Source organism: Bradyrhizobium sp. USDA 3650 (assembly GCF_054057395.1).
This window is the reverse complement of sequence record NZ_JBSRZG010000001.1, coordinates 4038382-4151880: the sequence shown is the minus strand read 5'-3', so window position 1 is coordinate 4151880 and position 113499 is coordinate 4038382. Positions and strand designations below refer to the sequence as shown.

General features: G+C 64.5%; 99 protein-coding genes, 1 tRNA gene and 4 pseudogenes (2 of these 104 cut by a window edge). 52 read left to right on the top strand and 52 right to left on the bottom strand.

Going from position 1 to position 113499, the window contains the following annotated elements:
- The 6 genes from ACVIN2_RS19285 to ACVIN2_RS19260 form a co-directional block, all read left to right on the top strand.
- On the top strand, positions 1-431 hold the end of the coding sequence (locus ACVIN2_RS19285) for a hybrid sensor histidine kinase/response regulator (protein ID WP_456766751.1). Its footprint begins 2362 nt before the window's first position; the window shows 431 of its 2793 coding nt (coding positions 2363-2793); its start codon lies off the left edge, out of view; its stop codon occupies positions 429-431.
- Between the two features lie 25 nt (positions 432-456).
- On the top strand, positions 457-930 hold the full coding sequence (locus tag ACVIN2_RS19280; protein ID WP_007598954.1) for a chemotaxis protein CheW: 474 nt from the start codon (positions 457-459) through the stop codon (positions 928-930).
- Positions 931-961: 31 nt separating this feature from the next.
- A complete protein-coding gene (locus ACVIN2_RS19275; protein WP_456766750.1) occupies positions 962-1348 on the top strand; it encodes a response regulator in 387 nt (128 codons plus the stop codon).
- A gap of 60 nt (positions 1349-1408) precedes the next feature.
- Positions 1409-2290 carry a CheR family methyltransferase gene (locus tag ACVIN2_RS19270; protein WP_456766749.1) on the top strand — a complete coding sequence of 294 codons (882 nt, stop codon included), beginning with the start codon at positions 1409-1411 and terminating at the stop codon, positions 2288-2290.
- A 2-nt stretch (positions 2291-2292) separates the two neighbouring features.
- On the top strand, positions 2293-2607 hold the full coding sequence (locus ACVIN2_RS19265; RefSeq protein WP_456766748.1) for a PilZ domain-containing protein: 315 nt from the start codon (positions 2293-2295) through the stop codon (positions 2605-2607).
- A gap of 140 nt (positions 2608-2747) precedes the next feature.
- Positions 2748-3251 carry a response regulator gene (locus ACVIN2_RS19260; RefSeq protein WP_456766747.1) on the top strand — a complete coding sequence of 168 codons (504 nt, stop codon included), beginning with the start codon at positions 2748-2750 and terminating at the stop codon, positions 3249-3251.
- 49 nt (positions 3252-3300) lie between these two features.
- On the opposite strand, the pseudogene ACVIN2_RS19255 reads toward ACVIN2_RS19260, so the two are convergent.
- Positions 3301-3553, bottom strand: a pseudogene (locus ACVIN2_RS19255) (hypothetical protein).
- A 185-nt stretch (positions 3554-3738) separates the two neighbouring features.
- Between ACVIN2_RS19255 and ACVIN2_RS19250 the strand changes: the two are divergent.
- On the top strand, positions 3739-4374 hold the full coding sequence (locus ACVIN2_RS19250) for a response regulator transcription factor (RefSeq protein ID WP_007604420.1): 636 nt from the start codon (positions 3739-3741) through the stop codon (positions 4372-4374).
- 122 nt (positions 4375-4496) lie between these two features.
- On the opposite strand, the gene ACVIN2_RS19245 is transcribed toward ACVIN2_RS19250, so the two are convergent.
- The 3 genes from ACVIN2_RS19245 to ACVIN2_RS19235 form a co-directional block, all read right to left on the bottom strand.
- Positions 4497-8090, bottom strand: a complete 3594-nt coding sequence (locus ACVIN2_RS19245) for a PAS domain S-box protein (protein ID WP_456766746.1) — start codon at positions 8088-8090, stop codon at positions 4497-4499.
- A complete protein-coding gene (locus ACVIN2_RS19240; RefSeq protein WP_456766745.1) occupies positions 8068-8496 on the bottom strand; it encodes a response regulator in 429 nt (142 codons plus the stop codon). Before ACVIN2_RS19240 ends, ACVIN2_RS19245 begins: the two co-directional genes overlap by 23 nt.
- A 199-nt stretch (positions 8497-8695) precedes the next feature.
- Positions 8696-9406, bottom strand: a complete 711-nt coding sequence (locus ACVIN2_RS19235; protein WP_456766744.1) for a GntR family transcriptional regulator — start codon at positions 9404-9406, stop codon at positions 8696-8698.
- Between the two features lie 95 nt (positions 9407-9501).
- On the opposite strand from ACVIN2_RS19235, the gene ACVIN2_RS19230 reads away from it, so the two are divergent.
- From ACVIN2_RS19230 to ACVIN2_RS19210, 5 genes are read left to right on the top strand one after another with little or no spacing between them, the layout of a single operon-like run.
- Entirely contained in the window at positions 9502-10521 is a 1020-nt protein-coding gene (locus ACVIN2_RS19230) for an ABC transporter substrate-binding protein (RefSeq protein WP_456766743.1), read from the top strand.
- Positions 10521-11282, top strand: coding sequence for an ABC transporter ATP-binding protein (locus ACVIN2_RS19225; protein ID WP_456766742.1), 762 nt, complete (start codon positions 10521-10523; stop codon positions 11280-11282). Before ACVIN2_RS19230 ends, ACVIN2_RS19225 begins: the two co-directional genes overlap by 1 nt.
- An 11-nt stretch (positions 11283-11293) precedes the next feature.
- Positions 11294-12151 carry an ABC transporter permease gene (locus ACVIN2_RS19220; protein WP_456766741.1) on the top strand — a complete coding sequence of 286 codons (858 nt, stop codon included), beginning with the start codon at positions 11294-11296 and terminating at the stop codon, positions 12149-12151.
- Positions 12148-13887, top strand: coding sequence for an L-arabinonate dehydratase (araD, locus tag ACVIN2_RS19215; protein ID WP_247284746.1), 1740 nt, complete (start codon positions 12148-12150; stop codon positions 13885-13887). Before ACVIN2_RS19220 ends, araD begins: the two co-directional genes overlap by 4 nt.
- 10 nt (positions 13888-13897) lie before the next feature.
- Complete coding sequence (locus ACVIN2_RS19210) at positions 13898-14617, top strand: ribonuclease activity regulator RraA (RefSeq protein ID WP_456766740.1); 720 nt, start codon at positions 13898-13900, stop codon at positions 14615-14617.
- 192 nt (positions 14618-14809) lie between these two features.
- Here the strand turns inward: ACVIN2_RS19210 and ACVIN2_RS19205 are convergent, their stop codons facing one another.
- Positions 14810-16915 (bottom strand): S9 family peptidase, encoded by a 2106-nt coding sequence (locus ACVIN2_RS19205; protein WP_456766739.1) that lies wholly within the window; start codon positions 16913-16915, stop codon positions 14810-14812.
- Positions 16916-17249: 334 nt separating this feature from the next.
- Between ACVIN2_RS19205 and ACVIN2_RS19200 the strand changes: the two genes are divergently transcribed.
- Positions 17250-18686 (top strand): MBOAT family O-acyltransferase, encoded by a 1437-nt coding sequence (locus ACVIN2_RS19200; protein WP_456766738.1) that lies wholly within the window; start codon positions 17250-17252, stop codon positions 18684-18686.
- Positions 18686-19798, top strand: coding sequence for a hypothetical protein (locus tag ACVIN2_RS19195; protein WP_456766737.1), 1113 nt, complete (start codon positions 18686-18688; stop codon positions 19796-19798). The genes ACVIN2_RS19200 and ACVIN2_RS19195 overlap by 1 nt, the downstream gene beginning before the upstream one ends.
- 108 nt (positions 19799-19906) lie before the next feature.
- Here ACVIN2_RS19195 and ACVIN2_RS19190 read toward each other — a convergent pair.
- The 3 genes and pseudogenes from ACVIN2_RS19190 to ACVIN2_RS19180 all read right to left on the bottom strand — a co-directional run bounded on the left by ACVIN2_RS19190 (position 19907) and on the right by ACVIN2_RS19180 (position 23836).
- A pseudogene (locus ACVIN2_RS19190) lies at positions 19907-21095 on the bottom strand (pyridoxal-phosphate-dependent aminotransferase family protein).
- Between the two features lie 107 nt (positions 21096-21202).
- Entirely contained in the window at positions 21203-21943 is a 741-nt protein-coding gene (locus tag ACVIN2_RS19185; protein WP_456766736.1) for a thermonuclease family protein, read from the bottom strand.
- 165 nt (positions 21944-22108) lie between these two features.
- Complete coding sequence (locus tag ACVIN2_RS19180) at positions 22109-23836, bottom strand: hypothetical protein (protein WP_456766735.1); 1728 nt, start codon at positions 23834-23836, stop codon at positions 22109-22111.
- Positions 23837-24261: 425 nt separating this feature from the next.
- On the opposite strand from ACVIN2_RS19180, the gene ACVIN2_RS19175 reads away from it, so the two are divergent.
- A complete protein-coding gene (locus ACVIN2_RS19175; protein ID WP_027515065.1) occupies positions 24262-25110 on the top strand; it encodes a caspase family protein in 849 nt (282 codons plus the stop codon).
- A gap of 186 nt (positions 25111-25296) precedes the next feature.
- Here the strand turns inward: ACVIN2_RS19175 and ACVIN2_RS19170 are convergent, their stop codons facing one another.
- The 3 genes from ACVIN2_RS19170 to ACVIN2_RS19160 form a co-directional block, all read right to left on the bottom strand.
- Positions 25297-26184: an efflux RND transporter periplasmic adaptor subunit gene (locus ACVIN2_RS19170; protein WP_456766734.1), complete on the bottom strand. Its 888-nt coding sequence runs from the start codon at positions 26182-26184 to the stop codon at positions 25297-25299.
- Between the two features lie 324 nt (positions 26185-26508).
- Positions 26509-27633, bottom strand: coding sequence for a lactonase family protein (locus ACVIN2_RS19165; protein ID WP_456766733.1), 1125 nt, complete (start codon positions 27631-27633; stop codon positions 26509-26511).
- 121 nt (positions 27634-27754) lie between these two features.
- Positions 27755-27886: a hypothetical protein gene (locus ACVIN2_RS19160; RefSeq protein ID WP_354127119.1), complete on the bottom strand. Its 132-nt coding sequence runs from the start codon at positions 27884-27886 to the stop codon at positions 27755-27757.
- Between the two features lie 138 nt (positions 27887-28024).
- Between ACVIN2_RS19160 and ACVIN2_RS19155 the strand changes: the two genes are divergently transcribed.
- The gene (locus ACVIN2_RS19155) at positions 28025-28201 is read left to right on the top strand and encodes a hypothetical protein (RefSeq protein ID WP_456766732.1); all 177 of its coding nucleotides are present in this window, start codon (positions 28025-28027) and stop codon (positions 28199-28201) included.
- A gap of 96 nt (positions 28202-28297) precedes the next feature.
- Positions 28298-28420, top strand: coding sequence for a hypothetical protein (locus ACVIN2_RS19150; RefSeq protein WP_256379023.1), 123 nt, complete (start codon positions 28298-28300; stop codon positions 28418-28420).
- A gap of 70 nt (positions 28421-28490) precedes the next feature.
- Here the strand turns inward: ACVIN2_RS19150 and ACVIN2_RS19145 are convergent, their stop codons facing one another.
- The 5 genes from ACVIN2_RS19145 to ACVIN2_RS19125 form a co-directional block, all read right to left on the bottom strand.
- On the bottom strand, positions 28491-28850 hold the full coding sequence (locus ACVIN2_RS19145; RefSeq protein ID WP_456766731.1) for a hypothetical protein: 360 nt from the start codon (positions 28848-28850) through the stop codon (positions 28491-28493).
- 202 nt (positions 28851-29052) lie between these two features.
- Positions 29053-29970 carry an MBL fold metallo-hydrolase gene (locus tag ACVIN2_RS19140; RefSeq protein WP_456766730.1) on the bottom strand — a complete coding sequence of 306 codons (918 nt, stop codon included), beginning with the start codon at positions 29968-29970 and terminating at the stop codon, positions 29053-29055.
- A 93-nt stretch (positions 29971-30063) separates the two neighbouring features.
- Entirely contained in the window at positions 30064-31269 is a 1206-nt protein-coding gene (locus ACVIN2_RS19135) for an NAD(P)/FAD-dependent oxidoreductase (RefSeq protein ID WP_456766729.1), read from the bottom strand.
- Between the two features lie 101 nt (positions 31270-31370).
- On the bottom strand, positions 31371-31661 hold the full coding sequence (locus ACVIN2_RS19130) for a hypothetical protein (RefSeq protein WP_456766728.1): 291 nt from the start codon (positions 31659-31661) through the stop codon (positions 31371-31373).
- Positions 31662-31759: 98 nt separating this feature from the next.
- Positions 31760-32719, bottom strand: coding sequence for a helix-turn-helix domain-containing protein (locus ACVIN2_RS19125; protein ID WP_456766727.1), 960 nt, complete (start codon positions 32717-32719; stop codon positions 31760-31762).
- Here ACVIN2_RS19125 and ACVIN2_RS19120 point away from each other — a divergent pair.
- Complete coding sequence (locus ACVIN2_RS19120; protein ID WP_456766726.1) at positions 32697-33053, top strand: hypothetical protein; 357 nt, start codon at positions 32697-32699, stop codon at positions 33051-33053. The genes ACVIN2_RS19125 and ACVIN2_RS19120 overlap by 23 nt on opposite strands.
- On the opposite strand, the gene ACVIN2_RS19115 is transcribed toward ACVIN2_RS19120, so the two are convergent.
- The gene (locus ACVIN2_RS19115) at positions 33050-35713 is read right to left on the bottom strand and encodes a bifunctional diguanylate cyclase/phosphodiesterase (RefSeq protein ID WP_456766725.1); all 2664 of its coding nucleotides are present in this window, start codon (positions 35711-35713) and stop codon (positions 33050-33052) included. The two genes, ACVIN2_RS19120 and ACVIN2_RS19115, sit on opposite strands and share 4 nt — an antisense overlap.
- Before the next feature lie 140 nt (positions 35714-35853).
- Positions 35854-36570: a hypothetical protein gene (locus ACVIN2_RS19110; protein ID WP_456766724.1), complete on the bottom strand. Its 717-nt coding sequence runs from the start codon at positions 36568-36570 to the stop codon at positions 35854-35856.
- 187 nt (positions 36571-36757) lie between these two features.
- Between ACVIN2_RS19110 and ACVIN2_RS19105 the strand changes: the two genes are divergently transcribed.
- Together ACVIN2_RS19105 and ACVIN2_RS19100 are read left to right on the top strand one after the other, a co-directional pair.
- Positions 36758-37783 carry a LysM peptidoglycan-binding domain-containing protein gene (locus tag ACVIN2_RS19105; RefSeq protein ID WP_456766723.1) on the top strand — a complete coding sequence of 342 codons (1026 nt, stop codon included), beginning with the start codon at positions 36758-36760 and terminating at the stop codon, positions 37781-37783.
- Positions 37784-38099: 316 nt separating this feature from the next.
- Positions 38100-39389 carry a Spy/CpxP family protein refolding chaperone gene (locus tag ACVIN2_RS19100; RefSeq protein ID WP_456766722.1) on the top strand — a complete coding sequence of 430 codons (1290 nt, stop codon included), beginning with the start codon at positions 38100-38102 and terminating at the stop codon, positions 39387-39389.
- On the opposite strand, the gene ACVIN2_RS19095 is transcribed toward ACVIN2_RS19100, so the two are convergent.
- The 3 genes from ACVIN2_RS19095 to ACVIN2_RS19085 all read right to left on the bottom strand — a co-directional run bounded on the left by ACVIN2_RS19095 (position 39390) and on the right by ACVIN2_RS19085 (position 45260).
- Positions 39390-40217, bottom strand: coding sequence for a hypothetical protein (locus ACVIN2_RS19095; protein ID WP_456766721.1), 828 nt, complete (start codon positions 40215-40217; stop codon positions 39390-39392).
- A 249-nt stretch (positions 40218-40466) separates the two neighbouring features.
- A complete protein-coding gene (locus ACVIN2_RS19090; protein WP_456766720.1) occupies positions 40467-42914 on the bottom strand; it encodes an adenylate/guanylate cyclase domain-containing protein in 2448 nt (815 codons plus the stop codon).
- 273 nt (positions 42915-43187) lie between these two features.
- Positions 43188-45260: an AsmA family protein gene (locus ACVIN2_RS19085; RefSeq protein WP_456766719.1), complete on the bottom strand. Its 2073-nt coding sequence runs from the start codon at positions 45258-45260 to the stop codon at positions 43188-43190.
- Positions 45261-45495: 235 nt separating this feature from the next.
- On the opposite strand from ACVIN2_RS19085, the gene ACVIN2_RS19080 reads away from it, so the two are divergent.
- Entirely contained in the window at positions 45496-46170 is a 675-nt protein-coding gene (locus ACVIN2_RS19080; RefSeq protein WP_007599026.1) for a Crp/Fnr family transcriptional regulator, read from the top strand.
- Positions 46171-46173: 3 nt separating this feature from the next.
- Here ACVIN2_RS19080 and ACVIN2_RS19075 read toward each other — a convergent pair whose 3' ends face one another.
- The 6 genes from ACVIN2_RS19075 to ACVIN2_RS19050 all read right to left on the bottom strand — a co-directional run bounded on the left by ACVIN2_RS19075 (position 46174) and on the right by ACVIN2_RS19050 (position 53393).
- Positions 46174-46539 carry a DUF5615 family PIN-like protein gene (locus ACVIN2_RS19075; RefSeq protein ID WP_456766718.1) on the bottom strand — a complete coding sequence of 122 codons (366 nt, stop codon included), beginning with the start codon at positions 46537-46539 and terminating at the stop codon, positions 46174-46176.
- The gene (locus ACVIN2_RS19070; protein WP_456766717.1) at positions 46536-46775 is read right to left on the bottom strand and encodes a DUF433 domain-containing protein; all 240 of its coding nucleotides are present in this window, start codon (positions 46773-46775) and stop codon (positions 46536-46538) included. Before ACVIN2_RS19070 ends, ACVIN2_RS19075 begins: the two co-directional genes overlap by 4 nt.
- A gap of 63 nt (positions 46776-46838) precedes the next feature.
- On the bottom strand, positions 46839-49988 hold the full coding sequence (locus tag ACVIN2_RS19065) for an efflux RND transporter permease subunit (RefSeq protein ID WP_456766716.1): 3150 nt from the start codon (positions 49986-49988) through the stop codon (positions 46839-46841).
- On the bottom strand, positions 49988-50917 hold the full coding sequence (locus ACVIN2_RS19060; RefSeq protein WP_456766715.1) for an efflux RND transporter periplasmic adaptor subunit: 930 nt from the start codon (positions 50915-50917) through the stop codon (positions 49988-49990). Before ACVIN2_RS19060 ends, ACVIN2_RS19065 begins: the two co-directional genes overlap by 1 nt.
- Before the next feature lie 158 nt (positions 50918-51075).
- Positions 51076-51747: an OmpA family protein gene (locus ACVIN2_RS19055; protein ID WP_456766714.1), complete on the bottom strand. Its 672-nt coding sequence runs from the start codon at positions 51745-51747 to the stop codon at positions 51076-51078.
- A 146-nt stretch (positions 51748-51893) separates the two neighbouring features.
- A complete protein-coding gene (locus ACVIN2_RS19050; protein WP_456766713.1) occupies positions 51894-53393 on the bottom strand; it encodes a caspase family protein in 1500 nt (499 codons plus the stop codon).
- 374 nt (positions 53394-53767) lie between these two features.
- Here ACVIN2_RS19050 and ACVIN2_RS19045 point away from each other — a divergent pair, with 374 nt between their 5' ends.
- The gene (locus tag ACVIN2_RS19045) at positions 53768-54574 is read left to right on the top strand and encodes an N-acyl homoserine lactonase family protein (RefSeq protein ID WP_456766712.1); all 807 of its coding nucleotides are present in this window, start codon (positions 53768-53770) and stop codon (positions 54572-54574) included.
- On the opposite strand, the gene ACVIN2_RS19040 is transcribed toward ACVIN2_RS19045, so the two are convergent.
- A complete protein-coding gene (locus tag ACVIN2_RS19040) occupies positions 54575-55117 on the bottom strand; it encodes a MarR family winged helix-turn-helix transcriptional regulator (protein ID WP_456766711.1) in 543 nt (180 codons plus the stop codon). It lies immediately after the preceding gene.
- A 110-nt stretch (positions 55118-55227) separates the two neighbouring features.
- On the opposite strand from ACVIN2_RS19040, the gene ACVIN2_RS19035 reads away from it, so the two are divergent.
- From ACVIN2_RS19035 to fahA, 5 genes are all read left to right on the top strand, one after another.
- Positions 55228-56868 carry an FAD-dependent oxidoreductase gene (locus ACVIN2_RS19035; RefSeq protein ID WP_456766710.1) on the top strand — a complete coding sequence of 547 codons (1641 nt, stop codon included), beginning with the start codon at positions 55228-55230 and terminating at the stop codon, positions 56866-56868.
- Positions 56869-56881: 13 nt separating this feature from the next.
- Positions 56882-57109 (top strand): DUF2783 domain-containing protein, encoded by a 228-nt coding sequence (locus ACVIN2_RS19030; protein ID WP_456766709.1) that lies wholly within the window; start codon positions 56882-56884, stop codon positions 57107-57109.
- A gap of 19 nt (positions 57110-57128) precedes the next feature.
- Entirely contained in the window at positions 57129-58091 is a 963-nt protein-coding gene (locus ACVIN2_RS19025; RefSeq protein WP_456766708.1) for an MBL fold metallo-hydrolase, read from the top strand.
- Positions 58088-59434, top strand: coding sequence for a homogentisate 1,2-dioxygenase (gene hmgA, locus ACVIN2_RS19020; protein WP_456766707.1), 1347 nt, complete (start codon positions 58088-58090; stop codon positions 59432-59434). The genes ACVIN2_RS19025 and hmgA overlap by 4 nt, the downstream gene beginning before the upstream one ends.
- A gap of 175 nt (positions 59435-59609) precedes the next feature.
- Positions 59610-60884, top strand: coding sequence for a fumarylacetoacetase (fahA, locus tag ACVIN2_RS19015; protein ID WP_456766706.1), 1275 nt, complete (start codon positions 59610-59612; stop codon positions 60882-60884).
- Between the two features lie 117 nt (positions 60885-61001).
- Here fahA and ACVIN2_RS19010 read toward each other — a convergent pair whose 3' ends face one another.
- Together ACVIN2_RS19010 and ACVIN2_RS19005 are read right to left on the bottom strand one after the other, a co-directional pair.
- Positions 61002-61313, bottom strand: coding sequence for a DUF1272 domain-containing protein (locus ACVIN2_RS19010; RefSeq protein WP_456766705.1), 312 nt, complete (start codon positions 61311-61313; stop codon positions 61002-61004).
- A gap of 74 nt (positions 61314-61387) precedes the next feature.
- Positions 61388-61867, bottom strand: a complete 480-nt coding sequence (locus ACVIN2_RS19005; protein ID WP_456766704.1) for an Lrp/AsnC family transcriptional regulator — start codon at positions 61865-61867, stop codon at positions 61388-61390.
- A gap of 121 nt (positions 61868-61988) precedes the next feature.
- Between ACVIN2_RS19005 and hppD the strand changes: the two genes are divergently transcribed.
- The gene (hppD, locus tag ACVIN2_RS19000) at positions 61989-63104 is read left to right on the top strand and encodes a 4-hydroxyphenylpyruvate dioxygenase (protein WP_456766703.1); all 1116 of its coding nucleotides are present in this window, start codon (positions 61989-61991) and stop codon (positions 63102-63104) included.
- A 198-nt stretch (positions 63105-63302) separates the two neighbouring features.
- On the opposite strand, the gene ACVIN2_RS18995 is transcribed toward hppD, so the two are convergent.
- The 4 genes from ACVIN2_RS18995 to ACVIN2_RS18980 all read right to left on the bottom strand — a co-directional run bounded on the left by ACVIN2_RS18995 (position 63303) and on the right by ACVIN2_RS18980 (position 68350).
- On the bottom strand, positions 63303-64415 hold the full coding sequence (locus tag ACVIN2_RS18995; RefSeq protein WP_456766702.1) for a CaiB/BaiF CoA transferase family protein: 1113 nt from the start codon (positions 64413-64415) through the stop codon (positions 63303-63305).
- A 209-nt stretch (positions 64416-64624) separates the two neighbouring features.
- A complete protein-coding gene (locus ACVIN2_RS18990; RefSeq protein ID WP_456766701.1) occupies positions 64625-65425 on the bottom strand; it encodes an FAD binding domain-containing protein in 801 nt (266 codons plus the stop codon).
- A gap of 13 nt (positions 65426-65438) precedes the next feature.
- On the bottom strand, positions 65439-67781 hold the full coding sequence (locus tag ACVIN2_RS18985) for a xanthine dehydrogenase family protein molybdopterin-binding subunit (RefSeq protein ID WP_456766700.1): 2343 nt from the start codon (positions 67779-67781) through the stop codon (positions 65439-65441).
- Positions 67782-67864: 83 nt separating this feature from the next.
- Positions 67865-68350, bottom strand: coding sequence for a (2Fe-2S)-binding protein (locus ACVIN2_RS18980; RefSeq protein ID WP_456766699.1), 486 nt, complete (start codon positions 68348-68350; stop codon positions 67865-67867).
- Between the two features lie 342 nt (positions 68351-68692).
- Between ACVIN2_RS18980 and ACVIN2_RS18975 the strand changes: the two genes are divergently transcribed.
- Both ACVIN2_RS18975 and ACVIN2_RS18970 read left to right on the top strand, forming a co-directional pair.
- Positions 68693-70732: a methyl-accepting chemotaxis protein gene (locus ACVIN2_RS18975; protein ID WP_456766698.1), complete on the top strand. Its 2040-nt coding sequence runs from the start codon at positions 68693-68695 to the stop codon at positions 70730-70732.
- A 267-nt stretch (positions 70733-70999) separates the two neighbouring features.
- Positions 71000-73033 carry a methyl-accepting chemotaxis protein gene (locus ACVIN2_RS18970; protein WP_456766697.1) on the top strand — a complete coding sequence of 678 codons (2034 nt, stop codon included), beginning with the start codon at positions 71000-71002 and terminating at the stop codon, positions 73031-73033.
- A gap of 178 nt (positions 73034-73211) precedes the next feature.
- On the opposite strand, the gene ACVIN2_RS18965 is transcribed toward ACVIN2_RS18970, so the two are convergent.
- The gene (locus tag ACVIN2_RS18965; protein WP_456766696.1) at positions 73212-73568 is read right to left on the bottom strand and encodes a DUF3175 domain-containing protein; all 357 of its coding nucleotides are present in this window, start codon (positions 73566-73568) and stop codon (positions 73212-73214) included.
- A gap of 182 nt (positions 73569-73750) precedes the next feature.
- On the opposite strand from ACVIN2_RS18965, the gene ACVIN2_RS18960 reads away from it, so the two are divergent.
- The 3 genes from ACVIN2_RS18960 (at position 73751) to ACVIN2_RS18950 (ending at position 77765) form a co-directional block, all read left to right on the top strand.
- Positions 73751-75238: an MFS transporter gene (locus ACVIN2_RS18960; protein WP_456766695.1), complete on the top strand. Its 1488-nt coding sequence runs from the start codon at positions 73751-73753 to the stop codon at positions 75236-75238.
- Positions 75239-75241: 3 nt separating this feature from the next.
- Positions 75242-76063: a trehalose-phosphatase gene (otsB, locus tag ACVIN2_RS18955; protein ID WP_456766694.1), complete on the top strand. Its 822-nt coding sequence runs from the start codon at positions 75242-75244 to the stop codon at positions 76061-76063.
- A gap of 238 nt (positions 76064-76301) precedes the next feature.
- Positions 76302-77765 (top strand): trehalose-6-phosphate synthase, encoded by a 1464-nt coding sequence (locus tag ACVIN2_RS18950; RefSeq protein WP_027515104.1) that lies wholly within the window; start codon positions 76302-76304, stop codon positions 77763-77765.
- A gap of 51 nt (positions 77766-77816) precedes the next feature.
- On the opposite strand, the gene ACVIN2_RS18945 is transcribed toward ACVIN2_RS18950, so the two are convergent.
- Entirely contained in the window at positions 77817-78158 is a 342-nt protein-coding gene (locus ACVIN2_RS18945) for a hypothetical protein (protein ID WP_456766693.1), read from the bottom strand.
- Positions 78159-78354: 196 nt separating this feature from the next.
- On the opposite strand from ACVIN2_RS18945, the gene ACVIN2_RS18940 reads away from it, so the two are divergent.
- Positions 78355-78444 (top strand) — tRNA-Ser (locus ACVIN2_RS18940).
- Positions 78445-78634: 190 nt separating this feature from the next.
- Here ACVIN2_RS18940 and ACVIN2_RS18935 read toward each other — a convergent pair.
- The 3 genes and pseudogenes from ACVIN2_RS18935 to ACVIN2_RS18925 all read right to left on the bottom strand — a co-directional run.
- Positions 78635-78883, bottom strand: a pseudogene (locus ACVIN2_RS18935) (CoA transferase); the annotation flags it as partial.
- 19 nt (positions 78884-78902) lie between these two features.
- Positions 78903-79454 (bottom strand): PaaI family thioesterase, encoded by a 552-nt coding sequence (locus ACVIN2_RS18930; protein ID WP_456766692.1) that lies wholly within the window; start codon positions 79452-79454, stop codon positions 78903-78905.
- Positions 79455-79471: 17 nt separating this feature from the next.
- A complete protein-coding gene (locus ACVIN2_RS18925; RefSeq protein WP_456766691.1) occupies positions 79472-80476 on the bottom strand; it encodes a quinone oxidoreductase family protein in 1005 nt (334 codons plus the stop codon).
- A 79-nt stretch (positions 80477-80555) separates the two neighbouring features.
- Here ACVIN2_RS18925 and ACVIN2_RS18920 point away from each other — a divergent pair, with 79 nt between their 5' ends.
- The 6 genes from ACVIN2_RS18920 (at position 80556) to recQ (ending at position 88817) form a co-directional block, all read left to right on the top strand.
- Positions 80556-81119 (top strand): TetR/AcrR family transcriptional regulator, encoded by a 564-nt coding sequence (locus ACVIN2_RS18920; RefSeq protein WP_456766690.1) that lies wholly within the window; start codon positions 80556-80558, stop codon positions 81117-81119.
- A gap of 485 nt (positions 81120-81604) precedes the next feature.
- The gene (locus tag ACVIN2_RS18915; RefSeq protein ID WP_456766689.1) at positions 81605-83179 is read left to right on the top strand and encodes an amidase family protein; all 1575 of its coding nucleotides are present in this window, start codon (positions 81605-81607) and stop codon (positions 83177-83179) included.
- Positions 83180-83558: 379 nt separating this feature from the next.
- Positions 83559-84860 (top strand): O-acetylhomoserine aminocarboxypropyltransferase/cysteine synthase family protein, encoded by a 1302-nt coding sequence (locus ACVIN2_RS18910; protein WP_456766688.1) that lies wholly within the window; start codon positions 83559-83561, stop codon positions 84858-84860.
- A gap of 12 nt (positions 84861-84872) precedes the next feature.
- Positions 84873-85874, top strand: a complete 1002-nt coding sequence (metA, locus tag ACVIN2_RS18905; RefSeq protein ID WP_456766687.1) for a homoserine O-succinyltransferase MetA — start codon at positions 84873-84875, stop codon at positions 85872-85874.
- Positions 85875-85977: 103 nt separating this feature from the next.
- The gene (locus tag ACVIN2_RS18900; protein ID WP_456766686.1) at positions 85978-86721 is read left to right on the top strand and encodes a polysaccharide deacetylase family protein; all 744 of its coding nucleotides are present in this window, start codon (positions 85978-85980) and stop codon (positions 86719-86721) included.
- A gap of 230 nt (positions 86722-86951) precedes the next feature.
- On the top strand, positions 86952-88817 hold the full coding sequence (gene recQ, locus ACVIN2_RS18895) for a DNA helicase RecQ (RefSeq protein WP_456766685.1): 1866 nt from the start codon (positions 86952-86954) through the stop codon (positions 88815-88817).
- 102 nt (positions 88818-88919) lie between these two features.
- On the opposite strand, the gene ACVIN2_RS18890 is transcribed toward recQ, so the two are convergent.
- Positions 88920-89933, bottom strand: coding sequence for a 1-aminocyclopropane-1-carboxylate deaminase (locus tag ACVIN2_RS18890; RefSeq protein ID WP_007599136.1), 1014 nt, complete (start codon positions 89931-89933; stop codon positions 88920-88922).
- Positions 89934-90096: 163 nt separating this feature from the next.
- Here ACVIN2_RS18890 and ACVIN2_RS18885 point away from each other — a divergent pair, with 163 nt between their 5' ends.
- The gene (locus tag ACVIN2_RS18885) at positions 90097-90561 is read left to right on the top strand and encodes an Lrp/AsnC family transcriptional regulator (RefSeq protein ID WP_007599137.1); all 465 of its coding nucleotides are present in this window, start codon (positions 90097-90099) and stop codon (positions 90559-90561) included.
- Between the two features lie 25 nt (positions 90562-90586).
- Here the strand turns inward: ACVIN2_RS18885 and ACVIN2_RS18880 are convergent, their stop codons facing one another.
- Positions 90587-92149: a serine hydrolase domain-containing protein gene (locus ACVIN2_RS18880; protein WP_456766684.1), complete on the bottom strand. Its 1563-nt coding sequence runs from the start codon at positions 92147-92149 to the stop codon at positions 90587-90589.
- Between the two features lie 205 nt (positions 92150-92354).
- Between ACVIN2_RS18880 and ACVIN2_RS18875 the strand changes: the two are divergent.
- From ACVIN2_RS18875 to ACVIN2_RS18865, 3 genes and pseudogenes are all read left to right on the top strand, one after another.
- Positions 92355-92435, top strand: a pseudogene (locus ACVIN2_RS18875) (AsnC family transcriptional regulator); the annotation flags it as partial.
- Positions 92436-92479: 44 nt separating this feature from the next.
- On the top strand, positions 92480-93640 hold the full coding sequence (locus tag ACVIN2_RS18870; RefSeq protein ID WP_456766683.1) for a PLP-dependent cysteine synthase family protein: 1161 nt from the start codon (positions 92480-92482) through the stop codon (positions 93638-93640).
- Between the two features lie 110 nt (positions 93641-93750).
- Complete coding sequence (locus ACVIN2_RS18865; protein ID WP_027568030.1) at positions 93751-94311, top strand: carboxymuconolactone decarboxylase family protein; 561 nt, start codon at positions 93751-93753, stop codon at positions 94309-94311.
- A 13-nt stretch (positions 94312-94324) separates the two neighbouring features.
- Here the strand turns inward: ACVIN2_RS18865 and ACVIN2_RS18860 are convergent, their stop codons facing one another.
- Positions 94325-95908, bottom strand: a complete 1584-nt coding sequence (locus ACVIN2_RS18860) for a diguanylate cyclase (protein ID WP_456766682.1) — start codon at positions 95906-95908, stop codon at positions 94325-94327.
- 317 nt (positions 95909-96225) lie between these two features.
- Here ACVIN2_RS18860 and ACVIN2_RS18855 point away from each other — a divergent pair, with 317 nt between their 5' ends.
- Positions 96226-96471, top strand: coding sequence for a hypothetical protein (locus tag ACVIN2_RS18855; RefSeq protein WP_456766681.1), 246 nt, complete (start codon positions 96226-96228; stop codon positions 96469-96471).
- Positions 96472-96519: 48 nt separating this feature from the next.
- Here ACVIN2_RS18855 and ACVIN2_RS18850 read toward each other — a convergent pair whose 3' ends face one another.
- Entirely contained in the window at positions 96520-97455 is a 936-nt protein-coding gene (locus ACVIN2_RS18850) for an alpha/beta hydrolase (RefSeq protein WP_456766680.1), read from the bottom strand.
- Positions 97456-97572: 117 nt separating this feature from the next.
- Here ACVIN2_RS18850 and ACVIN2_RS18845 point away from each other — a divergent pair, with 117 nt between their 5' ends.
- On the top strand, positions 97573-98460 hold the full coding sequence (locus tag ACVIN2_RS18845; RefSeq protein WP_456766679.1) for a branched-chain amino acid aminotransferase: 888 nt from the start codon (positions 97573-97575) through the stop codon (positions 98458-98460).
- Between the two features lie 162 nt (positions 98461-98622).
- Here the strand turns inward: ACVIN2_RS18845 and phaR are convergent, their stop codons facing one another.
- Entirely contained in the window at positions 98623-99219 is a 597-nt protein-coding gene (gene phaR, locus ACVIN2_RS18840) for a polyhydroxyalkanoate synthesis repressor PhaR (protein ID WP_007599149.1), read from the bottom strand.
- A gap of 295 nt (positions 99220-99514) precedes the next feature.
- Here phaR and ACVIN2_RS18835 point away from each other — a divergent pair, with 295 nt between their 5' ends.
- The 3 genes from ACVIN2_RS18835 to yddG all read left to right on the top strand — a co-directional run bounded on the left by ACVIN2_RS18835 (position 99515) and on the right by yddG (position 102657).
- Positions 99515-100693 (top strand): acetyl-CoA C-acetyltransferase, encoded by a 1179-nt coding sequence (locus tag ACVIN2_RS18835; protein ID WP_027515119.1) that lies wholly within the window; start codon positions 99515-99517, stop codon positions 100691-100693.
- A 241-nt stretch (positions 100694-100934) separates the two neighbouring features.
- Positions 100935-101660 (top strand): acetoacetyl-CoA reductase, encoded by a 726-nt coding sequence (gene phbB, locus ACVIN2_RS18830; protein ID WP_456766678.1) that lies wholly within the window; start codon positions 100935-100937, stop codon positions 101658-101660.
- Positions 101661-101787: 127 nt separating this feature from the next.
- A complete protein-coding gene (yddG, locus tag ACVIN2_RS18825; RefSeq protein WP_456766677.1) occupies positions 101788-102657 on the top strand; it encodes an aromatic amino acid exporter YddG in 870 nt (289 codons plus the stop codon).
- A 7-nt stretch (positions 102658-102664) separates the two neighbouring features.
- On the opposite strand, the gene ACVIN2_RS18820 is transcribed toward yddG, so the two are convergent.
- The 3 genes from ACVIN2_RS18820 to gloB form a co-directional block, all read right to left on the bottom strand.
- Positions 102665-103348, bottom strand: a complete 684-nt coding sequence (locus tag ACVIN2_RS18820; protein ID WP_456766676.1) for a flavin reductase family protein — start codon at positions 103346-103348, stop codon at positions 102665-102667.
- 75 nt (positions 103349-103423) lie between these two features.
- On the bottom strand, positions 103424-103846 hold the full coding sequence (locus ACVIN2_RS18815; protein WP_354257733.1) for a cupin domain-containing protein: 423 nt from the start codon (positions 103844-103846) through the stop codon (positions 103424-103426).
- Positions 103847-103883: 37 nt separating this feature from the next.
- The gene (gene gloB / locus ACVIN2_RS18810) at positions 103884-104651 is read right to left on the bottom strand and encodes a hydroxyacylglutathione hydrolase (protein ID WP_456766675.1); all 768 of its coding nucleotides are present in this window, start codon (positions 104649-104651) and stop codon (positions 103884-103886) included.
- Between the two features lie 109 nt (positions 104652-104760).
- Between gloB and ACVIN2_RS18805 the strand changes: the two genes are divergently transcribed.
- Positions 104761-105507, top strand: a complete 747-nt coding sequence (locus tag ACVIN2_RS18805; RefSeq protein WP_456766674.1) for a methyltransferase domain-containing protein — start codon at positions 104761-104763, stop codon at positions 105505-105507.
- A 71-nt stretch (positions 105508-105578) separates the two neighbouring features.
- Here ACVIN2_RS18805 and ACVIN2_RS18800 read toward each other — a convergent pair whose 3' ends face one another.
- The 5 genes from ACVIN2_RS18800 to ACVIN2_RS18780 form a co-directional block, all read right to left on the bottom strand.
- Positions 105579-106376 carry a DUF4167 domain-containing protein gene (locus ACVIN2_RS18800; protein WP_456766673.1) on the bottom strand — a complete coding sequence of 266 codons (798 nt, stop codon included), beginning with the start codon at positions 106374-106376 and terminating at the stop codon, positions 105579-105581.
- A 462-nt stretch (positions 106377-106838) separates the two neighbouring features.
- Positions 106839-107720: a peptide chain release factor N(5)-glutamine methyltransferase gene (gene prmC, locus ACVIN2_RS18795; protein WP_456766672.1), complete on the bottom strand. Its 882-nt coding sequence runs from the start codon at positions 107718-107720 to the stop codon at positions 106839-106841.
- A gap of 7 nt (positions 107721-107727) precedes the next feature.
- Positions 107728-108813 (bottom strand): peptide chain release factor 1, encoded by a 1086-nt coding sequence (prfA, locus tag ACVIN2_RS18790; RefSeq protein ID WP_456766671.1) that lies wholly within the window; start codon positions 108811-108813, stop codon positions 107728-107730.
- 56 nt (positions 108814-108869) lie between these two features.
- On the bottom strand, positions 108870-111137 hold the full coding sequence (gene ptsP / locus ACVIN2_RS18785; RefSeq protein WP_247432538.1) for a phosphoenolpyruvate--protein phosphotransferase: 2268 nt from the start codon (positions 111135-111137) through the stop codon (positions 108870-108872).
- 269 nt (positions 111138-111406) lie between these two features.
- A complete protein-coding gene (locus tag ACVIN2_RS18780) occupies positions 111407-112663 on the bottom strand; it encodes an aspartate kinase (protein ID WP_247363095.1) in 1257 nt (418 codons plus the stop codon).
- Positions 112664-112812: 149 nt separating this feature from the next.
- On the opposite strand from ACVIN2_RS18780, the gene ACVIN2_RS18775 reads away from it, so the two are divergent.
- Entirely contained in the window at positions 112813-113280 is a 468-nt protein-coding gene (locus ACVIN2_RS18775) for a PH domain-containing protein (RefSeq protein WP_035973495.1), read from the top strand.
- Between the two features lie 15 nt (positions 113281-113295).
- Positions 113296-113499 carry the 5' end (the start) of a bifunctional 2-polyprenyl-6-hydroxyphenol methylase/3-demethylubiquinol 3-O-methyltransferase UbiG gene (ubiG, locus tag ACVIN2_RS18770; protein ID WP_354207422.1) on the top strand. It continues 570 nt past the right edge of the window, so the window shows 204 of its 774 coding nt (coding positions 1-204); it begins with the start codon at positions 113296-113298; its stop codon lies beyond the right edge, outside the window.

Below are 113499 nucleotides of genomic sequence, written 5' to 3'. Positions count from 1 at the left end.
TCACCCGCAAGGAGATGAAGCCGTCGCTGCACTCGCAATCGGTGCTGCTGGTCGACGACTCGGCGTTCTTCCGCAACATGCTGGCCCCGGTGCTCAAGGCGGCCGGCTACCGCGTCCGCACCGCGCCGACCGCGCAGGAGGGCCTCGCCGCGTTGCGCGCGCAGACCTTCGACGTGGTCCTGACCGACATCGAGATGCCCGACATGAACGGGTTCGAGTTTGCCGAGACCATCCGCTCCGACAGCAATCTGGGTGCGATGCCGATCATCGGGCTCTCCGCGCTGGTGTCGCCGGCGGCGATCGAGCGCGGCCGTCAGGCCGGCTTCCACGACTATGTCGCCAAGTTCGACCGTCCCGGTCTGATCGCGGCGCTGAAGGAACAGACCGCGGGCGCCGCCGGTGCCTCCGAGCTGAGCCGCGCAGCAGCGTAACCAGCGGGATCAGGAGATACGCAACATGACCAAGAAGACCCAGTCCGGCGAAGGCGCCATGGTCGAATACGTCACCGCGATGATCGGCGGCCAGCTGTTCGGCCTGCCGATCTCCCGCGTCCAGGACGTGTTCATGCCCGAGCGCGTCACCCGCGTGCCGCTGTCCTCGCGCGAGATCGCGGGCGTGCTGAACCTGCGCGGCCGCATCGTCACCGTGGTCGACATGCGCGCCCGGCTCGGCCTGCCCAAGCCCGAGGACGGCAAGATCCCGATGGCGGTCGGCGTCGACCTGCGCGGTGAATCCTACGGCCTGTTGATCGACCAGATCGGCGAAGTGCTGCGGCTCGCCGAGGACGGCATGGAAGAAAACCCCGTCAATCTCGACCCCCGCATGGCCAAGCTCGCCGGCGGTGTCCACCGTCTCGACGGCCAGCTCATGGTCGTCCTCGACGTCGATCGCGTCCTCGAGCTCAAGACCGAAGTGCAAATGGCTGCGTGAGCCCCGAAAACATCGAAGCCGGAGATCCAAAATGAAGACGTGTTTGGTGGTCGATGATTCCAGCGTCGTGCGCAAGATCGCACGCCGGATCCTGGAAGGCCTGGAATTCGAAGTCACGGAGGCCGAGGACGGCTCCAAGGCGCTCGAGGTCTGTCGGCACAAGCTGCCCGACGCTGTGCTGCTGGACTGGAACATGCCGGTGATGGACGGCTTCGAGTTCATGGGCCACATGCGCCGACTGCCCGGCGGCGACCAGCCCAAGGTCGTGTTCTGCACCACCGAAAACAACGTGGCTCATATCGCTCAGGCGCTCAGCGGCGGCGCCAACGAGTACATCATGAAGCCCTTCGATAAAGACATCATCGCCGACAAATTCGCTGAAGTCGGCTTGATCCCGGTCGGACAAGCCATGGTCTGAGTTATCTGGCGGAGTGTTCCGGCCAGAGTGTTCCCAGTACAGCTTCCGAGAGGCCTATCAGTGACCCCGACCGAGTATGAGTATCTGCGTAAGTTCCTGAGGGATCATTCCGGGCTCGATCTGTCCGCAGACAAGCAATATCTGATTGAAAGCCGGCTGTTGCCGCTGGCGCGCAAGGCCGGGATCTCCGGCATCGGCGAGCTCGTGCAGAAGCTGCAAGGCGCTGGCTCGGGCGCGCTCGTCACCAACGTGGTCGAGGCGATGACCACCAACGAGACCTTCTTCTTTCGCGACAAGGTCCCGTTCGATCATTTCCGTGAGACCATCATGCCGGAGATCATCAAGGCGCGCGCCGGCCGCCGCAGCGTGCGCATCTGGTGCGCCGCCGGCTCGACCGGGCAGGAGCCCTATTCGCTGGCGATGAGCCTGAAGGAGATGGGGGCGGCCCTGACCGGCTGGCGCGTCGAGATCATCGCGACCGACCTGTCGCAGGAGGTGCTCGAGAAGGCCAAGGCCGGCATCTACAGCCAGTTCGAAGTGCAGCGTGGCTTGCCGATTCAGATGCTGATGAAATATTTCAAGCAGACCGGCGAGACCTGGCAGATCAATCCCGAACTGCGGGCGATGATCCAGCACCGGCAGCTCAATCTGCTGCACGATTTCGCTCAGCTCGGCACCTTCGACGTCATCTTCTGCCGCAACGTGCTGATCTATTTCGACCAGGACACCAAGATCAACATCTTCAACCGCCTGGCTCGCCAGATCGAGGGAGATGGCTTCCTGGTGCTGGGCGCCGCCGAAACGGTGGTCGGACTGACCGACACGTTCAAGCCGATTCCGGAGAAGCGCGGTCTCTACAAGCCGAACGACCCGCGTGCCGCGGCCGCCAAGCCGGCTCTTGCCGGCGCCGCGCCGCGCGTAGCGGTCATGGCAGGACGATAGACATGGCCGAGGATGGCAAGGGCGTGGAACGCGTGACGTTCAGTCGCGGCTATGATGTCTGCATCATGGCCATCGACGGCACTTGGCGCCGTGACTGCAAGCTCAACGCGATCTCCGACACCGACGCCATCCTGACGGTGGAAGGCTCGATTCAGGGCCTGAACCTCAAAGAGTTCTTCCTGCTGCTGTCGTCCACCGGCCTTGCCTACCGCCGCTGCGAACTGGTGCGCGTCAACGGCGTCGAAATGGACATCCAATTCCTGCGTGGCAAGAACCGGAAGAAGCGGGCCGCCGGTGGCCGTGACGAGGCGGCGTGATCTTCACCTGGTCTCGTCGCCGTGTTCCGCGAGGTTGGTTCACATTTGCTGAAACAACCGACTGAATTTGCCGTCGCGGCTTTACGTCGCCTCAGCGCGAACCGTGTATCCATTGCCGGTCTCAATCTCAGGATACCGCAATGCCCAGAAGCTCTTTCTCACCTCTCCCGTCAAACCTGCCCGACGGCGCCGAGCGGCGTGCACTTCAGCTTCTGGTGGTCGATGACGACGCCACGCAGCGCAGCCTGATCACGGTCGCGGCCAAGCAGGCCGGCCACGAAGTCACCGTGGCGCCGTCCGTGGCCGAAGCGATCGAAAAGCTCCGCACCGCGCGCTTCGACTGCGTGACACTCGATCTCGTGCTGGAGGATGGCGACGGTATCGACGTGCTGGGCGAGATGGCGAAGGCGAAATTTGGCGGCGCCGTGATCGTCATCAGCGGCATGGACGGCAAGCGCCGCAGCGCCGCCCGCAGCTTCGCCCGTTCCGTCGGGATCGAGCTCCAGAGCCTGCCCAAGCCGCTGGATCTCGCCGCGTTGCGCATCAGCCTCGCCAATCTTGGCAAGACCGCGATGGGCCTGCCGGCGATCCACACCTGGGGTGGTGTCGCCACCGACGCGATCGTGGAGCGGCACCGCGCCTGAGCCGCCATGCGATGAAAGAATGCGGTCGCCGCGTCGCAGCGATCGCGATCTACACCGCGCTGCCGGCCTCCGACAGGCGTTCCAGGGCGTGGCCAAGGCCGGCCCGGCAGGCGTCGAGCGCGGCGATCACCGTGGATAGCGCGGTGTGACATCTCGAGCACGAAGACGTCGGCGGAACCTTCCGGATCGCTCCCGTGTTCTTGATCCATGGCTGTGGCGGTCCGGCGCATGCCGGTCTCGATCTGCGAGATCAGCATGCGAAGGTCAGCCGCAATCAGCTCACGGCTCTCGACCTCGGGCATTGCCACGAGAGGCGGCATAGCGGCCAAATTAGCATGGATATTCTCCGTCCCCTGCAATTAGGCGCCTCGCCGCTACTTGTGCGTTAAGTCCATGTCCCGTACAAATACGGTGGGCCGAATCCGCGCCGAACGCCATAACGGTTGGGGCGGACGCGAGTCCTTCATGCCAACCGGATGTGTGGCACATGGCCGAACAAAGCTCTCGCGGTGAAATCTTCGTGGTCGACGACGACGCTGCCGTTCGCGACACCTTGTCGATGGTGTTGAAGGCGGCGGGCTATGAGGTGATCTGTTTTGCGGACGGTGCAGCATTGCTCTCCGTCGCGCGAAGCCGCACACCTGCAGCGGTCCTGCTCGACGTGCACATTCCCGGAAAATCGGGCCTCGATATTCTCAATGAGCTGCACGGCGAGGACTATCCGGCACCGATCTTCATGATCTCCGGACAGGGCGATATCGCGATGGCGGTGGGAGCCATCAAGAGCGGCGCGCTCGACTTCATCGAGAAGCCGTTCCGCGGCAGCGAGATCGTCGGCCGGCTCGACGAGGCGATCGGTGCCTATGCACGCAGGCAGTCGGAGAACGCGGCGCCGAAGTTCGGCTCGCTGCACTTCCCCGGGCGCGAGCCGTTGACGCGCAGGGAGCGGGAGGTGCTCGAGCAGTTTGCCGCCGGCGCCTCCAACAAGGAGGCCGGCCGCACGCTCGGCATCAGCCCGCGCACCATCGAGGACCATCGCGCCAACATCATGAAGAAGCTTGGTGCGCGCAACGCCGCCGATCTGATCCGGATCGTGATGACCGCGGCCCAGCGCGCGTCGTAAATTACGTGGGTGACATTTCGTAGCCCGGATGAGCGAAGCGACATCCGGGACTTGGCTCGTAGCGTTCCGGGGTATCGCTTCGCTCACCCGGGCTACGGGCTCTCACCCGGCCCGACGCGCTATCAACTGCTCAACGCCTTGCGGATGGTCCGGGCCAGATCCGATTTGCGATAGGGCTTCGCCAGCAGCAGAACGCCCGAATCCAGCCGGCCGTGATGGATGATCGCGTTCTCGGTATAGCCGGACGTGTAGAGCACCCGGAGATCGGGACGCGTTCTCTGCAGTTCGTCGGCGAGCTGACGTCCGTTCATCTTGCCGGGCATGATGACGTCGGTGAACAGGAGGTCGAACGGCTTTCCGGCGGCGACGATTGCGAGCGCCTCCGCGGCGTTCGCAGCCTGCAAGGTGACGTAACCGAGCGAATGCAGCTGCGCCAACACGTAGTCGCGCACCAGCCGGTCGTCCTCGACCACAAGGATCGTCTCGTGTCCGCCCTCGATGCTCGCCGGCGTCACGCTGTCGCCGACCAACGTCGGCGTCTTGCCGGGCGGCAGATACATCTTGATCGTGGTGCCGTGGTCTTCTTCGCTGTAGATCTTGATATGGCCCGCGGACTGCTTGATGAAGCCGTAGACCATCGAAAGCCCGAGTCCGGTGCCCTTGCCCGGTCCCTTCGACGTGAAGAAGGGGTCGAACACCCTGGCCAGCATGTTGGCGGGAATTCCGCTGCCGGTGTCGCTCACGGCAATCATCACGTAGTGACCCGGCGGGACGTCGTTGACGCTGGCATAGACCTCGTCGAGATAGGCCGCACCCGTCTCCACGATCAGCTTGCCGCCACCGGGCATGGCATCGCGGGCATTGAGCGCGAGGTTGAGGATCGCGGTGGTGAGCTGGCTGGGATCGACGATCGCGACGCAGTTCTCGTCCTCGAACACCGATTCGATGTGGATCTGCTCGCCCAGCGTCGGCCGCAACAGTTTCGCGGTGTCGATGATCAGCGCGTTGACGTCGATTTCGCGCGGCTGGAGCGGCTGCTTGCGCGCAAACGCTAGCAGGTGCTGCGTCAGCTCGGCGCCACGCCCGGCGGCCTCGTCGATCATCTTCGTGATCGCGGCGAGCTCCGGCTCCTTGGCCACCGCGTCGGCCAGGATCTCGATCGTCCCGGTGATGACGGTGAGGATGTTGTTGAAGTCGTGCGCCACGCCGCCGGTGAGCTGGCCGACCGCCTCCATCTTCTCGGCCTGGCGGATGCGCTCGTCGGCCGCGATCTTGTCGGTCAGGTCGCGGTAGAACGAATTGAAGAGGACACCTTCGCGTCGCCGGAGCGCCGTGACGCTGAGCTCGGCCCTGAATTCCTTGCCGTCGCGCCGCCGTACCAAAAGTTCGCGCCGTGGATTGGCCAGCGATTGCTGCTCGGACTCGAGAAAGAGCTTCAGTCTGGCCCTGACGCTTTCGCGCTCACTGGGGGCGACGAAAAGCTCGATCGCATTCTTGCCGATTGCTTCCTCACGCGTCCATCCGAAGAGCTTCTCGGCTTGCGAGTTCCAACTCAGGATGGCACCGGCCTGGTCGGTCTGGGTGAAAGCGTCCAGCGAGGTCTCGACGATGTTGCGCGCAAGCTGTTCGCTCTCCCGCAAGGACTCCTGTGCAAGCCTCGCCTCCGTCATGTCGCGGCCGACAAAGAAGTAGCGCTGGGCATGGTCGGACCAGCTGCCGAGCCAGGAGAGCCAGACCTCGCGACCGTCCTTGTGGAAGCAGCGGGTGTCGGCAAGCTTCAGCCGCTCGCCGCGCCTGAGCGCGCGCATCTCGTCGCGCGACTGGTCGAGATGGCCGGGATGAATGAAATCGGCGCCGCTGCGGCCGATCATCTGCTCCGGCCGGTAGCCGATAATGGCCTCGCTGCTCGGACTGATCTGCGCGATGTGGCCGCGCGCGTCCATCACCATGATCAGATCCTGCGAGGTGTCGAAAAGTTGCCGCCGTTCCTCGAGCTGCTGCTGTAGCGCCCGCTCGGCCCGCCGCGCCTCGGTCAGGCTGCGCGCGGTGCCGGAGGCGCCGATGATCTCGCCCGACGGGCCCTTGATCGGCGACAGGCTGAGTGAGATTTCGACCGGCGTGCCATCCTTGCGCAGGCGGACCGTCTCGAAGCGTTCGATCGCTTCACCTCGGGCGAGCCGCTGCAAATAGTCCTTGCCTTGCTCGCGTCGGTCGGGCGGGACGATGATCGAGGTGGATTTCCCGATCGCCTCATCCGCCGAATAGCCGTAGAGGCGTTCGGCGGCGGCATTCCAGCCGGTGATGACTGCGTCGAGCGATTGCATCACGATCGCGTCGTCGGAGGATTCGACGGCGGCGCTGAACAAGCGCTCGCGCGCTTCATGATGGCTTCGCGCGGCCTCGGTGCGGCGATGCTCCTCGATCTCGCGTTCAAGAGCGGCTGTCTTCGCTCTCGTTTCTTCGACCATCTGGGCAAATGCCCGCGCCAGCACGCCTGTCTCTCCGCTCGCATCGACGGGAATATCGGCGCGCCGTCCGCTGCCGATCGCCTCCACCGCTGCGGTCAAACGCCCGATCGGCCGCGTCAATGAGCGCGCCAGCAGCACCGCGAGCAAGGCTGCGGCAAGGACGGCAAGCAGCCCGACCAGCGAGGAGGTTTTTTGAATAGCCGCCGGAACGCGGCTGAACACGGATGCGGGGGCTGTCTCGATTATAGCCAACCACTCTTTGCCGGCCAGCAGCGCCGGTGCGATCGCCGCTCCGCTCGGCCGGCCAGACCGGTCGCTCGTAAGCTGCGTGGATCCTTGCGGCTGGCCGGCCCGGGCTGCAAAGAAAGGAAAGTCACGGCGCCAATCGTTGCCGTTGCCGTGCAATGTACCGAATTCCCGCGCGAGATCGGGATGGACGAGATAGTCGCCACGCGAATTCACGACATAGATGTCTCCTCCTGCACTCGCGGTCGAACGAACGCGGTCGAGCGCGGGACGCATGTCGATATTGGCGATGATGATGCCGAACGGCTTGCTATCAGGCGTGAACAGCGGCGTCGCGACGCGCAACGTCGGAATGTGAGGGTCCGTGGTTCCTCCCTGCCGGGTGGCGAGATCGATGGGCGAAACATAGATGTCGCCCGGCGCCAGTCGAATCGTCTCCTGGAAGTAGGTTCGTTCGCTCTTGCGTTCGAGTTCGCCGTTGGGAACAATCCGTGCTGCTCCGTTCGGGCCGGCGCGATCGACGCGGACCAGTTCGCGCTGGTCGTCGTCAAGGCCGATGATTCGAAATTGCCCGTAGCTCGGTTTCGCGTCGATCTCGGCTGCGAACCGCGTTGCGATACGCTCGCGCCAGGTTTGCTCCGAAACGCCGTCGACGGCATCGATGCCTCCACCGATGTGGGCGCGGATCAGCCCATTGATGGCAGCGGCGGAGCGATAACCGAGCAGATCGCCACGAGCGCCGGCAACGTAGGATTCGAGATGGGTGGCCAGCAGGCTCGACTGGGCTTCAATCCGTTCCAGGACCCGCGGAATGACGGCCTGGGTGATATTGCGATAGCCGAGCCAGCCGACTGCGGCCACGGTGACCGCCACCAGCAGGATCATCGCGATAGCGAGCCGCGTAGCGAGCGTCATGGCGAAATTTGCACCGCGTCCTGAATGGCGCCCGTGTTCGGTTGGAACAGAATGAAGGTTCTTGTCATCGGCGGCCGGTGCTGACATCCGGATTCCTCACCGATGCCGTCCGAGCCGCGTCCAGGCAGCCGGCGACCGCGGCGAGCAGCGCGTCGGCCCGGAACGGCTTCTGCAGGCTCGCCACCGCGCCGAGCTTGGTCGCCATCTTGAGGAAGTCCGGCTCCGCATGGGCGTCCGGCGTGAACGAGCGGCCGGAAATGACGACGATCGGGATCGCCGGCCGCAGCGCCCGGATGTGGCGCATCGTCTCCAGGCCGTCCATGCCGGGCATGAAAATGTCGAGAAACAGCAGGTCGAACTGGCTGGCCTCGAACAGCGCAAGTCCCTTGCGGCCGTCTCCGGCGACGGTGATGTGATGACCGGCCCTCTCCAGGAGCAGCCGAATCGTCATCTGCACGGCCGGGTCGTCATCCACGATCAGGATGTTGGCCACGTCTGGTATCCTCCGGGCCGGATGGGGTTTCCCAGCGACCGCAAATCAAACCATCAACTCTGAAATTGTTGCGCGGATTGCATCCGGGCTGCAAGCACTTCGCCATCGATCCGACGATTGCTCGCGAAAGGCGAATCGGCTGTGTCAACTTATGCACGGTGACGTGCACAAGTGCTCGCGACGACCGCGCGCCATAGGCTTAGTCGGTCAAATATTCCGGATAGTGGCTCCGGATCGTATCGAGCTCGCTCAGCGTGCCCGACAGGTGCTTGCGCAAATGCTGTTGCGCAGCATCGGCGTCTCCGGCCTCGATCGCGCGTGTGATCAGCTTGTGGTGGCGGACGATGTTCTGGGCCTTGCCCGGTGAGGGCAGATGCAGCCGGCGCAGCCGGTCGATATGTCCGCTGCGGCTGCGCACCAGCGTCCAGAGTTCCTGCTTGCCGGCCGCGGCATAAAGCTGCGCGTGAAAATCATTGTCGCCGGCGATGAAGCTCTCGAAGTCACCGGCCTTGGCGAATTGCTGCTGGAGCGCGATCGTATGGTCGAGGCGGATGACCAGAGCGTCGTCATGTTGCTCCGCGAGCAGCCGGACGATTTCGAGTTCCAGTGCCTGGCGCAGGAAATGAGCCTGCTCGGCCCGACCGACGTCGACCCGGCTGACGACGGTCGCGTGCTGCGGAAACACGTCGACCAGACCTTCTTCCTCCAGCCGCATCAAGGCGTCGCGGATCGGCGTCGAGCTGACGCCGAATTGCGCGGCGAGATCCGTGCGCGACAGCGGCGAGCCAGGCGGCAGCTCGAGCGCGAGAATGGCGTTGCGCAGCCGCTCGAACACTTGCGGTGCGGCCTGCCGAGCCCGGTCGAGCCGCGGGCGGGCAGCGCCGCGGGACGCGGGTTGGGCTGTTTCCATGCGAAGGGCTCCGGCCGGCCTTGCCTTTGATGCACTAATGCATTAGTGCATCAGTAAGATCGCTCGTCAATGGCGACCGGAGGAAACGAACAACAATGATCAAGCAATTGCAGTGTGGCCTCACGGCCGTCGCCCTGATCGCCGCCACGGCGCTGACGGTTTCGTTCGCTAACGCGCAGCAAAAATCCGAGATCTCGCTGTCGCGCCAGCCCGGCATTTTCTACATGCCGAGCCACATCATGGAAAAGCAGAAGCTGATCGAGAAGCACGCAGCTCAGCTCGGGGTGGCCGGTGTCACCACCAAATGGGTCACCTTCTCCGGCGGCGGTGCGCAGACCGATGCGCTGCTCGCGGGCGGCGTCGACATCCTCAACACCGGCACCGGCAATCTGCTGCTGCTGTGGGATCGCACCCGCGGCGGCGTCAAGGGCATCGTCGCGACCTCGGCGCAGCCGATGACGCTGATCAGCCGCGACGCCAACATCAAGTCGATCAGGGATTTCGGCCCCAGCGACAAGATCGCCGTGCCGACGGTGAGAGTCTCGACCCAGGCGATCGTGCTCCAGATCGCCGCCGCCGAGGCCTTTGGTGCCGATCAATGGTCGAAGCTGGACGTCAACACGGTGCAGCTCGGCCATCCCGATGCCTATGCGGCGTTGTCCAACGCCAAGCACGAGGTGCACACCCATTTCTCGATCCCGCCGTTCACTTTCCTCGAGCTGAAGAACGTGCCGGGCGCGCATGTCGTGTTGTCGTCGCCTGACGTGATGGGCGGCCCGCTCAGCCAGGCGCAGTTCTTCACCACCACGAAGTTCGCCGATGCCAACCCGAAAATCATCCAGGCCGTGCGCGATGCGACCAAGGAAGCGCAGGATCTGATCCGCAGCGACACCAGACAGGCGGTCGAGATCTACAAGGAGATCACCGGCGACAAGACCTCGGTGGAAGAGCTGCTCGATCTCCTGAAGGAGCCCGGCATGATGGAGTGGAATCTCGAGCCGCAGGGCACGATGAAATTCGCCGCGCATCTGTTCAAGACCGGTACGCTAAAGACTCAACCCAAGGCCTGGACCGATTACTATCTCCCCATCGCCCACGATCTGAAGGGCAACTGATGGCGCTGCTCGACGTCAGCTCCGTGACGCTGCGTTACAAGACCTCCAGCGCCGTCGTCACCGCCACGGAAAGGGTCAGCTTCACCGTCGACAGGTCCGATCGCTTCGTGCTGCTCGGGCCGTCCGGCTGCGGCAAGTCGACCCTGCTCAAGGCCGTCGGCGGCTACATGGCGCCGAGCGAAGGCCGCATGACCATCAACGACCGCGAGATCCACGGTCCCGGCGCCGATCGCATGATGATCTTCCAGGAGTTCGACCAGCTGCTGCCCTGGAAGAGCGTCCTGGCCAACGTGATGTTTCCGCTGCTGACCGCGCGAAAATTGTCGCGCAAGGACGCCGAAGTGCGCGCGCGGGCCTATATCGAGAAGGTCGGCCTGACCCGCGTCGTCGATGCCTATCCGCACACGCTCTCCGGCGGCATGAAGCAGCGCGTCGCGATCGCGCGCGGCATGGCGATGGAGCCCGACATCCTGCTGATGGACGAGCCGTTCGCCGCGCTCGACGCGCTGACGCGCCGGACCTGCCAGGACGAGCTGCTCCAGCTCTGGAGCGAGACCAAATTCACCGTGCTGTTCGTGACCCACTCGATTGCGGAAGCGATCCGCATCGGCAACCGCATCCTGCTGCTGTCGCCGCATCCCGGCCGCGTCAAGGCCGAAGTGGTCGACGTCGACAAGGTCTCCAATGACGATGGCAGTGCCGGCCGGCTCGAGAAGGAGATTCACGATCTCCTGTTCGCCTCCGAAGCCACGGCGCATTGAAGGAGCCTCTCATGGGCGAAGCCAAAATCCTGCTGCGTGAGGCGCCGGTCGCCGGCAGCGCAGCCGAAGTCGAGCGCAAGCTGAGCGTGCTCGAGCTGTTGTGGAACGATGGGTTTGTCCGCAAGACCGTCATCATCCTGTTCCTTGCGGCGGTCTGGGAGGCCTACGGCCTCACCCTCGACAATCCCCTGCTGTTTCCGACGCTGCACGACACGATCCTCACGCTCTACGATCGCGTCAAGGACGGCACGATTCCCATGCGGGCCTGGGCTTCGCTGAAAGTGCTGTTCATGGGCTATTCGGCCGGCATCGCGCTCGCCGCGATCTTCACCGTGCTCGCGATCTCGACCCGCATCGGCACCGATTTCCTCGAGACTGTCACGGCGATGTTCAATCCGCTGCCGGCGATCGCGCTGTTGCCGCTCGCTTTGATCTGGTTCGGTCTCGGCAACGGCAGCCTGGTGTTTGTGCTGATCCATTCGGTGCTGTGGCCGGTCGCGCTCAACACCCATTCCGGCTTCAAGAGCGTATCCAACACGCTGCGCATGGTCGGTCGCAATTACGGCCTGCGCGGATTGCCTTACGTAGCGAAAATCCTCATCCCCGCGGCGTTCGGCTCGATCCTGACCGGCCTCAAGATCGGCTGGGCCTTCGCCTGGCGTACGCTGATCGCGGCCGAGCTGGTGTTCGGCGTGTCGTCGGGGCAGGGCGGGCTCGGCTGGTTCATCTTCGAAAACCGCAACCTGCTCGACATACCTGCGGTCTTCGCCGGCCTCTTGACGGTGATCATCATCGGGCTTTTTGTCGAGAACCTGATCTTCCGCGCCATCGAGCGGAACACCGTGCAGAAATGGGGCACCCAATCATGACCAAGAAGAAACTAACGCCCGACCAGCTCCGCAGCGCGCGCTGGTTCGCACCCGACGATCTCCGCTCGTTCGGCCACCGCTCCCGCACCATGCAGATGGGCTACGCGCCGGAGGAGTGGAAGGACCGCCCAATGATCGCGATCCTCAACACCTGGTCGGACGCGCAGCCCTGCCACATGCACTTCAAGTCGCGCGTTGACGACGTCAAGCGCGGCATCCTGATGGCCGGCGGCCTGCCGCTGGAGCTGCCGGCGTTGTCGCTGTCGGAATCGCTGCTCAAGCCGACCACGATGCTCTATCGCAATCTGCTGGCGATGGACGCCGAGGAGCTGCTGCGCAGCCATCCGGTCGACGGCGTGGTGCTGATGGGCGGCTGCGACAAGACCACGCCGGCGCTGCTGCTGGGCGCCACTTCGATGAACATTCCGGCGATCTATCTGCCCGCAGGTCCGATGCTGCGCGGCAATTGGAAGGGCAAGACGCTCGGCTCTGGCTCGGACGGCTGGAAATACTGGGACGAGCGCCGCGCCGGCAAGATCTCCGACAAGGACTGGCTCGACATCGAAGCCGGCATTGCCCGCAGCTACGGCACCTGCATGACCATGGGCACGGCTTCCACCATGACCGCGATTGCCGAGGCGATCGGCATGACGCTGCCGGGCGCCTCCTCGATTCCCGCCGCTGATGCCAACCATATCCGCATGGCCTCCGAATGCGGCCGCCGCATCGTCGAGATGGTCTGGGAAGATCTGACGCCGAAGACGATCCAGACCCGCAAGGCGTTCGAGAACGCGATCGCAGTGGCGATGGCGATGGGCTGTTCGACCAATGCGATCATCCATCTGATCGCGCAGGCTCGACGCGCCGGTCTCGACATCGGCCTCGACGATTTCGAGATTGCGAGCCGCAAGGTGCCCGTCATCGCCAATGTGCGGCCGAGCGGCGATGCCTATCTGATGGAGGACTTCTTCTATGCCGGCGGCTTGCCGGCATTGATGGGCCAGATCAAGCCGCATCTGCATCTCGACTGCATCACCGTCACCGGCAAGACCGTGGGCGAGAACATCGATGGCGCCGAGGTTCACAACGACGACGTGATCCGCTCGATCGACAATCCCATCTACAAGGAAGGCGCGCTCGCCGTGCTCAAGGGCAATCTCGCGCCCGACGGCTGCGTCATAAAACCCTCCGCCTGTGCGCCGCGCTTCCTCAAGCATACCGGGCCTGCGCTGGTGTTCGATGACTATCCGTCGATGAAGAAGGCGGTCGACGATCCCGATCTCGACGTCACCGAAGACCACATTCTCATCTTGCGCAATGCGGGGCCGCAGGGCGGACCGGGCATGCCGGAATGGGGCATGCTGCCGATCCCGACCAAGCTCGTGAAGCAGGGCGTGCGCGACATGGTGCGGATCTCCGATGCGCGCATGAGCGGCACCAGCTACGGCGCCTGCATTCTGCACGTCGCTCCTGAGTCTTATGTCGGCGGACCGCTGGCGCTGGTGCGGAACGGCGACCGCATCACGCTCGACGTCGCCGCGCGCACCATCAATCTTGACGTGTCGGAGGCCGAGCTCGACAAGCGCCGCGCCGCCTGGAAGCAGCCCGAGCGCCGCTTCGAGCGCGGCTATGGCTGGATGTTCACCAAGCACATCAAGCAAGCCAATGACGGCTGCGACTTCGACTTCCTCGAGACAGATTTCGGCGCACCGATCGGCGAGCCGTCGATTTACTAGAGAGCGTGACATGACCAAACTTACCGAAGCCACCCGCAACAAGCTCAAATCCGTCTCCACCGCCACCGTCGCAACCGCGTTGTTCAAGCGCGGCCTCCGCATCCAGATGATCCAGGATGTGCACCCGCTCAGTGCCGGTCAGCCGACCATGGTCGGTGAAGCCTTCACGCTGCGCTACATGCCGGCGCGCGAGGATCTCAACACCATTGAGGTCTTCAAGGACCGTTCCCATCCGCAGCGCAAGGCGGTCGAGGATTGCCCGCCGGGTTCGGTGCTGGTGATGGACAGCCGCAAGGACGCTCGCGCGGCTTCCGCCGGCGCGATCCTGGTCACGCGCTTGATGAAGCGCGGCGTCGCCGGCGTCGTCACTGACGGCGGTTTTCGCGATTCGGCCGAGATCGCCAAGCTGGGTATCCCCGCCTACCACCACCGCCCGAGCGCACCGACCAATCTGACGCTGCATCACGCCATCGAGATCAACGTTCCCATTGGCTGCGGTGACGCGCCGGTGTTTCCAGGCGACGTCATTCTCGGCGACAGCGACGGCGCGATCGTGATCCCCGCGCATCTCGCCGACGAGATCGCCAACGAGACCTTCGAGATGACCGCGTTCGAGGACTTCGTCACCGAGGAAGTCAACAAGGGCCGCGGCATCTTCGGTCTCTATCCGGCGACGGACCCGCAGACGCTCACCGACTTCGCCGCATGGCGGAAGGCGAACGGCCGCTAAGGACGGTAACCCGTCCCACAATTTCCGCCGTCGTCCTGGCGAATGCCAGGACCCATTACCCCAGGGAGGAGTTTGGCGAAGACCCGCAGTCGTCGTGCTTTCGCCCGGTACTGACACCGATCTTTATCGGATAGATCACGCGGTATGGGTCCTGGCTTTCGCCAGGACGACGATGGGGAGGCATATGAGCGCCTACACCCCGGCCTCCGCCATTCCCGCCGCCCACAGCGCGAATGCATACACGATCGCGACTTCATCGAGCCGGTTGAAGCGTCCCGAGGCGCCGCCATGGCCGGCGCCCATGTTGGTGCGGAGCAGGACCGGGCCACCGCCGCTCATGGTCGCGCGCAGGCGGGCGATCCATTTGGCGGGCTCCCAGTAAGTGACGCGCGGATCGGTCAAGCCGCCCATCGCCAGGATCGCGGGATAGTCTTTCGCCGCGACATTGTCGTAGGGCGAATACGACAGGATGGTGCGGAAATCCTTTTCGCTCTCGATCGGGTTGCCCCATTCCGGCCATTCCGGCGGCGTCAGCGGCAGCGTGTCGTCGAGCATGGTGTTGAGCACGTCGACGAACGGCACTTCGGCGACGATGCCGGCGAACAATTCGCCGGAGCGGTTCGCCACCGCGCCCATCAGCATGCCGCCGGCCGAGCCGCCGTGGCCGACGATGCGCTTTGCACCGGTGTACTTCGCATCGATCAGCGCGCGTGCGCTGGCCGAGAAATCGTCGAACGAGTTGGTCTTCTTCTCGCGCTTGCCGTCGAGGTACCAGCCCCAGCCCTTGTCGGCGCCGCCGCGGATATGGGCGATGGCGTAGACGAAGCCGCGGTCGACCAGCGACAGCCGGTTGGCGCTGAACGAGGCCGGCATCGCCATGCCGTAGGAGCCGTAGCCGTAGAGCAGCAGCGGCGCCGCGCCGTCGAGCGTGAGCCCGCGGCGATGGAGGATCGAGACCGGCACCTCGGCGCCGTCCTGCGCCTTCGCCATGATGCGCGTCGTGACGTAGTCGGCTGCATTGTGGCCGGACGGAATCTCCTGCCGCTTGCGCAGGGTGCGCGTACGCTTGACCATGTCGTAGTCGTAGACTTCCGACGGCGTCGTCATCGACGAATAGGAAAAGCGCAAATTCGTCGTCTCGAATTCGTAGGAGCCCATCGTGTCGAGCGAATAGGCCGCTTCGTCGAACGCGATGGCGTGCTCCTCATTCGAGGCGAGGTCGCGGATCACGATCGACGGCAACGCATTGGCGCGCTCCAGCCGCACCATGTGGCCGGCATAGAGATCGAGGTCGATGATGTAGATGCCCGGACGATACGGGATCAGATCGCGCCAGTTCTTGCGCTCGGGTGAAGCGAGCGGCGCGGTGACGATCTTGAAGTCGATCGCGTCGTCGGCGTTGGTGAGGATGAAGAGTTCGTCGCCACGGTCCGCGAGCGAGTATTGCACGCCTTCCTCGCGTGCCGCGACCAGGCGCGGCGGTGCGTCGGGGGTGGCGAGATCGATCAGCCGCTGCTCGGAGGTCTCGTGGTCGCCGCCCGCGATGACGCAGAAGCGGCCGCTGGTGCTCTCCTGCAGATGGGTGAACCAGCCGGAATCCTGCTCTTCGTAGACCAGCGTGTCGTCGGCCTGCCCGGTACCAAGCTTGTGCCGCCACACCTGCATCGGGCGATGATTGTCGTCGAGCTTCACGTAGAAGAAAGACGTGGCGTCCTTGCTCCAGACCACGCCGCCGTCAGTCTCCTCGACGACGTCGTCAAGGTCCTTGCCGGTCGACCAGTCGCGCACGCGGATGGAGAAATATTCCGAGCCCTTGGTGTCGGCGCTCCAGGCCTGCAGCCTGTGGTCGTTCGAGTGCCGGCTGCCGCCGAATTTGAAGTATTCATGGCCTTTGGCCAGCGCATCGCCGTCGAGCACGATGTGGCCCTCGCCGCCATCGCGCGGCATGCGGCCGAACAGCTCGTGCTGGCCGCCTTCGCGGAACTTGCGGAAATAGGCGAAGGGACCATCGGGCGACGGCACGCTGGAATCGTCCTCCTTGATCCGCCCCCGCATCTCGCGCACCAGCGTCTTCTGCAGGGCTGCGGTATGGCCGAGCAGGCTCTCGGTGTAGTCATTTTCTGCGTCGAGATATTTGCGGATGTCGGGATCGAGCACTGCGGGGTCGCGCAGCACCTCCTGCCATTTCTCGTCCTTCAGCCAGGCATAGTCGTCGGTCACGGTGATCCCATGCCGCGTGAAGGAATGCGGCCGGCGCGGGGCGACGGGGGGCTGGGATGGTGTTTTGGCTTGTGTCACTCGATCCTCATCATGTCACGTTCGCGCGCGGCTTCTTCTTCACCTCGCCCCGCTTGCGGGGAGAGGTCGGATTGCATCGAAGATGCAATCCGGGTGAGGGGGGCTCTCCGCGAGTCTCGCTGTCACCGTCCTCGTGGAGACTCCCCCTCACCCCAACCCTCTCCCCGCAGGCGGGGAGAGGGAGAAGATGCGTCCTGCCTTATATCGTCCCGATTCCACGAATTGCCAGCGCCACTGCGCCAAGGACCGCGCCAGAATAGCGCCAAGTCGCCGGGTTGTTGATCGGTCCCTTCTATGCTTTAGGCTTCCTAATCCCCGCCGCCGGTCCAGCCTGATGCTGTTCAATTCCTACCCGTTCATCCTGCTGTTCCTGCCCGCCGCGCTGGCGGGCTATTTCTGGCTCGGGCGGCGCAGCAATCTGGCGCCGGTGATCTGGCTGGCGGTGGCCTCGCTCACCTTCTATGCCATCGGCAATTGGCAGTTCGTGGCCCTGTTGCTGATATCGATCGCCTTCAACTACGGCATAGGCCACCTTCTCATCGTGGCGAAGCTCACTTCGTCGCAACGCAAGGCGGCCCTTGCCCTCGGCGTCGCCGGCGATCTCCTGGTGCTTGGCGTCTTCAAATATGCCGGCTTCGTCGCCGAGAACGTCAATGCACTGGCCGGCACGCACTTTGCGGTCCATATCCTGCTGCCGGTCGGCATCTCCTTCTACACCTTCACCCAGATCGCGTTCCTGGTCGACGCTTGGCGCGGGCAGGTCGCGGCCTACGCGCTGCCGCACTACGCGCTGTTCGTGACATATTTTCCGCATCTGATCGCGGGGCCAATCCTCCACCACAAGGACATGATCCCGCAATTCGAACGGGAGGAAACCAAGCAGCCGCACGCGCATCTGATCCTGTGCGGAATCATCATCTTCGCAATCGGGCTGTTCAAGAAAACGTGCCTCGCCGACGGCATCCAGCCGCTGGTCGCGCTCGCCTTCGATGCGCGCGCGCCGAGCTTCGACCAGGCCTGGCTTGGCGCGCTCGCCTACACGTTCCAGCTCTATTTCGACTTCTCCGGCTATTCCGACATGGCGATCGGGATATCGCTGATGTTCGGCATCTTCCTGCCGGTCAATTTCAACTCGCCCTACAAGGCCACCAGCATCGTCGAGTTCTGGCGGCGCTGGCACATGACGCTGTCGCACTTCCTGCGCGACTATCTCTACATTCCGCTCGGGGGTAACCGTCGCGGCCGCGTGCTGCGCTACGTCAATTTGCTGCTCACGATGTTGCTCGGCGGGCTCTGGCATGGCGCGGCCTGGACATTTGTCATTTGGGGCGCGCTGCATGGCGCCTATCTCTGTATCAATCACGCTTTCAATGCGCTGGTGCCGAATGTTCCGAAGTTGCTCGCGCGCCCAACCCGCGTCGCGGGGGCGGTGCTGACATTCCTCGCCGTCGTTGTCGCCTGGGTCTTCTTCCGCGCCGAACGGGTCGATTGGGCCATGCGGATCCTGAATGCGATGGCCGATCCTGGGAACATCGTGTTCGGCCGCGAAGAGATTGCGGCCTCGGTGATGGTCGCAATTTATGCCGCGCTGGTGTGGCTGGCGCCGAACACGCAAGGCATCGTGGGGTACGATCACGCCAATCGCAGGGTCGGCGACGGCCTGATGGCCGGACGGATGCGGCCGCTGGTCCTCTATGCTGCGTCGCTGGTGCTTGCGTTCGGGATTCTGGGTATCCAGAGCCACAGCGAATTCATCTATTTCCGGTTCTGATGCGAGGCGCGTTCACACATCCAGGGCGTCTTCTCCTCGCGAGCATCGCGTGCGTGCTGGGCGCGGCTGCGCTCACCTATGTCATCGATCCCCTGCAGCTGTTTCGGCCCTCGCGTCTGGTCGCGCCCTTTTATTCCGACGACACGCGCGTGCAGAATGCCGGGTTGATCCGCAGCCAGTCGTTCGACACCGTCTTCATGGGCACCTCGCTCGCGATCCATTTCCGCCAGAGCGACATCGACCATGCGCTCGGCGTGCACTCGCTCAAGCTGGCGATGACCGGCTCCAATTCGCGCCAGCAGGGGTTTGTGCTGGAGCAGGCAATCGACCGCGGCGCAAAGCGCGTGATCTGGGCGATGGACGATTTCATCTTTGTCGATGCGGCCGACATTGAGACCGATCCTTATCTTTCTGCCGATCTCTATCGCGGGACGGCAAAAGGCATCGCGTCCTATCTGTTCAGCGCGGCGATGGCGAAGGAATCCCTGTTTGCGCTGCTGCGGACGGTTCCGCCGCTGCGGCAGCCGCTGACCCGGGCCGCGCCTTATCTGCCCGTCAAGTTTGCGCTTGAAGACGTCGACGATATCTATGCATTGCCGCGCGATACCGACGTCGCGCGCGCCTATAATGCGAAAAGGACGCTCGCGGCCTTCGCCTATATCACCGATCCCGTACGCAGCCGCTTTCTCGGCGAAGGCTATCGTTACGACGCCATGGTCCGGCATTTCGAGCGTGACACCGTCGGCCTGATCGCGCGCCATCCGGACGTGACCTTCGACATCTACTTCCCGCCTTATTCGATCCTGCAATTCATAGCGATGCGCGATGCGTCGCCTGCGACGCTGAAGATCGTCACCGACCTCACCGCCGTCATGGCGCAGCGCCTGACGCAGCTTCCCAATGTGCGCCTGCACGATTTTCGGGCGATCAAGGACGTGACGCACAACCTCGACAATTACGGTGACGTCATCCACCATTCGCCGGTCGTCGATGCGAAGGTGCTGTCGTGGCTGGCGCACGGGGAATATCGGGTCGATCCGAAGGCGCCGCTTGCGTCGCTGAATGAATTGAGAGCGCAGGTCGAGGCGTATCGGATCCCGCCGCTGCCGTAGCCCGCATGAGCGAAGCGACATGCGGGGCCTCATGCAAGAATCCCGGGTGTCGCTTCGCTCACCCGGGCTACAAGATTGCTCCCACAGGGGAGAACGAAAAAAAGGCGTCTACACCGCCACCTCTTCGCCGAGATACGCGACCGCTGCCTCGAGCCCGCCTTTGCCGTGCGGGATCTTCAGCGCGTTCAGCCCGACCTCGATCACCCCCAACGTGCCGAGCAGCATCGGGGCGTTGACGTGGCCCATATGGGCGATGCGGAAGGCTTGTCCCGAGAGATCGCCGATGCCGGTGCCGAGCACCACGCCGCACTTCTCCTTGCAATAGCGTTGCAGGATTGCCGGATCGTGGCCGTTGCTCATGGTCACCGTGGTCACGGTGTTGGAGCGTTCGCTGGCTTCCGCGACGTTGAAGCCGAGCACCTGGCCTTCGGACCACGCGCCAACCGCGCGTCGTGCGGCCTCGCCGAGCAGGCTGTGGCGGCGGAAGGCGTTCTCCAGCCCTTCCTCGTGCAGCAGGTCGATCGCCTGGCGCAGCGCGAACAGCAGATGGACCGGCGCGGTGCCGGCATATTTGCGATAATGCTCGCTGCCCTCGCGCTCGCTCCAGCTCCAATAGGGCGTGCTCATGTTGGCGGTCTTCTGGACCTCGAGCGCGCGCGCATTGGCCGCGACGAAGCCGAGGCCGGGCGGCGTCATCAGGCCCTTTTGCGAGCCCGACATCGCGACGTCGATGCCCCATTTGTCCATCTCGAACGGCATGCAGCCGAGCGAGGCGACAGTGTCGACCATGTACAGCGCCGGATGGCCGCTCGCCTTGATCGCCTTGCCGATCGCCTCGATGTCGTTCTGCACGCCAGACGCCGTGTCGACCTGGACGACGACGACGGCCTTGATCGTATGCTCCTTGTCGCGGCGCAGGCGCTCCTCGACCTCGTGCGGCCGCACCGCGCGGCGCCAGTCGCCCTTGAGCACCTCGACCTCGGCACCCATCAGCGCTGCGGCATGGCCCCAGCCGATTGCGAACCGTCCGCTTTCGAGCACCAGCACCTTGTCGCCGCGCGACAGCACGTTGCTCAATGCTGCTTCCCAGGCGCCGTGACCGTTGGCGATGTAGATGTAGGACTTGCCCTTGGTGGCAAACAGTTTCGAGATGTCGCTGAGCAGGCTCTCGGTCAGATCGGTCATCTGTTTGGAGTAGATGTCGATCGCCGGACGATGCATCGCCCCGCAGCACCTCGTCGGGCATATTGGTGGGCCCGGGGATGGCCAGAAATTCCCGGCCCGCGCGAACGGTCATTGCTGTTGGTCCTTGTTGCCTGAGAACAGGATGGTGGGTCGCTGATTCACACTTTTACGCGGCGCTGCGGTGCAAGAAAAGGCCGGAAAACGCAGGTCTGAATTGGGTTATCTCTTAGTCTCGCGGCAGCCCGCATCTTCGGCTTCCTCCACCGAGCAGAACCAGCGCGTGCCCTTGCTGATCTTCATCTTGATCTGCGCATACCAGCGGCTGGTCGGCCGGTGATAGATGCATTCGCCGGCGGAGTTGACGTTGCCCTTGATGGTGCAGTCCGGCGAGGGAGCGACCGGGCCCGAGGCCGAAGCGAGCAGGATCGCATGCGCGCCGTCGGGCGGCTTGGTGGCGCCGAGGATAGTGGTCTTCTTGTTGCGCTCGCGCCAATCCCAGGGCGCGATGAAGGCGCCCTGCCACATGCCGGCCTTGGCCTCGCGCGCGGCCTTCTCGTCCGCCTCATAGTCGTGCGACATGCGGGTGTAGGCCAGCGCCCAACCTGCGCGCACCAGCCATTTCTGGATATCCTCGCCGCCGACATCGCAGCGCGCCACGGTGCGGCCGCGCCGGTCGATCGACCTCGCATGGCAGATCCAGCTCTTGCCGTCGGCGTATTTGGCGAACTCGTCGCGGGCCGCGATGCCGCAGGTCCAGCGCTCGCCCTTGTTGTTGAGGCAGAGCTGGTCGACCGCGGGCGCGTCGATGCCGCCGAGCCTGATCCGCGTGTTGCCGATCATCACGGCGTCGCCGGCGCGAACCTTTGCGGTGCCGGTGATGTCGGCGGCCTCAGCCTGCGACGGCAAGCCGGGGACGGATAAGGCGAGCAATGACAGCGCAATCAGGAATTTCCGCAACATGCCGGTCCGCGTGTGATGAAAACTGCGATAGACCTCGCAATTGTGGTCGGCTTTTGTCCGCCCGGCCAGCATATGCCTGGCAGTTGGGCTTTCAACTTACTGTCATCTTTCGTCTCCACGGCGCAGAAGTGGTGGGTTACGCTTCGCTTACCCACCCTACGAAACCTATCCCCGCGCCATCGCCCGCTTGGCCACCGCGAGCCCCATCAGCACGAACGCCGACGTGACCTCCGGACCGCCGACCAGAATCCGCGTCGGCGTCTTCATCTTGTTCCATTCATAGGCACGGAACGGGCCGCGGCGACCGCCTTCGCCGAGGCTCGCGACGATCACGTTCAGCGCCGGCGCAAAGGCGCGTGGGTCCGCGCCGAGATGGCCGAGCGCGATCAGCGCGAGCGCTGCGTCGAACACGTTCATCTCGGCGGCCATCAGCTCGCCCTTGACGTAGGAGAGCACGCGGTGGCGGATGAAATCGAAATCGCCGTCGGGATCGATGATCGCCTGCGCCGCCAGCGGCAGCGCCAGGAAGGCGGCGTAGCAGCGGCCGAAATAGGCGCTGTAGAGCTCCGGCAGATAATAGATGTGCGAGCGCGGATTGGCGAAGGCGCCGCTTGCTGCCAGCCGCTTCTGGAAGCCGATGATGCGATGCACGGTGGCAAGCCGCGCCGGCGTCTCCAATACTTTCCAGCGCGCGAGGTTGCGGAAGCTGACCTCGAGAATGTCGAGATTGAGCGTCGGATCGAGATCGTTGCCGTAGGGCCGCTCGCCCTTGAGATTGTCGATCCAGGTCGCAACCCCGCCCTCATAATCGATATTGTCGTTGATCGGCACGGTCACGCGCGGCTCGTTGACGCCCGCCTGTACCTGATAGCCCGCGTAGAAATCCAGCAGCGGCTGGTCGAGGATCGGATCGATGCAGCCGGCCTGCGTCGCCGCGGAGATCGAGCACGCCGTGGTGTCGCAATCCGGCACGTAGACGCCGAAACCGAGGTCCTGCTTGATCTGGGCGAAGTAGCGCGAGAAGCGCGGATGCGGTGCGGGCGCGAGCGCGGTGATGACGTTGAACCGCGCGCCGTCGACGCCCTCGACCTCTTCGCGGCTGATGTTGACGCAGAAATCGACCATGTCGGCAACCGCGCGCTCCGCCGCAATCTTGTCGGCGAGCGAGGCCAGCCCGGTCTCGACGTAACTCAACAGCGCCTCGATGAAGAACGCGTCGTAATAGGCCGAGCGGTGCCGGATCTGCACCGGCTCCCACATCGGTTCGGCAACCCCTCGCCAGGGCGGATTGACGACTGCGCGCGCCGGCGATCGCGCGATGAAGACACGGGCGAGGTTGAACAGCAGCGAGGAGTTCTTGTAGCCACGCGCGTTGAGGCCCGTGAGCGCCATGGTCAGCTCGCGCCCGCGGAAATCGGGATCGCCGATCAGGTTGAACGCGGCGTAGGTCGGCAGAAAGCCATTTTTGCGGTACGAGCCCAGCAGATGCTGCGCGCAGTCGCGGATCACGCCGTCGATCTGCGATGGCTGCGGCATGGCGCCGGTGAACATGGCCGGCGGCGGCTTGGGATGATCCAGCGCGATGCTGTCGACGAGATCGGCAACGGGCTGGCCGACCGCCGCCCAATCGGGCTCGGCCTCGTCGCGGGCGCGCACCAGCGCCTGGCGCAGCCGGGCCAGTTTGCCTTCGTCGCGCAGCTCGGGCAGTCCGGCCCGGCGGAGCAATACCCGCAATGCGGGATTGCCGAGCGCGGTCTTGTAGAACTTGGCCAGATGCGGATCGCCGCTGGCCGCAACAGACAGTACGGGATCGCAGACGTCGTAAAGCGAGGGGCCGTCCTTCCGCGCCGTCAGCGCCCGGCAGGCGGCGCCGGCAAAATATTGAAAGCTCATGAAATAACCTGGTCGCGGGAATTGGCTGGGGGGCCGGCCGGCACGCTCCCAGCCGCGTGCCACCCCCTGCAAGTCGTTGAAAAAGCTACCCGGATTCGCAGGAAATACAAATGTGATGACAGTCACAGAAAAAGCCGGCACGAAGCCTGCATAATCAGGCTCCGGAAGGCTACGGGGACGCAAAAAAATCACACTTTTGGCGGTGACAATTAGCTCGTACTTCCAGTGACTTAGCTCAAATTTTCGGCGATCTATTGCGGGGGAGGCGATATCCGGTTAAGGCTTTGTTTGGTGCGGCGCCGCAAATTGCGCGCAATTCGGGGGCACACCCCCGGCCAATCCCTCAAACCCAAAGACGCTATCGCGCTACTCAAACAGTGTGCGCGTGCTTGGCTGGTCTTTGGCACTGACAGGAATGACGCGAGATGAATGTAACGCAGCTCGACATTTCCCGACGCACGATCGCGGTGGCCGCAGCCCTCATCGGCACGGTCTCGCTCGTGATCGGCGCCCATGCTGCCCTCAACATGCGGGCGCTCGATGCCGCCAAGGCCGTTTCGACCGACCAGGTCACCGGTTCGATCGGCCAGGCCTCGCGTCTCGCCCTCGTCATCGGCAATGGACACTACCCCGACGCCAGCGCGCCCCTGACGCAGTCGATCAACGACGCCCGCGCGCTGTCCTCGTCGCTGCGCAAGAACGGTTTTGACGTCGACATGGTGGAAGACGCGACCAAGGACGACATGGTTCGCGCCGTCAATCGCCTGAAGTCCCGGATCAAGCGCGACACCGTCGTCATGCTGTTCTTCGGCGGCTACGGCGTACAGGCCGGCCGCGAGAGCTACATGCTGCCGGTCGATGCCGTGATCTGGAAAGAAAGCGATGTCCGCCGTCACGGCGTCTCCATCGAGGGCGTGCTTGACATGATGAAGGAGCAGGGCGCCAAGGCCAAGCTCGTCGTGGTCGACGCCTCCCGCCGCAATCCCTATGAGCGTCGCTTCCGCTCCTACAGCCACGGCCTCGCGCCGATCAGCGCGACCGACAATGCGCTGATCCTCTCCTCGGCTTCGCCCGGCAAGGTCGTCGACGACGGCAAGGGCGAGCACAGCGTGCTGGTCAGCGAGTTCCTCAACAACCTCAATGCGCAGGGCAGCGCCGAGAGCGTCTTCAACAAGACCCGCCTTGCCATCTCCCGCGCCAGCGAAGGCGACCAGGTCCCGACCGTCTCCTCCTCCCTGCTCGAGGACGTCCATTTCGGCGAAGCCGGCGGCTAGTTTTTCTTAGCGCTGGTAGGGTGGATTAGCGAAGCGTAATCCACCACTTCTCTCGTCAGCATGGAAAGCAAAGAGGTGGATTACGCCTTCGGCTAATCCACCCTACGATTGACGTGCTCAGCGCACATCTGCCTCTCCACCGTCATTGCTTCGTCGCTTTGCTCCTCGCAATGACGATCGCGGGGACTACTTCGCCGCTTCCGCGGCCATCACCGTGCGCACCGGATCGCCTTCGCGCAGCAGCGCGCCGGCGCGGGCGACGACGATATCGCCTTCGTTGAGGCCGTCGCGGATCTCGATATTGCCGCCCGACATCAGTCCGACCTCGACGCGCTTGGTCTCGACGCGGTTGCGGCGGATCACCTGCACGACGGTGCCGGCGGAGGAATACTGCACCGAGGTTAGCGGCACCGCGACATTGCAGCTCTGGCCCGACTTGATCAGCGCACGGCCGCTCGCATTCAGCAACAGCCGCTTCTGCGAGGAAATGCCGATATAGACCATGCCCTGCTGGATGTTCGGCTCGACCGTCGGGCCGATGCGGCGCACCTTGCCGTCGATGTCGCCGGCGCCGGCGATGCGCACCGTCGCCACCTGATTGACTGCGAGCTTGCGCATATCGCTGGTCGCGACCAGGGCGACGAGATCGTACTCGCTGCGCGCCACGATCGTGAACAGCGCCTCGCCCTTGGCGGAGGCGAGGTTGCCGATCTGCGCGGTCGACGTCGCGATCACGCCTGCGACGGGGGCGGTGACCTGAAGCGTGCCGCCCTCGGGCAGTGCCAGCCGCGCCAGCACCTGGCCGGCGGTGGTGGTGTCGCCGGCTTCCGCCAGCACCTCCGTCACCTTCAGGCCGGGCCGCTCCGGCCGCACCGAGCTTGCCTCGCGCGCGATGATCGTGCCGGTGCCCTCGACGATGTCGGAGAAACAGGATTTTGCGACCTTCAGCACCGTGACCGCCGGCCCCTTGGGCGCGTCGTCATCGGCGGCGGCAGCGGGCTGGGCCGACAGCACCAGCAGTCCGGCGAGCGCAACGAGATGTCTGGAAACAGGACGCGCAGGCAATGAACGCATGGGTCATTCCGGTTGGGGCCTTGACGGCCTCATCGTTAGCAGAAGCGATCGCTGCGAGCCAAGGGCACATCAGGGCCGGCCGGATGAGAATGCCGCCGCAGCACGGGCGGCGCGATGCCGCCCGTTGAATTAGTCTTCGGGGCCGGCGCCAAGGTTCGCTGTCTTCCACCGTCCCTGCGGCCATCCTTCGAGGCGCCCGCCTGCGGCGGGCCCTCAGGATGAGGTCATGCCTCGCGGCGGGATGTCAGACCCTCATGGTGAGGAGCCCGCCAAAGCGGGCGTCTCGAACCATGCAGGCCGAACTCGTCCCGCAGCGGAGCAATCTCACGGCAGGCTCAAGAACTCCACCCAGTTCGGCTTCTTGCCGGTGGCGTAGGATTTCAGCTTGGCGAGTGCCCCGCTGCTCTGGTCGATGGCATAGACCGTCATGCTGTCGGCGAGCTCGCCCACTGCGGCAAGGTAGCGCCCGCTGGGATCGATGTGAAAGCCGCGTGGCTGCTTCTCGGTCGGCACGCTGCCGATCGTGGTCAGCTTGCCATTTGTCGCATCGACCTTGTAGGCGGTGAGCGTGCTGGTGGTACGCTCGGAGGCGTAGAGGAAACGGCCGTCGGGGGTGATTTGGATGTCGGCGGCCCAGGGCTTTCCGGTAAATCCTTCGGGCAGCGCGCTGGTGCGCTGGATCTCGTCCCATGCGCCGCCCTTGGCCTCATAGGCGAACGCCGCGACGTCGCCGTTCAGCTCGTGGAGGAGATAGACGAACTTGCCGTTGGGGTGGAATGCGAAATGCCGCGGCCCCGATTTCTCCGGCACCTTGTGGGCCGGCGGATCGCTCGGCGTGAGCGTGCCGGTCGTGGCATCGAACGCGAAGGCCAGGATCTGGTCGGAGCCGAGATTGGTCGCGAACGCGAAGCGGTTGTCGGGCGAGGGCAGGAAGGCGTGCGCGTTCAGCCCGGTCGGGATCACCTGCTTCGGCTCGCCTGCGACGCCGTTGGCGAGCAGCGGATTCAGCGCGACCTTGTTGCCGCCATAGGAGGCGCTGAACAGGAATTTGCCGCTACGGTCGATGGCGATATTGGCCATGCTGTCGGCGAGCGGGCCGTTGCCGAGATGGCTGAGCTGGCCCGTCTTGGGATCGATCGCAAAGCTCACCGCGAGAAACGGCTGCGAGCGGACACCGGCGATCAGCACGCGATGATCGGGCGTGATCGCGAGCGGCGTCGAGGAGCCGGGCTTTTCGACGCCGGTGAAGGCGGCCGTCTGCACGGGCGTCATCTCGCCGTTCTCGGCCATCTTGAACACGCTGATGTCGTTGCTGTCGGCGTTGCCGACATAGGCGAAGGTCTCGGCCATGCCGGCGCGGACTCCAGAAATGAGAGTGAGGAAAGCAAGCGTGGTGGCGATCGCGGCGCGGGGTACGCCGGATCTGATGCGTCGGGTCGGTCTCAGCATGGGGTCCTCCTGGATGCCGGTGCGGCATTTGTCGTTTTGCCGGCGAGGATAGCGGCAGCCGCCCCGCCGCGCCAAACTCCAATTGGGATCGATCGATGCCGAAATGGTATCGGTGGGAAACCTACCGTATCGCCGCTGTGCGGGAGGGCAGATGAGGCCCGGGCGGGGTGTGGGGCGGCCCGAGCACGGTCCACACGGTGACCGCGAGCAGAGCGCAGGTCAGGATCGTCCAGGCGACGAGTCGTTTCCGCATCAGGCCGAATCCGTCAGTCACATGAATGAGAATGCTCCCGGGGGCGGGCCTGGCGATCGTGCGCTGCAAATCGCGGCGATCCTGTGAACTCGTTCACAGCCGAACCGAACCAATACCGCGCGAGCGCATTGAACCGGCATGCCCCGTGAAAACGATCTCGAAGGTAAGCCCGACATGGGCGGCAAGCATGGCGGTCAGGCCGGCCAGCCCAAGCTGCCGCCGCGCCCGCGTCAGGGCGAGCGCGACGAGGACGTCGTGGCAAAGCGCCACACCGGCCAAACCGATCCCGACTCCGCGCCGACCAAACCAAAATAGCACCTCGCCCGCGCCGCCCGCGCACTGGGAACGGCAGCCTCGCCTTGCCGTTACCCTGATCCCGCGGGCGGAGCAGATCGAAACGGAGGCTGGCACGTGTTTTGGATTTATTGGGACACCGCCTGGTCGCTCATCATCAGCGGCATCATGTTCGCGACCATCGTCGCGCATCCCGATGCCGAGTTCGTCGAGATCCACGCGGCCAAGCAGGTCAAGTGAGCCCGCGCCGGCCGGTTCAGCGGCGCGTCATCGTATGCTGGGCCGAGCCGGGACATCAGAATTCAAAATCTCAAATCATGCTGCCCGGCATGAAGCAGCGGATCTTGGCGCGGCCGTTGACGTAATACGGCCAGACCATGGTGCGGCCGGCGCGGTTCGGCTCGGTGATCACGGTGTCGTCGGGCACCTCGATCCAGTCGCCCAGGAGTCGCACGCGATAATGTCCGTTGCTCGTGTCCCAGTCGACATCGTCGAGCGCGGTGCCGTCGGCGTCGGCGCAGCAGGGACCGCCGCCCTTGCTGTGCAGGCTCTCGAACCAGCCCTTGAGGGGAGAGTTCGCGTAGCGACCGTCGTCGCGGGCCTGCACGGATGGGCCGATCATGGCAGCAACCGCTACGAGAGTGACCATCCTGAATGCCGCGATCGCCATATCGCCTCGCTCGATCTCGCGCGCGTACGAGCGCAGACGAGGAGCCGCCTGCGCGGCACGTGACGCAATGCTGGCTGGCGCCGCCGACCGGTTCCAGCCGTCTCAGCGGGGCGATAACCGCGAGGGTCGATGTTTGATCCTATTTTCAAGGGCGCGGACCTATCGAGTCCGCGCCCTGCTTCGTTTCTAACCCGGCAAGCGGTCAGTAGTCCCAGAACACCGGCACCCAACGGAAGGCGTCGCCGTCGGCAGCCACCCGGCCCACGGACGGGAACGGCAGGTGCGTCGCCACCAGCATTTCGCCGGTCTCGGCAAGCTGTCGCAACAGATGAACGCGAACGCGCGCGGCCTCCTCGGGGTCGTGTTCGAAACCGTTAAACCAGTCGGGTTGCTCGAACCCGACGGCAAACACGGCATCGCCGGCGAATGTCAGCGCGTCATCGCCGGACGCCATGCGAACCACGCTGTGTCCGGGCGTGTGGCCGCCGGTGCGACGGGCGATGACGCCAGGCGCAATCTCTTGCTCGTCATCGAACAGCCGCAGCTGAGGGCCGTACTCCTTCAGGAACTGCTTGGCGGTCGATCGCAGCGCGTCCGGAAACCCTTCCGGCATGGCGGTGCGGGAGAAGTCAGGCTTTTCCCAGAACTTGACCTCGGCGGCCGCGACGTGGATCCGCAGGTCCTTGCGCAGCTGCTGCTTCACCCCGTCGACCAGCAGCCCGCCAATGTGGTCCATGTGCAGATGGGTGAGCACCAGATCGGTTACCGCCGAAAGATCGATGCCGGCGGCCGCCAGTCGCCTGATCAACTGCCCGGCGCGCGGCAAGTTCAGGTTCGGGTCCGAGCCCAGTCCGGCGTCGATGAGGATGGTCTTGCCGCCGCTGCGGGCCATGACGGCGTTCAGCGCCCAGTCGAAAGCATCCTGCGGCAGGAACATGTCGTGCAGCCAGGTCGCCCGCACGGCCGGGTCGGCGTTGTGCGCGAGCATCTTGGTCGGCAGCGGCAGCACGCCGTCGCTGACCACCAGCACGTCGATCTCGCCGATCTTCAGCGCGTAGCGCGACGGAACGAGCTCTTCGGGTCCCGATGACACGGGATATGAGGTGTTGTGCAGATTCATGTTGGTCTCCTGGTTCAAAGATAGAGGCTTCCGGCTGGTGGTTGAGCAGGCCGCGCCGCCGGGGGAGAGCGCAGCCCGTGATCGCTTGGTGCGCTAGACTTCGGTCACCCGTTCCGGATCGGCCGACGCGAGCGCCAGGGCGCGCTCCGCCTTCGGCGGATAGATCCAGACGGTGTTGATCTCACGCTTGGTCTTCTTGGCGACGTCGCCGACCAGCTCGACCTTGCGCTCCCATCCGCGTGTGAACAGCGCGCCGGCTTCGCCGAGGTCCAGGCAGGTGACGTAGGCCTTCTGGTGGTAGGGCCTGGTCGGAACGCCGAGCAATTCGGCCGCGGCATTATTGCCGGCAAAGGCGCCCATTCGCGTGGCGTGCTGGCACGACATCAGTGCGTAATTGCCCTCGGCGTCGCAGGCGGCGCGTGCTGCGTCGCCGGCCGCGAAGACACCCTGAACGCCTGGCACCTGCAAGAAGCGATCGACCAGCAACCGTCCGAAATTGTCGCGCTCGGCGGGAATCTGCCCGGTCAGCGGCGCTGCACGCATGCCCGCCGCCCAGATCACCGTCTCGGTTTCGATGTGCTCACCGCTGGACAAGGTGACGCCGGTCTCGTCGAGCGCGGCGACGCCGGCACCGAGCCGTGTCTCGACGCCAATCTTGCGCAAGGCTTCCTCGATGACGGGGCGGGCGCCTGCACCCATGTCGGGTGCGATCGCAGTGTTGCGATCGACGATGACGACGCGCGTCCTGGCATTGGGGCCCAGGATTTCGCGCAGCCGCGCCGGTATTTCGGTGGCCGCCTCGATCCCGGTGAAGCCGCCGCCGGCGACGACGACCGTGTCGCGTCCGTTCACGGCAGGCCGCTCCGCGAGGCCATGCAGATGCTTGTCGAGCGCAACGGCGTCGTCGAGCGAATCGACGCTGAAGCCATGCTCGGCGAGGCCCGGAATGTTCGGACGGAAGAGCCGGCTGCCGGTGGTCACGACCAGGCGGTCGTAGGACAGCGTCTTTCGCGCGCCCTTCGCGGGCGTGATCTGCACCGTTCGGGCCTCAGTGTTGATCGTCTCGGCGCTGCCCTGGATGTAGTCGACGTCGATCGCCTCGAGGACCTCGAGCAGCGGGGCCGTCAGGGTTTCCGGCTTCGGCTCGTAGAGCCGCGGACGGACCACCAGCGTCGGCTCCGGTGAGACGAGCGCGATCTGCAGATCTTGCGGCGAGACGCCCCGGATGTCGCGCAGTCGCGCTGCGGAAAGGGCGGCGTACATGCCGGCGAAGCCGGCGCCGATGATGACGAGTCGCATGGATTTTCTCCTTGGTTGCTGTTCGAAAGATCGCGCACGACCGCGCTGCTGCGTTGAGGGCAGCGTCCGGCGTCGGCGCGTGGGTGGGTTGGGTCGCTGGCTTAGGGCCCGATGCAGCGTGCCATCACCGATCTCGGCGGCTGGCCGTAGCCCATGACGACGGGCTGAGGCTCATTTCGACCCCAGTCCTGATAGGGAAGGCCGGCGCCATTTCGGATCATGATGGAAACGGGCGGGTGTGCCGGGTGCATGTTGTAAGCCGGAATTTCCACTTCCTCGCCCGTCGCCGACGTGAAGCGAACGGCCAGCGAGAGTCCGTACAAGGTCGCGGTTGCGAGGCTCCGGCGGCGTGATGAGATCAACCGTCGGCTGACGAAATCTTTCCAGGTCATCTTTGGTCTCCCTCGATTGGTCTGGACATGGAGATGATGTAGCTGACCCGATTTGCCGTTGCCCCAGCGCGATTGCCGTCGCTGTCGAGAGATTGCTGCTAACGCATGCGCCTGCGCCAATCGCTCGGCGTCTCGCCCGTCAGCTTCTTGAATGCCGCGGCGAAGGCGGTCTGCGAGGAATAACCAAGCGCCGCGGCGACCGACACGATCGATTCGTCGCTCTCCCGCAGCATGTTCATGGCCTGCTCGAGCCGGTGCTGGCGCAGCCAGGCATGCGGCGACAGCCCGGTGCTCTCCTTGAAGGACCGGCAGAAATGAAAGCGCGACAGACCTGCATCGGATGCCAGCGCATCGAGCGAGACGTCCGCTTCGCTGTCGGAGCGCAATCGTTCGATCGCACGGAGCAGGACCTTCGGCGCCAGCCCGCCCATGGTCGGCTGGAACGTGGTCGGCGATCCCGCATGCGCAGCCAAAAGGCGCGTGGCCAGAAGATCGGTGAGCTGATGCCGGAACAGCGTATCAAGGATGCCATGGCTTACCAGCGAATCCGCCGCGCTCAGGAGCAGTCGGGACGTGATCGTGTCGGGATGCGCCGTTCGCTCGATCAATTCGGCGGGCCCGGCGGTCCCGGCCTCGCCGGCGATGCGCTGCAGCGTTGCATCGGGAAGGTAAAGCTGCACGACGTCGACGGGCTTCGGAATGTCCCATCGGGAGCTCGACCCTTCTGGAACGATGTTCACGACCCCCGGACGAAACGTGCCGATCGCGATCGATTTTCCCGAGCGCCGCTCCATGCGCTGCATCACGCCTTTGTGCGCCATGATCACGTGATGGCGCATGGGTTCGACGACGTCGTGCAGCGGATCATGCTTCCAGTGCGCGATACCGGCACCGGAGGCGTCCAGCGCCACGCGAAACGGCTGGGTCCTGAGCACGCGCGCCATCTCTCCGTCTGCGGCGCGCCGCTCGGAGTTCGAGCGGTCGTCAGGCTGTGCGTCGGGTGCGGGCAGCAAGCCCTTGTGCGAGGGATTGCGCATGAGTGCAGTGTTCCCGGTCATGATGTGGCTCCTGCTGATCAACTCGGGCTTTCGATCAGTCGTCCGCATTTGTACGGAACGGCGCGTGTTCTATGCGCCGCGATTGCGGTGCGTATTTCCTGAACTCGGCATGCTTTGTCCGATCCTGCTCCAAGCCGGCCCGCGCTTTCGCGAACGCACGGTGAGCGGGCGGGGAGGAGAAGTGCTTGTGAGAAAAGGGCGCTGGCCGCCACACCGCCGCCACATCGATGTCGCGATTGGGCACGCTTGTGGCGTGGAACGGTTGGATTTCAAGGCGGACAAGCCTCGTCCGGAAATCCTCCAAACGGAGGGACGGGGCGACCGGGGGCGCTAGGCTGCGGCCGCTTGTGCCGACAACAGCTGCTTCAACTTCGCCGCCGGCACCGCAGGGCTGAACAGCCAGCCCTGCATCTGGCTGCATCCGAGCTGGAGCAGCACTTTGCGCTGGGCTTCGGTCTCGACGCCTTCCGCGGTCGTCGCCATGTGGCGGGCGGCGGCCATGTGCACCACCGCCTGCACGATCGGCGAGGAATCCTCGGGTTCGCCGATGTCGCAGATGAAGCTGCGGTCGATCTTGATCTTGTCGAACGGGAAGCGATGCAAATAGCTCAGCGACGAATAGCCGGTGCCGAAATCGTCGAGCGCGATGCGCACGCCGAGTTCGCGCAGCTGCTGCAGGATCGTCAGCGCCTCCTGGTCGTCGCGGATCAGGACGGTCTCGGTGATCTCGAGCTCGAGCCGTCCGGGCGCGAGACCCGACTCGGCGAGCGCGGCGGCGACCTTCAGCGCCAATGTCCGCGCGCGGAACTGCACCGGTGAAACGTTGACCGCGATGTGGATGTCGCCGGGCCAGGAGGCGGCCTCGGTGCAGGCCTGCCTCAGCACCCATTCGCCGATCTCGCCGATCAATCCGGTCTCTTCCGCAACCGGGATGAAGTCGGCGGGCGAGACCATGCCGCGCTCCGGATGGTGCCAGCGCAGCAGCGCTTCGCAGCCGGTGACGACGTTGGCCGCGAGATCGACCAGTGGCTGGTAGTGCACCTCGAATTCGCCGCGGGCCAGCGCCTGGCGCAGATCGAACTCGAGCTGGCGGCGCAGCCGCGCCTTGGCGTCGTATTCGGGCGCGAAGACACGGAAGGTGCGGCGGCCCTCGGATTTCGCCGCATACATCGCGAGATCCGCGCGCTTGAGCAGATCGTCGAGATTGTCGCCGTGGTCGGGTGCGATCGCGATGCCGATGCTGGCATCGGTCGGGATTTCCTGGCCGTCGCAGTCCACGGGCGCGCGCAGCGCCGTCAGGATCTGCTCGGCGAGGGCCGTCAGCTCGGCCACATCGCGGGTGCCGGCCTTGACGATGGCGAATTCGTCGCCGCCCAACCGTGCGACCATGTCGTTGCCGCTGATGCAGGCGCGCAGGCGGTTCGCGACCTGGCGCAGCAGCTCGTCCCCGACCTCGTGTCCGAGCGAATCGTTGACGCCCTTGAACTCGTCGACGTCGATATAGAGGATCGCGAACGGCTTGCCCTGGGCAAGCTCCGCGACGCGCCGCTCCAGATGGCCGCGCATCAGCACGCGGTTGGGCAAGTCGGTCAGCGCGTCGTAATGCGCCATATGCGCGATGCGCTCGTCGGCGCGAATGCGTTCGGTGACGTCGTCATGGGTCGCGAGCCAGCCGCCGGCGGTGCCGGGCTGGTTCTTGATCTCGATCAGGCGGCCATCGGAGGTCTCGACGATCGTGCTCTGCGTCTGCCCGGCATTGCCCAAAATGCCATCGCAATAGGAATCGACGTCGCCGTGGAACGAACCGGTGTCGTGGCGATGCTGGATCACGTCGCGGAAATACGCGCCGGGCTTCACCACGTCGGCCGATAGGCCATACATCTCGATGTAGCGCCGGTTGCAGACGATCAGCCGCTCGTCCTGATCGAACATCAGGAGACCCTGCGTCATCGTGTTCATCGCGGTATCGAGCTGGTGCTTCTCCACGGCGAGACGGCGGGTCATCTGGCGGAAGATCAAATACAGTGTGAGCACGAGCAGGCCGATCGACAGCACGGCGACGGCCACGAAGAATTTCGTTTGCGTGTGCCATGTCGCGAGCGTCGCATCCAGCGACTTGGTGGCAACCACCACCAGCGGCTCGCCGGTCAGGAGGCGTGCGGCGACGATACGATCCTTGCCGTCGATCGGGCTTGCGAGCTGGGTCGTGACGAAGGTGCGCTCGAACACGGCCATCTGCTCGGGCGTGCCGTTGCGGAAATTCTGACCGATCATCGCGTCCACATGCGGAACGCGCGCGAGCAACTGGCCGTTCTGGTGGTGCATCGCGATCGAGGAGTCCTCGCCGAGCCCGCTCGAGGCGAAGAAGGATTCGAGCTGGTCCGGCGCGATCGCACGTGAGACCAGCCCAAGGAATTCGCCGTGAGGGCCGGAGACGCGGCGCGCGAACACGATCGCCGGTCCGCCGCCCAACCGTCCGGGCACCACCTCGACCTCTTCCTGCGAAGCCGGATTGTTCTTGAGGCGATCGAAATAGCCGCGGTCGGCGACCGAAACATCGGCGACCGGCCAGCGCCGCGACGAGTTGATCAGCACGCCCCTGGCATCGAACACGTTGGCGCCGGCGACGTCCGACCAGCCGCTGGCTTTGGCGCGCAGCACTTCGTGCACGGCGAGCGTGCCCATCTCGCTGCGGAAGACATCGGCGGACTCGATGCCGTGGCTTTCGAGCTCGGCGATGATGCTCTTCTGCAGCACCGCGAAGTCCTCGAACTCGCGGTCGAAATGGCGGGCGAGCAACCGGACCGCGCTCTCCAGGCTGTCGCGGCCGCTTTCGATTGCATTCTGCCGGAAGCGGTCGACGGTGAGCGCGGTGCCGATCGCCATTGCGGCCATCAGCACGAAGCCGCCTGCGATCAGCCATGTCAGCGGCGCGCCGCGCCAACGGCGCAGCAACGCGCGCATGCGCGCGCTCCATCGGATCGATGTGCCCATCCAGCCCTCCCGTGGGATGCAAGATGCGGCAAAACCGACAAGACCGCGTTACCAGTAAGGGTTAGGAAAACATGAATCGGAGCGTAATCAGAGGGTTGGTTCCATCGCCTGTCTGAAGGCGCGGTGAGCCCATGGTTCCCTCAGCGTCGGATCTCCCATCTCAACGCTTCCGCATTGGTCCTGGCGAACATCGCCGGCACGTCGAAGGTCCCGGTCTTGAGATCATAGCGGCAGCGCCAGTCGGCCAATCCCTTCACGGCGACGTTCTTCGGGTGCTTGTCCATTTCGCCCGACAAGGAGATCACGAGGTAACGGTTGTCCGGCCAGTGCACGCCGAGGCCGCGATAGGCCTCTTCGGTGCCTTTCACGAGATTGGCCGAGATGTGGTAGTCGAGCTTCATCTTCCCGGTGTCCGGGCGGCTGTGGAAATAGGCCCAAGCCAAGTCGCTGAACGAGGCCTTCGTCGCACTGACGAAGACGCCCTTCTCGACATGGTAGAGATAGAGGTCCTGCTCGCCGGAGCCGGTCTTCTGCATCCGCACCAGCCATTGCGAGTCGGGCGTGAAGCGGAAGCCGGCGCCGTAACCCTGCTCGGGCTTGAGCTCCGTCATCTGTTCGCCACGCCTCGCCCAAGCCTGCCATTTGACGTCGAAATCCCCGCTGTCCTTCATGTACTGCTCGATCCCCGTGGCGCCGTCGGGCGAGGTGAAGGCGAGATCGGCATTGTCGGTGAGGATGTAATCCGGCGGCGGGCCGGACGCGGCGAGCCCTGCAGTTGCGGCCAGCGTCAGGGCAAGCACGAGCCCAAGCAACAGCCCAGGCACCAGCCATTGTGCGGGACGGCAAAATGCGTTCACGGAAAGAATTCCTCAAGAAAAATGCCGCGATGCGGCCTCCATCATTTGACGCCGGCGGGGGTACGCCGGTTCATCCCCGGCGTGCCGGCTCATCATCCTATCGACCGTCTTGCTGCCGTGGGCAAAACGGCGCACCTTGCCGGGCCGATTGATTTGCAAGGTTCTTCCCTGATCAAGGTTCGTTCCGATGGTGACCGCATCCAAGGCCTTCATTGCATTCTGTCTGCTCGCGGTGGGCGGCACCGTGCTGGTGATCGGCCCCACCGAGCTGCGTCGCCTGCTGCCGATGGGGGCGAAGACCGACATCGCCGCCAGGCCGGAACCCAAGGTCGAGCAGAAGGTCGAGGCCAAAGTCGAACCCAAGCCGGAACTCAAGCCGGAAGAGCCCAAGCTCGCCGCGGTCGCGCCGCCGGCACCAGCTGCATCTCCGGCCCCCGAGCCGAAGGCGGGTGCACTGGCTGAAACCCAGAAGCAGGTCACGGCCGCGCTTGCCGATCTTGCACCGGTCAAGCCGCCGCCGGCGGTTGCCGATAGCGGCCCCCGTTTCGACGTCGCGCGCGTCGACGATCACGGCGAGGCGGCGGTGATCGCGGGCCAGGCGACGCCGGGCGCCAAGGTCGAGCTGCTGCGCGACGGCAAGCCGCTCGACACTGTGGTGGCGAATGCCTCGGGCCAATTCGTGATGACGCCGCCGCAGCTTCCCGCCGGTTCCTATGAGCTGACCCTGCGGGCGAAATCGCCTGACGGCACCATCACGCAATCCGGCCGCAGCATGCCGGTGGTGATCGCCGAAGCCGCGCCGCCGCCCGCGCGCCCTGCACCGGTCGCGCGGCAAGAGACGAAGCAGGAAGCGAAGGCCGAGAAGCCCGACGACAAGTCGGATGTCGTGGCATCGGTATCGGACAGGCCTGCGGCCCGGCCCCGAGTGATGGGCGCACCGAAACCAAAGAGCGGGTCGGGGGTCATGGCGCGGGCGCCCGCGGCCACGACCGTCGCATCGGCCTCGCCGGCGGACGCCATCAGCGGTGCACCGGCGGAAACAGGCGGCAGCCGGGTGATCTCCCGCGGCGACAGCCTGTGGGCGCTCAGCCGGCTCGCTTACGGCGACGGCGCCCGCTTTGCGGTGATCTACAACGCCAACCGCGCCAAGATCCACAATCCCAATCTGATCTATCCCGGCCAGACCTTCGTGCTGCCGCAAAAGGCGGAGTGAGGACAGCGCTTCGCCGCGCGCCTGCGGCCATCCTTCGAGACGCCCGCCTGCGGCGGGCCCTCAGGATGAGGGATGAGTCTGCGGCGGCATTTCAACGCAGGCGGATGTGCTGCCAAGCCTCATCCTGAGGAGGCCGCGAGGCGGCCGTCTCGAAGGACGAGGCGCTCGCTCAGGCGCCGCCGAGACGTCCTGAGCAAATACCGCAACGCTTTGCCCTGTACGCTTCCGGAACATTTGGTTCCCTCGCGCGTCGTTGTGATGCGACGCGATGCGCGCTTGGCGCCGGAGGAGGGCCAAGGTGGACAGGTCAGTGGTCATGTCGAGATCGCGCTTGGGGCTGAGGCCAAGGCTGGGGCTGGCGCTATCAGGCGCAACCCTCGTGATTCTGGCGGTGCTGTTGCCAGGTCGCGCCGAGGCGCAATTCGGCTTCCGCGGCGGCCCGCTCGGTGTCGCGCGCTTCGCCGTCGGCCACATGATCGGCATGTCGCGCTTGCGCCATGCCCGCATGGCGGTGCGGGGCGGCCGATACCGCTCCGCAGCGTTGAGGTCGCAAGATCCTCGCGGCGCAGAGCGAGGCCAGCCTGCCAATCCTTACGTCCTCCGTGCGGCGATGACGGCGCAGGCCGCGCTGTCGGGCTGGCACGGCGGCCGCCGTCCGCAGGGCTGGTGGCGTCACCCCGACGGCAGCTACGGCTGGGTCGGCCCGGTGTTCTGGCCGTTCGCGCATGACGATCTCACCACCGCAATCATCCTCGGCGATACGACCAGCCTCTCGCTCTACGGCTATGGCGACATCTATGCCGCGATCTTCGCGCCCTATGCGGCCACGGAGCTTGCCGCCTACACCGCGCCGCAGGGCCGGCGCGGACGGCGAGTCCCGACCGCGGAGACGGTCTGCGATGCCAGCGACACCGGCGGCCTGCCGGTCGATCGCATCGCCGCTATCGTGCAGCCGAATGAATTGCAGCGCACAGCGCTCGACGAGCTCGCGACCGCGTGGGCATCCGCGCGCGACACCATCCGCGCCGCCTGTCCAACCCAGGTCCCCGCGACGGCCATCGAGCGCCTCGGCCTGATGCGCGAGCGCATCGAGGCCATGATCAAAGCGACGGACGCCGTCGCACCTTCGCTGGCAAAATTCGTCGACCTCCTCGACGACGACCAGAGGGCCAAGCTCGATAGCCTGGCCAAGGACCGCCGCGCCGCGCTTGCGGCGATCCAGCAAAAGAATCCGCAAGCGGCATCGGCCTGCCAGGCGGACAGCGATCCCCGCTACGACGAGAAGCTGCAGCGCCAATACGAGCAGCTCGTGCAGCAGCAATGGCCCGCGGCTGAGATCGCCTCCACGCTCAAGCTCGACGACACCGCCCGCGCCCGCCTCGACGTGCTCCAGGACACCACGCTGCGCACCATGGAGACGCTGAGCGCCTGTCCGTCACAGGCCGCATCGACACCACAGGCCCGCCTCACCGCCGCGAAGGTGCGGCTGGAGACGATGCTGCAGGCGGTGAACGGCGTCAGCGACGCGCTTGACGATTTCGAGGCAGACTTAAGCGACGAGCAGAAGGCGGGGTTCGAGGCGATCGGGCCGAAGCGCGGGGTGTGATCACCCGCACGCCCACTCGAACTTCATGTCCTTGAAGTCGAGCTGCGCGTTGCCGCTGCCGAAATTGTAGCCGCCGAAATATTCCTCGAACTCGATGTAGAACGGGCTCATCTCCGGCACGGCCTGGCAGGGCCGCATGGTGCCACCGAGGTGGTTGTGGGCGTGGTCCTTGCCCCAGTCATGCGAGCGGAAATTCTCGGTGCTCGGGACGCCGTCGACAAAGTAGTAGTAGGACTGATAGTCGCTCGGCGGGTTGCGCGGAAAGTGCGGGTCCTGCGGGGCCTTGCCGGCATTGGGATCGGTCGCGCGCGGCATCAAGGCGATCGCGAGGTTCTCCGCCAGGTCACCCCGCGGAGGGCCGGCGAACATCTTCTGCGCGAAGGGCGGGGCGGATTCGAAGAAAGCGCTGGCGCCTCCGACATCGAGCCAGCGCGGCCGCTCCGCCGTCGCAAGCGCAAGCGGTGCCGGCGGCATAGCGAACGGGCCCTCGTACTCGCTCTTCGTCAACAGCAGCGCGGCATATTCGTAATCAAGGATGTCGGTCATGCGCGAAAGCCGCGGATGCGCTGGTCGTGCCAGCACCGCATCGCGCATCTCGGGATCGTCCGGCGCCCCGCCGTCATTGTGATCGGGCGCCGTGGCAAAGAACGACACCGCGATGATGTCCTCGCCATGCACGCGATAATCCTCCGGCAGCTTCAAGGTGAAGCCGTGCATCAGCGGAAACCCGGTGACGGGATCAAGCGGCCATTGTTCGCTGCTGATGCCCGGCGGCAGGCCGTAGACCCAGCCATGATCACGCGCGCGATCAGCGGGCCGATCCAGCATCTGCAAATCATACGCACGCGAAGGCAAGGCAAGCGCCACAGGTCGACTCCATCCGAACTTTCGCCTCGACGCGGAGGCGATCGTTAGTCGCAACGAGGAGAGATGTGGTTCGTGGGGAGGATACCATCCTGCCGGTGTTTTGCCCGACGAGTCAAACCGCCTCCAGCCAATTCCGTACCCGCGTAAGTTATTGATCTTGCAGGCCCCGGCTACTGTGCATGGGGTTGTTTTCGCACTTTTTTGTTTGGACTACCCGCGCCGCCTTGCCGCGGCGGCATCCACCACGTTCTCGACCTCCTCGCGCCACGACAAGATCTCCATCGCAAGCACGGGGTGGTTGAAGCCCTTGAGCACGAGATCGTCGAGCGCGCGGGCTTCGACCCAGGGCTCGACCATGCCGTAGACGCGGCGGCTGACGACGACCTGGCCGGCCTTGGCTTCGTCGCAGAGGCGGGAGGAGAGATTGGTGACGCTGCCGATCGCGGCATATTCGAGCCGCTGCTCGAAGCCGATCTGGCCGAGCGTGGCGTAGCCCATCGCGACGCCGACGCCGAAGCCGAGCGAGTGGCCGCGGTTCTTCCATTTCTCGGTCAATTGGCCAATCACATCGCGCATCTCGACCGCCATCTTCACCGCGCGCTTGGTGTGGTCCGCAAATTGAATCGGCGCGTTGAACAGGATCATCACGCCGTCCCCGGCAAAGCGGTCGAGCGTGCCTTCATAGCGGTGGATCAGCTCGCCGAGCGCGGCGTGATATTCGCGCAGCACGTTCATCGCCTCTTCCGGCTCGGTCGCCTCCGTGAACGAGGTGAAGCCGCGCAAATCGCAGAACACGACGGTGACCTCACGGCGGTGGCTGTCGAGCAGCGCATCGTGGCCGTCGGACGAGGCGATCAGTTGCGCCACTTGCGGGGCGAGGAAACGCTCGAGCCGCTTGATGCGGCCGATCTCGCCGAGTTGTTTCTCGACCCGCTCTTCCAGCGAGCGATTCCAGTTGCGCAGCTGCTCGGTCTGCTCCTGGAGCTTGGCGGCCTGCTGCTGCACGGTTTCGTGGGCCGCCGCGAGCTCGCGGCCCTTGTGGTCGACCTCGGTGAACAGCCGCGCATTGCGCATCGCCAGCACGGCCTGGTTCGCAAAGGTACGCATCAGGCCGATGATGCTGGCGGCGAACTCGCCGCTGGCGCGGCGCAGCACCACCAGCGAGCCGAGCGTGCCCTGCTGGTCCACCAGCGGCACCACCAGCACCGAATGGAAGCCGGCCGCGATCGCGACGTCGCGCAGCGGCTGCTCGGAGGCCTGGTCGAGATCGGCAATGGCGATCGGTTCGCCGGTCCCGGCCGCGTCGCTCAGGATATCCTGGCCCTCGTCGATCGTGACATGGGCGCCGTCGGCGGATTTGGCGATGCCGTTGGCCTCGACCAGATTGAAGCGGCGCGCCTCGGCATCGTAGCCGTAGATCAGCACCGCGTCGGCATGGGTGATCTCGATCGCGCGCGCGGCGATCGTCGGCAGCACGGCGTTGAGATCGAGCGAGGCCGCGACCGCGCGGCCGACCTCTTCCAGCACCTTGAGCTCGTTGATCGACTGCGCGAGATCGCGGGTGCGCTCCTCGACCTTGGTCTCCAGATCCGAATAGGTCTCCTGGATCTGGCTGGCCATGCGGTTGAACTGCCCGGCGAGATCTTCCAGCTCGTCCGCGGTGTGCACCTCGATGCGATGGCTGAAATCACCCTCGCCGAGCTTGTGCGCGCCGTCGCGTAGCGCCGTGATCGGGATGATCATGCGGCGCGCCAGAAGCGTGCCGGCGAGGATCGCGACCAGCAGGCCCATGCCGATCAAAAGCGCAATGCGCACCAGCTGGTCGCGGATCGGCATCAAGGCCTGCGTGGTCGGCTGCTCGAACATCACGCTCCAGCCGAGCTTCGGCACAGTGCTCGCCGCGCTCATCACCGCATGGCCGTTGAAGTCGGTGCCCGAACTGTCGGGCGCGTGGCCCGGTGCGACCGCAGCCGCGACCTGCGGCAGCTTCGACAAATCCTTGCCGACTTCGGGCCCTTTCGAGGACGTCGCCAGCACGCGGCCGCGCGGATCGACCACATAGGCGAAGGCCGCCTTGCCGACCTGGGCGTCGGACAGGTACTCGGAGAGAAAGCTGAGATCGAGCTCGGCCACGGTGACGCCGGCGTTGAAACCGGAATGCGCCACCGAGATCGACATGAACGGCGTTCGGTCGGAGAACCAGGCCGGCGCGTAGCTGACGCCGCGGGCGACGGTGTCGGTGAAGCGCATGTCGCGGGAGAGGTCGGCGTTGCTGCCGGTCGTGGTCGACTGGCGCGAGACGCGCAGCACCTCGCGGCCGTCGCCGTTGAGCTGGAACAGCTGAGTGACAACCGAGACCTGCTGCAAGAGCTGGGCATAGTCGGCGCGACGCTTCTCGAGCGTGTCCCGGCTGGCCGTCGTCACCCAGCTGATCTGGCGCTCGAGCTCGGAGATCGACTGCTCGATCCGCCGGGCGGCAGCCTGCGCCTTGTCCTCGAGACCGTCGGTCAGCTGTGTCTTGGTGGCGCGGTAGGAGATCCAGCTCTCCATCGCGCCGTTGACGGCGAGCACGAACACGACGAGGCCGACGAGAGAGACGACGTATTTGGCGAACAGACCCTCGCGCAGAAACCGTGTCTTGTCGTTCGCTCCTGCCATCCCGATCCTCTCGCGCCGCCATCGGCGCCGGCGCTACGGGCCGCACGGACCCTGCGAGCCTTCTAGCACAATTTGGTCCAACGGACTGTGAAGGGACTGGTCGGGGCCGCCTGACCGGCCGGTGTGGTTACCCGCTGTGGGCGTCGGGGCAGGCGGAAGCATGGTGAATTGTCGCAGTCTCATCCGTTTGGGGGAAGCCGCCGCCGGGCCAGCCGATGTAAGGGGGTGGCCTTGGCAAGGGAGGGCTGGGAGTCCAGCGCTTTGGTCCTGCAATCATCGATTAAAGAGCTGCCGCAGCACGTCGTTCATCGGCTGGCTGTCCTGCTGCGCCGCCGGCGGGTCCTCCAGGCCGGGGGACGCCGGCGAAGCTTGCGGCATCAGTGTGGATGGCGCTGCAGGCAGGCTGCGGCTGCGGCCGGTGGCAGTGCCGGTGGCAGTCCCAGTGCCGTTTCCCGCGCCACCGGAAAGTCCCTGCTGGATCAGATTGCCGAGCGCCTCGCCCAGGGGGCCGCCGAGCAAATTGTTCTGTCCGGGCTGCTGGGTTTGCGGATTGGCATTGCCGGTCGCATTGCCGCCACCCGGCGCGCTGGCTCCCCCGAGGCCAAGGCTTCCCAGAATATTGCCGAGCCCAGCCCCATCAGCGCCGAACAACCCCTTGCCCATCTCACGCAGCTTGGCATAGGCGGCGTCCGGATTGTCCAGCATGCCGGCCATGTCGGGATAGATTCGCGGCTGCGACCAGGTGCCCTGGATCATCACGGGGATGCCGAAGCCGACCGGCTCGGCGGCGCGGCCCTGGCCTTCGGTCGTCATCACCAGCTTCGGCTCGACGCGAAAGCCCATCATCTTGGTGTCGAGTGCGATCGTGCCGGCACCGGTCACGCGGACCAGCGGTCCGGTCAGGTTGAGATCGGTGGTCACCGCCTGGCCCTTGTCGATCCGGAACGACGCCGAGAGCTGCGACAAATCGGTGCTCTGCTCCCGACCGTTGTCCTGGTTTGCTTGCCAGCCGGACAACGTGCCCGAGGTCAGCGAGCGGATCATCTGTGCGACGTTGATGCCGCGAATGGCGCCGTCCTGGAAATTGACGAAGGCCGTGCCTTGCATGTTCGCCATCAGCGCGCGCTGGCTGGTGCCGGCGCTGCGCAGCGCGAGCTTGGCCTGCAGCTTGCCGTCGATCCGGTCGAATTCGGCGAGGCCCTGCAGCAGCGGCAGCGCGCGCACGCCGGCGAGGTCGGAATGCATGGCAAAGCTCGGCGCGCCGCTGGTCGCATCCAGGATCAATTCGCCCGAGACCTGGCCGCCATAGGCGCCGAGATTGGCGGTGCCGGCCTTCAGCACGCCGCCGGCGAGTTTTGCATCGACCGCCAGCGGCGCGAGGCGCGCCTCGCCGATCACCGCCTCATGCGCGGAGATCCTGATTTGCGCATCGACATAGTTGAGCCCGGACACGTCGATCGGCGCATCGCTCCAGGGTTGCTCGGACGCGCCTTCCGGCGATTTCGCCAGCGGGATCGCGAGCCGCTGGAAGTCGAGATCGACCTTGACCAGAGGCTTGCTCGCGATATCGACCGAGGCCCAGCCGTTGAACGCGCCATCGCCGAGCGTGCCGCTTACGCCATTGATCATCACGACATCGCCGCTCAGCCGCATCTCGGCATGACCCGCGAGCCGGGACTTCAGCACGTCCGGCATGTCGATGGCGAAATCCACCGGAATGGTCGGTCGGTCGGCCGGCGGCGCCGGCGTGGTCGCCTTGATGTCGAACTTGGTCGGATGCTCGCCGACCCGTGCGGTGCCGGTGATGCTGATCTTGCGGTCGCGACCGACGATCGCATCGGTATTGACCGCGCTGATGCGGCTCTCGACGCGATCGCGCACCCGCGCGAATGCGATCTCGCCATCGGTGACCTTGATGCGGTCGATGGCGGCGCCGTCGGTATCGAGCGCGACCGGCTTCGACGTGCCGCCGGCATTCGGCAGGCGCTCACGCAGCAGCGGCTGATAGAGCACGGGATGGGTGACGACGAGCTCGCTGATCTTCGGGCGGCCCGACCAGACGCTCGAGAGCGACATGTCGGCCTGCACGCTGTCGATGGTCAGGCGGGTGATGCCGCTGCGGTCCTTGGGGTCTGCAAGCGTAAGGTCGTTCAGCGTCACGTTCAGCGTCGGCCACAGGCTGATTCTGATGGTGCCGTCGATCGACAAGCGATAGCCGGTCGCGCTCTCGACCCGCGAGGCAATCGTCGACGTCAGGAAGCCCGAGGGGATCCCGACCACCAGCAGGAGTGCGATCACGATGACGATTGCGGCCACCGCCGCGCCGGCGAATTTCACGGCTCTCATGTCGACTTTCCAGCGGCGGACGATCGGCGTCGAATCCGGCACATGACCGTCATTTCCACCCGTCCTTTGCGCCTGAGTTTATCCCGGGACGGGAAGCGGCTCCAAGCACGTAAAAATAGTCTGGGGGTGCTGCAAAGTTATGTGACTTATGGCACACTTCCCCGGCGCGGTTTTACGCGATCCTGATGTTGATGGTTCCAAGCGATTTGCCAACGAAATTCACAAGGACATTGAAATGAGCAAGCAGGCCGAATTTGCGGTCATCCTCAAGATGAATGCGATGTTCGCCGATCTCGGCGCAGACGAGCTCCAGCGGCTGGCGAATCTCTGCCACACCCAGCATCTGGGGAATGGCGAGGTGCTGTTCCAGAAGGGCGACGCGGGCGATGCGCTGTTCGGCGTGCGGCGAGGGCAGGTCCGTATCGAGACCGGCGCCTCCGACGGCAGCCGCCTCACGCTGAACTTCATGGGGCCGGGCGACCTGTTCGGCGAGGTTGCGGTGCTGGACGGCCAGAGCCGCACTGCGGACGCGACCGCGGGCGAAGCCAGCGAGCTGTTCGTGCTGCGGCGCGAAGACTTTCTCGCTTTCCTCGAACGCGAGCCGAAGGTCGGGATCAAGATCATCGCGCTGCTGTGCCAGCGCATCCGCTGGCAGAGCGAGCGCATGGAAGAGTCCATGCTCCAGCCGCTGCCGGTTCGTCTCGCGCGGCGCCTCTGCGCGCTCGCCGCCGATTTCGGCTCGGAGGTGCACATCTCGCAGGAGCAACTCGGCGTCTTCGTCGGCGCCGCCCGCGAGAGCGTCAACCGCCAGCTTCAGGCCTGGCGCAAGGAAGCGATCCTCGATCTCCAGCGCGGCCGCATCCTGCTGCGGAACATGACCAAGCTGACGGCGATCGCGCGGAACGAGTAGGAGTTAAGTGATCGGGAGTCTGCGCCGGCGGACGCGATCCCGGTCGATGGTAATGATGCTGCCCTGTATCTCATCCTCGGTCAGGGCGGATAAAACCTCTGCCAGTCGTGTTCGGACGCCCGCCTCTGTCCAGTCGCCGCCTCGGAACAGAATGAGGCTGGGGCTATCGTTGCCCGCGGTTGCAATGAGGCGAGGATAGTCGAGGTCTGCCGTGACGACCGTGCGCACCTCCCTCCTGGCGCGATCGATGATCTCGACATCGCTCGCGGCATGAAGGCCTATCTCAGAGGCGTGGACGGCATCATGCCCCCTCTCTGTCAGCCAGTGCGACAACAATGGCGAGAGCGGCATATCGACGAGGAATTTCACTTCGCCGCGACGGCGGGGTGCAGCTCGACGGCTTCGTCCTCTGCGAGGAAGGCCGCGTAGCGCAATGCCTCATCGATATCTTCGCGTTCGAGATAGGGGTAGTCGTTCAAAACGGATTCGCGAGTTTCACCGGCTGCCAGCAGGCCGAGTAACCGTGCGACCGGAAACCGCAACCCGCGAATGCAGGGCTTGCCGGTGCAAACCGTTGGGTCGATCGTGATACGTGCCAAAGCCATCAGAGCAACATAGCGCCTGCCGACGACCTTCGCCAGTGCGCCCTCAGTCGGCTCGCCCGGAACCTACTCCGCTGCAGGGTGCACGATGTTCTTCGGCCCCGGCATGGCGTCGGCCGGCGCAGCTCCGTGATGACCGGCGCCCTCCGCATCTTCGCTGTGCACGACCAGCCGCTTGGCGAAGCGCCAGATCAGGGCGCCGAGATCGTCCATCACCATGAACATCGCGGGCACGAACACCAGCGACAGGATGGTCGAGAAGATCAGGCCGCCGATCACCGCGAGCGCCATCGGCGAGCGGAACTCGCCGCCGGCGCCGACGGCGAGCGCGCTTGGCATCATGCCCGCGGCCATCGCGATCGTGGTCATCACGATCGGACGAGCGCGTTTCATGCCTGCGTCGATCATGGCTTCTTCGCGCGGCGTGCCGGCGTGAATGGACTCGATGGCGAATTCCACCAGCATGATCGCGTTCTTGGTGACAATGCCCATCAGCATCAGGATGCCGATCCACACTGGCGTCGTGAGCTGCTTGCCGGTGATCAGCAGGGCCGCGATCGCGCCGCCGATCGAGAGCGGCAGCGAGAACAGGATGGTGATCGGCTGCAGGAAGGTGCCGAACAGCAGCACCAGCACGGCGTAGACCATCATCAGGCCCGCCGTGATCGCGGTGGCAAAACCTTCGGACAGTTCGTTCAGGCTTTCGGCGTCGCCGGAGGGTGAGACCTTCACGCCCTTCGGCCGGCTCTTCATGACCGGCAGGTCGTAGATCTTCTTGGTGGCGTCGCCGAGCGCGGCGGAGCCGACGAGATCGGCCGCGACGGTCGCCTGTCGCTCGCGATCGTAACGGTTGATGCTGGTCGGACCCTGGTCGAGCTTGACGTCGGCGATGACGGAGAGCGGCACGCCGCCCTTCTCGCCGTGCTCGCCGAGCGGCACGCGCAACTGTTCGAGCGTCTTCAGATTGCCGCGCGCGGCATCCTCGAGCTGCACGCGGATCGGCACCAGACGGTCGCCGACGTCGAACTTGGCGAGCGCGGGGCCGACGTCGCCGATGGTGGCCACGCGGATGGTCTGCGACAGGCTTTCGGTCGACACGCCGAGCCGTGCGGCGAGATCGGCGCGCGGTTCGACGCGCAGCTCAGGCCGCTCCAGCGTGGTTTCCGAGATCACGTTGGAGATGGTGAGAATCCGCTTCATCTGCGTCGCGAGCTCGCTGGCGACGTTGTTGACGATGTTGGCGTCCGCGCCGGTCACGACCAGCGAGATTGCGCGCAGGCCGTTCTCGTCGAGGAACCAGAAGCGGATGTCTGGAATGTTCTCCAGCTCCTGGCTGATCGAGAATTCGAGCTCGCGCTGGGTGATGTCGCGGCTGTCCTTCGGCGTGTAGTTGATGATCAAGGCGGCGCGCCGGACTTCCTGGGTCCCTGGTGGAACGCGGCCGCCGTCGACGAAGATGCTCTTCACCTCGGGCCGCTTGCGCAGGCGCGCCACGATGTCCTCGGTGACTTTTTCGGTGTAGGCGAGCTGGGTGCCCGGCGGCAGCTCGAGGGCCACCAGCGAGCGCGAGCTGTCCTGCGCCGGCAGGAAACCCTGCGGCAGCAGTGTGATGCTCCAGATCGAGGCGGCGAAGACGCCGAAGCCGGCCAGCACCGTGATGAAATAGTGCTTCACCGACCAGGCCACGAGCCTGTGATAGGACCGCAGCACGCGGCCGGGCGGCGGCTCTTGGTGATTGCCGTGTTTGAGGAAGTAGGCGGCGAGCACCGGCGTGACGAAGCGCGCCGCGAGCAGCGAGAAGAACACCTGTACCGAGACGGTGATGCCGAACTGCTTGAAGAACTGTCCGGCGATGCCCGACATGAAGCTCGCGGGTGCGAAGATCGCGATGATCGTCAGCGAGATCGCGATCACCGCGAGGCCGATCTCGTCGGCGGCTTCGAGCGCGGCACGATAGGGCGATTTGCCCATGTTCATGTGCCTGACGATGTTCTCGATCTCGACGATGGCGTCGTCGACCAGAATACCCGTCGACAGCGTGATGGCGAGGAAGCTGACGAGGTTGAGCGAGAAGCCGAGCAGGTCCATCGCCCAGAACGCCGGGAAGATCGACAGCGGCAGCGAGATCGCGGCGATGATGGTGGCGCGCAGGTCGCGCAGGAACAACAACACGATCACGACGGCGAGGATGGCGCCTTCGAACAGGGTCGAGATCGCCGCGTGGTAATTGCCGTTGGTATATTCGACCGAGGTGTCGATCACCTTCAGGTCGACGTCGGGATAGGTGGCCTTGAGCGTGTCGATGCGCTTCTGCACGGCCTCGGCGACCTTCACGTCGCTGGCACCCTTGGAGCGCTTGATGCCGAGCGCGACGATCGGCTCGCCGTTGAAGCGGGCGAAGGTGCGGCGGTCGGCGATGGTGTCGGTCACGGTGCCGAGATCGTCGAGCCGGACCTCGCCGCCGCCGAACAGCGGAATCATGGTGCCGGCAAGGTCGCTCAACGTCTTGGCGCCGGCGAGGGTGCGGATCGCCTGGTCGTTCTTGCCGATCTCGGCGCGGCCGCCGGCGACGTCGACATTGGTGCCGCGCAGGCTCTGGCTGACATTGACGGCCGTCAGCCCCATCGACTGCAGGCGGTCGGGATCGAGCGAGACCAGGATCTCGCGCTCGACACCGCCGATGCGCTCGACCTGGGCAACGCCGCGCACGCCCTGCAGCGCGCGCTTGACCACGTCGTCGACGAAATAGGAGAGCTGCTCCGGCGTCTTGCCGGGCGAGATCGCGGCGTAGGTGACGATCGGCAGGCCGATGACGTCGACGCGCTGGATCAGCGGCTCGGTGACGTTCTGCGGCAGGTTGGAGCGCACCCGCGTCACCGCGTCCTTGACGTCGTTGAGCGCGCGGTCGGTGTTGGTTTCCAGCGCGAACTGGATCGTAGTCACCGACAGGCCGTCGGTGATCTGCGAGGTGATGTGCCTGACGCCTTCGACACCGGAGACGGCGTCTTCAACCGTCTTGGTGACCTGGGATTCGAGCTCGGCGGGTGCCGCGCCGAACTGCGATACCGCGACCGAGATCACGGGAATGTCGGCCGAGGGTAGCCGCGTCACCGCGAGCTTGGTGAAGGACACCCAGCCGAGGATCAGGAGGATGATGGAAAAAACCACCGACGGCAGCGGATTGCGGATCGACCATGCCGAGATATTGAGAGCCATCAGCGTACCCGCGTGCGATCGAGTTCATCAGCGAACATGGTCTTGATCTGGTCGCCGTCATGCAGCGAAGAGCCGGCGTCGGCGACGACGATCTCGCCGACGTTGAGGCCCTCCAGGATTTCCGTCGCGCTGTCCGACGACAGCCCGACCCGTACCTTGCGCGTCTCGACAATGTTGCCCTTGACGACCTGCACGGTGAGATGGTCGATCGCGGTCTTGGGAACCGCGACGCCGCAGCTTCGCTTGGCGTCGATCGAGGCGCGGGCGAACACGCCGACTTTCAGCGAGGGATTGTTGGTGACGCTGATGCGCACGCGGCCGAGCTGGGTGGCGCGATCGATTTCGGGCGCGACCAGCCTGACCCGGCCGATCAGATCGGGCGCGTCGTCGCGGCTGATGCGAACGGTCGCGCCGGAGCTGAGCTTGGCCATGTGCACCGCGGGCACCTGCGCGTCCAGCTCGATCTCGTTGTTGACGGCGATACGGAACATCGGGCCGGCCTGCGGCGAGGCCGGCGCGCCGACGATGGTGCGGACCTCGGTGACGAGGCCGGGCGCAGAGGCCTTCAGCGAAACCGGTCCTTGCGGGCCGGGCCGCGGCGGCTGGCCTGGGATCTGGGGCGGTGCGGTCAGACGCGCCAGCTCCTGATTGTCGGTGACGAGGGTGCCCTCGGTGACGAAGAGGTCGGTGACCCTGGATCCCTCCTGGTCGGCGACGACTACGGCTTCGCGGCGCGGCACGAAGAACCCGGTCACCCGAACCAGGTCGGAGAAGCAGGCATTGGTCGACTTGGTCACGATGACCAGCGCCTCGCTCGGCGTTTCCTTGGGCTCGGCGCGATGCCGGTGCTCGAACAGATAATAGCCGACGCCGAGTGCGACGACGAAGACCACTGTTCCGGCCGGCTTGAGATATTGGGAGAGGTTCATTGCCGGATCGTCCTGGCCTGGCTCACGGCCATCCGCGCGCGGCCCATGGAGAGCGTTTCCCTGAAATGAAGCAGCGTCCCGCAAGGCTGCGGGACGCGCGCTGGAAGCGAGACTTTACACCACATCACGACTTGTCACTTCAAAGGATTACGTCGTGCTCACTTCGATGCGGTGGTCTTGTTTTCCATGTTGACGACCTGCACGCGACGATTGACCTCCGCCATCGGCTGGGCCGGGTCCTTCAGCTTGCTCTTGCCGTAGCCGACGGTGACGAGGTCGGTCGCGGAGATGCTGTACTTGTCGACCAAATAGCGCTTGATCGAATCCGCGCGGCGCTCCGACAGATCCTGGTTGTAGCTCTCGCCGCCGGCGGCGTCAGTGTGGCCGGCGACCACGAAGGTCGAGCCCTTCAGGTCGGGGCTGGTCAGCGCGCGGCCGAGCGCCTGGACCGAGGCAAGCGATTTTGCGCTGATATTGGCCGAGTTGTAGTCGAACGTGATTTCCAGATCGATGTTCGGCTTGTCCTTGGCCGCCGACGCGATTTCTTCACGCTCGGTCGACGACAGCGAGCGTGTCGAGCGGCCGCGCACGGACTGGATCAGCTTGGTCTCCGTCGCACTCGGTGCGGGATCGGCCTGCGGAGCGATCGAGAGGCCGCGGGTCAGCGGCTTCTTCGGCGGCGGCGCCAGCGCGCGGACGATCTCGTCCTCGGTGACGTTCTTGCTGTTGCCGTCGTCGCCGGCGAAGGCCAGCGGGATCGTCAGCGAGAGCGCGGCGCCGACGGTGATGATGGACAGGATTGCGGTAAGTCCCTTTGAAGCCAATCTCATAGCCAGTCCCTCCCTGCGCAGCCAGCTGGCGCGGTTCGAAAATCCTGCAGTAAGCCGCCCCGAAAAGGCGGGCGGCGGCATCCGTTCAATTAGTCTTCGCCGGGCCGTCGCGGGTTCGAGGCACATCGGCCCCGATTTAAAAAATATCAACGCACTCCGTAGCTTGCGAATTCCTGAACAATGTTCGGGTCCATCGCCTTGGCATTGGCGATGTCGAGCGCACCTTCCTGCGCCGAGCCGTTGCGCTGCTTGGCGATCCCGCGTCCGAACAGCGAGGAGGTCAGGCGCGGATTGATCCTCAGGGCGGCCTCGAAATCGGCGATGGCGTTCTTCACCGCCCCCGATTTCAGATTGACGAGCCCCCGGCTGTCCAGCGCGTCGACGAAGTTCGGCCGCAGCCGCAGGGCCTCGTTGCAATCCTTCAGCGCGCCCTGGAGGTCGCCGACCACAGTGCGGGTCCAGCAGCGGTTGTTCAGCGCCTCGACGTCCTTCGGGTTGATCCGGAGCGTCTCGTCAAAATCCTTGATGGCCAGGCTGTAGGCGCCCTTGCTGGCATAGACCTGACCGCGCCGGTAAAGCGCGTTCACGTCATCCGGATTAGCCGCGATCTTGGCGGTTAGCCCCTTGATGGTGGGATCCTCGGCTAGGACGGCCGCACTCGGCCCGCTTTCCATGCTCGGAGCGGTGACGGGATCAGCCGGTAGCACAGGCGGTGGTGGCGGCGGCGGTGCCGGCGGCAAGGCAGCCTCGACCTGCGGCTTCGGTGACGGAGCCGGTGCTGCCACTGTGTCGGCCGGTTTCGGCGGCGGAGGCGCGGGCGGGGCCGGCGGCGGGTTGTTGGCGACGACCGGCGGCGGCGCGGGTGGCGGGGTCGTTGTCGGGCGCGACCCGCCGGCCCCTGGAATGAACGAGAAATCCTCGGCCAGTGAAGAGGAGATCCACGGCACCTGCTCGCCCCGGGAGGCACGGGTGACGCCCATCTTGGTGCGGTTCAGCGTCTCCTCGGCCATCAGGTCAGGGACGCGGATTTCCTTGAGGAGTTCCTGGACGAACAGGCTGTGCTCGCCGCCGGCGTCCGAGACCACCGAGGCCAGCGCCGCCGAATACATCACCAGCGTGCCGTTCGGCGCGATGACGGGGGTCAGGCCGGCCGAGAAGCTGCGGAACCGGCGCTCGAACGGATTGCGCCTGGAGGCGTCGACCAGCGCGATCTTGACGCCGGCGCCGCGGGTGTTGAGCTCGCCGAGCACGGTTTCGAGGCTGATGCCGTCGCGCCGCACGTCGGATTCGGTCCAGATCTGCGCATCGATCGGCAGCAAATAGCTCTGCCGCGCGGACTGGATGCCGAAGCCGCTGAAGAACACCAGTGCCACCGACCCCGGCTTGATCTTGCCGTAGAGCTTGTCGAAAGCACGGCGCATGCCGTCACCGGTCAGGTTCTCACCGGTCTCGACGGAAAAGCCGTCGCGCTTGAGCTCGTCGGCGACGTCGCGCGCGTCGTTGAGCGGTTCCTTCAGGGGAGCGTCGGCGTCCGGGTATTTGGCGTTGCCGATGACCAGCGCAAAGCGATCGCCGGCCGCAAGTGACGGAGCGGTCGGGATGAGCGACACGAGCAAGGACAGAACGAAAAACAAGCGAATTTTCATAATTAGCGCGATCCAGCCAAAAAGGCGCCGTTTCCAGCTTGCGCCGCGGCGACCTTAACTTACGCAATGTGCATTATCAAACCGGGGAAGGAGGGCGTCAACCGCTTGCGGATTCGGCGCTATCGCGACAATTGACCGCGACGCATGGGCATATTGCAGGGGGAATAAACGGGCGGTCACGATTGCACACGATGCATTCTGGTTGTCATTGCGGCTGCACATTAGGGCAGCCATGGCGACAACAATGTGATTGGTCTCACATTGCGGACGGGCCTCCTTCGCAACCTCAGGTGTTTGACCTTTGCGGTGGACGATGGCTTGTTGCGGTCGATCGCCCCTGAAGGTGCGTCCACAAAAAGAGCAAGATCAAAACCATGGGAAACGCCTACGAAATCTACGCCCTGCGCTACGCGACGATGTCGCCCCGCACGCCCCACATGAACTTCCTCGCGCCCGACCCGCATGACAGCGCGGCGCAGGATCTCGACTATTTCGTCTGGCTGATCCGCGGCAACGGTCGCGACATCCTGGTCGATACCGGCTTCAATGCCGAGGAAGCGTCCACGCGGGCCCGCAAGCTGACACTCAACCCGGTCGACGCGCTGGAGCGCTTTGGTGTCGCGGCAGCGGGCATTCGCGACATCATCGTGACGCATCTGCATTACGACCACGCCGGCAATCTGGACCGCTTCCCGAACGCGCGCTTCCATATCCAGGAGCGCGAGATGGCCTACGCGACGGGGCGCTGCATGTGCAACGGACTGCTGCGACATCCGTTCTCGGTCGAGCACGTCACCCAGATGGTCCGCCATGTCTATGGCGAGCGCGTCAATTTCTATTCCGGCGACGGCGAGGTCGCGCCCGGCGTCACCGTGCACCGTGTCGGCGGCCATTCCGACGGCTTGCAGGTGGTGAGGGTCGAGACCGCGCGCGGCCCCGTGGTGCTGGCGTCCGATGCCGCGCATTATTACGCCAATCTCCAGCGCCGGAGCCCATTCCCGATCGTCTACAATGTCGGCGACATGGCGGTTGGGTGGGAGACGATCGAGCGCCTCGCCGGCCATCCTGACCGGTTCATTCCCGGCCACGACCCGATCGTGACCGAGATCTATCCGCGCGCCAGCGGCGAGGGCGATGTCTGGGCCCTGCATTTGCCGCCGTCGCGATCGTTTGCAAAATGATCAATACGCCTGCTTGGCGTCGGCCTCTTCACTGGTCTGGATCAAATCGAGGCTCTGTTCGATCTTGCCGAGCAGCGTCGACAGCTGTTTGCGCTCCTGCGCGGAGAGGCAGGCGAGGATCTCGTCTTCCCGCCGCAGCAATTGCGGAAACAGCTCCTCGTAGAGCGTGCGGCCTTTCCTCGTCAGTCGCAGGCGGAATTCGCGGCGGTCGGCTTCGTTCTCGACGCGCTCGATCAAACCTTGTTGCAGCAACATGGTCACCGCGCGGCTGATGGTGGATTTGTGCGTGCGGGTGCATTGCGCGACGTACTGCGCGCTGCAGGCATCGTTGCGGAAGCCGAGCGTCGCGATCACGCGCCAGGCCGGGATGTCGAGGCCGTGACGTTCCTGATACTCGACCGCGAGTGCGGAACTCACCTCCGCGGCGAGCCGGTTGAGGCGGAACGGCACGAACCTGAACAGGTCGAGCCGTGTTTTTGGCCGCGGTGAAGCCTCATCGGCCTCGCGTGTCTTCAGCGCGATGTCGCTGGTTGTCCTCGCCAAGGAGAGCGCTCCGAATTCCAGTTGACGGCCGGCCGGCTCCGGTCCAAAATAGTTGCACGTGAGACTATCTAGCAGATCAGGCCTCTCCTGACCAGAGCCGAGGTTAGCGCATGGCGAAGGCCAATCCGCATCAGGCCAAAACCCAGTTCGGCTATCGCCGCCACCCCGATCAGGATCGTCCCGGCCCGAGCGCGGCCGAGCATCCCGTGGTGGTCGTCGGCGCGGGCCCGGTCGGGCTGTCGCTGGCGATCGACCTTGCCCAGCGCGGCCAGCGCGTCGTCCTTCTCGATGATGCCGATCGCATCGGAGAGGGCTCTCGCGCGATCTGCTTCTCGAAACGGTCGCTGGAATATTGGGACCGGCTCGGCGTCGGCGACCGTATGGTCGACAAGGGCGTAGTCTGGAGCGTCGGCCGCATCTTCCACGGCGAGCAGCAGCTCTACCAGTTCAATCTGCTGCCGGACGACGGTCACAAGCGGCCGGCCTTCATCAATCTCCAGCAATATTACGCCGAAGCCTATCTGGTCGACCGCATCAGCGAGCTGCCCGAGATCAATTTGCGCTGGCGCAACAAGGTGACGGCGCTGGAGCGCCGCAACGGTTCCGTCGCGCTGACGATCGAGACGCCGGAGGGCGCCTATCGCCTGCACGCGCAATATGTCGTCGCCTGCGACGGCGCGCGCTCCTCGCTGCGGCAGATGGTGGGTGCCGACTTCGCGGGACAGGTATTCGAGGATCAATTCCTGATCGCCGACGTCAAGATGACCGCGGAATTCCCGACCGAACGCTGGTTCTGGTTCGACCCGCCGTTTCATGCGGGGCGTTCGGCCCTGTTGCACCGGCAACCGGACGATGTCTGGCGCATCGACCTTCAGCTCAATCGCTATGCCGACCCCGTCGTCGAGAAGAAGCCCGAGAACGTGCGGCCGCGGATTGCGCGCATGCTCGGCCATGACAAGTTCGAGTTCGAGTGGATATCACTCTACAAATTCCAGTGCCGGCGGATGGATCGCTTCGTCCATGGCCGCGTGATCTTTGCAGGCGATTCCGCGCACCAGGTCTCGCCCTTCGGCGCGCGCGGCGCCAATTCGGGACTCGAGGACGCCGAAAACCTCTCCTGGAAGCTCGACCGCGTGCTGCGCGGCGCCTCACCCGCGAGCCTGCTCGAGAGCTATCACGTCGAACGCAGCCTGGCTGCCGACGAGAACATCCGCGAATCCACCCGCTCGACCGATTTCATGGCACCGAACTCGCATCAGGAAGCGCGGCTGCGCAAGGCGGTGCTGTCGCTGGCCAAGGAAACGGAGTTCGGCAAGCGCATGGTCAATGGCGGGCGGCTCTCGGTGCCGTGCAGCTATGACTCGCCGCTGTCATCGCCCGATGCGGAGGCGTGGAGCGCTGGCCCGCTCCCGGGTTGTTCGATGCTCGATGCTCCCGTTACGACGCCCGCGGGCGAACAAGCCTATTTGACCGATGCGTTCCGCAAGGGCGGAACGGACTTCACCTTGCTGTCGTTCAGCAATGGCGCGGTGATCGAGGCGCCCGAAGGCGTGAAGGATATCCGCATCGGCGGTGAGGGCGGGCTCGCAGATCCGGCGGGGCTCACCGCAAAGCGCTATGACGCGGAGCCCGGCTCAGCCTACTTACTCAGGCCGGACGGCTATGTCGCGGCGCGCTTCCGCCACCCCACGCGCGCGGGCGTCGCGGCGGCGCTGTCGCGGGCCCAAGGCGTGAATTCAGGATTGGCTTGAATTGAGGATTCGCATGCCGCTCTCGACCAGCTCCAATTTCGTGCGGCCCGACGACGCCTTTCGCGCCATCGTGGAGGCGCATCGGGGCTTCACCGACGAGCAAAGCGCCGATTTCGATGCGGCGCTGGTGCTGATCCTTGCCAACCATATCGGCGATATCGACGTGCTGCGAGAGGCGATCCTGCTCGCCAAGCGGCGCATGATCGACGGCCAGCAGCAGCAGCAGCAACAACAGCAATAATGTCCAAAGGAACGAACTGATGGCGAAGAATTTCGCATCCACCGGCGACCTCTCCGAGAAGAATATTACCTTCTCCGAGATTGGCACCGATCTCTACGCCTTCACCGCGGAGGGCGATCCGAACACCGCGATCATCGTCGGCGACGACGGCTGCCTGGTGTTCGACGCGCAATCGACGCCGGCGATGGCCAACAAGGTGATCGAGCGCGTGCGTACCGTCACCGACAAGCCGATCAAATATGTCGTGCTGTCGCATTATCACGCCGTGCGCGTGCTCGGTGCCTCCGCCTACAAGGCGCAGGGCATCGTCGCCTCGCAGGAGACCCATCGGCTGATCGAGGAGCGTGGCCAGCAGGATTGGGATTCTGAGTACGGCCGCTTCCCGCGCCTGTTTCAGGACGCATCGAGCATTCCCGGCCTGACCTGGCCGACTCTGACCTTCGAAGGCGAGATGTCGATCTATCTCGGCAAGCGCGAGGTGCGCCTGATGCAGCTTGGCGCTGGCCACACCTCCGGCGACATCGTCGCCTGGGTGCCGGATGCCGAAGTCATGTTTTCCGGCGACCTGATCGAATACCATTCGGCCTGCTATTGCGGCGACGCGCATTTGCGCGAATGGCCGCTGACGCTGAACGAAATCCGCAACTTCAATCCCAAGGCGATCGCGCCGGGCCGCGGCGATGCGCTCAAAGGTGTCGCCACCGTGCGCGAAGCCATTGCGATGACGCGCGACTTCGTCACCTCGCTCTATGGCGCCGCTGAAATCTCGGTCGCCAAGGGCCGCACGCTGAAGCAATCGATGGCAGCGACGCGCGAGGTCATGGATCCGAAATTTTCGAGCTTCGCCATCTACGAGCACTGTCTGCCGTTCAACGTGTCGCGTGCCTATGACGAGGCGTCGGGAATCGACGATCCCGTGATCTGGACCGACAAGCGCGACCAGGAGATGTGGGCGGCCCTGCAAGGAGGAGGATCATCATGAACATCAATACCTCGCCCGATCAGATCATTCGCAGCACGGCCCAGGTCACGCCGGGCTACATGTCCGGCTTCGGCAACAGTTTTGAAACCGAAGCGCTGCCGGGCGCGCTGCCGATCGGGCGCAACTCGCCGCAGCGCTGTGCCTACGGCCTCTATGCCGAGCAGCTTTCCGGCTCGCCCTTCACTGCGCCGCGCGGCAGCAACGAGCGCTCCTGGCTCTATCGTATTCGCCCGTCAGTGAAACATTCGGGTCGCTTCGAGAAGGCCGACGGCGGCCTGTGGCGCTCGGCACCGTGCCATGAAAACGATCTGCCGATCGCGCAATTGCGCTGGGACCCGGCGCCGATCCCGAAGGAGGACATGACGTTCCTTCAGGGCGTGCAGACCATGACGACCGCGGGTGACGTCAACACCCAGTCCGGCATGGCCGCGCATGTTTATCTCATTACCAAGTCGATGGTGGACCAGCACTTCTACAATGCCGACGGCGAGCTGATGTTCGTGCTGCAGCAGGGCAATCTTCGCATCGTCACCGAGTTCGGCCGCATCGATGCCGAGCCCGGCGAGATCGTGGTGATCCCACGCGGCGTCAAGTTCCGGGTCGAGATTCCGAACGGACCGGCGCGCGGCTATCTCTGCGAAAACTACGGCGGCGCCTTCACGCTGCCGGAGCGCGGACCGATCGGCGCCAACTGCCTCGCCAACGCCCGCGACTTCCTGACGCCGGTCGCGCATTACGAGGACAAGGACACGCCGACCGAGCTGTTCGTGAAATGGGGCGGATCGTTGTTCAAGACCACACTGCCGCACTCGCCGATCGACGTCGTCGCCTGGCACGGCAATTACGCGCCGTACAAATATGATCTGCGCAGCTTCTCGCCGGTCGGTGCGATCGGCTTCGATCATCCCGATCCCTCGATCTTCACGGTGCTGACCTCGCCGTCGGAGACCGCAGGCACGGCGAACATCGATTTCGTGATCTTCCCCGAGCGCTGGATGGTCGCCGACAACACCTTCCGCCCGCCGTGGTATCACATGAACATCATGAGCGAGTTCATGGGCCTGATCTACGGCGTCTACGACGCCAAGCCGCAGGGCTTCGTGCCGGGCGGCATGAGCCTGCACAATTGCATGCTGCCGCACGGCCCCGATCGCGATGCCTTCGAGCACGCCAGCAACGGCGAGCTGAAGCCGGTGAAGCTGACCGGCACCATGGCTTTCATGTTCGAGACCCGCTACGCGCAACGCGTCACCGCGCACGCCGCGAATTCTGCGACGTTGCAGGACGACTACGCGGATTGCTGGAAGGGCCTGGAAAAGAGGTTCGATCCGAGCAAGCCGTGACGTTCCTCCCCTCTCCCCTTGTGGGAGAGGGTGGCTCGCCGCGCAGCGGCGAGACGGGTGAGGGGTTCTATCCGCGCGTGAACCTCTCTCCTTTGGACTCGCGAACACCCCTCATCCGGCGCTTCGCGCCACCTTCTCCCGCAAGGGGAGAAGGAAAAAAGAACCGAGCGAAAAAGTGACAACCCATCCCAACGACCCCAGCCTCCGCTCCTTCATCGACGTCGATCCCGCCTCCGACTTTCCGATCCAGAACCTGCCTTACGGCGTGTTCTCGACCGCGGCCAATCCGACACCGCGCGTCGGCGTGGCGATCGGCAATTATGTGCTCGATCTCTGGGAGCTCGAGCAGGATTCGCGGCTGGATGTCGGGCCGCTTGGTGTGTTCTCGGCGCCGTCGCTCAATGCTTTCATGGCGCTGGGGCCGAAGGTCTGGACGAAGACGCGGGCGCGGATCAGCGAGCTGCTGCGCCACGATCATCCAGAACTGCGCGACAACGAGGAGCTGCGCAAGCAGGCTCTGGTGCCGATGCGCGATGCGAAATTGCATCTGCCATTCGCAGTCTCCGGCTACACCGATTTCTATTCGTCCAAGGAACACGCCACCAATGTCGGCGTGATGTTCCGCGGCAAGGACAACGCGCTGCAGCCGAACTGGCTGCATATGCCGATCGCCTACAACGGCCGTGCCTCGACCGTCGTGGTCTCCGGCACCAAGGTGAAGCGGCCGCGCGGGCAGCTCAAGCCGCCCAATGTGGAGGCGCCGAGCTTCGGACCGTGCAAGCGGCTCGATTTCGAGCTGGAGATGGGCGTCGTGGTCGGGCAGCCCTCAGCCATGGGCGGGATGCTCACGGAGCAGCAGGCCGAGGAGATGATCTTCGGCTTCGTGCTACTCAACGACTGGAGCGCGCGCGATATCCAGCAATGGGAATATGTGCCGCTCGGCCCGTTCCTCGCCAAGGCATTCGCGACCTCGATCAGCCCGTGGGTGGTGACGCGCGAGGCGCTGGAGCCGTTTCGCCTGAGCGGGCCGGAGCAGGAGCCGGTGCCGCTCGATTACCTCAAGCAGGGCAAGCCGCAGAACTACGAGCTTGAGCTCGACGTCTCCTTGCGCGCTGCCGGCGCCAACGCGCCTGTCGGCATCAGCCGCACCAATTTCAAGTACATGTACTGGTCCTCGGTGCAGCAGCTGATGCACCACGCCTCCTCCGGCTGCGCCATGAATGTCGGCGACCTCCTCGGCAGCGGCACCATTTCCGGCCCGGAGAAGAACCAGCGCGGCAGCCTGTTGGAGATCAGCTGGAACGGCACCGAGCCGGTCGAATTGCCCGGCGGCATCAAGCGGACATTCCTGCAAGACGGCGACAGCCTCGTCATGCGCGGCTGGTGTCAGGGCGAGGGCTATCGCGTCGGTTTTGGTGAGGTCGAAGGGACGATTCTGGCGGCGGAGTAGTGCGCTCCACACTCGGTCTTGTAGGGTGGGCAAAGGCGCATCAGCGCCGTGCCCACCATTCCTCTCCGCGATCGCGGTAGCGTGGTGGGCACGCTTCGCTTTGCCCACCCTACGAAGTCAGCGCCTTTCATGCGGTACATCCTTGACCCGCGCGCAATGCGCCGCGACGTCCTCCAGGCTGTACTTCAGATGCACCCGCTTGTCCGACGGCGCCTGCTTGGTCGTGCATACGCCTGGTCGCCATTCCTGCGTTGGTCGTATCGGTCGCGGGGCAAAACCGCCGCCGCAGTTCGGGCAGACGTTGGATAGTTTCGTCTCCACGCAATCCGCACAGAACGTGCATTCATAGGAGCAGATCCGCGCATCGGTTGCGTTCGGCGGCAGGTCGCGGTCGCAATATTCGCAATTCGGTCGAAGCTGGAGGGCCATGGCTCAGTCTCCGCAGATTGGCCGGGATCATCGCAGATCGCACGCGCAGCGCGAATGCCGGATTTCCCTCGATTTCAGCCGGGTTTGATTTCTTTCAGCGGCAGACGCGTGCTTTCCTTCAGCCGGTCGAGCACGATCGATGAGCGCACATGCGCCACGCTCTGGTGCGGCATCAGCACGTCGTTGACGAGATTGGAGAGACCCTTCAGGTCGCGCAGCACGGCTTTCAGCACATAGTCAGCGTCGCCCGTGAGCGAATAGGCCTCCTGGATCTCGTCGATTCGATTGACCAGCGTTCGGAAGCGCTTTGCATTGTCCGGTGAGTGGGTTGCCAGCGTCACCTGGATGAAGGCGACCACGCCGAAGCCCAGCGCCTCGCTGGAGAGATCGGCGTGATAGCCGGATATCACCTTCTCCTCTTCCAGCCGCATCCGCCGGCGCGAGCATTGCGAGGCCGACAGCCCCGCGAGATCGGCCAGTTCCTGGTTGGTGAGGCGGCCGTCGTCCTGAAGCGCGCCCAGGATCTTGAGGTCGAAGGCATCCACTAAAGTCATGCGCAATTGTCCGGTTTTATGCACAGATCGTGCGCAAGATAACCAAATGACATCCCATTTGCACGCTCATTGCAGGCGCCATGAAGGATAGTTCCTCCCAGCAGCAATTTGGGAGAGCGCCATGGGTCCGTTTCCGCACGATGCACCGCCGGCCACGATCAGTGCCGACAATCCGATGGGCACCGACGGGTTCGAATTCGTCGAATATGCGCATCCCGATCCGGAACAGCTGCACGCCCTGTTCAAGCTGATGGGCTATGCGCCTGTCGCGCGCCACAAAACGAAGAAGATCACCGTCTATCGCCAGGGCGACATCAATTATCTCGTCAACGAGGAGCCCGGCACCCAGGGTCACGATTTCGTCGCCGCGCACGGCCCCTGTGCGCCGTCGATGGGGTTTCGCGTCGTCGATGCCAAGAAGGCCTATGACCGCGCGATTTCGCTCGGCGCCGAATCTGCGGATGTGTCGTCCGCTCAGAAGACGCTCGACGTCCCCGCGATCAAGGGCATCGGCGGCAGCCTGCTCTATTTCGTCGATCGCTACGGTGCCAAGGGTTCGGCCTATGACGGCGAGTTCGAATGGCTCGGCGCGCGCGATCCGCGTCCCGCCGGCGCCGGCCTGTTCTATCTCGATCACCTCACCCACAACGTCCATCGCGGCCGCATGGACGTGTGGACCGGCTTCTACGAAAAACTCTTCAATTTCCGCCAGATCCGCTTCTTCGACATCGAGGGCCGCGCCTCGGGCCTGTTCTCGCGCGCGCTGACAAGCCCCGACGGCAAGATCCGGATTCCGATCAACGAGGACGCCGGCGATTCCGGCCAGATCGAGGAATATCTCAATATCTATCGCGGCGAGGGCATCCAGCACATCGCCTGCGGCTGCCGAGATATCTATCGCACCATCGAGGACTTGCGCGAAGCGGGCCTGCCCTTCATGCCGGCGCCGCCAAACACCTATTTTGAGCGGATCGACGCGCGGTTGCCGAAGCATGGCGAGGACCTCGCGCGCCTGCAGAAGAACGGCATCCTGATCGACGGCGAGGGTGTCGTCGAGGGCGGCCAGACCAAAGTGCTGCTGCAGATCTTCTCGGCCAACGCGATCGGCCCGATCTTCTTCGAGTTCATCCAGCGCAAGGGCGACGACGGTTTCGGCGAGGGCAATTTCAAGGCGCTGTTCGAATCGATCGAGGAGGACCAGATCCGGCGTGGGGTGTTGAAGGTGGACGCGGCGTAGGCGTGCTACCTTAAGGCACGCCGCGACGTCAAAAGCAGCCGTCGTCCTGGCGAAAGCCAGGACCCATTACCCCAGGGAGCGGTTGTTGGGCGAGCTGGTAGCTCCGGGTCTTCGTCAAACCACGTTTGGTGGCTATGGGTCCTGGCTTTCGCCAGGACGACGGCGGAGTGTGGTGCGGCAGCGGATATCTTGCAGCTCTTAACGCTCCGCCTTCCACGCCTTCGTCACCGCGCCGATCTCCGCCACTTCCGGCTCGCGCACAGCCGATGGCGTCCGCGAAAAGCGCGGCGCCGGCGCCGGCTGCTTCACGCCGTGGCGCTCGAGGAAGACGTTGCGGGCGACCATGTGCGGATGCTCGGTCGCTTCCGACATGGTCAGCACCGGCGCAAAGCAGATGTCGGTGCCTTCCATGATCTTGCACCAGTCCTCGCGCGTCTTGCTCTTGAACACCGTCTTCAGTTTTTCCTTCAGCGCGGGCCAGGCCTTGCGGTCCATCTGCGCGTCGAAATCGGCGTCGGTCAGACCGGCGTGCTCGCGCAGCAGCGCGTAGAATTGCGGCTCGATCGAGCCGATCGAGACGAAATGGCCGCAGGCGCATTCGTAGACGCCGTAGAAATGCGCGCCGCCGTCGAGGAAGTTCTCGTTGCGGCCTTCGGTCCAGCGGCCGAGCGTGGTCATGTCGAAGAAGAACGACATCAGCGATGCCGCGCCGTCGCACATCGCGGCGTCGACGACCTGCCCCTTGCCTGACCGCGAGGCCTCCAGCAACGCCGCAAGCACGCCGACGACGAGGTAGAGCGCGCCGCCGCCGAAATCGCCGACGAGGTTGAGCGGTGGCACCGGCGCTTCCTTCGTGCCGATCGCGGCGAGCGCGCCGGTGATGGAGATGTAGTTGATGTCGTGGCCGGCGGCATTGGCGAGCGGGCCTTGCTGGCCCCAGCCGGTCATGCGGCCGTAGACCAGCTTTGGATTGCGCGCGAGCACCACGTCAGGCCCGAGGCCGAGCCGCTCCATCACGCCGGGACGAAAACCCTCGACCAGCGCGTCGGCATTCGCAAGCAGATCGAGCACCTCTGCGATCGCTGCCTTGTCCTTGAGGTCGAGCTCGACCACCTTGCGGCCGCGGCCTGCGACCGACTTCATGTTCTTCCTGGCGCCGACCCGATCGAGCGTGACGATTTCGGCGCCCATGTCGGCCAGCATCATGCAGGCGAACGGACCGGGTCCGATGCCGGCGAACTCGACGATGCGGAAGCCCGACAGTGGGCCGGAGGTGCGGACGGAGGAGTTTTGGGCTGATTGATCGAGCACGTGTTTGTTTCCTCGGATCCAGGCGCATATTGCCGATGGTCGGCAAGCGCCAGGGCGTTCCTCTGCAGGGCGAGTTAATTGACTGATTAACTTTTCTCGCCTTCACGCTAGTGAGGCAAGCGGTTTTCATGTCGCGTGGCTAAAATAAAACGGCGCGCACCGAAGTGCGCGCCGCGGAAAATTTGCGTCGAGGCGCTAAGGCGCGATGATCAGCGTGCGGCAGCCACCGCGCGCTGCGCCATCACCTTGACGAGGTTGGCGCGGTACTCCGCCGTGCCGTGGATGTCGGCCAGCAGATTGCTCGCCGAAATGCTCACGCCGTCGATCGCCGACGGCGACCAATTCGCCTTCAGCGCTGTTTCGATGGCGGGGACCCGCATCACGCCGCTTTGCGAGGCGCCGGTGGCGGCCACCCGAATCTCGCCGGACTTCGTCTGCGCGACGAACACGCCGGTTAGCGCGAAGCGAGACGCGGGGTGGCGCATCTTTTCGTAGCCTGCCTTCGCCGGAACCGGGAACGACACGGCGGTGATAAGCTCGCCGTCCTCCAGCGCTGTCGTGAACATGCCCTGGAAGAAGTCATCCGCCGTGATCGACCGCTTGTTGGTCTTCACGGTGGCGCCGAGCGCGAGCAGCGCGGCGGGAAAATCCGCGGCAGGATCGTTGTTGGCGATCGAGCCGCCGATCGTGCCGCGATAGCGCACGGCGGGGTCGCCGAGCACCGAGGTGAGATAGGCGATTGCGGGAATCGCCTTCTTCACGTCGGGATTCTGCATGATGTCGAAATAGGTCGTGCCGGCCTTGATGGTCAGTACGTCGCCCGAGAGCTCGACGCCCTGCAGCTCCTTGATCTTGCCGAGGTCGATGACGTCGGTCGGGCTGGCGAGGCGCTGCTTCATCACCGGCAGCAGCGTCTGGCCGCCGGCGAGGAACTTTGCTTCGCTGCTCTTGGAGAACAGGGCGACGGCTTCGTCAACCGAGGACGCGCGATGATAAACGGTCTGGTACATCTTCGTTCCTCCCTTAAGCCGCGTGGATCGTGCGCCACACCCTGTCAGGGGTTGCGGGCATTTCCAGATTGTTCTTGCCGATCGCATCCGTGATCGCATTGATCACAGCCGCTGACGCCCCGATCGCGCCGGCCTCGCCGCAACCCTTGATGCCGAGCGGATTGCCCGGGCACAGCGTCGTGGTGTGGGAGAGCTTGAACGAGGGAACGTCGTCGGCGCGCGGCATGGCGTAGTCCATGAACGAGGCCGTGACCGGCTGCCCGCTGGCATCGTAGATCGCGTGCTCGAGCAACGCTTGTCCGATGCCTTGCACCAGACCGCCATGGACCTGGCCTTCGACGATCATCGGGTTGATCAGCCGGCCGAAATCGTCGGCCGCGACGAAGTTGACGAAAGACGTCTTGCCGGTGCCGGGATCGACCTCGAGCTCGCAGATATAGGTGCCGGCCGGGAAGGTGAAGTTGGTCGGGTCATAGAAGGCGCTCTCCTTCAGGCCCGGCTCCATCCCGTCAGGCAGATTGTGCGCGGTGTAGGCTGCGAGCGCGACCATCGGGAAGGCGATCGCCTTGTCGGTCCCGGCCACCTTGAACTCGCCGTTCTCGATGACGATGTCGCCTTCCGAGGCTTCCAGCGCGTGCGCGGCGATCTTCTTGGCCTTGGATTCCATCTTCTCCATCGCCTTCAGGATCGCGGTGAGGCCGACGGCCGCCGAGCGCGAGCCGTAGGTGCCCATGCCGAACTGCACCTTGTCGGTGTCGCCATGGACGATCGAGACCTGGCTGATGGGAACCCCTAAGCGCTCCGCAACGAGCTGGCAGAACGTGGTCTCGTGACCCTGGCCGTGGCTGTGTGATCCCGTTAGGACCTCGATGGTGCCGACCGGGTTGACGCGGACTTCGGCGGATTCCCAAAGACCGACGCCGGCGCCCAGGCTGCCGACGGCCTTCGACGGCGCGATGCCGCAGGCCTCGATGTAGCAGGACACGCCAATGCCGCGCAGCTTGCCGTCGGCCTTCGCCTTGGCTTTGCGTCCGGCAAAGCCGGCATAGTCGATCGCCTTCATCGCGGCGTCGAGCGAGGCGTTAAAGTCGCCGGTGTCATAAGCCATGATCACTGGCGTCTGGTGCGGGAACTGGGTGATGAAGTTGGTCCGGCGCAGCGCGGCCGGATCGACCTTCAACTGCCGCGCCGCCGTCTCCATCAGACGTTCGATCAGATAGCTCGCCTCGGGGCGGCCGGCGCCGCGATAGGCGTCGACCGGCGTGGTGTTGGTGTAGACCCCGACCACCTCGGCATGAATCGCCGGGATGTTGTACTGGCCCGACAGCAGCGTCGCGTAGAGATAGGTCGGCACCGAGGACGAGAACAGCGACATGTAAGCGCCGAAATTGGCGTAGGTCTTCACCTTCAACCCGGTGATCTTGTTGTTGGCGTCGAATGCCATCTCGGCATGGGTGACGTGGTCGCGGCCATGCGCATCGGTGAGGAAGGCTTCGGTGCGGTCGCCGGTCCATTTGACGGGACGTCCGACTTTCTTCGAGGCCCACAGCGCCACCATTTCTTCGGGGTAGATGAAGATCTTGGAGCCGAAGCCGCCGCCGACGTCGGGCGCGATCACGCGCAGTTTATGCTCGGGTGCGATGTTGTAGAACGCCGACAGCACCAAGCGGGCGACGTGCGGATTCTGCGACGTCGTGTAGAGCGTGAAGTGCTCTTCCGCGGAATCGTAATCGGCGATCGCGGCGCGGGGCTCCATTGCGTTCGGCGCGAGGCGGTTGTTGGTGACGTCGAGCTTCACCACGTTGGCGGCCTTGGCGAAGGCGGCATCGGTGGCGCCCTCGTCGCCGATCACCCAGTCATAGACCTGGTTGCCGGGAGCTTCGGGATGCAGCTGCGGCGCGCCGGACTTGATCGCGGCGTGGACGTCGGCGACCGCGGGCAGCTCTTCGTAGTTCACGACCACGGCTTCGGCCGCGTCGCGTGCGAGATTTTTGGTCTCGGCGATCACGACTGCGACGGCCTGACCGACGAAGCGCACCGTCTCCGGCGCCATCGCCGGCCATGCGCCCATCTTCATCGGGCTGCCGTCCTTGGAGGTGATGGCCCAGCCGCAGATGAGATTGCCGACCTTGTCGTCGACGATCTCCTGTCCCGTCAGCACCGCGACCACGCCCGGCATCTTCAGCGCGGCGGAGGAATCGATTCCCTTCACCTTGGCGTGCGCGTGCGGGCTGCGGATGAAATGGGCATGGGTCATGCCCTGCAATTTGATGTCGTCGACGTAGCGGCCCTTGCCGGTAATGAAACGCTTGTCTTCCTTGCGCACGACGCTCGCGCCAATGCCTTCAACACCCATGTCTGGTCCTCCCGACCGGAATTTGTCTTGACCGCGCTTTCCCTCGAAAGCAGCGGCCATCGTTCTTGTTCGAGGCGGGCCGCTTACTCGGCCGCCTGCGAGACCTTCATGCGGCCTGCCGCATCCAGCACGGCTTTGACGATGTTGTGGTAGCCGGTGCAGCGGCAGATATTGCCTTCGAGCTCGTGGCGGACGGTGGCCTCGTCGAGCTGGCCACCATGGCGGTGCACGATATCGATCGCCGACATGATCATGCCCGGCGTACAATAGCCGCACTGCAGACCGTGATTGTCGCGGAAAGCCGCCTGCATCGGGTGCAGCTCGTCGCCCTTGGCGATGCCTTCGATCGTGGTGATGCTGGCGCCGTCGGCCTGTCCCGCCAGCATGGTGCAGGATTTGATCGCCTTGCCGTCCATGTGGACGACGCAGGCGCCACACTGGCTGGTGTCGCAGCCGACATGGGTTCCGGTGAGGTTGAGGTGGTCGCGCAGCAGCTGAACCAGCAGCGTGCGATCCTCGACGTCAACGGCAACGGCTTTGCCGTTCACCGTCAGTTTGACTGTAGACACGGTTGAAGTCCTCCCGGGGTCGATTTTGATTGTTTCTAATTAGAGACAGCGACCCGGAACTTTGCAACTACGATTTTGGTCGCCCGCGTCATGGAAAAGTCATTGATTCAGAATGGCCAGCACTGATTGAGGAGGCCGAGTCGACCGGATCGGGCGCGGCGCCGGGCCGCGGCTGGGATGCCAGCCTCTATGTGTCTAAGGGGTCCGCCTTGGCCGAAAGAGCCTGAAAATCTGCGGGCGCACCGAATTTACCGCCCCTTATCGATTCTGCCTTAGTTTTGCGCAGCCAGGTCAGGGGGCGGGGCGCCACCGGATCTCGGCTGAATGAAAATGGGGGTGGGAATGTCCGGGCGTATCGCGTCGTCGTCGAAGCGCACAATAATGCCGACCCTCAGGTTCCGCGCCAAGATCATTCTGGGCTTTGCCGCCGTACTGGTGATCTCCGCCGGCAGCATGGCTTTCTCCTATTTTGGTTTCGAGCGGGTCTCGTCCGGGGTCGGATCCTACCGCAGCAGCGTCACCGAGGCCGATCTCGCCCGTAATATCGACCGGGAGCTGCTCGCCTATCGCTCGGCCGTCAAATATTTCGTCGTCACCGGCAAGGAGGACGACGCCAAGACAGCGCTGGACGCGGAGACCGGCCTGAAGGGCGCCATCGACCAGGCGGTCAAGAGCGCCAAGAAGCCGGCGCGCCAGGAGAGCCTGGGCAAGCTCGCCAAGGAGTTCTCCAACTTCTCCGCGACCTTCGCAAAAGTCCTCCAGGCCAAGCGCGACAGCGCGCTGCTGGTGCAGAACCAGCTCCTGCGCAATGCCAACCTCCTGAAATACAAGCTCGACGACATCGGCAATAACGCTTCCGACTCCGAGGCGCAGGCGATCGAGTTCGGGACCAAGCAGGTCAATGCCCAATTCCAGACCGCGAGCGCGGCGGCGACCAATTTCGTGCTGACGTCCGACCAGGCGATCGCGACCAGCGCGCTGGCGCGGCTGAAATTCGTCGAGAACTCGCTCAACGCGGTCTATTCCATGGACGACAAGATCGTCGCCGGCCTGAAGGACGCCAGGGGATTGCTCGGTGCCTATCGGGAATCGCTGGAGAAGCTTATCGCCAATGCCAAAATGATCGACGATCTCGTCACCGAGATGAGCGGCTCGGCCGGCGCGATCCTTCAGGGCGCCACCGCCATGAAGGCGGACCTCGTTGCCGAACAGCAGCGGCTGGAGTCCGAATCGGAAGCGACCATCGGGAAGACCGAGCAACTGGTGCTGATGCTGGCCGTCGGCGGCACGCTGCTCGGCGCGGTCCTCGCTTTCCTGCTCGGCACCGGCATTTCGCGTCCGATGATCGCGATGTGCAAGGCGATGCGCGAGCTTGCCTCGGGCAATTTCGAGGTCGTGCTGCCAGGCCTGGGCCGCAAGGATGAGATCGGCGAGATGGCCGGCGCGGTCGAGGAATTCAAGGTGCAGGCCGTGGCCAAGGCCGAGCGCGATGCCGCCGCCAACGAAGCTCAGAACAAGGAAGCGAGCGCTGCTCGCCGTTCCGAGCTGATTCGGTTCGCCGACGATTTCGAGAGCGCGGTCGGTGCCATCGTCTCCAACGTCTCGGCCTCCGCCGTGCAGCTGGAATCGGCGGCTTCGACGCTGACCCGCACCGCCGAGACCACGCAGAGCCTGTCGAGCCAGGTCGCCGACGTCTCCGAGCAGGCCTCCAGCAACATGCAATCGGTCGCGACCGCGACCGAAGAGCTTTCGGCCTCGGTCGAGGAGATCGGCCGCCAGGTCCGCGATTCCAACCGCATTGCCGAAGCTGCCGTGGTGCAGGCCAAGGAGACCGATAACCGCATCGGCAAGCTCTCGCATGCCGCCCAGCAAATCGGCGAAGTGGTCAAGCTCATCACGGCGATCGCCGAGCAGACCAATCTTCTGGCGCTCAACGCGACCATCGAGGCGGCGCGCGCCGGCGAAGCCGGCCGCGGCTTTGCAGTTGTCGCCAGCGAAGTGAAGTCGCTCGCGAGCCAGACCGCGAAGGCCACCGACGAGATCTCCTCGCACATCACGGGCATGCAAGGCGCCACCGCCGAGTCGGTTGCGGCGATCAAGGAGATCGGCGCGACCATCGGCCAGATCTCGTCGATCTCGACATCGATTGCGAGCGCGGTGGAGCAGCAAGGCGCAGCGACCCAGGAAATCGCGCGCAGCGTCCAGACCGTCGCACAGGGCACTCAGACCGCCGCCACCGACATCGGCCAGGTCAACCGCGGCGCCGCCGAGACCGGCTCGGCCTCGGAAGAGGTGCTGCACTCGGCCAAGACACTGTCGTCCGAAAGCACCCGCCTGCGTGCCGAGCTCGACCGCTTCATGGGCAATATCCGGGCGGCGTAGGGGCATTCCCGCCAATGTCGTCCTGGCGAAAGCCAGGACCCATTCCCCAAGGCGGAGTTGCCGGGCGAACCGCTAACTCCGAGTCGTCCTCAACTGCTCGCTGGGGTAGCGCTTGTCCAGGACGACGAGACCTGCGTCACCTAACCGCCGGTTGCGGCGCCACAAATTTACCGCCGCTTATCCTTTGCCATTTACCGTGCTCACGCGTCAGGAAGCGGGCTGCTTCCGGGCTGCGCCTGGTTTTCCGCGAATGGAATGGGGTGGGGAATGCCCGTCAAGTCGAAGCCGACCACATCGAAGCTGCTCACCTTGCGTTTTCGCGCAAAAATTATCCTCGGCTTCGTGGCGGTGCTCGCCATCCTCGCCGTCAGCATGGCTTTCGCCTATTACGGCTTCGAGCGGATCCAGGCCGCCGTGGCCTCCTACCGCTCCAGCGTCGCCGAAGCGGACCTTGCGCGGACGGTCGATCGCGAGCTGATCGCCTACCAGGGGTTGGCGCGGGCCTACACGCTGACCGGCGCGGCGGATGACGAGACCGCCGCGAAAGCGGCCGAAGAGAATTTGAGGGCTGCGATCGCCAAGTCTGCGGCGGCCACCACGGGCGCCACGCGCCGGGAGCAGGTCGGCCGGCTTGAGGTCGACTTCAAGAGCTTCACCAAGGTGTTCGGCGAGATCATCACGTTGACGCGCGAGAACGGCAAGATCGCGACGGACGAGCTCAACAGCGTCGGCAACAAGATCCGCTTCAAGTTCGACGATCTTGCCGATACCGCGGCATTGGCGGGCCTGAACTCGGTTCAGGGCACGGCCAAGGACATCACATCGCAATACCTTGCGGTTTCCACTTCGGTCAGCGCCTTCGTCGCCAAGCCGGAGCCGAAGACCGCCGACGGCGTGACCGCCCGCATCAAGTTCCTGGAGACGTTGCTGGTCTCGATCTATGCCAACGACCAGAAGATCACCGACCGCGTCACCGAGATCAGCAATCTCTTGAAGCAGTACCGCACCTCCTTTTCGAAGCTGACCGAGAACGTGAAGGTCATCGTCAAGCTGAACGGCGAGATGACCAAAACGGCTGCGTCCATTCTCAAGCTCTCGGGTGAGCTGCGGTCGGAGCTGACGGCGGATCAGCAGCGCATCGAGGTGAGCGCCAATGCCACCATCAGCGAGACCGAGCGGACGATGCTGATGATGGCGCTCGGCGGCCTCGCCATTGGCGCCGCGTTGGCCTGGATGCTGGGCAATGGCATTTCGCGTCCGATGATCGCGATGTGCAAGGCGATGCGCGAGCTTGCCTCGGGCAATTTCGACGTGGTGCTGCCGGGCCTGGGCCGCAAGGACGAGATCGGCGAGATGGCCGGCGCGGTAGAAGAATTCAAGGTGCAGGCCGTGGCCAAGGCCGAGCGCGACGCCGCCGCCAACGAACTCCAGAACAGGGAGCAGGCCGCAAGCCGCCGCTCTGAGCTGATTCGTTTCGCCGACGATTTCGAGAGCGCGGTCGGTGCCATCGTCTCCAACGTCTCGGCTTCCGCCGTGCAGCTGGAATCGGCGGCCTCGACGCTGACCCGTACCGCCGAGACCACGCAGAGCCTGTCGAGCCAGGTCGCCGATGTCTCCGAGCAGGCCTCCAGCAACATGCAGTCGGTCGCGACTGCGACGGAAGAGCTCTCGGCCTCGGTCGAGGAGATCGGCCGCCAGGTCCGCGATTCCAGCCGCATTGCCGAAGCTGCCGTGGTGCAGGCAAAGGAGACCGATAACCGCATCGGCAAGCTCTCGCATGCCGCCCAGCAGATCGGCGAAGTGGTCAAGCTCATCACGGCGATCGCCGAGCAGACCAATCTTCTGGCGCTCAACGCGACCATCGAGGCGGCGCGCGCCGGCGAAGCCGGCCGCGGCTTTGCAGTTGTCGCCAGCGAAGTGAAGTCGCTCGCGAGCCAGACCGCAAAGGCCACCGACGAGATCTCCTCGCACATCACGGGCATGCAAGGGGCCACCGCCGAGTCGGTTGCGGCGATCAAGGAGATCGGCGCGACCATCGGCCAGATCTCGTCGATCTCGACATCGATCGCAAGCGCAGTGGAGCAGCAAGGCGCAGCGACACAGGAAATCGCGCGCAGCGTCCAGACCGTCGCACAGGGCACTCAGACCGCCGCCACCGACATCGGCCAGGTCAACCGCGGCGCCGCCGAGACCGGCTCGGCTTCGGAAGAGGTGCTGCATTCGGCCAAGACACTGTCGTCCGAAAGCACCCGTCTGCGCGCCGAGCTCGACCGCTTCATGGGCAATATCCGGGCGGCGTAAGCGCTCGACCTTCGCGCCACGCACTCTGCCGTCGTCCTGGCGAAAGCCAGGACCCATTATCCGAAGTAGCAGTTATCGGGCGACTGCTAACTCCGAGTCATCGCCAAATTGCTCCCTGGGGTGATGGGTCCTGGATCGGCGCTCCGCTCCGCTGCGCTTGTCCAGGACGACGTGGCACTCACTCCCTCCCGAATGCCCGCTTCAGCTCCACCTTTGCCCGCTCCAGCTGCGTGCGCTGCGTCTGCGGCAGCGTCTTGCCGGCGCGGTTGATGTAGAACGTCAGCATCGACAGCGCCGAGCGGTAGGCGCCGGTCTTGCGACGCGCGCTGTGCTCGGCCGAGCGCTTCAACGAAGCCGCGATTTTCTTCGCGCTGGTCAGCTTGAACACGCCTTGTTTGAGGTCGAGCGCGTCGCTCTCCTTCGTCACGCGCTGTGACCAGCGCTTCGGTGCGGCGCGTTTGGTGCTCTTGCGCGCCGCTGTTTTGCGAGCATGTGTCGTCTTTCTCAAATGTGTCGTCTTTCTGGCATGAGCCATGCGTCAACTCCTTGCGGCTCCACCGAAAACCAGCGCCGCGAGCGGTCGTTCCTGCGGGAACCTGCCCTCGCCGCAGACGTTGTCGCAGGTGGCAGGCGGAATGCCGCACCCCCTTGATCGGATCGCCCCCGTCCACGCCATGTGAACCGGGGCCATGTCCATTGGTCAGATGCAACAACGCGATGGAATTGCAGCGAAGCCCAGCGCCGAACGATGGACCTGTGGTCTCCACGGCGCACGCGGCCGATCGCATTATCGAAACCAGCATTCCCGCACGGCTTGACGCGCTGCCGTGGAGCGGGTTTCACACCCGCGTCGTGCTCGCGCTCGGCATCACCTGGATTCTGGATGGTCTCGAGGTGACGTTGGCCGGCGCGCTCTCCGGCGCGTTGAAGCAAAGCCCCTCGCTGCATTTCTCCAATCTCGATCTCGGCGTTGCCAATTCCGCCTATCTCGCGGGTGCTGTGCTCGGCGCGCTCGGTTTCGGCTGGCTCACCGACCGCATCGGCCGCAAGAAGCTGTTCTTCATCACGCTCGCGCTTTATCTCTCGGCAACGGCCGCGACCGCTCTGTCATGGAATGTCGCGAGCTACGCGCTGTTTCGCTTCCTCACCGGCGCCGGCATCGGCGGCGAATATACCGCGATCAATTCGACCATCCAGGAATTGGTGCCGGCGCGCTATCGCGGCTGGACCGATCTCATCATCAACGGCAGCTTCTGGATCGGTGCCGCGATGGGCGCCGTGGCTGCCATCGTGCTGCTCGATCCCGCGGTGATCGGCCCCGATCTTGGCTGGCGCCTCGCTTATCTCATCGGCGCGGCCATCGGCCTCGTCGTGCTCTTGATGCGGATGTGGATTCCGGAGAGTCCGCGCTGGCTGATGATCCACGGCCGTCCCGACCAGGCCCACGCCATCGTCGACGAGATCGAGCGCTCGGTGCTCGGACACGACCAGGACATGAGCGACGGGCGCTTCGCCAAGATCCGCCTGAAAATGCGGAGTCACACGCCGATCCGCGAGGTCGTGCACACGCTGTTCTCGGTCTACCGCCAGCGGGCGATGGTCGGCCTCGTGCTGATGATCGCGCAGGCTTTCTTCTACAACGCCATCTTCTTCACCTTTGCGCTGGTGTTGACCGATTTTTACGGCATTAGCGCCGATCATGTCGGCTGGTATCTGCTCCCCTTCGCCGCCGGCAATTTTCTCGGTCCGCTGCTGCTCGGTCGCCTGTTCGATACGCTCGGCCGCCGCACCATGATCATGTTTACCTATGGGACGTCGGGCCTGTTGCTGGCGCTGTCGGGTTATCTGTTCTCGATCGGCGCCTTGAGCGCGCAGGGGCAGACCATCGCCTGGATGGTGATCTTCTTCTTTGCCTCGCCCGCCGCGAGCGCAGCCTACCTCACCGTCAGCGAGACTTTTCCCTTGGAGGTCCGCGCGCTGGCGATCGCCGTATTCTATGCGGTCGGCACCGGCATCGGCGGCGTGATCGGCCCCGCGTTGTTCGGTGCGCTGATCGACACGGGATCACGCACGAGCGTATTCGCAGGCTATTTACTGGGGGCATTCCTGATGATCGCGGCCGCGATCGTGGCGTGGCGCTATGCCATCTCGGCGGAACGCAGATCGCTCGAAGAAATCGCGCGGCCGCTTGCTTCCATGGAGTAGACTATGAAATCGGAACTGGCTGAATTGGATCAAAAGCGCACCATGGTCGACGATGAAGCGCCCGATGCGGTGCCGGTGCCTCACGCACTCGTGCCGCATCTCAATGAAACAGCGATCCTGCTCGACATCGACGGGACGCTGCTCGACCTGATGCCGACGCCGCGTGAGGTGTGGGTGCCGCCAGGCCTGTCGGAAACGCTGAACCGGCTGACGGAGCGCACCTCGGGCGCGCTGGCGATGGTCAGCGGCCGTTCTCTCAACGACATCGACCTGATCTTCGCGCCCGATGTCTTTCGCGCCGTCGCCGGCCACGGCGCGGAGATGCGGCTTTCGGTGGACAACGAAGCCGATGCCGTCAGTGCGCCGCCACTGGACAAGGAGCTGAAGCGGCGGCTCGCGGCGGTCGCCAAGCTCAGTCCAGGCATTCTGCTCGAAGACAAGGGCTATTCGTTGGCGCTGCATTATCGCCTTGCGCCGCATGCGGAGAAAGCGATCTATGAATCCGTTTCGCTGATCCGCGCCGACCTGCCCAACGCGCCGATCGAGGTGCTGCCCGGCAAGTTCGTTTGCGAGATCAAGCATTCCGGTTTCACCAAAGCGACCGGCGTGCGCGAGTTGATGAAGCACGAGCCTTTCAAGGGACGCCGTCCGATCTTCATCGGCGATGACGTGACCGACGAAACCGTGTTCGCGATCATGCCCGACATGAACGGGCTTGCCTTCTCGGTCGGCCGCCGCGCCATGGGTGTCAACGGGCACTTCGATGCCCCGAATGATGTGCGCACGTTCCTTGCGCGGCTGCTCGACGACTCAAGGTTGGAATAAGGCGCCGACATCTCGGAGCCACATATTACGCGCGTAATTCCCCCGCGCGTCCGCTTCATGCTGCGCGTGCCACGGTTCCAAAACCCACTTTGTGTAGCGAAATCGTCGGGTTGCCTTGAGGTAAACCGGTTCCAACGCGCGCGCCCGATTTTGGTTTCAATTGGTGCAAAGGATGATCAGGAACCATATTGATGAACGGCAGTTAAATGGGGTGGAATGAAACAGGAGGGGACGACCTGTGAATTTAGTCGTCGTTTCGAATCGCGTCGCGCGCGGCAAGCCCAACGAGCCCATGACGGGCGGTCTCGCGGCGGCGTTATTACCTGTCGTGGAACATTCGGGCGCGATCTGGGTGGGTTCCTCGGGCCGTGTGCGTGACGGTCATCAGAAGGAGCCGTTTGCGGAGATCGAAGCACTGGGTTCGGGCGCGATTGCGACGCTGGATCTGCCGGCGGCGCACTATGGCGGCTATTACGAAGGTTTTGCCAACTCAGCGCTGTGGCCGGCGCTGCACTCGCGCAGCGATCTGATCCGCGTCTCGCGTGACGACTATGTCAGCTATCGCGAGGTCAACGCCTTCATGGCGCGGGCCTTGATGCGTTTCCGGAAAGCACAAACCGCGTTCTGGGTGCAGGATTACCATTTCCTCGCGCTCGGCGCGGAGCTGCGGGATCTGGGCGTCGACGATCCGATCGGCTTCTTCCTCCATACGCCGTGGCCGGTCGCGGCGGTGATGCAAGGTGTGCCCAATCATCGCGAGCTGATCACGGCGATGCTGGCCTACGATCTGATCGGCTTCCAGACCAATGACGATTGCCAGAATTTTCTCGGCTATGTCGCGAGCGAACTCGGCCTCGCCGTCGAAGACGGCGTTGCGATCTCGCAGCATGGCCGAACGCGCTGCGAGGTGTTTCCGATCGGCATCGACGCCGAGAAGTTCGCGCAATACGCGGCGAAATCGGCGTCGCATCCGGACGTGTCGCGGCTGCGCCGCAGCCTCAATGGCGAGCGGCTCGCGATCGGCGTCGACCGGCTCGACTATTCCAAGGGCCTCGTCAACCGCATCAGCGCGTTCGACCGGCTCTGGACCGATCATCCGCACTTTGCGCGCAGCATTTCGCTGTTGCAGATCGCAAATCCCTCACGCGGTGCGATCGAAGCCTATGGCAATTTGCAGAACGAGGTCGCGCGGCTCGTGTCCGACGTCAACGGCCGCCACGGCGAGGCCGACTGGACCCCGATCCGCTATCTCAACAAGGGCTTTAGCCAGGCCGTGCTCGCGGGCCTCTACCGCACCGCGCAGATCGGCGTGGTGACGCCGCTGCACGACGGCATGAATCTTGTCGCCAAGGAATACGTCGCCGCGCAAAACCCGGCCGATCCCGGCGTGCTGGTGCTGTCGAAATTCGCCGGCGCGGCCAACGAGCTCGACGCCGCGCTGCTGGTCAATCCGCACGACATCGATGGCATGGCGCGCGCGATCGCGGTCGCGGCCGCGATGCCGCTCACCGAGCGCAAGATGCGTTGGGATGCAATGATGAAGAAGCTGCGCGGCCACACCATCCAGCAATGGTCGGCGGATTTCGTCGCTGAGCTGGAGAAGTGCCGGACGGAGAAGGCCGCGGTCGCTCCGCTTGCCAACCAGCCGCCGCAGGCGCTGCGCTGGCTCAAGTCGGCGATATCAGGCGTGCGGTTGATTTAGTCTCCTTCTCCCCGTTCTTGACGGGGAGGGCAGGGCGAAGACGAGAGAGCCTCAATAGCAATACGACACGCCTTCCAGAATCGCGCACTGCCGTTTGTTCGGCGCGTTCGGATCGTCGAGCGGCACCATGCCTTTGCCTTGGCCGACGAACACGCCGGGCCCGACATGCACCGAGCTCTTGTTGCCGATGATGACGCTTTGATGTGGCGTCGCGCTCGAGCGCGTGCCGTCCGGCCAGAGGATGGTATCGCCCGAAAGCATCCCGCGCCGTCCGTCGTCACAGCTGACGTCGACCCCTTGCCGGGTGCAGACCTGTGCGGCGGCCGGTCCGGCGAAGGCGGCGGCAAGGGCCGAAATCAGGCTCAGCGCGGCGGTGATGTTGCGGATGGTCATGGGGCCCCCGGACGTGTTTGACGGTCTTGAGTGAATCGTCGCGTTAAACCGGCCGCCGGTTCAGCCGGCGGGCGGTTCCGAGCGCAGCCGTGGCGTTCGATATTGTCGATGAAATACAACATCTTACGGAAAAATCACCCGATTTTCCCGCGATCCCTTGCAAAATCATCGGCGCCCCTTCAAGAGAGTGCGCTCCGGAGAGATGGCCGAGTGGCTTAAGGCGCACGCTTGGAAAGCGTGTGTGCGGGAAACCGTACCGTGGGTTCGAATCCCACTCTCTCCGCCATTGCACGATTTTGTACGCCAATCGCCAATCTTCGATATTGGACTTTTCTGCGCACCATCGTGCGCTGTTGCCCAGGTCGGCGCCCAGAGTAGCTGACAATTACATCAGCCGGCGCAGATTTGCGGTGATGACAACAACGGCTAAGTAATTTCTCGCCGTCTTTCGTAGACGACAAAAGCGTCGCCTTGGCGTTGTCTGCTGGATCCTTCAAATCGAGGCTGATGACGGATTTGCCGCGATCGAGCGCCGCCGCGAGCGGCGTTACCGCTCGATGTCCTGATCGCTTGACGCGTATGACGTCCGCCCCTTGATCCGCCAGTATCATCGCTGCCAGCGGTGCTGCGACGTAGTGGCCAATATCGATCACCTTGACACCCGCGAGTGGACGATCGGTCGTCCCGGTGATGCGAAACCTCGTAAGGTCCTTTGAAGGCAGCAATTTGGTAAATACGCGACTGCTAGTCTTGTTTTCGCGGAGCGAAAATCACGCAAGTCGTTGTGCCGTGCGCAAGAAGCTTGCCCGTGTCATCGACGATGCGACCCTCGGCAGTAGCGCCTTGTCTGCCGCGATGAACTACGACGCCCGAGGCGATAACAGGGCCCGGTCCCGGCTTCAGTGGACGGGTGAGATTCACATTGAAGTTCGTTGTCGTATAACGCTCGTCTTCATCAAGTGTCGTATGGACGGCACAGGACATCGCCGAGCTCAAAATCACGGCGAGGTAACCACCGTGCACAACCCCTCCTGGGTTTGCGAACTGTGGTCCGGGCCAACCAGTAAACTCTGTGCTACCGTGCTCTGCCGCGGACAACTGGAAATTCAGTGGCGTGCAGATGGGAGCGGCTGGCGCGCCTGTGCGCAATAGCTCGCGGAAGAACGCTAGCCCTCCATTCTCTCGCGATGCGGGACGCTCGTCGCTCATCGTCATGGTTTCCTCCCTTTTCAAGATCAGCCGGCCTGCCATCTTCGGTTCCGAAATATCGGCGGCGTGCTGCGTGCGGCCGTTCATAGGTGGCGCTGCTTAGCTCAAGGGGCGGTCAGCGATGGCTTGAGCACGTATTTTCCCGTCGCCTGCCGCGCTTCCATGATGCGGTGAGCTTCGGTGGCTCCTTCGAGTGGCAGCCGCCCGGCAACCTCCACATGAAGGCGCTGTTCGATCACGAATCCTGCAACGGTATCGAAGGCCTTCTGCGCTTCATCCGGCCGAGTCTTGAACCAGTGGCTGACGTAGTAGCCAATCACGGCTTGGTTCATCGGCATCAGGCGTTGGGCGATGAAAGAAGAGGGCTTCCTGCTGGCGGTCCCATAGACGACGAGGCGCCCGAATGGTGCGAGCGCGGCCAGAGCCTGGTCGAAAAATGCGCCTCCGACCATATCGAGAACCACATCGGCCCCGCGTCCGCCGGTGAGCCGCTTCACCTCGCGCGGCCAATCATCGGCGGTAGAGTCGATGGCGTGGTCGGCGCCCCGCGCCAAAGCTTGCTGCCGGCGTTCGGGTGTGCTGGCGCCGGCAATGACGCAGCCGGCACCCAAAATCTTGGCGAGCTGAATTGCGTAGTTGCCAACGCCTCCGGCGCCGCCGGGAATGAAGATAGATTCGCCGGGCTTGAGCCGTCCAGCGTCCTTGAGCATTTGAAAAGCAGTCACGCCGGCAACGACAAGCGTGGAAGCGACGTCAAAATCGAGTCTTGGGTCCAGTTTGATGACATTGTCGACGCCGGCGAGGGCGTACTCAGCGTAGCCGCCAAGACCGTCTCCGCCGAAAAACGCGAACACCCGATCACCGGGATGCAGCGTTGTGACACCCTCGCCAACGGCGTCGACGACACCGGCGGCTTCGCTGCCGAGGATCGCCGGCAAAGGTGTCGGCAGTGGATAGGGATCACCGCGCCGACGCACGATGTCGGCGTAGTTGACGCTCGCCGCTTCGATCCGGATGAGCACTTCGTCAGCCCCGGGCTGCGGTTTCAAAACCTCTTCCACCCGAAGCGCCTCAGCGTCGCCGTAGGCATGCAACAATACCGCCTTCATAGATCCCCACCCTCCACTATGACGCTTGTCCTAACCTCTCTACGTCTATAGATAAGACGATCGTCCTAGTCAACCGGCCATGACAGCCCATTCACCGCGCGAACAGATGATTTTGGCCGCCATGTCTCTCTTTCAGAGAGAGGGCTATGCCGCGGCCTCATGGCGGCGGCTGGTCCAGGAGTCGGGAGCGCCCTGGGGTTCCGCCTATCACTATTTTCCGGACGGTAAGGAGCAGGTTGGAGTCGCCGCTCTCGAATGGGCGGCACAAAATGTCGCTGGGGGCATCGCGCAATGCTTCCCCGAAGGCGGCCGCGCTGCGGAGGGTGTCCGCAAGTTGTTTGCGGGGAGCGCGGCACAGTTGGCAAAGTCCGGGTTCACCGCTGGCTGTCCCGTGTGCACCGTTGCACTGGAAACTGCACCCCAATCTCAGGCGCTCACCCAGGCATGCAAGAACGCTTTCGGTCTCTGGCAGCAAACGATTGCTGATGGCTTGATCCGATGCGGAATGGCCCCGAAGAATGCGGAGACGCTCGCGCCAGTAATCTTGGCGGCCTTTGAAGGTGCTCTCATTCAGGCGCGCGTGGCGCAATCGCAGGAGCCTATGCGCGCGTGTGGAGCTCAGATTGCCCGGCTTTGCGATTGAGAGCTTCGACTGAAGCTCTACGTCCGTCGAGGATCACTGCACGAATTTTCATATTCGCGCGTAGCTGAATTGGGAGGTTTTGGTCTACAAGAGTCGAAAATGCCAAATCTTTCAATGGGGATTGACTGACACTCTCTCCGCCATCAGCCCGCCCGGCCAACCCATACCTCCCGTCCCTCGCGCACGCCCGCGACGCCCTTCCATCGGCGATCGCCACCGACATGGGATGCTGTGTGGCTGTAGGCAAACGTCCCAATTTGTCACTGTCCAAACGGCCGCGTCAAAAACCCGTTCGCGATGCCGCAATCGGGCGGCAGTTCATTCCATCATTCAACCGATACATGCGTCACGGGAGACGACCTCATGAGCGTCTCGCGCGCCTTCGGCCGCCACAACGCGTCCTGAGGCCGCGCCATGCAGAAACGCGCCTGTACACGGTCGCGTGACCTCCATAACTTCCGCGGCGCAATGTGAGGAGATGCGACGTGGCGAAGAAGACGGCGACCAGGAAGAGAAGTGCTGCGAAGAAAGCGGCGAAGACCTCCAGCAAGAAAAGCGCCGTGCGGAAGGGCAAGGTTGCGAAGGCTGCAACGAAGCCGCTGAAGAAGGCCGCGCCGCGCAAATCGTCGGCACCGCGCCGCCCAAAGGGTCCGGCCTGGCAGTGGTCGGCGGTCGAGACCGCGGCCGCAATCCGCTCCGGCGCCATCTCCGCGGTCGAGACCGTCGAGGCGCATCTGGAGCGGATGCGGGCCGTCAATCCGAGGCTGAACGCCGTCGTCGTCGATCTCTCGGAGGAGGCGCTGGCTGCGGCGCAGGCGGCCGACAAGCGGCGCGCGAAGGGCGGCGAACTCGGCCTTCTGCACGGCGTCCCGATCACGATCAAAGAGAATGTCGACTACGAAGGCCGTCCGAATTTCAACGGCGTTCCCGCCAACAAGGATCTCATCGCGCCATCGGATTCGCCCGTGGTGCGCAACCTGAAGAAGGCCGGCGCGATCGTCATCGGCCTCACCAACACGCCGGAATTCTCATTCCGCGGCTTCACCGACAATCCCCTGCACGGGCTGACGCTCAATCCCTGGGATCCGGATATCACTTGCGGCGGCTCCTCGGGCGGTGCGGGTTCGGCGGTCGCCGCGGGCATCGGCACCATCGCGCACGGCAACGACATCGGCGGCTCGCTGCGCTGGCCGGCGCATTGCAACGGCGTTGTGACTATCAAGCCGACGCAGGGACGTATTCCCGCGTTCAACGCAAGCGCAACGGCCGAGCGGCCGATGCTCGCGCATTTGATGTCGGCGCAGGGGCCGCTCGCCCGCCACGTCGCCGACGTCAGGCTCGCGCTGGAGGTGATGAGCCAGCGCGATCCGCGCGATCCCTGGTGGGTGCCGGCGCCGCTGGTGGGGCCGAAGCCGAAGGGGCCGATCAAGGTCGCGCTGGCCAGGATTCCTGAAGACATGGAGGTCGATCCGTCCGTCGCGGCGGCGTTGCGTCAGGCCGCCGATCATCTGGAGCGTTCGGGCTATCGCGTCAGCGAGGTCGACGTGCCCGACATCGACGGCGTCTGGCAGACCTGGTGCGACATCATCACCAACGAGACGATGGTGTTGCAGGAAGCCGGCATGCTGAAGGTGACGTCCGAAGACTTCCACAAGGCGTGGGGCGGCATGAAGGCCAAGGCCAATTTGCTCGACCTCAAGGCCTGGATGCAGGCGACCGCCGCGCGCAACGGCCATATCCGCGCCTGGCAATTGTTCTTCGAGGAGTATCCGGTGGTGCTGGCTCCGACCACGGTGAAGCCGATTCCAGGCCCGCGCGAGGATACTGTCAGCCCCGAGCGCGTGCGCGAGATCTTCTGGGGCGAGATCCGCTTCATCTCCGCGATCAACGTGCTGGGCCTGCCTGGCGCCGTGGTGCCGGTGACGGTGCACGATGGCAAGCCGATCGGCGTGCAGCTCATCGCCGGGCGCTATCGCGAGGACCTCGCGCTCGATGCGGCGGCCGCGATCGAGAAGCGGGCCGGCGTGCTCGCCCATCGGCTGTGGGAACAGATGGACTGAGAGGGCGCGGAGGGTGTTTCCCTCTCCCCTTGTGGGAGAGGGTGGCTCGCCGCGCAGCGGCGAGACGGGTGAGGGGTCTCTCTCCGCTAACGCAAGCTTGGCCGTATGGATAGAGACCCCTCATCCGGCGCTTCGCGCCACCTTCGCCCACAAGGGGAGAAGGGAGTGCAGCGTGGTCGCTGCCGCCAACCGCAAAACTTCATTCATCCAATTTGACTCGAATTTTAGCCAATTCCCCAATAACCGTTAGGGTTACTTCCTCGATCTCTAGACGAATTATTGTCCGCTTTACCACCCGCCTCTAACAGAGGGACGGCGGACAACGCACATGCCTCATACAGGCCAATAAGTGCGGCCCGCTCCACGCGGAGGTGGCACGATGCGCAACGAGACGATCGCTATTCACGCCGGCTACGAGCCCGAAGCCACCACGCACGCGGTTGCCGTGCCGATCTACCAGACCGCGGCCTACGCCTTCGACAGCGCCGATCACGGCGCGGCGCTCTTCAATCTCGAGACCGAAGGCTATCGCTACAGCCGCATCGCCAATCCAACCAGCGCGGTGCTGGAGAAGCGTATCGCCGAGCTCGAGGGCGGCGTCGGCGCGCTTGCGGTGGCGACCGGACAGGCCGCGCTGCATTTCGCCTTCGTCAACGTCGCCGATCACGGCGGCAACATCGTTTCCGTGCCGCAGCTCTACGGCACGACGCATACGCTGCTCTCGCACATCCTGCCGCGGCAGGGCATCACCGGCCGCTTCGCCGAGAGCGACAGGCCCGACGCGATCGAAAAGCTGATCGACGAGAACACCCGTGCCGTGTTCGCCGAAACCATCGGCAATCCCGCCGGCAATGTCTGCGACATCGAAGCGCTGGCGAAGATTGCCCACGCGCACGGCGTGCCGCTGATCGTCGACAATACCGTGGCAACGCCCATCCTGCTCAAGCCGTTCGATTACGGCGCCGACATCGCCGTGCATTCGCTGACGAAGTTTCTGGGCGGCCACGGCACCACGCTCGGCGGCGCCATCGTCGACTCCGGAAATTTCCCCTGGGCCAAGCACGCCGATCGCTTCCCCGGCTACAACAAGCCTGACGCCTCCTATCACGGCCTCGTCTATGCCGAGCGCTTCGGCAAGACGGCCTATATCGAGCGCGCGCGCAGCATCTATCAGCGCACCATGGGTTCGGTGCTGTCGCCGTTCAACGCCTTCCTGCTGCTCCAGGGCATCGAAACCGTCGCGCTGCGCATGGAGCGCCACTGCGAGAATGCCCGCAAGGTCGCCGAATTCCTGCGCAAGGATCCGCGCGTGGCCTGGGTCAATTACACCGGTTTCCCGGACAGTCCCTATTATCCGCTGGTCCAGAAATATCTCGACGGCAACGCCTCGTCGCTGTTCACCTTCGGCATCAAGGGCGGGATGGAAGCCGGCAAGTCCTTCTACGATGCGCTGAAGCTGATCACGCGCCTCGTCAATATCGGAGATGCCAAGTCGCTGGCCTGCCATCCGGCCTCGACCACGCACCGGCAGATGTCGGCGGAGCAGCAGCGGGTCGCCGGCGTTTTGCCGGAAACGATCCGCTTGTCGATCGGTATCGAACATTGCCAGGACATCATCGAGGACCTCGACCAGGCCCTGGAAAAGGCCTGCCCGTCCGCGCGCCTCCAGGCCGCGGAGTAGGCGGCCGCGCCGATGACGATCCTGATCGACAGGGATCAAGCCATATCGAGTCCGGCGCTGGTGCCGGGAGCGGGCGATCTGGCGCGCGATCACGGCGGCACCGAGCTCACCATCGGGTTGATCAACAACATGCCGGATCCGGCGCTGAAGGCGACCGAGCGGCAGTTCATGAAGCTGCTGCAAGCCGCCGCCGGTCCGCGCCGCATCCGCTTTCACTGCTTCTCGCTACCCTCGGTCAAGCGCTCGCCTGAAGCGAGATGGCATGTCGAGAGCGAATATTCGGAGCTCACCGAGCTCCGGCGCCACAAGTTCGACGGCTTGATCGTGACTGGCGCCGAGCCTGTTGCGCCCGAACTCGACCAGGAACCGTACTGGCGCGATCTCACCGAGCTGATCGACTGGGCCAAGGTCAATACGCGCTCGACGATCTGGTCGTGCCTCGCCGCGCATGCCGCGGTGCTGCATCTCGACCGCATCGAACGGCGGCCGCTGCCGGCCAAATGCCATGGTATTTTCGACTGCGAAGCCGTGACCAGCGATCCGCTGACGCGGGCCGCACCTGCGCCCCTCAAGGTCTCGCATTCGCGCCTCAACGAGATCGCCGAGAACGACCTCGCGCAGGCGGGCTATCAGGTGCTGACGCGTTCGGCAAAGGCCGGCGTCGACATCTTCGTCCGGCAATATGCCAGCCGCTTCGTGTTCTTCCAGGGCCATCCGGAATATGACGCGCTGTCGCTTCAGCGCGAATATCTGCGCGACATCGGCCGTTATCTCGCGCGTGAGCGCGACCATTATCCGCATTTGCCCGTGAACTATTTTGACGCTTCGACGGAAGAGAAGCTGGTCCGCTTCGAGAAGCAGGCAAGGCACCAGCGCCACCCCGCGCTCAGCAACGAACTGCCCGCGCTGACTTTGCGCACCGATATCGCCGCGGGCAGCGCCGCGGCGGCATTGTTTCGGAACTGGCTGCAATATCTCGGCGCGGGGACCGACGCCTCGGTGCTTGCGCGTTAGGTCGGGACGACGGGATCGACGTTAGGACTAACGAAGTGTGAAGCTTGCCTCGAGTGGCGCACGAATGCTTCAGTGAGGGCGAGGCAGACAGGAAATGCGAGTCGTGTGGTCGGCACTCCAGGGACGCGTGAGCAATCGGCTGGCCCGGCATTTCCGCGCCGCGCCGCACCGGCTGCCCGCGTATGCGCCCATGGTGAGCTTCACCTTCGACGATGCCCCCGATAGCGCCGCAGGCGAGGGCGCCGGGCTTCTGGAGCAACATGGCGGCCGCGGCACGTTCTATCTCGCCGGCAGCCTGGTCGATCGTCCCTCGGACCATTGGCACGGCCTGTCAAACGACGCCATCGTGCGGCTTCACCGGGCCGGCCACGAGATTGCCTGCCATACTTTCTCGCACCTGAGTGCGGTCAATCTCGACGAGGCCGCCATGGCCCGGGAGATCGAACGAAACCGCAGCCATTTTCGCGGCATCGATTCCTCGATCACCCTGGAAAATTTCGCTTACCCCTATGGCATCGCGTCGGTGTGGCGCAAGCCGCAGCTCGCCAGGACCTTTCGCTCGGCGCGCGGCATCCTTCCCGGTGTCAATCGCGACGTCATCGATCTCCAGTTCCTGCGTGCCTCGCCCCTGGTCGATCGCGAGATCAATACGACGGGTGTCGATCGCTATTTCGACGAGGCGGTCGAGAGCGGCGGATGGCTGATCTTCTACGGTCATGACGTCGCCGACGCGCCGAGCCCATATGGCTGCACGCCGCACCTGATGCGCCATGCGCTGCAGGCCGCCGGGAAACGCGACATGCCGATCGTGACGGTCGCGGAAGCGCTGCGCAGGATCGGGGCGTAGCTTTTTTACCTCGCCCCGCTTGCGGGGAGAGGTCGGATCGCTTTTGCGATCCGGGTGAGGGGGTACAGGCCTAGCAACAGTCTCATCTGTGGAGACAGGCCCCTCACCCCAACCCCCTCCCCGTAAGAACGGGGAGAGGGAGAAGAAGCCCGCGCAAACAGTCTTGCCACGCCTGCGCGGTCATGCGACTGGCCTTGTGACGAATCTCACGGCCTCACCCCGACATGCCCATGTCCTCTCCTTCCACTGCTCCGCTGCCTGCGCCGGCCCAGGGCCGCGATGCGCTGTCGGTGCTGCGTTCGGTGTTCGGCCTACCCGGGTTCCGCGGCGCGCAGGGCGAGATCATCCGGCACGTCACCGAGGGCGGCAATTGCCTGGTGCTGATGCCGACCGGCGGCGGCAAGTCGCTGTGTTATCAATTGCCGGCGCTGCTGCGCGAAGGCTGCGGTGTCGTGGTGTCGCCCTTGATTGCGCTGATGCGCGACCAGGTCGCCGCCATGCTCGAAGCAGGCGTCAACGCCGCGGCGCTGAACTCGTCGCTGACCCCGCAGGAAGCCTCCGACATCGAGCGGCGCCTGATCGCGGGTGATCTCGACCTGCTCTATGTCGCGCCGGAACGGCTGGTGACGCCGCGCTGCCTGGCGCTGCTGGCGCGGGCGAAGGTGGCGCTGTTCGCGATCGACGAGGCGCATTGCGTCTCGCAATGGGGCCATGATTTCCGCCCCGAATATGTCGGCCTGTCCATCATCGCCGAGCGCTTTCCCGACGTGCCGCGCATCGCGCTGACCGCGACTGCCGACGAGTTGACCCGCAAGGAAATCGTCGAACGGCTTGCGCTTGCAGACAGTCCGCACTTTGTCTCCAGCTTCGATCGTCCCAACATCCGTTACGAGATCGTCGACAAGCGCAATGCGGTGTCGCAGCTCAAGGATTTCATCCGGGAGCGTCACGCAGGCGATGCGGGCGTCGTCTATTGCCTGTCCCGCAAACGGGTCGAGGAGGTCGCCGCCGCGCTCGACGACGCCGGCATTGCGGCGTTGCCCTATCACGCCGGGCTCGACAGCAGCGTGCGATCGCGCAACCAGGACCGCTTCCTCAACGAGGACGGCATCGTCATCGTCGCGACCATTGCCTTCGGCATGGGCATTGATAAGCCGGACGTTCGATTCGTCGCGCATCTCGATCTGCCCAAGAGCATCGAGGCCTATTACCAGGAGACAGGACGCGCCGGCCGTGACGGCAAGCCGTCGGCGGCGTGGATGGCCTACGGTCTCTCGGACATCGTGCAGCAGCGCCGCATGATCGACGAGTCGAGCGGCTCCGAGGAATTCAAGCGGGTCTCGGTCGGCAAGCTCGATGCGCTCGTTGGCCTTGCCGAAACGCCGCACTGCCGGCGCCGGCGGCTGCTCGCCTATTTCGGCGAGATCGTGATGGGCGAGGGCTGCGGCAATTGCGACAATTGCCTGACGCCGCCGAAAATGCGCGACGGCAAGGTGCTGGCGCAAAAACTGCTATCCTGTGCCTATCGCACCGGGCAGCGCTTCGGCGCGATGCACCTCATCGACGTGCTGATCGGACGCCTCACCGAGAAGGTGACGCAGTTCGGCCACGACAAGCTCACGGTGTTCGGCATCGGACGCGAGCTCAACGAGAAGCAGTGGCGCACGGTGTTGCGACAGCTCGTGGCGATGGGACATTTGCTGAGTGACAGCGAAGCTTTCGGCGCGTTGAAGCTGACGGATTCGTCGCGCGGCGTGCTGCGGGGCGAAACTGAAGTGTGGCTGCGCGAGGAAGCGCCCGGCGCCCGGATCCGTTCGAGCCGCGCCAAGTCCCGCCGCGGTGATCTGGCGCCCGCGGCCGACGCGCCGCAGGGAGACGTCGATCCTGAATTGCGCACGCGGCTACGCGCGTGGCGCTCGGAGATTGCCCGCGAACGTGGCGTTCCGGCCTACGTCGTGCTGCACGACGCCACCATCGACGGCATCGTTCGCGCATGGCCGACCACGCTGGACGAGCTGCGCAATGTGCCCGGCATCGGCGACAAGAAGCTCGAGCATTACGGCGACGAGCTGCTGCAGATTGTCAGGACGCGGTAGGGGCTCGGTTCGTAGCCCGGATGGAGCGCAGCGCAATCCGGGACAGTTTCGCGATATTGTACGCTTCCCGGATTACGCTGCGCTCCATCCGGGCTACCGACCTCAGCCGTTCCTGAACGCATACCCGTAGCCGTTCAGTGCCGGCGCGCCGCCGAGATGGGCGTAGAGGATCTTTGCGCCCTTCTCGAAATAGCCCTTCTGCGTGAGGTCGATCAGGCCCTGCATCGACTTGCCCTCGTAGACGGGGTCGGTGATCATGGCTTCGAGGCGCGCGGTGAGGCGGATCGCCTCCTTGGTCTCTTCCGACGGCACGCCATAAGCGGGATAAGCGTAATCCTCGATCAGCACGACGTCGTCGGCGACGAGATCCTGGCCGAGCTCGACGAGCTTGGCCGTGTTCTGCGCGATCGAGAGCACCTGCGCCTTGGTCTGCGCCGGGGTGAAGGACGCGTCGATGCCGATCACCTTTCGCGCACGGCCATCGGCGGCGAAGCCGACCAGCATGCCGGCATGGGTGGAGCCGGTGACGGTGCAGACCACGATGTAGTCGAACTTGAAGCCGAGCTCGGCTTCCTGCTTGCGCACTTCTTCGGCGAAGCCGACATAGCCAAGGCCGCCGAATTTGTGCACGGAGGCGCCGGCGGGAATCGCATAGGGCTTGCCGCCTGCCGCCTTCACCTCCTCGATCGCCTCCTCCCAGCTCTTGCGGATGCCGATGTCGAAGCCGTCGTCCACCAGGCGCACGTCGGCGCCCATGATGCGCGACAGCATGATGTTGCCGACGCGGTCATAGACGGCGTCCTCGTGCGGCACCCAGGCCTCCTGCACCAGGCGGCACTTCATGCCGATCTTGGCCGCGACCGCCGCGATCATGCGGGTGTGGTTGGACTGCACGCCGCCGATCGATACCAGCGTGTCGGCGTTCGAGGCGATCGCGTCGGGGATGATGTATTCGAGTTTGCGCAGCTTGTTGCCGCCATAGGCGAGTCCGGAATTGCAGTCCTCGCGCTTGGCGTAGACCTCGACGTTGCCGCCGAGATGCTTTGACAGCCGCTCCAGCTTCTCGATGGGCGTCGGACCAAAGGTCAGCGGATAGCGCGCAAATTTTTCGAGCATCGTCAGGTCATCCCGATTGGCATTAATGTCTGCGAAAACGCTAGCATCTCTCTGCAAAAAGGTGCTTTCAAATATTGCGCCTCTATTGCGGCCAATCTTGCGGTATTGAGGCCAATGCGTGCTATTTCTTTCGGAATAGATGCCAATTACGGAAGTTCCTTCCATGTCCGCGCGCCTTGACCGTATCGACCTTAAGATGTTGCGATTGCTGCAAAATAACGGCCGGCTCAGCAACGCCGAGCTGGCCGAAACCGTCGCCATCAGTCCCGCCACCTGTCATCGCCGCACCCAGCGCCTGTTCGAGCACGGCTTCATCGCCGCCGTCCGCGCCATGGTCGCGCCGAAGAAGGTGGCAAAGGGCACGCTGGTGATGGTCGGGGTCGTGCTCGACCGTTCGACGCCGGAGAGCTTTGCGATCTTCGAGCAGGCGATCACCAGGCTGAAATTCGTGCTCGACTGTCACCTCGTCGCCGGCGACTTCGACTATTTCCTCAAGATCCGCGTCGGCGACATGGAGGATTTCAACCGGATCCATGGCGAGCAGCTGATCGCGCTGCCCGGCGTGCGCCAGACCCGCACCTTCTTCGTGATGAAGGAAGTCGTCGACAACGCGCCGCTGGAGTTTTGATGCCAGCGGCGCGCGAAACGAATTCTCAACCGCCTGTCGCCCCTTCCGCCACCGCCTCGCGTCCGTTTCGCGCACTGCTGCGCAGTGTCGCCTTGTCGCCGTCGAAGGTGAAAGCCCAGGTTGAGGCTTCGCCGAGCCCGACGTATTGGAAATCGACTACGAAGGTGTGCTCGTTCTGCCACGCGCCCTTGGCGGCGCGAACGCCCAGAAAGCCGGGCATGCTCTTGCGGTACAAGCCGTCGAGCCCGATCGGCCCGTCAAGCTGGCGCTGCGCAGGATCGCCCGCGGCCGTCTTCACAATGTAGCGCGGGTTCTCGTCGGTCAGGAACAGTGCGACTGATTTAATGCCGAGCGAATTGTCGGAGAACTTGTAAGTCTTGCCCGAGATCGCGGCGGCGATCGCCGGCGTGGCGCCGACCCCGGTCGGCTTCTCGGTCGAAACGTCGGCGATCGCCTCGGCGAGTTGATCGGCAGCGCTGGGGTTGGCTGGCAACGCAGAATCGGATTTGACCGCTCCGGTTATGTCGTCGGCCAGTCTGCCGAATGGACAAAAATCCCGCGCCGTCATCACCGCGACTATGTCCTGTTCCGGCAATACCATGATCGTCTGGCAGTGATATCCGACCGCCATGTAGACGTGCTTGCCGGGAATCGACCAGAACTGGTTGGCGTAGCGTAGCGCGGGTTCAGATCGCGCGTTCATGTTGATGTTGGCATGGCTGACGGAATGGAGAAAGTCTGCTGGCAGCAGTTGCTTGTCCACCCACTCGCCGTTGCGCAGATAGAGATAGCCGATCTTCGCCATGTCGCGCGGCCGCATCGCGAGGCCGAAGCCGCCAATCGGAAGCCGTTGCGGATCCCGGCGCCAGAACGGAGAAGCGATCCCGAGCGGGCCGAACAGCCGCTCGTTGGCGTAGTCCGCGATGTTCTTGCCGGTGAGCTTGCTGACGATCGCCGACAGCAGATGCGAGCCTCCGCTGTTGTAATAGAAGTTCTCGCCCGGTGCATGTGCCATCGGGCGGTCGAGAATGAACTTGACCCAATCGGAACTTGCGCCCATGTCCCGCAACGACTGCTCGCGGCCGCCTTCGAACCCCTCGTCCCAGTCGAGGCCACTTGTCATGTTGAGTAGGTGCTGGATGGTGATGGCTTTCTTGCGCTCATCGACGTCGGCAACGCTGCGATCGGTAAAGAAATCTAGCACCGGATGGTCGAGACGATCCAGCAGGCCCTGCTTGTAGGCCATTGCCATCAGCGTCGCGACCACCGCCTTGGTAGAGGAGTTGATTGCGTGCGGCATGTCGGCGGTAAACGGCGCGTAGTATGCATCGAGCACGATGCGGCCGTGGCGTGTCACCAGCAGGCTGTCGAAGCTGCGCGTTGTGCCGAACGCAACCAGTTTGGCTAACGCAGCCGAATCCATGCCCTGCTCTTCCGGCGTGGAGGTCTGCCATTGAGCGGTCGGCCAGACCACCTCGGTAGCCTGTGCGCTTGCGGTGCCGGAATAGACTGACGTGAGCAGGACAAGCGCGCCAAGCAGGGCAGTGGTTCGCGATGAAAGCCTGACGACGCAATCAGCCACCTGCATGCTCCTATCTTGAGTGTTGTCATTGCGCACAGGCATATACCGCAGGCGGCATCTGCTCAATGATACAATCTTCTGGAATGCCGGCGAGGAGCGGAGGTCATAAATCAGTGTCAAGCTTAAGACATTGCGATCGCAAGAAGAATTGTGGCCAGTCCGGCAATCGAAAACTGCCGAGACGAGCGCAATCAGGACGTGCCCGGATCAGATCGCGTTGCCTGGAGTGCGCCAGACCGGCACGTTCTTGGTCGTGAGAGAAGTCGTCGATAATGCGCCGCTGGAGTTTTAGCGGGCGCACTTGATGCGCGATCCACATCATGAGAGATTCAGGTGATGCAGCCATATCCCTTCCGCCACCTCAATCCGGCCGGACCGGCCTATCGGCGCGGTTGGGTCGACGAGGCGGTCGCTGCGATCGAGGCCGACCAGTGCCGCACGGCCGACACGCATTTGATCCGGCTGATCGTGCCGGCGCTCGCTGGCATCGACATCTATCTGAAAGACGAGTCGACGCACCCGACCGGCAGCCTGAAGCACCGGCTCGCGCGCTCGCTCTTCCTTTACGCGCTCTGCAATGGCCACATCCGCGAAGGCACGCCTGTCGTCGAGGCCTCGTCGGGATCGACCGCAGTGTCGGAAGCCTATTTCGCGCAGATGATCGGCGTGTCCTTCTATGCCGTGATGCCGCGCACGACCTCGGCGGAGAAGATCGCCGCGATCGAGCACTACGGCGGTAACTGCCATCTGATCGACGACGGCCGCGCGCTGTATGCGGAGGCCGGCGCGCTGGCCGCACGGCTGGGCGGCCACTACATGGACCAGTTCACCTTCGCGGAACGCGCCACCGACTGGCGCGGCAACAACAACATCGCTGAATCCATCTTCACGCAATTGCAGGGCGAGCCGCGCCCACTGCCGGACTGGATCGTGATGGGCGCGGGCACCGGCGGCACCTCGGCCACCATCGGACGCTATTTGCGCTATCGCCAATATCCGACGCGGCTGTGCGTCGCCGATGTCGAGCATTCCGCTTTCTTCGACTGCTTCAGCTCGCAGGACCGCTCCCATGTTTGCGACCGCCCCTCGCTGATCGAAGGTGTCGGGCGGCCGCGCTGCGAGCCCTCCTTCGTGCCGGGCGTGGTCGACCGCATGATGAAGATCCCGGATGCGGCGACGATCGCGGCGATGAACGTGCTATCGCGCCGGCTGCGCCGCGCGGTGGGGGGCTCTACAGGCACCAATTTCCTGGCGCTGTGCCGGCTCGCCTCGGACATGCGAAAGGCGAATCAGACGGGATCGCTGGTGACGCTGATCTGCGATTCCGGCGAGCGCTACCGGCAGACCTATTATGAGCCCGCCTGGCTGAAAGCGCGCGGTCTCGATCCAGCGCCGTTCGAGGCGGCCTTGTCGTCGTTCCTCGATACGGCGCAGCCACTGGCGCTCGAGTTCGAAGACGTAACGAATCCGCAGAACTTGCGACATCCTGGCGCCTGATAGCTGGCGCTTCCCTGCCATTTGCAAAATTGCACGGCCGTCACGGCAACTTCACTTGCCTTGCGCCGTCGCGCGGGCGAGCCTCGCGCCTCTCAACGAGGAGACCTGCCGTGCGCCTTCCCATTCTCGATCCGAAAGACCTGAGTGCCGAACAGAAGCCGCTCTATGACGACATGCGAGCGGGCATCAAGGACCACTTCAAGGGCTTTGTGAACATGCGCGACGATGGCGCGCTGCTCGGGCCCTGGAATCCATGGATCCGCGAGCCGCGCTTCGGCAAGCCGGTGTGGGAGCTGGTCAAGGCGATCGCCGCGAACCCGCTGCTGCCGGCGCCGGTGCGTGAGGTCGCGATCCTCGTTACCGGCTCGCATTTCCGCTCCGGCTACGAACTCTATGCGCATGTGCTGGTCGCCGAGCAGCGCGGCCTCTCCGACGAGAAGCTCGCGACCATCGTCGCCGGACAGCGGCCGGTCGATCTCACCAAGCAGGAAGCCGTCGCCTACGACGTGGCGTCCGCATTGGTCAGCGGCGGCGTGCTGCCGGAACTGACTTATCGGGCCGCGGTCAAGGAATTCGGCGAGCACGGTGCGGCCGAGCTGTCCTATCTCGTCGGCGTTTACTGCATGGTGTCGGTCACGCTGAACACGTTCGACGTGCCGGTGCCGGACTAGATCTGCGGTGCGATCACTCCGCCGCCTTGTTCATGGGCGGCGGGGGCGACCAGGCGACGCAGCGGTTGCGGCCTTCGGCCTTTGCCTGGTAGAGCGCGTGATCGGCCGCGCTCATCAAGGCGTCGATGCCGGACATGCTGACACTTGCTTCCGCAATGCCGATGCTCACGGTGACGCCGAACTGAATTTGGTCGGCGGCGATCTGTGCGCTCATCACGCGTTTGCGGATTCTCTCGGCGACGATTCTTGCACGCGACAGGCTGGTTTCGGGCAGCAGAATCGCGAACTCCTCGCCACCGAAGCGGCCGACGACGTCCGATTTGCGCTTGCCATCGAGGCATGCGGCGGCCACGGCCTTGATCGCCTCGTCTCCGACCGCGTGGCCATAGCGGTCGTTGACCGACTTGAAATGGTCGATGTCGAGCATCAAGACCGAAACGGAGCGGTAGTAGCGCTGGAAGCGGCTCCATTCTGCGTCGAGCGAGCCCAGCAAATGGCGGCGATTATAGAGGCCCGTGAGCGGATCGGTGGTGGCCAGACGCTCCAGCATGTTGGCCTTGTTGGTGAGATCGGTAATATCGACATAGGTCAGCATGCGGCCGCCGTTCGACATCGTGGTGCAGTGGGCCCTGATCCGCCGCGCATCTGGCGTCTGGAGGTCGCGCACATGATCGCCCGCCTTGACTTCGGCGACGCGCTTGACGGGAAATTTCGCCAGTTCGTTCGCCGGCAGATCGGGCGCGCTCGCACGGTGCACCCGGCTCACCAACGATGCATAGGTCGGGCGGGCGGCGGCTTCATGTTCGCTCACCTCCCAGAACCGCCGCATGCGCCGGTTCATGAAGCTGGCGTTGAGATCGCGGTCGAGCAGCAGCACGCCGTCCTCGACGTTCTCGAGGGCGTCGCGCAGCAATTTCAGCTCGTCGGAGTAGCGCACGATGTCGGTGACCGGCGTGTAGGTCAGCATCCGCCCGCCGTTGGGCAGAGGCGTGCATTGCATCCGAACGACGTCGCCGCTGGTACGGCGCAGGTCGCGCGGCGACGCATCGCCTATCTGTATTTGACGGACGCGCTCGGCGACATAGGCCTCCAGCTCGGCCGGCGGAATCTCGTAGGCGAGCGTATCGCGGCCATGATGCATCAGCGTCACGAATGACGGGTTGCTGTTGGCGACTTCGTCCGGCAACAGCCACATCTGCCGGAACGCCCGATTGATCAACTGCGCGCGGAGATTGGCGTCCAGCAGCACGATGCCCAGCGGGACGAAATCAAGCGCTGCGCGGAGCGCCAGCATCTGTCCGCGTATCAGCGAATCGGTCGGCCGCTCCTGCTCGTCCACGGCCTTCGGCTCGACATGGTCTTCCGCTCCGAGCGCAACCCCGACCTGACGGTCCGACCGCCAGAGCACACGGCAGGAGAGGATCTCCTGGCCCGCGAGCCGGAGCTGGAATTGGTCGGGTACGCCGAGGCTGGTCTGCACCTCCAGCGTCGCGCCGTCTTCGGACATCCGGCGCACGATGCAATCGATCGTCGACTGACCGAAGTTGAAGAAGATCTGGCCGGCGAGGAACGTTCGTTCCGATACCAAGCGGGGCATTCCCAACCTCCCAAGCGGAATTGGCTCAGTTTGCCCGAAGCTTACTTGCAGAAGGGTAAGCTGGTGCGCGATTTTGCGAGAGGGCTAATAATTGGTTCACGCATCCGGCCGTCGTCTACCTCAACGATGAGGGGAGCGGCCGCTGTCGTGACAATCCGACGGGTCTGATGGCGGAACTGCCTGCTGGATTGTGATCGCCCATGTGGTCAAGCGCTGTCCGCAATCGGTGGACGGTGCGAATGCACGCGGGTAGGTTGCCGTGACCGCACTGACACATCCCCGCCAGAGTGCAGGCCGGACAAGGGAGAACGATAGCCATGGACACGTCACGCCGCATCCTGCTCGCCGGACTGGCGGGACTCGCCGTTGTGCCGACCGTCGCAGGAGCCGCGCCCTCGACCGCAGCCTATGACGTGACGGTCGCCGAAGAGCGCTTTGCGCGCATGATCGCGGCTGCGCATGCGCCCGACGTCACCTGCGTGCGACAGGCCGAGCGCTATGCGGATTCGCATTGGCCGAACTACGTCGCGGCGGCGCGTTCCGTCATCGAGGCGAGAGCTTGAGGCATTCTCTTTCCTCTCCCGTCGCGGGAGACGGCAACACGAAGTGCTTCACGTCCCCACGGCCCGCCTGACCTGTTCACCGACCTGCGACAGCACGAGCTGCGCCTGCGGCAGAATTGCGCCCATGGCGTGGAAATTGTGGACCATGCCCTCGTGGCAGACGTGCTCGACCGTGACGCCCGCGGCGAGCAGCTTGCGCGCATAGGCATTGCCCTCGTCGCGCATCGGGTCGAACTCGGCGGTGTGGATGATGGCTGTCGGCAGGCCCGCAAGCCGCGTCGCGCGCAAGGGCGAGATGCGCGGATCGGCGGCATCCAGGTCCTCGGGCAGATAATCCGCGAGATCGGCTTCGATCGTGATGCGGTCGATCAGGTGGCCCTCGGCGAACGCCTCGCGCGAAGGCGAGGCCTCCTCGAAATCCAGCACCGGGCAGATCAGGCATTGCGCGACGATGGAAAGGCCAGCTGTCTGGGCCGCCTCCTGGCACACGATCGCAGCGAGCGTTGCACCGGCGGAATCGCCGCCGAGCACCAGACGCCCGGCGTCGATGCCGAGCGATGCGGCCTCGCGCGCGACCCATTCGGTGGCAGCGATCGCATCATCCACGGCGGCGGGAAATTTGTGCTCGGGCGCCAGCCGGTAGTCGACCGAGACGAGACGGCAGCCGGTCGCGTGCGCCAGCGCCGCCGCGATGCGATCATGCGTGGCGATGCTGCCGGCAACGAGCCCGCCGCCGTGAAAGAACACGAAGCCGGGCGCACGATCATCGGCGCCTGCGGGTGAATAGAGGCGATAGGGCAGCGCGCCGCCGGGACCAGGCAGCACGCCGTCGGAGGTCGTCACGTCAGGCGCATCGGCGCGCGCAAACTGCATCAGCTTTGCCAATGATTGCCGCCGTGCCTCCACGTTGGGCCGGCTCCGCGCCTGCGGCGCAGCCGCAGCCATCATGGTCAACAAACGCTTTGCGAGCGGATCGAGCGGCATGGTGCTTCCTTTCCCCTCCCGGGAGGGTAACTCACCATTTTCCCGCAGGGAATCATTTAGAAATTGCGCCCAATAGTGGCGCTATAATGCGGCACCACGCCAAGGGAGAGGCCGGTCATGGCCGAGATCAAAAAGCCCATCGCATATTCGCCGAGCTGGACCTTCTTCGAGGGCAAATGGCATGACGGCAATGTGCCGATCATGGGGCCGCGCACGCATGCGGCCTGGCTTGGCTCTGTCGTGTTCGACGGTGCGCGGGCGTTCGAAGGCGTCGCGCCCGATCTCGACCGTCACGTCGCCCGCGCCAATCAATCCGCGATCAGCTTTGGCCTGAAGCCGCTGGTCGACACCGGCACCTGGCTGACACTCGCAAACGAGGGCATCGCACGCTTCGCGCCGAATGCCGAGCTCTACGTCCGCCCGATGTACTGGGCGCGGAACGGCTCGGGCGGCGGCGTGCTGTTCGATCCCGAGACCACCGATTGGTGCCTGTGCATCTACGAGGCGCCGATGCCAAAGCCGGTCGGCAACGCGATCACGCTGTCGCCGTTCCGCAGGCCCACCGCCGAATGCGCCCCGGTCGACGCCAAGGCCGCCTGTCTCTATCCGAACAATTCGCGCGCGCTTGCCGAAGCCGCCTCGCGCGGCTTCCAGAACGCGCTGATGCTCGACATGCTCGGCAACGTCGCGGAGTTCGGCAATTCCAACGTGTTCATGGCCAAGGACGGCGTGGTCTACACGCCGGTGCCGAACGGCACCTTCCTCAACGGCATCACCCGCCAGCGCGTCATCAGCCTGCTTCGCGCCGACGGCGTCACCGTGGTCGAGAAGACGCTGCGCTATGCCGACTTCCTCGCCGCCGACGAGATCTTTTCCACGGGCAATTTCGCAAAAGTCGCGCCGGTGATCCGCATCGACGATCGTGAGCTGAAACCGGGCCCGCTCTACACCCGCGCGCGCAAGCTCTATTGGGACTTTGCCCACGCTGTGAAGCTGGCGGCGTAGTTTCCCCAGTTTCCCCGTCATTGCGAGCGCAGCGAAGCAATCCAGGCCGCCTCCGCGGAGGGATTCTGGATTGCTTCGCTGCGCTCGCAATGACGAGTTGGGGGGACTGCTGAGGAAATCAGCGGGCCGCGGCGCTCGCGACGCGAGCGCGAACGAGAGGACTTACTCGTCCTTCTTCGACATCCGCTCGAGGCGTTCCTGCATGTCCTTCATCTGCTGGCGCAGATCGTCGATGTTGCTGTCCTTCGGCGCTTCGGCGGTCGCCTCGGGGGCCGGCTCCGCGGAGCCTGCGGGGCGGGCTGCGCCGGGCGCGAAAGGCTTGAACATCGAGAAGGTCTGCTGGAACAGCTCCATATTGCGGCGGACCTGTTCCTCCAGCGGCGCAAACGGGGTCCCGGACAGCGAGGTGGCGATCTGTTTGCGGAACTTCTCCTGCTCCTGCGTGAGCGAGGCGATGGCCTGCTCCAGATATTTCGGCACCACCATCTGCATGCTGTCGCCGTAGAAGCGGATCAGCTGGCGCAGGAAGGTGGTCGGGAGCAGGTTCTGGCCGGCCTTGTTCTCCTGCTCGAAGATGATCTGGGCAAGCACGGAGCGGGTGATGTCGTCGCCGGTCTTGGCGTCGTAGACCAGGAAATCTTCGCCGTCCTTGACCATGGAGGCGAGGTCTTCCAGCGTCACGTAAGTGCTCGTCCCGGTGTTATAGAGCCGACGGTTCGCGTATTTCTTGATGGTGGTGGGTTGGTCTGATTTCGCCATGGGCTCTCACTTGCAAGACGCGGAGAACGGGAACCTGACGGGCTATGCCGCAGGGCGGGAAGAGTACGCAACGCAACATTTTCAAAGGGGTCACGCTACCGTTTTGTGCGCCACGGTTAATCGGGCAGCAAAAACGTGCTTGCGAAAGCGCCAAGAACGCTATTTTGAATGCGCTGCGGGATGAATTCGGCCGCCGGCCGATTGACATGCCTCAACGACGTTAACAGGATGCCGTCCGAGACTGGCGAGCCGTTTCCCCAGCCCCGTCTGCCCCCATACAACCCAGGAGATGCCCATGTCAGACGATGTCGTCATCGTCAGCGCCGCCCGCACCCCGGTCGGAAGCTTCAACGGAGCGTTCGCAACCCTTCCCGCCCATGATCTCGGCGCCATCGCCATCAAGGCCGCGCTGGAGCGCGGCGGCATCGAGCCCGGCCGGGTCTCCGAAGTCATCATGGGTCAGATCCTGACCGCCGCCCAAGGCCAGAACCCGGCTCGCCAGGCCTCGATCAATGCCGGCATTCCGGTCGAGAGCCCGGCCTGGGGCGTCAACCAGCTCTGCGGTTCGGGCCTGCGCACCGTTGCGCTCGGCTATCAGGCACTGCTCAACGGCGATTCCGAGATCGTGGTCGCCGGCGGCCAGGAATCCATGAGCATGGCTCCGCACGCCCAGTACCTGCGTGGCGGCGTCAAGATGGGTGCAGTCGAATTCATCGACACCATGATCAAGGACGGCCTGTGGGATGCCTTCAACGGCTATCACATGGGCAACACCGCCGAGAACGTCGCGCGGCAGTGGCAGATCACCCGCGCCCAGCAGGACGAGTTCGCGGTCGCCTCGCAGCAGAAGGCCGAGGCCGCGCAGAAGGCCGGTAGATTCAACGACGAAATCGTTCCCGTCACCATCAAGGGACGCAAGGGCGATGTCGTCGTCAGCGCCGACGAATATCCACGCCATGGCGCAACGGTCGACGCGATGGCGAAGCTCCGTCCCGCCTTCGAGAAGGACGGCACGGTCACCGCGGGCTCTGCGTCGGGTATCAATGACGGCGCCGCCGTCGTGGTGCTGATGACCGCCAAGCAGGCCGCCAAGGAAGGCAAGAAGCCGCTCGCGCGCATCGTGTCCTGGGCGCAGGCGGGCGTCGATCCGAAGATCATGGGCTCGGGCCCGATCCCGGCCTCGCGTGCCGCGCTGAAGAAGGCCGGCTGGAATGTCGGCGACCTCGACCTGATCGAGGCCAACGAAGCCTTCGCGGCGCAGGCCTGTGCCGTCAACAAGGATCTCGGCTGGGATACTTCGAAGGTCAACGTCAACGGCGGCGCGATCGCGATCGGTCATCCGGTCGGTGCCTCCGGCGCGCGCGTGCTGGTGACGCTGCTGCACGAGATGCAGAAGCGGGATTCGAAGAAGGGCCTCGCCACGCTGTGCATCGGCGGCGGCATGGGTATCGCGATGTGTGTGGCGCGCGACTGAAGATAGTTGCCGCGTCATTTGCGCGTGCGCTGCACACGTGACTGAGTGCGTTGCACGCGATTAAAAAGGCGGCGGTTGCAAATCAAATATTCTTCGCAACCGTACAAGCCTCGACTAAAGAGAAACGCCCGGCTCAACGCCGGGCGTTTTGTTCTTGATGTCCGTCAAACGTCCCCCATAATCCGCACTTAAAAACGATCACTCAGAAACGGCCGAAGAGTCCAAGGGAAGGAAATACGATATGGCACGTGTTGCATTGGTGACGGGTGGTACGCGGGGCATCGGAGCTGCGATCAGCAAGGCGCTGAAGGCAGCCGGCTACAAGGTTGCGGCGAGCTATGCCGGCAACGATTCGGCGGCGGAGAAGTTCAAGGCCGAGACCGGCATCGCCGTCTACAAATGGGACGTCAGCAGTTTCGATGCCTGCGCCGAGGGCGTGAAGAAGGTCGAGGCCGAGATCGGCCCGATCGACGTGCTCGTCAACAATGCCGGCATCACCCGCGACACCGCCTTCCACAAGATGACGCTCGAGCAGTGGAACGCCGTCATCAATACCAACCTCGGTTCGCTGTTCAACATGACGCGTCCAGTCATTGAAGGCATGCGTGCGCGCAAGTTCGGCCGCATCATCTCGATCTCGTCGATCAACGGCCAGAAGGGACAATTCGGACAGGTCAACTATTCCGCCGCGAAGGCCGGTGACATCGGCTTCACCAAGGCACTCGCGCTCGAGAACGCCAAGGGCGGCATCACCGTCAACGCGATCTGCCCCGGCTACATCAACACCGAAATGGTGCAGGCCGTGCCGAAGGACGTCCTGGAAAAGAACGTGATCCCGCAGATCCCGGTCAACCGGCTCGGCGAACCGGAAGAGATCGCGCGCGCGGTCGTGTTCCTGGCGGCCGACGAGGCCGGCTTCATCACCGGCTCGACGCTGACCATCAATGGCGGCCAATACCAGGCCTGATGACGCCAATTCTCTCCGCTGGACGTCGCTGAGCCAAATGCCTGTAGCTTCAGGCGCGACAAGGCGATAGTGAAGACGAAATGCCCGGCCTCGTGCCGGGCATAAGCGTCCTCAGAGCCTTTGATCGATGACCCCCCGCACCGCGACGCTGATCGGATTGACGGCGATCCTGATGTGGTCGCTGCTGTCGGTGATGACGGTGGCGACCGGAAAGATCCCGGCCTTCCAGCTGGCCGCGATGACGTTCGCGATCGGCGGTCTGGTCGGCCTGCTCACCTGGATCGGCCGCGGCGCGGCGGCCAAAAGCCTGCGTCAGCCACTGGCCGTGTGGACCGTCGGTGTCGGCGGACTGTTCGGCTATCACGCGCTGTATTTCCTCGCGCTGCGCTTCGCGCCGCCGGCTGAAGCCGGCCTGCTGAATTATCTGTGGCCGCTTCTGATCGTGCTGTTCTCGTCGTTTCTGCCGGGCGAGCGGCTTGCCGTGCACCACGTCGTCGGCGCCGTCCTCGGCCTCGTCGGCACCGTGCTGCTGTTCGCCGGGAACACCTCCGGCTTCACGCAGGGGCAATTGCCGGGACTGGCCGCGGCCTTCATCGCAGCGTTCGTGTGGGCGACCTATTCGGTGTTGTCGCGGCGATTGAAGGCGGTGCCGACCGATGCGGTCGCGGGATTCTGCCTTGCCACCGCGGTGCTCGCCGCGCTGATGCATGGACTGCTTGAAACTACGGTGTGGCCGGACACGACCTTGCAGTGGCTCTCCGTGATCGCGCTCGGCTTCGGTCCCGTCGGTGCTGCGTTCTACGCCTGGGACATCGGCATGAAGCGCGGCGACATCCGCGTGCTCGGCGCCGCGTCCTACGCGACGCCGCTGCTCTCGACCGGCTTCCTCATCGCCGCCGGGTTCGCCAATGCCAGCGCCAACATCGCCATCGCCGCGATCCTGATCGCCGGCGGCGGCCTGATCGCGGCGAAGGACATGGTGCTGCGGAAGCGATGAGGCGCCGCTAAAGCGCTGGCTGCCAACCCGGTGGCCGGTACATCGCCTCCGGAATCTGCCCGAGTTCGGAACGGTGCAAGCGTTGCGGCGTCAGGCCGTAAAATTCCTGAAAACTGAGGATCAGCGGCCGCCATTTGTCCGGGTCGATGCGATTGGTGGCGCCATCCATCATGATGTTGGGATGCGCATGCACGCGGGTAATGCGGACCTCGATCGCGGCGAGATTGCCGCGCCAGACCGCGTCGTCCTGCGCCATCTCATGGACATGGGCGACCTTGGCTTCCATCTGCACGGGACACTCGGCCGCACGCGGTGCGGCGACTGTTTCGCCCGGCAGCACAGTTAGTCCGCCACGACCGAACTTGTCCTTCTCGTGCCGATAGCCGCGATAGAGTTTGCCGGGCGGCACCGGATCCGATCCCGTGGTCCGTGCGAGGCGATCGACCGCGGCGACCAGATCGGCGGACGGCAGATTGAGCACGCATTCGCCCGTGCGAATCATGTTCTCGGTGGTCTTGGAATTCCGGGCCAGTCCCAGCATGCAGCGCCACCCGACCCACCATGCCGACGACATCGGCGCGAGATTGGAAGTGCCGTCTTCATTGGTTGAGCCGATGAGGACGACGGGCGTGCCGAAATACAAAATGGCCGGGTCGATCTGGACGGCGGCGGGGCCGAGTGTTCCGTGCATCGTGCGCTCCTGTTCGCTTGAAGCGCTGTCCTAAGGCGTGACGCGGACCAAACCCACCCGATTCCAGATTGAGATTCAGGGCTCCCAACCTTTCGGCGCGAGCTCGAACTTGGCGAACTCGAATGCTGGCGCCACGGTGCAGCCGACCAGGGTCCACTCGCCGGTGGTCTCTGCCGTCTGCCACGCATCAGCCGGCACGATCGCCTGTGGCCGCTCGCCGTTCAACAGGTCCGTACCGAGCCGCACCTCGTGCTGGGAGCAGCCGTCATGGGCGATACGCAGCGTCAGCGGGCTGCCGGCGTAATAGTGCCAGCTCTCGACCGCATCGATGCGGTGCCAGTGCGAGCGCTCGCCGCGCGCCAGCAGGAAGTAGATCAGGGTCGAGCGCGCGCGGCCGTTGGCGTCGGTGGTCTGATCGCGAAACGTCTCGCGATAGTGCCCGCCTTCGGGATGCGGTCGGAGTTCGAGGCGCGCGATGATCTCGGCTGCGGTTGGCATCGATTCCCGTCAGGAATTGGTCTTCAGGACTCGTTCTTCAAGATTTATTCTTGCGCTCGCGCAGCTCGCCGAACACCGCGGTGGCATCCGCGCCCTTCATGTGCAGCCTGGCTGCGATCGACGGTTCATCGGCGCGCAGGAACACGTTTGTCCGCTTTTCGTCACCAAGCAGCGAAGGAATGGTCGGCTTGTTCTCGGCCCGCAGCCTCGCCACCTCGGCCGCGCGCGCCTGCAGCGCCACGTTGTCGGGGTCGACGGTCAGCGCGAACTTGACGTTGGACGCCGTGTATTCATGGCCGCAATAGAGCTTGAAGTCGTCGGGCAGGGCACGCAGCTTCAGAAGCGAATCCCACATCATCGGATAGGTGCCCTCGAACACGCGGCCGCAGCCGATCGAGAACAGCGTGTCGGCGGCGAACAGCGCTTTCTCGGTGTCGAACACGTAGGAGATGTGGTCGAGCGTGTGGCCGGGCGTCTCCAGTACGCGCCCCAGCAAGCTGCCGACCTTGACGATTTCGGCATTGGCGACGCGCAGGTCGACGTCAGCGATCTTAGTGGTCTTGTCGTGCGGCGCGACGACGCGGCAATTGTATTTCTGCTTGAGTTCGGCGACCCCGCCGACATGATCGCCATGATGATGGGTGATCAGGATGTCGGTGAGCTGCCAGCCCTCGCGCTCGAGCGCCTTCAGGATGGGGCCGGCCTCCGGCGCGTCGATCGACGCCGTCGCCTTGGTTTCCACATCGTGGATCAGGTAACCGAAATTGTCGTTTAAACAGGTGAAAGTACGAATTTCGGCGGCCATGTCATCTCCGATCGCGCTCAGCTCCGTCAGACAAATATGGCGTTAACGTTGCGCAGGCAATGCAATATTCCGCGCGCGGCGGCCGCCTCGTGCATGTTACATTGCGATCATGACCATTGATGTCGTCGACCTCCGCGAGTTCTACTCCCGTCGCCTCGGGATTGTGGCGCGGCAAATGATCAATCGTGGTATTCGGGAGCGCTGGCCGCGCGTCGATGGCCAGCGGGTGCTCGGCTTCGGCTATCCCACGCCCTATCTCGGGTTGTTCCGCGAGGACGCGGAGCGCTGCCTGGCCTTCATGCCGTCGGCCCAGGGCGTCCTGAAATGGCCGACGGGACGGCCGGCGCTCGCCTCGCTGGTGGACGAGTTCTCGCTGCCGCTTCCCGACGCCGCGGTCGATCGCATCCTGCTGGTCCACGCACTGGAAATGTCGGACGATCCGGCCGCGCTGCTGCGCGAGGCATGGCGGGTGCTGTCGCCGTCCGGTCGCGTGATTGCGGTGATCCCGAACCGGCGCGGGGTGTGGACCCGCACCGACAGCACGCCGTTCGGTCACGGCCGGCCCTATTCGCGCTCGCAGATCACTGACCTGTTGCGCCAGACCTGGTTCACGCCGACCGCTTGGGGCGAGGCGCTGTTCATGCCGCCCTATGCCGGCGGTTGGGTGCTGAAATCCGCACAGATGTGGGAGCGCGCCGGCGCGGCGCTGTCGCTGCCCTTTGCCGGCGTGCACATCGTCGAGGCGACCAAGCAGGTCTACCGCGCGATCCCCGCCAAGCGCGAGCGGGCGCGGCTGATTCCCTCACTGGCGAAGCCGGTGCTGGTACCATCCTCGACGACGGCGACGCGTAGCTAAAAACAAATCGTCCCGGACAGGCCGGGACGATTCAGGTCAGGGTATCTGGGGCACGATGTCCGGCGAAAGGCTTACTCGCCGGGGGCCACTTCGTCGCTCGAGGCGGCCGGAGCGGCTTCGCGCTCGGGGCGCGGGCCATTCGGCCGGCGGCGGCGCCGTGGAAAGCGCTCGCCACCACCAGCACCTTCGAAGCCGGCCTGGCCCGGCGCGCCACTGCTCACCTGCGGCTGCGGGCCGGTGATGAAGGAGGGCAGACGATCGACGCTGACGGCGTCGGCGACGACGGGCTGGGGCTGGTTCAGCGGCAGCGGTTGCGGCTGGGGTTGATATTGCGGCTGCGGACGATGGTCGCGTTCGCGATGTTCGCGCGGCTGCTGGTTGTCGCGCTGATAGTGGTTGTCGCGGGGCTGATGATCACGCGGCTGGTGATCGCGCGGGCCGTCGCGGTCGCGCGTGAACGGCTGCGGTGGCGGCTGTGGGACAAAACCCGGCTCCTGGCCGAAATTCGAGAAATTTTCGCCGTCGTCCTCGCCGTCGTCGCCGCTGCTATTGCTGATGGGCTCGTCGCCGCGTGGCTGCTGGTTCTGCCGGAACTGTTCCTGAGCCGTCGCGATCAGGCGAAAATAATGCTCGGCATGCTGGTAGTAATTCTCGGCCGCAACGGGGTCTCCGGAGGAGCGCGCGTCGCGCGCGAGCTGGAGATATTTTTCAGCAATATGCGAAGCCGTGCCGCGGATCTTGATGTCGGGTCCGTTGGACTCGTAGACCCGGGTCATCGGGTTCTGGCCGCGCCGGTTATTATTGTTGTTATTGTTATTATTATTATTGTTGCGGTTGCGCATCCGCTGCTTGTTCTGACCGTTTCTCATGTCCTGCCTTTAATTCCAGCCCTAAAGGTTGCACGCATTACTGATTGCCGAGAGTGACCTGATGACAGCGGTTCACATCGCTTGCGCGCAACCGCACGCAAGAGCGGATTGATCCCTGCCGATGTTCGTCGACCGTCGCGTTCAACAAAAGACGCGTTCCCCACCGCCAGCATCCATCGCCAGCGAACCCATTCATATCGCCTGCCGAAACAAGCCCTGCTTTGTTGCGTAAGTCTTCAAGCGCAATATCAGGCTTTCGTTCACGTTGCGGTCGGTAAGCAGCGCAGCTCAAATGGCCATCGCGCTCAACAGGACCTGCGGCTTGGAACCTTTATCAGTAAGCTCTCGCCCGAGAGCCCGGCTTTCGCCCGTAAGTCTACGGGGCCGGCACCGATGTGTTGATCGGAAGGTAGTCGTTCCCAAGGGATATTCCAAGAGGTTTTTTGCAGCCCAATCCGGCTTTTATGGGGGCATTTTCCGGGCCGAAACCGCCCGCGGGATGCCCGCCAGATCGGCCCTGGGCGGCCTGTCCACCACCAACGCGGCAGCAATCATCAAGGTTTCAATATTTCGGGCCTGGCCCTGTCCGGCCTCGACGATCAGTGCTCCGCCGGGGGCGAGACGTTCAGCCGCCTGCGGGATCAGGGCACGATAGGCGTCGTAACCGTCATTGCCGCCGTCGAGTGCCAGATGCGGATCATGCTCGCGCACCTCGATGCTCAGTTTCGGAATTTCGGCCGACGGGATGTAGGGCGGGTTCGACACGACGAGGTCGAACGGGCCGCGGAGCGCCGTCGCGTAGGAGCAGGCGACGAAGCTGGCGCGGTCGGCGAGGCCGAGAGCTGCGGCATTGTCTTTTGCGGTCTTGAGCGCGGTCAGACTGAGATCGGTGCCGACGCCGACGGCGCCGGGAATTTCGTGCAGCAGCGCGAGCAGGATGGCGCCGGAGCCGGTGCCGATATCGGCGATGCGTATGTGGTGGGAGTGTTGCCGCTCGCGAAAGAGTTCGAGCGCGCGTTCGACCACGGTCTCGGTATCGGGGCGCGGCACCAGCGTTGCTTCCGACAGACGAAACGGCAGGCCCCAGAATTCACGTGTGCCGAGAATGCGGGCGACCGGCTCGCCGGCGATGCGGCGCCCGGCATATTGCGCGAGCCGCGACGTCTCGGCTTCCGCGAGCAGGCGGGCGGCCTGCGCAACGAGGCCTGTGAGATCAAGCCCGAGTGCCGCGCCGAGCAGGATACGCGCGTCGAGCTCGGCTTCTTCGAGCTGCGCCGATCTCAGTTGCGCGGCCAGCGCGCGCCGCGCGCTCTCAACGGATAATCCGGTGAAGGGATTGCTCACGCGCCGGTCACGCCGCCGCGCCCTGGGCGGCGAGCTGTGCGGCCTGGTGCTCGGTGGTCAGCGCGTCGGTCAGTTCGCTCAGCGCTTCGCCCGCGATCACCTGCGGCAGCTTGTAGAGCGTCAAATTGATGCGGTGATCGGTGACGCGTCCTTGCGGGAAATTATAGGTGCGGATGCGCTCGCTGCGGTCGCCAGAGCCGACCTTCTCCTTGCGCTCGGCCGAGCGCGCCGCGTCGAGGCGTTGCTGCTCGGCGTCGTAGATGCGCGAACGCAGGATGTTCATGGCGGAGGCGCGATTCTTGTGCTGCGAGCGGCTGTCCTGCATCATCACCACGATGCCGGTCGGGATGTGGGTGATGCGGATCGCCGATTCGGTCTTGTTGACGTGCTGGCCGCCGGCGCCTCCGGCGCGCATCGTCTCGATACGCAAATCATCGTTCCGGATCTCGACATCGACCTCCTCGACCTCGGGCATCACGGCGACGGTGGCGGCGGATGTGTGGATGCGCCCCTGCGTCTCGGTGTCCGGCACGCGCTGCACGCGGTGCACGCCGGATTCGAACTTCAGCTTCGAGAACGCGCCGCGGCCCTGCACCTCCGCGATGATTTCTTTATAACCGCCGACGCTGCCCTCGCTGGCCGAGATCACCTCGACCTTCCAGCCCTGCAGGGCCGCGAAGCGCTCGTACATCCGGAACAAATCGCCGGCGAACAGCGACGCCTCGTCGCCGCCGGTGCCGGCGCGGATTTCCAGCACCACGTTGCGGTCGTCCATCGCGTCCTTCGGCAGCAGCGCGACGCGGATCTTCTGGACCAGTTCCTCGATCTTTGGCGTCAGCTCGCCGCGCTCGGCCTCCGCCATGGCGCGCATCTCGGCATCGGTCGCGGGGTCGGCGATCAGCGCCTCGGTGTCGGCGAGCTCCTTGACGACCGATCGATAGGTCTTGACCGCTTCGATCAATGGCGTGAGCTCGGCGAGTTCACGCGTGATCTGCACATAGCGTTCGGAAGCGAGTTGCCCCAGCGATTCCGCCTCGAGAGAGGCATGATGAGCAAGGAGCACGTCCAGTTTGGCTTCGGGGAGTGACGACATCGGTTCAGTCTCAAAATGCGGGAAAGGCGAGGCGACAGGAAGGGGCGACAGGCCCGCTACAAGGCCAGGCCTTCAGCCTCGGCAAATTCCGTCAGCTTCTGCCGGATCGAGACGCTGCCGGCGGGCGCGTCCAGCAACGGCCCGAGCATCGCTTCGGCCTTCTTGGCATCGAGATCGATCACCATCGCCTTGACCGGACCGAGCGCGGTGGCGGAGAGCGACAGCGAGCGATAGCCCATCGCGATCAGCGCCAGGGCGCCGATCGGCTTCGAGGCCATCTCGCCGCAGAGCGACAGTGATTTCTTCGCGGCTTGCGTCTTGCGTGCGATGTCGCGAAGCGCGCGCAGGATCGGCGCCGACATGGTGTCGAAGCGCTCGGAGACTTTTGCGTTGCCGCGGTCGACCGCGAACAGGAACTGGAACAGATCGTTGGAGCCGACCGAGATGAAGTCGACCTTCTTGAGGAGCTCGTCGAGCTGATAGAGTAGCGCCGGCACCTCGACCATGGTGCCGATGTCGATTCTTTCAGGCAGCGTGTGGCCGTGCTGGCGCAGATAGGTCAGCTCGCGTTCGACCAGCGCCTTCGCCGAATCGAATTCGGCGACCTCCGAGATCATCGGGAACATGATGCGCAGCGCGCGGCCGCCGCCGGCGCGCAGCAGTGCGCGGATCTGGCCGCGCAACAGGCCGGGACGGTCGAGCCCGAGCCGTATCGCGCGCCATCCGAGCGCGGGATTCTCCTCGATCACCGCTTCCATATAAGGCAGCGCCTTGTCGCCGCCGATGTCGAGGGTGCGGAAGGTGACGGGCTTGGTGCCGGCGGCATCCAGAACGGTGCGATAGAGCGCGAGCTGGTCGCTGGTGCGCGGCAGGCTCTGGCCGACCATGAATTGCAGCTCGGTGCGGAACAGGCCGATGCCGGCGCTGCCGGTGTCTTCGATATGCGGCAGGTCGATCGCGAGACCCGCATTGATCATCAGCTCGACCTTCTGGCCGTCTTTGGTGACGCAGGGCAGGTCGCGCAACGCCAGATACTGCGCCTGGCGGCGGGCGCGGAAGCGCACGCGCTCTGCGAAGGCTGCTTCGACCTCCTGCGATGGGCGCACATAGATCATGCCGGAGGTGCCGTCGACGATGACGGCGTCGCCGGGATCGGCGATACCGGGCGCGTTCGGCACTTCGCCGACCGCGGGAATGCCGAGCGCGCGCGCCACGATCGAGACGTGGGAATTGGCGGTGCCTTCCTCCAATATGATGCCGCGCAGGCGCTTGCGGTCGTAGTCGAGCAGCGCCGCCGGGCCCATCGCGCGCGCGATGACGATGGCGTTGTCGGGCAATTGTTCGCGTGACGGCGCGTGATCCTGGCCGACCAGCTGCCGCATCAGGCGATAGCCGAGATCCTCGAGATCATGCAGCCGGTCACGCAAATAGGGATCGGTCGAGCGCAGCATGCGCGCGCGGGTGTCGGATTGCACACGCTCGACGGCGGCTTCCGCCGTGAGGCCGGTGGCGACCGCCTCGTGCAGCTTGTGCGACCAGCCCTGGTCGTTGGCGAACATGCGGTAGGCTTCCAGCACCTCGCGATGCTCGCCGCCCTCGGCGACGTCGCCGCGCTCCAGCATGCGGTCGAGATCGGCGCGCAGCTTGGCCAGCGCGGTGTCGAGCCGCTTGATCTCCTTCGGCAGGTCCTCGGCAATGTAGTCCTTGATGACGACGCGCGGCTCGTGCAGCACGACATGGCCGAGCGCGATGCCTTCCGACAGGATGGCGCCGACCTTCTGCGCCGAATGACGTGCCGCGGGCTCATGGCCCGGCTGGGCCAGCGCGGACAGCTCGCCGGAGGCGATCAGTTCCGCTAGCACCATCGCGGTGGTCTGAAGCGCCTCAAGCTCCTCCTCGACATAGTTGCGCTTGGCGCGGTTCTGCACCACCAGCACGCCGAGCGTGTTGCCGGCGCGCAGGACCGGCACGCCAAGGAAGGAGTGGTAGATTTCTTCGCCGGTCTCAGGGCGGAACGAGAACGCCGGGTGGCTCTGTGCGTCGTTCAGATTGAGTGGGGTCGCCTCGCTAGCGACAAGGCCAACCAAGCCCTCATGGGCGGTCAGCACGGTGTGATGCACCGCCTCGCGGTTGAGACCTTCGGTGGCATAGAGCTCGAGCGTGTTGTCGACGCGCAGCACATAGACCGAGCACACCTCGGCCACCATGTTGGCCGCGATCAGCACCACGATCTTGTCGAGCCGCTCCTGGGCCGAGACCTGCTCCGCCATGGTTTCGCGGAGCCGTCTCAACAAGACGCGGGGACCTCCCGACGCGCTCCGCATGAACCGTCAATCTCCTCCGTCTGCCGGGGCCGAAAGGACCCGCGGCGGCTCGCCCAGAAATCCAGAAAAACAACAAATTTGCTCGTCCGGCGCCAGCCCCGGCGGTTGCCTGGGCCGAATCAGCACCGCCTCAACTGGGGCACAGTTTCCGGCAGCCCACCCTGTTCGCCGTATAGCGAATTGGGGCTTGTTTTGCCAAGCAAAACGCCTGCCAAACGCGAAAGTGTGGAGACCTCAGCGTTTGCTGCGACCGCTAAGAGAAAATTAGCCTAAGCCTGATCGAGACCGTAGAGCGTGTGCAGGGTGCGGACCGCAAGCTCGGTATAGGCGGTGTCGATCAGGACCGAGAATTTGATCTCGGAGGTTGTAATGGCCCGGATGTTGATATTCCGTCCTGCGAGGGCCGAGAACGCCTGGGCGGCAACGCCGGCATGGCTGCGCATGCCGCTGCCGATCACCGAGATCTTGGCGACGTCGGTCGCGGTGTCGAGCCGGGCATAATTGATCTGGCCCTTGGCCGCGGTGATCGTCTCCTTGGCCCTGGTGTAGTCGGCGGCCGGAACCGTGAAGGTAAGGTCGGTGGTCTTGCCGTCCTCGGAGACGTTCTGCACGATCATGTCGACGTTGATGTTGGCCTCCGCGAGCGGTCCGAAGATCGACGCCGCCACGCCGGGCTTGTCCTCGATCTGGCGGACCGAGATCTGGGCCTCGTCCTTCGAAAAGGCGATGCCGGTGACGACGTGGCTTTCCATGATCTCCTCCTCGCTGCAGATCAGCGTGCCGGGCGGCTGGTTGGCATGCGGGTCGATATCCTCGGGCTTGTCGAAGCTCGAGCGGACGAAAATCGGCATGTTGTGGACCATGCCGAGTTCCACCGAGCGGACCTGGAGCACCTTGGCGCCCTGGGAGGCTAGCTCCAGCATGTCTTCGAACGCGATCTTGTCGAGCCTCTTGGCCTTCGGCACGATCCGCGGATCTGTTGTGTAGACACCGTCGACGTCGGTGTAGATGTCGCAGCGGTCCGCCTTGACGGCTGCGGCGATTGCCACGGCCGAGGTGTCGGAGCCGCCGCGGCCAAGCGTCGTGATGCGGTTGGTCTCGGGGTTGATGCCCTGGAAGCCGGCGATCACGGCGACTTCCTTGCGCTCCCTGAAGCGCTTGATGATCTCGCTGCCGTCGATGCCCTCGATCCGGGCCGAAGCATGGGCGTCGCTGGTCGTGATCGGGATTTGCCAGCCCTGCCAGGAACGGGCCTGGATACCCATGCCCTGAAGCACGATGGCAAGCAGGCCGGACGTCACCTGTTCGCCCGAGGCGACCACGGCGTCGTATTCGCGCGCATCGTGCATCGGCGAGGCCTCGGTGCACCAGGCCACCAGCTCGTTGGTTTTACCGGACATCGCCGAGACGACCACGGCCACTTCATGGCCGGCGTCGACCTCACGCTTCACATGGCGTGCGACGTTGCGGATACGTTCGATGTTGGCGACGGATGTGCCGCCGAATTTCATCACGAGGCGGCTCATGACGACGCGTGCATTCCCTCATAAGGATAAGTATGGTGACCCGCGCTGGACGGGTGCCTGCGATACCGACCGCGCGTATACAGAGGGGCGGGGCCGGGGGCAAGCGGGTTCCTGCGTGGACCAATCCGGGCAATGGGTTAATCGAGGTCATGGCGCGTTATATCGACGAGATCCTGCAACCGGGCGAGCGGGTGCTGTATTCGACCAATGCGCACTGGATCTTCTATTTGCCGGCGATCCTGGCCTGGATCGTGGCGCTGGCCCTGTTCGTCCTGTCCCGGCAAACCATCGTCGAGGGGCTCGTGCTGCTCTGCCTCGTCGCGGCCGGCCTGGTGGCTCTGGCGGCGCTGTACTGGACCGTGAAGGGCTGGTTCCATCGCTTTACCACCGAGACCGACGTGACCAATTTGCGGATCGTGCACAAGACCGGCTTCATCAAGCGCCGCACCTTCGAAATGGCGCTGGACAAGGTCGAGAGCGTCGATGTGAATCAGACCATTCTTGGACGCATTCTCAACTATGGCGACGTGACCATCAATGGCGTGGGGGAAGGTCGCGAAACCATCCGGACCATCGCCTCGCCGCTCGCCTTCCGCAGTTCGATCACCACGCGGTAGGACCGCGCGCAACCCATGAGCATGCAGCAAAATACTTCCGCAACCGCAAGCCCGCAGCCGGGCTCGACCGTCGACGCCGCCGAGATCGCGAAATTCTCAAAACTTTCGGCCGAGTGGTGGGACCCCAACGGCAAGATGGCGCCGCTGCACCGGATCAACCCGCTGCGGCTCGGCTATATCCGCGACGCCGCCTGCCGCAAGTTCGAGCGTAATGTGCGC

Excerpts from the sequence above, each read along its gene's own strand:
- ACVIN2_RS18990 (WP_456766701.1), bottom strand. The coding sequence starts at position 65,425 with ATGTACCAGACCGTTTATCATCGCGCGTCCTCGGTTGACGAAGCCGTC.
- ACVIN2_RS19195 (WP_456766737.1), top strand. The coding sequence starts at position 18,686 with ATGCGAGGCGCGTTCACACATCCAGGGCGTCTTCTCCTCGCGAGCATC.
- yddG (WP_456766677.1), top strand. The coding sequence starts at position 101,788 with ATGACCCCCCGCACCGCGACGCTGATCGGATTGACGGCGATCCTGATG.
- ACVIN2_RS18835 (WP_027515119.1), top strand. The coding sequence starts at position 99,515 with ATGTCAGACGATGTCGTCATCGTCAGCGCCGCCCGCACCCCGGTCGGA.
- ACVIN2_RS18780 (WP_247363095.1), bottom strand. The coding sequence starts at position 112,663 with ATGAGCCGCCTCGTGATGAAATTCGGCGGCACATCCGTCGCCAACATC.
- ACVIN2_RS19065 (WP_456766716.1), bottom strand. The coding sequence starts at position 49,988 with ATGGCTCTCAATATCTCGGCATGGTCGATCCGCAATCCGCTGCCGTCG.
- ACVIN2_RS18870 (WP_456766683.1), top strand. The coding sequence starts at position 92,480 with ATGCAGCCATATCCCTTCCGCCACCTCAATCCGGCCGGACCGGCCTAT.
- ACVIN2_RS19220 (WP_456766741.1), top strand. The coding sequence starts at position 11,294 with ATGGGCGAAGCCAAAATCCTGCTGCGTGAGGCGCCGGTCGCCGGCAGC.
- ACVIN2_RS19235 (WP_456766744.1), bottom strand. The coding sequence starts at position 9,406 with ATGGAAACAGCCCAACCCGCGTCCCGCGGCGCTGCCCGCCCGCGGCTC.
- ACVIN2_RS19050 (WP_456766713.1), bottom strand. The coding sequence starts at position 53,393 with ATGAAAATTCGCTTGTTTTTCGTTCTGTCCTTGCTCGTGTCGCTCATC.
- ACVIN2_RS19010 (WP_456766705.1), bottom strand. The coding sequence starts at position 61,313 with ATGGCCCTCCAGCTTCGACCGAATTGCGAATATTGCGACCGCGACCTG.
- ACVIN2_RS19080 (WP_007599026.1), top strand. The coding sequence starts at position 45,496 with ATGAGCAAGCAGGCCGAATTTGCGGTCATCCTCAAGATGAATGCGATG.
- hppD (WP_456766703.1), top strand. The coding sequence starts at position 61,989 with ATGGGTCCGTTTCCGCACGATGCACCGCCGGCCACGATCAGTGCCGAC.
- ACVIN2_RS19035 (WP_456766710.1), top strand. The coding sequence starts at position 55,228 with ATGGCGAAGGCCAATCCGCATCAGGCCAAAACCCAGTTCGGCTATCGC.
- metA (WP_456766687.1), top strand. The coding sequence starts at position 84,873 with ATGACGATCCTGATCGACAGGGATCAAGCCATATCGAGTCCGGCGCTG.
- ACVIN2_RS18910 (WP_456766688.1), top strand. The coding sequence starts at position 83,559 with ATGCGCAACGAGACGATCGCTATTCACGCCGGCTACGAGCCCGAAGCC.
- prfA (WP_456766671.1), bottom strand. The coding sequence starts at position 108,813 with ATGTCGTCACTCCCCGAAGCCAAACTGGACGTGCTCCTTGCTCATCAT.
- ACVIN2_RS19145 (WP_456766731.1), bottom strand. The coding sequence starts at position 28,850 with ATGGCGATCGCGGCATTCAGGATGGTCACTCTCGTAGCGGTTGCTGCC.
- ACVIN2_RS18965 (WP_456766696.1), bottom strand. The coding sequence starts at position 73,568 with ATGGCTCATGCCAGAAAGACGACACATTTGAGAAAGACGACACATGCT.
- phbB (WP_456766678.1), top strand. The coding sequence starts at position 100,935 with ATGGCACGTGTTGCATTGGTGACGGGTGGTACGCGGGGCATCGGAGCT.
- ACVIN2_RS19005 (WP_456766704.1), bottom strand. The coding sequence starts at position 61,867 with ATGACTTTAGTGGATGCCTTCGACCTCAAGATCCTGGGCGCGCTTCAG.
- ACVIN2_RS19185 (WP_456766736.1), bottom strand. The coding sequence starts at position 21,943 with ATGTTGCGGAAATTCCTGATTGCGCTGTCATTGCTCGCCTTATCCGTC.
- ACVIN2_RS18805 (WP_456766674.1), top strand. The coding sequence starts at position 104,761 with ATGACCATTGATGTCGTCGACCTCCGCGAGTTCTACTCCCGTCGCCTC.
- ACVIN2_RS19105 (WP_456766723.1), top strand. The coding sequence starts at position 36,758 with ATGGTGACCGCATCCAAGGCCTTCATTGCATTCTGTCTGCTCGCGGTG.
- ACVIN2_RS19155 (WP_456766732.1), top strand. The coding sequence starts at position 28,025 with ATGCCCCGTGAAAACGATCTCGAAGGTAAGCCCGACATGGGCGGCAAG.
- ACVIN2_RS18890 (WP_007599136.1), bottom strand. The coding sequence starts at position 89,933 with ATGCTCGAAAAATTTGCGCGCTATCCGCTGACCTTTGGTCCGACGCCC.
- ACVIN2_RS19085 (WP_456766719.1), bottom strand. The coding sequence starts at position 45,260 with ATGAGAGCCGTGAAATTCGCCGGCGCGGCGGTGGCCGCAATCGTCATC.
- ACVIN2_RS18920 (WP_456766690.1), top strand. The coding sequence starts at position 80,556 with ATGACAGCCCATTCACCGCGCGAACAGATGATTTTGGCCGCCATGTCT.
- ACVIN2_RS19265 (WP_456766748.1), top strand. The coding sequence starts at position 2,293 with ATGGCCGAGGATGGCAAGGGCGTGGAACGCGTGACGTTCAGTCGCGGC.
- ACVIN2_RS19095 (WP_456766721.1), bottom strand. The coding sequence starts at position 40,217 with ATGCTGGATCGGCCCGCTGATCGCGCGCGTGATCATGGCTGGGTCTAC.
- ACVIN2_RS19060 (WP_456766715.1), bottom strand. The coding sequence starts at position 50,917 with ATGAACCTCTCCCAATATCTCAAGCCGGCCGGAACAGTGGTCTTCGTC.
- ACVIN2_RS18850 (WP_456766680.1), bottom strand. The coding sequence starts at position 97,455 with ATGCCGCTCGATCCGCTCGCAAAGCGTTTGTTGACCATGATGGCTGCG.
- ACVIN2_RS19055 (WP_456766714.1), bottom strand. The coding sequence starts at position 51,747 with ATGAGATTGGCTTCAAAGGGACTTACCGCAATCCTGTCCATCATCACC.
- ACVIN2_RS19250 (WP_007604420.1), top strand. The coding sequence starts at position 3,739 with ATGGCCGAACAAAGCTCTCGCGGTGAAATCTTCGTGGTCGACGACGAC.
- ACVIN2_RS19045 (WP_456766712.1), top strand. The coding sequence starts at position 53,768 with ATGGGAAACGCCTACGAAATCTACGCCCTGCGCTACGCGACGATGTCG.
- ACVIN2_RS19275 (WP_456766750.1), top strand. The coding sequence starts at position 962 with ATGAAGACGTGTTTGGTGGTCGATGATTCCAGCGTCGTGCGCAAGATC.
- ACVIN2_RS19070 (WP_456766717.1), bottom strand. The coding sequence starts at position 46,775 with ATGGCTTTGGCACGTATCACGATCGACCCAACGGTTTGCACCGGCAAG.
- ACVIN2_RS18820 (WP_456766676.1), bottom strand. The coding sequence starts at position 103,348 with ATGCACGGAACACTCGGCCCCGCCGCCGTCCAGATCGACCCGGCCATT.
- gloB (WP_456766675.1), bottom strand. The coding sequence starts at position 104,651 with ATGGCCGCCGAAATTCGTACTTTCACCTGTTTAAACGACAATTTCGGT.
- ACVIN2_RS19245 (WP_456766746.1), bottom strand. The coding sequence starts at position 8,090 with ATGTCAGCACCGGCCGCCGATGACAAGAACCTTCATTCTGTTCCAACC.
- ACVIN2_RS19160 (WP_354127119.1), bottom strand. The coding sequence starts at position 27,886 with ATGCGGAAACGACTCGTCGCCTGGACGATCCTGACCTGCGCTCTGCTC.
- hmgA (WP_456766707.1), top strand. The coding sequence starts at position 58,088 with ATGAACATCAATACCTCGCCCGATCAGATCATTCGCAGCACGGCCCAG.
- ACVIN2_RS18860 (WP_456766682.1), bottom strand. The coding sequence starts at position 95,908 with ATGCCCCGCTTGGTATCGGAACGAACGTTCCTCGCCGGCCAGATCTTC.
- ACVIN2_RS19280 (WP_007598954.1), top strand. The coding sequence starts at position 457 with ATGACCAAGAAGACCCAGTCCGGCGAAGGCGCCATGGTCGAATACGTC.
- ACVIN2_RS19090 (WP_456766720.1), bottom strand. The coding sequence starts at position 42,914 with ATGGCAGGAGCGAACGACAAGACACGGTTTCTGCGCGAGGGTCTGTTC.
- ACVIN2_RS19120 (WP_456766726.1), top strand. The coding sequence starts at position 32,697 with ATGAGTGCAGTGTTCCCGGTCATGATGTGGCTCCTGCTGATCAACTCG.
- ACVIN2_RS18930 (WP_456766692.1), bottom strand. The coding sequence starts at position 79,454 with ATGAACGGCCGCACGCAGCACGCCGCCGATATTTCGGAACCGAAGATG.
- ACVIN2_RS19100 (WP_456766722.1), top strand. The coding sequence starts at position 38,100 with ATGTCGAGATCGCGCTTGGGGCTGAGGCCAAGGCTGGGGCTGGCGCTA.
- ACVIN2_RS18960 (WP_456766695.1), top strand. The coding sequence starts at position 73,751 with ATGGAATTGCAGCGAAGCCCAGCGCCGAACGATGGACCTGTGGTCTCC.
- ACVIN2_RS19175 (WP_027515065.1), top strand. The coding sequence starts at position 24,262 with ATGAATGTAACGCAGCTCGACATTTCCCGACGCACGATCGCGGTGGCC.
- ACVIN2_RS18885 (WP_007599137.1), top strand. The coding sequence starts at position 90,097 with ATGTCCGCGCGCCTTGACCGTATCGACCTTAAGATGTTGCGATTGCTG.
- ptsP (WP_247432538.1), bottom strand. The coding sequence starts at position 111,137 with ATGCGGAGCGCGTCGGGAGGTCCCCGCGTCTTGTTGAGACGGCTCCGC.
- ACVIN2_RS19030 (WP_456766709.1), top strand. The coding sequence starts at position 56,882 with ATGCCGCTCTCGACCAGCTCCAATTTCGTGCGGCCCGACGACGCCTTT.
- ACVIN2_RS18815 (WP_354257733.1), bottom strand. The coding sequence starts at position 103,846 with ATGCCAACCGCAGCCGAGATCATCGCGCGCCTCGAACTCCGACCGCAT.
- phaR (WP_007599149.1), bottom strand. The coding sequence starts at position 99,219 with ATGGCGAAATCAGACCAACCCACCACCATCAAGAAATACGCGAACCGT.
- ACVIN2_RS18855 (WP_456766681.1), top strand. The coding sequence starts at position 96,226 with ATGGACACGTCACGCCGCATCCTGCTCGCCGGACTGGCGGGACTCGCC.
- ACVIN2_RS19130 (WP_456766728.1), bottom strand. The coding sequence starts at position 31,661 with ATGACCTGGAAAGATTTCGTCAGCCGACGGTTGATCTCATCACGCCGC.
- ACVIN2_RS19200 (WP_456766738.1), top strand. The coding sequence starts at position 17,250 with ATGCTGTTCAATTCCTACCCGTTCATCCTGCTGTTCCTGCCCGCCGCG.
- ACVIN2_RS18975 (WP_456766698.1), top strand. The coding sequence starts at position 68,693 with ATGTCCGGGCGTATCGCGTCGTCGTCGAAGCGCACAATAATGCCGACC.
- ACVIN2_RS19125 (WP_456766727.1), bottom strand. The coding sequence starts at position 32,719 with ATGACCGGGAACACTGCACTCATGCGCAATCCCTCGCACAAGGGCTTG.
- ACVIN2_RS19165 (WP_456766733.1), bottom strand. The coding sequence starts at position 27,633 with ATGCTGAGACCGACCCGACGCATCAGATCCGGCGTACCCCGCGCCGCG.
- ACVIN2_RS19140 (WP_456766730.1), bottom strand. The coding sequence starts at position 29,970 with ATGAATCTGCACAACACCTCATATCCCGTGTCATCGGGACCCGAAGAG.
- ACVIN2_RS18845 (WP_456766679.1), top strand. The coding sequence starts at position 97,573 with ATGGCCGAGATCAAAAAGCCCATCGCATATTCGCCGAGCTGGACCTTC.
- ACVIN2_RS19210 (WP_456766740.1), top strand. The coding sequence starts at position 13,898 with ATGACCAAACTTACCGAAGCCACCCGCAACAAGCTCAAATCCGTCTCC.
- ACVIN2_RS18970 (WP_456766697.1), top strand. The coding sequence starts at position 71,000 with ATGCCCGTCAAGTCGAAGCCGACCACATCGAAGCTGCTCACCTTGCGT.
- ACVIN2_RS18775 (WP_035973495.1), top strand. The coding sequence starts at position 112,813 with ATGGCGCGTTATATCGACGAGATCCTGCAACCGGGCGAGCGGGTGCTG.
- ACVIN2_RS18800 (WP_456766673.1), bottom strand. The coding sequence starts at position 106,376 with ATGAGAAACGGTCAGAACAAGCAGCGGATGCGCAACCGCAACAATAAT.
- ACVIN2_RS18925 (WP_456766691.1), bottom strand. The coding sequence starts at position 80,476 with ATGAAGGCGGTATTGTTGCATGCCTACGGCGACGCTGAGGCGCTTCGG.
- araD (WP_247284746.1), top strand. The coding sequence starts at position 12,148 with ATGACCAAGAAGAAACTAACGCCCGACCAGCTCCGCAGCGCGCGCTGG.
- ACVIN2_RS19230 (WP_456766743.1), top strand. The coding sequence starts at position 9,502 with ATGATCAAGCAATTGCAGTGTGGCCTCACGGCCGTCGCCCTGATCGCC.
- ACVIN2_RS19180 (WP_456766735.1), bottom strand. The coding sequence starts at position 23,836 with ATGAGCTTTCAATATTTTGCCGGCGCCGCCTGCCGGGCGCTGACGGCG.
- ACVIN2_RS19170 (WP_456766734.1), bottom strand. The coding sequence starts at position 26,184 with ATGCGTTCATTGCCTGCGCGTCCTGTTTCCAGACATCTCGTTGCGCTC.
- ACVIN2_RS19025 (WP_456766708.1), top strand. The coding sequence starts at position 57,129 with ATGGCGAAGAATTTCGCATCCACCGGCGACCTCTCCGAGAAGAATATT.
- ACVIN2_RS19225 (WP_456766742.1), top strand. The coding sequence starts at position 10,521 with ATGGCGCTGCTCGACGTCAGCTCCGTGACGCTGCGTTACAAGACCTCC.
- ACVIN2_RS18880 (WP_456766684.1), bottom strand. The coding sequence starts at position 92,149 with ATGCAGGTGGCTGATTGCGTCGTCAGGCTTTCATCGCGAACCACTGCC.
- recQ (WP_456766685.1), top strand. The coding sequence starts at position 86,952 with ATGTCCTCTCCTTCCACTGCTCCGCTGCCTGCGCCGGCCCAGGGCCGC.
- ACVIN2_RS19135 (WP_456766729.1), bottom strand. The coding sequence starts at position 31,269 with ATGCGACTCGTCATCATCGGCGCCGGCTTCGCCGGCATGTACGCCGCC.
- ACVIN2_RS19115 (WP_456766725.1), bottom strand. The coding sequence starts at position 35,713 with ATGGGCACATCGATCCGATGGAGCGCGCGCATGCGCGCGTTGCTGCGC.
- ACVIN2_RS18945 (WP_456766693.1), bottom strand. The coding sequence starts at position 78,158 with ATGACCATCCGCAACATCACCGCCGCGCTGAGCCTGATTTCGGCCCTT.
- ACVIN2_RS19260 (WP_456766747.1), top strand. The coding sequence starts at position 2,748 with ATGCCCAGAAGCTCTTTCTCACCTCTCCCGTCAAACCTGCCCGACGGC.
- ACVIN2_RS18985 (WP_456766700.1), bottom strand. The coding sequence starts at position 67,781 with ATGGGTGTTGAAGGCATTGGCGCGAGCGTCGTGCGCAAGGAAGACAAG.
- otsB (WP_456766694.1), top strand. The coding sequence starts at position 75,242 with ATGAAATCGGAACTGGCTGAATTGGATCAAAAGCGCACCATGGTCGAC.